General features: G+C 65.4%; 101 protein-coding genes. 33 read left to right on the forward strand and 68 right to left on the reverse strand.

What is annotated here, in order from left to right; genetic code table 11:
- Nucleotides 1-188, forward strand: a 188-nt coding sequence (locus tag AB4Y43_RS12080) for a hypothetical protein (protein WP_368727893.1), incomplete at its 5' end; no start/stop codon positions are given.
- Nucleotides 189-233: 45 nt separating this feature from the next.
- Here AB4Y43_RS12080 and AB4Y43_RS12085 read toward each other — a convergent pair.
- The gene (locus AB4Y43_RS12085; RefSeq protein ID WP_368727894.1) at nt 234-1,106 is read right to left on the reverse strand and encodes a DUF2092 domain-containing protein; all 873 of its coding nucleotides are present in this window, start codon (nt 1,104-1,106) and stop codon (nt 234-236) included.
- 224 nt (nt 1,107-1,330) lie between these two features.
- On the opposite strand from AB4Y43_RS12085, the gene AB4Y43_RS12090 reads away from it, so the two are divergent.
- The 3 genes from AB4Y43_RS12090 to AB4Y43_RS12100 are packed head-to-tail and all read left to right on the forward strand — an operon-like array spanning nt 1,331 to nt 4,836.
- A complete protein-coding gene (locus AB4Y43_RS12090; protein WP_368727895.1) occupies nt 1,331-2,770 on the forward strand; it encodes an MFS transporter in 1,440 nt (479 codons plus the stop codon).
- 24 nt (nt 2,771-2,794) lie between these two features.
- Nucleotides 2,795-3,991 (forward strand): CaiB/BaiF CoA transferase family protein, encoded by a 1,197-nt coding sequence (locus AB4Y43_RS12095; protein ID WP_368606775.1) that lies wholly within the window; start codon nt 2,795-2,797, stop codon nt 3,989-3,991.
- Nucleotides 3,992-3,993: 2 nt separating this feature from the next.
- Nucleotides 3,994-4,836, forward strand: coding sequence for a citryl-CoA lyase (locus AB4Y43_RS12100; protein ID WP_368727896.1), 843 nt, complete (start codon nt 3,994-3,996; stop codon nt 4,834-4,836).
- Nucleotides 4,837-4,910: 74 nt separating this feature from the next.
- Here the strand turns inward: AB4Y43_RS12100 and AB4Y43_RS12105 are convergent, their stop codons facing one another.
- From AB4Y43_RS12105 to AB4Y43_RS12200, 20 genes are all read right to left on the reverse strand, one after another.
- Nucleotides 4,911-5,681, reverse strand: a complete 771-nt coding sequence (locus AB4Y43_RS12105; protein WP_069265711.1) for an IclR family transcriptional regulator — start codon at nt 5,679-5,681, stop codon at nt 4,911-4,913.
- Nucleotides 5,682-5,797: 116 nt separating this feature from the next.
- Nucleotides 5,798-6,805, reverse strand: a complete 1,008-nt coding sequence (locus AB4Y43_RS12110; protein ID WP_176732901.1) for a substrate-binding domain-containing protein — start codon at nt 6,803-6,805, stop codon at nt 5,798-5,800.
- Between the two features lie 35 nt (nt 6,806-6,840).
- The gene (locus AB4Y43_RS12115) at nt 6,841-7,938 is read right to left on the reverse strand and encodes an ABC transporter ATP-binding protein (RefSeq protein WP_342945771.1); all 1,098 of its coding nucleotides are present in this window, start codon (nt 7,936-7,938) and stop codon (nt 6,841-6,843) included.
- A 9-nt stretch (nt 7,939-7,947) separates the two neighbouring features.
- Nucleotides 7,948-8,877: a carbohydrate ABC transporter permease gene (locus AB4Y43_RS12120; protein ID WP_069265708.1), complete on the reverse strand. Its 930-nt coding sequence runs from the start codon at nt 8,875-8,877 to the stop codon at nt 7,948-7,950.
- Nucleotides 8,874-9,818: a carbohydrate ABC transporter permease gene (locus tag AB4Y43_RS12125; protein WP_368727897.1), complete on the reverse strand. Its 945-nt coding sequence runs from the start codon at nt 9,816-9,818 to the stop codon at nt 8,874-8,876. The genes AB4Y43_RS12120 and AB4Y43_RS12125 overlap by 4 nt, the downstream gene beginning before the upstream one ends.
- An 8-nt stretch (nt 9,819-9,826) precedes the next feature.
- Complete coding sequence (locus tag AB4Y43_RS12130) at nt 9,827-11,065, reverse strand: ABC transporter substrate-binding protein (protein WP_342945773.1); 1,239 nt, start codon at nt 11,063-11,065, stop codon at nt 9,827-9,829.
- Nucleotides 11,066-11,310: 245 nt separating this feature from the next.
- Nucleotides 11,311-12,714: a GH1 family beta-glucosidase gene (locus AB4Y43_RS12135; RefSeq protein ID WP_368727898.1), complete on the reverse strand. Its 1,404-nt coding sequence runs from the start codon at nt 12,712-12,714 to the stop codon at nt 11,311-11,313.
- 202 nt (nt 12,715-12,916) lie between these two features.
- Nucleotides 12,917-14,593: a SulP family inorganic anion transporter gene (locus tag AB4Y43_RS12140; protein ID WP_368617597.1), complete on the reverse strand. Its 1,677-nt coding sequence runs from the start codon at nt 14,591-14,593 to the stop codon at nt 12,917-12,919.
- Between the two features lie 197 nt (nt 14,594-14,790).
- Nucleotides 14,791-16,515, reverse strand: coding sequence for a SpoVR family protein (locus AB4Y43_RS12145; protein ID WP_069265703.1), 1,725 nt, complete (start codon nt 16,513-16,515; stop codon nt 14,791-14,793).
- The gene (locus AB4Y43_RS12150; protein ID WP_069265702.1) at nt 16,512-17,780 is read right to left on the reverse strand and encodes a YeaH/YhbH family protein; all 1,269 of its coding nucleotides are present in this window, start codon (nt 17,778-17,780) and stop codon (nt 16,512-16,514) included. Before AB4Y43_RS12150 ends, AB4Y43_RS12145 begins: the two co-directional genes overlap by 4 nt.
- Before the next feature lie 175 nt (nt 17,781-17,955).
- Entirely contained in the window at nt 17,956-19,878 is a 1,923-nt protein-coding gene (locus AB4Y43_RS12155; protein ID WP_069265701.1) for a PrkA family serine protein kinase, read from the reverse strand.
- 777 nt (nt 19,879-20,655) lie between these two features.
- A complete protein-coding gene (locus tag AB4Y43_RS12160) occupies nt 20,656-21,417 on the reverse strand; it encodes a 2-keto-4-pentenoate hydratase (protein WP_069265700.1) in 762 nt (253 codons plus the stop codon).
- Nucleotides 21,418-21,795: 378 nt separating this feature from the next.
- Nucleotides 21,796-23,580: a methyl-accepting chemotaxis protein gene (locus tag AB4Y43_RS12165; protein WP_342945776.1), complete on the reverse strand. Its 1,785-nt coding sequence runs from the start codon at nt 23,578-23,580 to the stop codon at nt 21,796-21,798.
- A 202-nt stretch (nt 23,581-23,782) separates the two neighbouring features.
- Nucleotides 23,783-24,724 carry a ribokinase gene (rbsK, locus tag AB4Y43_RS12170; RefSeq protein WP_342945777.1) on the reverse strand — a complete coding sequence of 314 codons (942 nt, stop codon included), beginning with the start codon at nt 24,722-24,724 and terminating at the stop codon, nt 23,783-23,785.
- 44 nt (nt 24,725-24,768) lie between these two features.
- Nucleotides 24,769-25,806 (reverse strand): LacI family DNA-binding transcriptional regulator, encoded by a 1,038-nt coding sequence (locus tag AB4Y43_RS12175; RefSeq protein WP_069265698.1) that lies wholly within the window; start codon nt 25,804-25,806, stop codon nt 24,769-24,771.
- Nucleotides 25,807-25,945: 139 nt separating this feature from the next.
- Entirely contained in the window at nt 25,946-27,034 is a 1,089-nt protein-coding gene (locus AB4Y43_RS12180) for an ABC transporter permease (RefSeq protein ID WP_141710712.1), read from the reverse strand.
- Nucleotides 27,031-28,743, reverse strand: a complete 1,713-nt coding sequence (locus AB4Y43_RS12185) for a sugar ABC transporter ATP-binding protein (RefSeq protein ID WP_368727899.1) — start codon at nt 28,741-28,743, stop codon at nt 27,031-27,033. The genes AB4Y43_RS12180 and AB4Y43_RS12185 overlap by 4 nt, the downstream gene beginning before the upstream one ends.
- Nucleotides 28,744-29,009: 266 nt before the next feature.
- Nucleotides 29,010-29,972, reverse strand: a complete 963-nt coding sequence (locus AB4Y43_RS12190; protein ID WP_069265696.1) for a sugar ABC transporter substrate-binding protein — start codon at nt 29,970-29,972, stop codon at nt 29,010-29,012.
- Between the two features lie 166 nt (nt 29,973-30,138).
- The gene (corA, locus tag AB4Y43_RS12195; RefSeq protein ID WP_069265695.1) at nt 30,139-31,116 is read right to left on the reverse strand and encodes a magnesium/cobalt transporter CorA; all 978 of its coding nucleotides are present in this window, start codon (nt 31,114-31,116) and stop codon (nt 30,139-30,141) included.
- A gap of 192 nt (nt 31,117-31,308) precedes the next feature.
- A complete protein-coding gene (locus AB4Y43_RS12200) occupies nt 31,309-31,755 on the reverse strand; it encodes a hypothetical protein (protein WP_368617601.1) in 447 nt (148 codons plus the stop codon).
- A 141-nt stretch (nt 31,756-31,896) separates the two neighbouring features.
- Between AB4Y43_RS12200 and cydX the strand changes: the two genes are divergently transcribed.
- A complete protein-coding gene (gene cydX, locus AB4Y43_RS12205; protein WP_368727900.1) occupies nt 31,897-32,076 on the forward strand; it encodes a cytochrome bd-I oxidase subunit CydX in 180 nt (59 codons plus the stop codon).
- Complete coding sequence (locus AB4Y43_RS12210) at nt 32,073-32,666, forward strand: AAA family ATPase (RefSeq protein ID WP_368727901.1); 594 nt, start codon at nt 32,073-32,075, stop codon at nt 32,664-32,666. The genes cydX and AB4Y43_RS12210 overlap by 4 nt, the downstream gene beginning before the upstream one ends.
- Before the next feature lie 4 nt (nt 32,667-32,670).
- Here the strand turns inward: AB4Y43_RS12210 and AB4Y43_RS12215 are convergent, their stop codons facing one another.
- Both AB4Y43_RS12215 and AB4Y43_RS12220 read right to left on the reverse strand, forming a co-directional pair.
- Complete coding sequence (locus AB4Y43_RS12215) at nt 32,671-33,774, reverse strand: saccharopine dehydrogenase family protein (protein ID WP_069265691.1); 1,104 nt, start codon at nt 33,772-33,774, stop codon at nt 32,671-32,673.
- A 209-nt stretch (nt 33,775-33,983) separates the two neighbouring features.
- On the reverse strand, nt 33,984-34,448 hold the full coding sequence (locus AB4Y43_RS12220) for an Lrp/AsnC family transcriptional regulator (RefSeq protein ID WP_042265707.1): 465 nt from the start codon (nt 34,446-34,448) through the stop codon (nt 33,984-33,986).
- 225 nt (nt 34,449-34,673) lie between these two features.
- On the opposite strand from AB4Y43_RS12220, the gene AB4Y43_RS12225 reads away from it, so the two are divergent.
- A complete protein-coding gene (locus tag AB4Y43_RS12225) occupies nt 34,674-35,225 on the forward strand; it encodes a Spy/CpxP family protein refolding chaperone (protein ID WP_368617603.1) in 552 nt (183 codons plus the stop codon).
- Nucleotides 35,226-35,384: 159 nt separating this feature from the next.
- The gene (locus tag AB4Y43_RS12230) at nt 35,385-35,819 is read left to right on the forward strand and encodes a PGDYG domain-containing protein (protein ID WP_368605381.1); all 435 of its coding nucleotides are present in this window, start codon (nt 35,385-35,387) and stop codon (nt 35,817-35,819) included.
- 69 nt (nt 35,820-35,888) lie between these two features.
- Here the strand turns inward: AB4Y43_RS12230 and AB4Y43_RS12235 are convergent, their stop codons facing one another.
- The 8 genes from AB4Y43_RS12235 to AB4Y43_RS12270 all read right to left on the reverse strand — a co-directional run bounded on the left by AB4Y43_RS12235 (nt 35,889) and on the right by AB4Y43_RS12270 (nt 43,579).
- Nucleotides 35,889-36,254 carry a DUF3022 domain-containing protein gene (locus AB4Y43_RS12235; RefSeq protein ID WP_368617604.1) on the reverse strand — a complete coding sequence of 122 codons (366 nt, stop codon included), beginning with the start codon at nt 36,252-36,254 and terminating at the stop codon, nt 35,889-35,891.
- A gap of 33 nt (nt 36,255-36,287) precedes the next feature.
- Nucleotides 36,288-37,097, reverse strand: a complete 810-nt coding sequence (locus AB4Y43_RS12240) for a YhfC family intramembrane metalloprotease (RefSeq protein WP_368727902.1) — start codon at nt 37,095-37,097, stop codon at nt 36,288-36,290.
- A 114-nt stretch (nt 37,098-37,211) separates the two neighbouring features.
- Entirely contained in the window at nt 37,212-38,309 is a 1,098-nt protein-coding gene (locus tag AB4Y43_RS12245) for a LacI family DNA-binding transcriptional regulator (RefSeq protein ID WP_256094779.1), read from the reverse strand.
- On the reverse strand, nt 38,306-39,271 hold the full coding sequence (locus AB4Y43_RS12250; RefSeq protein WP_368727903.1) for a 2-hydroxyacid dehydrogenase: 966 nt from the start codon (nt 39,269-39,271) through the stop codon (nt 38,306-38,308). Before AB4Y43_RS12250 ends, AB4Y43_RS12245 begins: the two co-directional genes overlap by 4 nt.
- Before the next feature lie 21 nt (nt 39,272-39,292).
- Nucleotides 39,293-40,576 carry an MFS transporter gene (locus tag AB4Y43_RS12255; RefSeq protein WP_368727904.1) on the reverse strand — a complete coding sequence of 428 codons (1,284 nt, stop codon included), beginning with the start codon at nt 40,574-40,576 and terminating at the stop codon, nt 39,293-39,295.
- A 98-nt stretch (nt 40,577-40,674) separates the two neighbouring features.
- Nucleotides 40,675-41,643 (reverse strand): sugar kinase, encoded by a 969-nt coding sequence (locus AB4Y43_RS12260; protein ID WP_368727905.1) that lies wholly within the window; start codon nt 41,641-41,643, stop codon nt 40,675-40,677.
- A gap of 62 nt (nt 41,644-41,705) precedes the next feature.
- Nucleotides 41,706-42,503, reverse strand: coding sequence for a TIM barrel protein (locus AB4Y43_RS12265; RefSeq protein ID WP_368727906.1), 798 nt, complete (start codon nt 42,501-42,503; stop codon nt 41,706-41,708).
- Nucleotides 42,504-42,658: 155 nt separating this feature from the next.
- The gene (locus tag AB4Y43_RS12270; protein ID WP_069265683.1) at nt 42,659-43,579 is read right to left on the reverse strand and encodes a LysR family transcriptional regulator; all 921 of its coding nucleotides are present in this window, start codon (nt 43,577-43,579) and stop codon (nt 42,659-42,661) included.
- A 144-nt stretch (nt 43,580-43,723) separates the two neighbouring features.
- On the opposite strand from AB4Y43_RS12270, the gene AB4Y43_RS12275 reads away from it, so the two are divergent.
- The 6 genes from AB4Y43_RS12275 to AB4Y43_RS12300 all read left to right on the forward strand — a co-directional run bounded on the left by AB4Y43_RS12275 (nt 43,724) and on the right by AB4Y43_RS12300 (nt 50,183).
- Nucleotides 43,724-44,800 carry a YeiH family protein gene (locus AB4Y43_RS12275; RefSeq protein WP_069265682.1) on the forward strand — a complete coding sequence of 359 codons (1,077 nt, stop codon included), beginning with the start codon at nt 43,724-43,726 and terminating at the stop codon, nt 44,798-44,800.
- A gap of 246 nt (nt 44,801-45,046) precedes the next feature.
- A complete protein-coding gene (locus tag AB4Y43_RS12280; RefSeq protein WP_069265681.1) occupies nt 45,047-45,781 on the forward strand; it encodes a glutathione S-transferase in 735 nt (244 codons plus the stop codon).
- Nucleotides 45,782-45,939: 158 nt separating this feature from the next.
- Nucleotides 45,940-47,685, forward strand: a complete 1,746-nt coding sequence (locus tag AB4Y43_RS12285; protein WP_368683026.1) for a ClcB-like voltage-gated chloride channel protein — start codon at nt 45,940-45,942, stop codon at nt 47,683-47,685.
- Between the two features lie 151 nt (nt 47,686-47,836).
- Complete coding sequence (locus AB4Y43_RS12290; protein ID WP_368727907.1) at nt 47,837-49,186, forward strand: C45 family autoproteolytic acyltransferase/hydolase; 1,350 nt, start codon at nt 47,837-47,839, stop codon at nt 49,184-49,186.
- Between the two features lie 248 nt (nt 49,187-49,434).
- A complete protein-coding gene (locus AB4Y43_RS12295) occupies nt 49,435-49,707 on the forward strand; it encodes a hypothetical protein (protein WP_069265679.1) in 273 nt (90 codons plus the stop codon).
- A gap of 245 nt (nt 49,708-49,952) precedes the next feature.
- Nucleotides 49,953-50,183, forward strand: coding sequence for a DUF2795 domain-containing protein (locus AB4Y43_RS12300; RefSeq protein WP_069265678.1), 231 nt, complete (start codon nt 49,953-49,955; stop codon nt 50,181-50,183).
- Between the two features lie 34 nt (nt 50,184-50,217).
- Here AB4Y43_RS12300 and AB4Y43_RS12305 read toward each other — a convergent pair whose 3' ends face one another.
- On the reverse strand, nt 50,218-50,835 hold the full coding sequence (locus tag AB4Y43_RS12305) for a TetR/AcrR family transcriptional regulator (RefSeq protein ID WP_069265677.1): 618 nt from the start codon (nt 50,833-50,835) through the stop codon (nt 50,218-50,220).
- 253 nt (nt 50,836-51,088) lie between these two features.
- Here AB4Y43_RS12305 and AB4Y43_RS12310 point away from each other — a divergent pair, with 253 nt between their 5' ends.
- The 4 genes from AB4Y43_RS12310 to AB4Y43_RS12325 all read left to right on the forward strand — a co-directional run bounded on the left by AB4Y43_RS12310 (nt 51,089) and on the right by AB4Y43_RS12325 (nt 57,656).
- Nucleotides 51,089-52,225 (forward strand): efflux RND transporter periplasmic adaptor subunit, encoded by a 1,137-nt coding sequence (locus tag AB4Y43_RS12310; protein ID WP_368727908.1) that lies wholly within the window; start codon nt 51,089-51,091, stop codon nt 52,223-52,225.
- Nucleotides 52,222-55,377, forward strand: coding sequence for an efflux RND transporter permease subunit (locus AB4Y43_RS12315; RefSeq protein WP_368727909.1), 3,156 nt, complete (start codon nt 52,222-52,224; stop codon nt 55,375-55,377). The genes AB4Y43_RS12310 and AB4Y43_RS12315 overlap by 4 nt, the downstream gene beginning before the upstream one ends.
- Entirely contained in the window at nt 55,374-56,951 is a 1,578-nt protein-coding gene (locus AB4Y43_RS12320) for an efflux transporter outer membrane subunit (protein WP_368727910.1), read from the forward strand. Before AB4Y43_RS12315 ends, AB4Y43_RS12320 begins: the two co-directional genes overlap by 4 nt.
- Before the next feature lie 84 nt (nt 56,952-57,035).
- A complete protein-coding gene (locus AB4Y43_RS12325) occupies nt 57,036-57,656 on the forward strand; it encodes a 2-hydroxychromene-2-carboxylate isomerase (RefSeq protein WP_342945799.1) in 621 nt (206 codons plus the stop codon).
- Between the two features lie 392 nt (nt 57,657-58,048).
- Here AB4Y43_RS12325 and AB4Y43_RS12330 read toward each other — a convergent pair whose 3' ends face one another.
- Entirely contained in the window at nt 58,049-60,574 is a 2,526-nt protein-coding gene (locus AB4Y43_RS12330) for a penicillin-binding protein 1A (RefSeq protein ID WP_342945800.1), read from the reverse strand.
- 227 nt (nt 60,575-60,801) lie between these two features.
- A complete protein-coding gene (locus tag AB4Y43_RS12335; RefSeq protein ID WP_342945801.1) occupies nt 60,802-61,032 on the reverse strand; it encodes a hypothetical protein in 231 nt (76 codons plus the stop codon).
- 140 nt (nt 61,033-61,172) lie between these two features.
- Here AB4Y43_RS12335 and AB4Y43_RS12340 point away from each other — a divergent pair, with 140 nt between their 5' ends.
- The 4 genes from AB4Y43_RS12340 (at nt 61,173) to AB4Y43_RS12355 (ending at nt 65,802) form a co-directional block, all read left to right on the forward strand.
- The gene (locus tag AB4Y43_RS12340; protein WP_368683021.1) at nt 61,173-61,826 is read left to right on the forward strand and encodes a hypothetical protein; all 654 of its coding nucleotides are present in this window, start codon (nt 61,173-61,175) and stop codon (nt 61,824-61,826) included.
- Nucleotides 61,827-62,224: 398 nt separating this feature from the next.
- Nucleotides 62,225-62,905: a PspA/IM30 family protein gene (locus AB4Y43_RS12345; RefSeq protein ID WP_069265671.1), complete on the forward strand. Its 681-nt coding sequence runs from the start codon at nt 62,225-62,227 to the stop codon at nt 62,903-62,905.
- Nucleotides 62,906-63,031: 126 nt separating this feature from the next.
- On the forward strand, nt 63,032-64,198 hold the full coding sequence (locus AB4Y43_RS12350) for a tetratricopeptide repeat protein (RefSeq protein WP_342945803.1): 1,167 nt from the start codon (nt 63,032-63,034) through the stop codon (nt 64,196-64,198).
- 113 nt (nt 64,199-64,311) lie between these two features.
- Nucleotides 64,312-65,802: a flavin-containing monooxygenase gene (locus AB4Y43_RS12355; protein WP_368727911.1), complete on the forward strand. Its 1,491-nt coding sequence runs from the start codon at nt 64,312-64,314 to the stop codon at nt 65,800-65,802.
- On the opposite strand, the gene AB4Y43_RS12360 is transcribed toward AB4Y43_RS12355, so the two are convergent.
- Together AB4Y43_RS12360 and AB4Y43_RS12365 are read right to left on the reverse strand one after the other, a co-directional pair.
- A complete protein-coding gene (locus AB4Y43_RS12360; protein ID WP_368617620.1) occupies nt 65,799-66,569 on the reverse strand; it encodes a class I SAM-dependent methyltransferase in 771 nt (256 codons plus the stop codon). The two genes, AB4Y43_RS12355 and AB4Y43_RS12360, sit on opposite strands and share 4 nt — an antisense overlap.
- 18 nt (nt 66,570-66,587) lie before the next feature.
- Nucleotides 66,588-66,719: a hypothetical protein gene (locus tag AB4Y43_RS12365; RefSeq protein ID WP_256094777.1), complete on the reverse strand. Its 132-nt coding sequence runs from the start codon at nt 66,717-66,719 to the stop codon at nt 66,588-66,590.
- Between the two features lie 219 nt (nt 66,720-66,938).
- Here AB4Y43_RS12365 and AB4Y43_RS12370 point away from each other — a divergent pair, with 219 nt between their 5' ends.
- Complete coding sequence (locus tag AB4Y43_RS12370; RefSeq protein WP_069265667.1) at nt 66,939-68,357, forward strand: methyl-accepting chemotaxis protein; 1,419 nt, start codon at nt 66,939-66,941, stop codon at nt 68,355-68,357.
- Nucleotides 68,358-68,441: 84 nt separating this feature from the next.
- Here AB4Y43_RS12370 and AB4Y43_RS12375 read toward each other — a convergent pair whose 3' ends face one another.
- From AB4Y43_RS12375 to AB4Y43_RS12390, 4 genes are all read right to left on the reverse strand, one after another.
- On the reverse strand, nt 68,442-69,260 hold the full coding sequence (locus tag AB4Y43_RS12375; RefSeq protein WP_069265666.1) for an ABC transporter permease subunit: 819 nt from the start codon (nt 69,258-69,260) through the stop codon (nt 68,442-68,444).
- A complete protein-coding gene (locus AB4Y43_RS12380; RefSeq protein ID WP_342945805.1) occupies nt 69,257-70,192 on the reverse strand; it encodes an ABC transporter permease subunit in 936 nt (311 codons plus the stop codon). Before AB4Y43_RS12380 ends, AB4Y43_RS12375 begins: the two co-directional genes overlap by 4 nt.
- Nucleotides 70,189-71,352, reverse strand: a complete 1,164-nt coding sequence (locus tag AB4Y43_RS12385) for an ABC transporter ATP-binding protein (protein ID WP_368617770.1) — start codon at nt 71,350-71,352, stop codon at nt 70,189-70,191. Before AB4Y43_RS12385 ends, AB4Y43_RS12380 begins: the two co-directional genes overlap by 4 nt.
- A gap of 120 nt (nt 71,353-71,472) precedes the next feature.
- Nucleotides 71,473-72,573 (reverse strand): polyamine ABC transporter substrate-binding protein, encoded by a 1,101-nt coding sequence (locus tag AB4Y43_RS12390; protein WP_133186742.1) that lies wholly within the window; start codon nt 72,571-72,573, stop codon nt 71,473-71,475.
- 463 nt (nt 72,574-73,036) lie between these two features.
- Here AB4Y43_RS12390 and AB4Y43_RS12395 point away from each other — a divergent pair, with 463 nt between their 5' ends.
- Entirely contained in the window at nt 73,037-73,240 is a 204-nt protein-coding gene (locus AB4Y43_RS12395) for a DUF1289 domain-containing protein (RefSeq protein ID WP_069265662.1), read from the forward strand.
- A 60-nt stretch (nt 73,241-73,300) separates the two neighbouring features.
- Here AB4Y43_RS12395 and AB4Y43_RS12400 read toward each other — a convergent pair whose 3' ends face one another.
- The 5 genes from AB4Y43_RS12400 to AB4Y43_RS12420 form a co-directional block, all read right to left on the reverse strand.
- Nucleotides 73,301-73,900 carry an OmpW family protein gene (locus tag AB4Y43_RS12400; protein ID WP_069265661.1) on the reverse strand — a complete coding sequence of 200 codons (600 nt, stop codon included), beginning with the start codon at nt 73,898-73,900 and terminating at the stop codon, nt 73,301-73,303.
- Between the two features lie 126 nt (nt 73,901-74,026).
- The gene (locus AB4Y43_RS12405) at nt 74,027-75,217 is read right to left on the reverse strand and encodes an NAD(P)H-dependent flavin oxidoreductase (protein ID WP_368727912.1); all 1,191 of its coding nucleotides are present in this window, start codon (nt 75,215-75,217) and stop codon (nt 74,027-74,029) included.
- A 165-nt stretch (nt 75,218-75,382) separates the two neighbouring features.
- A complete protein-coding gene (locus AB4Y43_RS12410) occupies nt 75,383-76,816 on the reverse strand; it encodes an aldehyde dehydrogenase family protein (RefSeq protein ID WP_368727913.1) in 1,434 nt (477 codons plus the stop codon).
- Between the two features lie 241 nt (nt 76,817-77,057).
- A complete protein-coding gene (locus tag AB4Y43_RS12415; RefSeq protein WP_069265658.1) occupies nt 77,058-78,650 on the reverse strand; it encodes an ABC-F family ATPase in 1,593 nt (530 codons plus the stop codon).
- A gap of 198 nt (nt 78,651-78,848) precedes the next feature.
- Nucleotides 78,849-79,742, reverse strand: coding sequence for an NAD(P)-dependent oxidoreductase (locus AB4Y43_RS12420; RefSeq protein WP_368727914.1), 894 nt, complete (start codon nt 79,740-79,742; stop codon nt 78,849-78,851).
- A 189-nt stretch (nt 79,743-79,931) separates the two neighbouring features.
- On the opposite strand from AB4Y43_RS12420, the gene AB4Y43_RS12425 reads away from it, so the two are divergent.
- Nucleotides 79,932-80,141 carry a dodecin gene (locus AB4Y43_RS12425; RefSeq protein ID WP_069265657.1) on the forward strand — a complete coding sequence of 70 codons (210 nt, stop codon included), beginning with the start codon at nt 79,932-79,934 and terminating at the stop codon, nt 80,139-80,141.
- Nucleotides 80,142-80,293: 152 nt separating this feature from the next.
- On the opposite strand, the gene AB4Y43_RS12430 is transcribed toward AB4Y43_RS12425, so the two are convergent.
- From AB4Y43_RS12430 to AB4Y43_RS12445, 4 genes are all read right to left on the reverse strand, one after another.
- Complete coding sequence (locus AB4Y43_RS12430) at nt 80,294-81,379, reverse strand: BMP family ABC transporter substrate-binding protein (RefSeq protein WP_069265656.1); 1,086 nt, start codon at nt 81,377-81,379, stop codon at nt 80,294-80,296.
- A 91-nt stretch (nt 81,380-81,470) separates the two neighbouring features.
- Nucleotides 81,471-82,400 carry an ABC transporter permease gene (locus AB4Y43_RS12435; protein WP_368727915.1) on the reverse strand — a complete coding sequence of 310 codons (930 nt, stop codon included), beginning with the start codon at nt 82,398-82,400 and terminating at the stop codon, nt 81,471-81,473.
- A 39-nt stretch (nt 82,401-82,439) separates the two neighbouring features.
- A complete protein-coding gene (locus AB4Y43_RS12440) occupies nt 82,440-83,546 on the reverse strand; it encodes an ABC transporter permease (protein WP_342945812.1) in 1,107 nt (368 codons plus the stop codon).
- A 66-nt stretch (nt 83,547-83,612) separates the two neighbouring features.
- Nucleotides 83,613-85,241 (reverse strand): ABC transporter ATP-binding protein, encoded by a 1,629-nt coding sequence (locus AB4Y43_RS12445; protein ID WP_368727916.1) that lies wholly within the window; start codon nt 85,239-85,241, stop codon nt 83,613-83,615.
- Nucleotides 85,242-85,498: 257 nt separating this feature from the next.
- Here AB4Y43_RS12445 and AB4Y43_RS12450 point away from each other — a divergent pair, with 257 nt between their 5' ends.
- A complete protein-coding gene (locus AB4Y43_RS12450; protein WP_069265652.1) occupies nt 85,499-86,431 on the forward strand; it encodes a LysR substrate-binding domain-containing protein in 933 nt (310 codons plus the stop codon).
- 66 nt (nt 86,432-86,497) lie between these two features.
- Here the strand turns inward: AB4Y43_RS12450 and AB4Y43_RS12455 are convergent, their stop codons facing one another.
- Complete coding sequence (locus AB4Y43_RS12455; protein WP_368727917.1) at nt 86,498-87,847, reverse strand: 8-oxoguanine deaminase; 1,350 nt, start codon at nt 87,845-87,847, stop codon at nt 86,498-86,500.
- Between the two features lie 219 nt (nt 87,848-88,066).
- Nucleotides 88,067-88,264: a hypothetical protein gene (locus AB4Y43_RS12460; RefSeq protein WP_368605407.1), complete on the reverse strand. Its 198-nt coding sequence runs from the start codon at nt 88,262-88,264 to the stop codon at nt 88,067-88,069.
- A 230-nt stretch (nt 88,265-88,494) separates the two neighbouring features.
- On the opposite strand from AB4Y43_RS12460, the gene uraH reads away from it, so the two are divergent.
- Nucleotides 88,495-88,848: a hydroxyisourate hydrolase gene (gene uraH / locus AB4Y43_RS12465; RefSeq protein ID WP_368605408.1), complete on the forward strand. Its 354-nt coding sequence runs from the start codon at nt 88,495-88,497 to the stop codon at nt 88,846-88,848.
- A gap of 216 nt (nt 88,849-89,064) precedes the next feature.
- Nucleotides 89,065-90,258: a urate hydroxylase PuuD gene (locus AB4Y43_RS12470; protein ID WP_069265649.1), complete on the forward strand. Its 1,194-nt coding sequence runs from the start codon at nt 89,065-89,067 to the stop codon at nt 90,256-90,258.
- 363 nt (nt 90,259-90,621) lie between these two features.
- Here the strand turns inward: AB4Y43_RS12470 and AB4Y43_RS12475 are convergent, their stop codons facing one another.
- From AB4Y43_RS12475 to AB4Y43_RS12530, 12 genes are all read right to left on the reverse strand, one after another.
- Complete coding sequence (locus tag AB4Y43_RS12475) at nt 90,622-91,146, reverse strand: ureidoglycolate lyase (protein ID WP_069265648.1); 525 nt, start codon at nt 91,144-91,146, stop codon at nt 90,622-90,624.
- An 18-nt stretch (nt 91,147-91,164) separates the two neighbouring features.
- Nucleotides 91,165-92,175, reverse strand: coding sequence for an allantoicase (gene alc / locus AB4Y43_RS12480; protein ID WP_368727918.1), 1,011 nt, complete (start codon nt 92,173-92,175; stop codon nt 91,165-91,167).
- 82 nt (nt 92,176-92,257) lie between these two features.
- On the reverse strand, nt 92,258-92,779 hold the full coding sequence (gene uraD / locus AB4Y43_RS12485; RefSeq protein ID WP_342945816.1) for a 2-oxo-4-hydroxy-4-carboxy-5-ureidoimidazoline decarboxylase: 522 nt from the start codon (nt 92,777-92,779) through the stop codon (nt 92,258-92,260).
- Nucleotides 92,776-93,735 carry an allantoinase PuuE gene (gene puuE / locus AB4Y43_RS12490; RefSeq protein ID WP_368605411.1) on the reverse strand — a complete coding sequence of 320 codons (960 nt, stop codon included), beginning with the start codon at nt 93,733-93,735 and terminating at the stop codon, nt 92,776-92,778. Before puuE ends, uraD begins: the two co-directional genes overlap by 4 nt.
- Nucleotides 93,736-93,993: 258 nt before the next feature.
- Nucleotides 93,994-94,782 (reverse strand): aspartate/glutamate racemase family protein, encoded by a 789-nt coding sequence (locus AB4Y43_RS12495; RefSeq protein WP_069265743.1) that lies wholly within the window; start codon nt 94,780-94,782, stop codon nt 93,994-93,996.
- A gap of 37 nt (nt 94,783-94,819) precedes the next feature.
- Complete coding sequence (locus AB4Y43_RS12500; RefSeq protein ID WP_368727919.1) at nt 94,820-96,334, reverse strand: NCS1 family nucleobase:cation symporter-1; 1,515 nt, start codon at nt 96,332-96,334, stop codon at nt 94,820-94,822.
- 299 nt (nt 96,335-96,633) lie between these two features.
- Nucleotides 96,634-97,356, reverse strand: a complete 723-nt coding sequence (locus AB4Y43_RS12505) for a GntR family transcriptional regulator (RefSeq protein ID WP_368727920.1) — start codon at nt 97,354-97,356, stop codon at nt 96,634-96,636.
- Between the two features lie 310 nt (nt 97,357-97,666).
- Nucleotides 97,667-98,593, reverse strand: coding sequence for a muramoyltetrapeptide carboxypeptidase (gene ldcA, locus AB4Y43_RS12510; protein WP_368727921.1), 927 nt, complete (start codon nt 98,591-98,593; stop codon nt 97,667-97,669).
- A 25-nt stretch (nt 98,594-98,618) separates the two neighbouring features.
- Nucleotides 98,619-99,212, reverse strand: a complete 594-nt coding sequence (tadA, locus tag AB4Y43_RS12515) for a tRNA adenosine(34) deaminase TadA (protein WP_368727936.1) — start codon at nt 99,210-99,212, stop codon at nt 98,619-98,621.
- A gap of 98 nt (nt 99,213-99,310) precedes the next feature.
- Complete coding sequence (locus AB4Y43_RS12520; RefSeq protein ID WP_368727922.1) at nt 99,311-99,721, reverse strand: DnaJ family domain-containing protein; 411 nt, start codon at nt 99,719-99,721, stop codon at nt 99,311-99,313.
- 279 nt (nt 99,722-100,000) lie between these two features.
- The gene (locus AB4Y43_RS12525; RefSeq protein WP_368727923.1) at nt 100,001-101,197 is read right to left on the reverse strand and encodes an amino acid aminotransferase; all 1,197 of its coding nucleotides are present in this window, start codon (nt 101,195-101,197) and stop codon (nt 100,001-100,003) included.
- Between the two features lie 43 nt (nt 101,198-101,240).
- On the reverse strand, nt 101,241-102,635 hold the full coding sequence (locus AB4Y43_RS12530; RefSeq protein ID WP_368727924.1) for an amino acid permease: 1,395 nt from the start codon (nt 102,633-102,635) through the stop codon (nt 101,241-101,243).
- A 254-nt stretch (nt 102,636-102,889) separates the two neighbouring features.
- Between AB4Y43_RS12530 and AB4Y43_RS12535 the strand changes: the two genes are divergently transcribed.
- From AB4Y43_RS12535 to AB4Y43_RS12550, 4 genes are all read left to right on the forward strand, one after another.
- Complete coding sequence (locus AB4Y43_RS12535) at nt 102,890-103,363, forward strand: Lrp/AsnC family transcriptional regulator (protein ID WP_069265638.1); 474 nt, start codon at nt 102,890-102,892, stop codon at nt 103,361-103,363.
- A gap of 211 nt (nt 103,364-103,574) precedes the next feature.
- Entirely contained in the window at nt 103,575-104,315 is a 741-nt protein-coding gene (locus tag AB4Y43_RS12540) for an ATP-binding cassette domain-containing protein (RefSeq protein ID WP_368617630.1), read from the forward strand.
- Nucleotides 104,316-104,474: 159 nt separating this feature from the next.
- Complete coding sequence (locus tag AB4Y43_RS12545) at nt 104,475-105,470, forward strand: ABC transporter permease (protein ID WP_342945823.1); 996 nt, start codon at nt 104,475-104,477, stop codon at nt 105,468-105,470.
- A gap of 185 nt (nt 105,471-105,655) precedes the next feature.
- Nucleotides 105,656-106,648 (forward strand): sugar-binding protein, encoded by a 993-nt coding sequence (locus AB4Y43_RS12550; protein ID WP_165979471.1) that lies wholly within the window; start codon nt 105,656-105,658, stop codon nt 106,646-106,648.
- A gap of 81 nt (nt 106,649-106,729) precedes the next feature.
- Here AB4Y43_RS12550 and guaA read toward each other — a convergent pair whose 3' ends face one another.
- The 3 genes from guaA to guaB form a co-directional block, all read right to left on the reverse strand.
- Nucleotides 106,730-108,313, reverse strand: coding sequence for a glutamine-hydrolyzing GMP synthase (gene guaA / locus AB4Y43_RS12555; RefSeq protein ID WP_368727925.1), 1,584 nt, complete (start codon nt 108,311-108,313; stop codon nt 106,730-106,732).
- 179 nt (nt 108,314-108,492) lie between these two features.
- Entirely contained in the window at nt 108,493-109,215 is a 723-nt protein-coding gene (locus AB4Y43_RS12560) for a hypothetical protein (protein ID WP_342945824.1), read from the reverse strand.
- Between the two features lie 6 nt (nt 109,216-109,221).
- Complete coding sequence (gene guaB, locus AB4Y43_RS12565) at nt 109,222-110,682, reverse strand: IMP dehydrogenase (protein WP_069265633.1); 1,461 nt, start codon at nt 110,680-110,682, stop codon at nt 109,222-109,224.
- A gap of 270 nt (nt 110,683-110,952) precedes the next feature.
- Here guaB and AB4Y43_RS12570 point away from each other — a divergent pair, with 270 nt between their 5' ends.
- Nucleotides 110,953-112,005: a DMT family transporter gene (locus tag AB4Y43_RS12570; protein ID WP_368727926.1), complete on the forward strand. Its 1,053-nt coding sequence runs from the start codon at nt 110,953-110,955 to the stop codon at nt 112,003-112,005.
- A 97-nt stretch (nt 112,006-112,102) separates the two neighbouring features.
- On the opposite strand, the gene AB4Y43_RS12575 is transcribed toward AB4Y43_RS12570, so the two are convergent.
- Nucleotides 112,103-112,426, reverse strand: coding sequence for an RnfH family protein (locus AB4Y43_RS12575; RefSeq protein ID WP_368727937.1), 324 nt, complete (start codon nt 112,424-112,426; stop codon nt 112,103-112,105).
- A gap of 5 nt (nt 112,427-112,431) precedes the next feature.
- Complete coding sequence (locus tag AB4Y43_RS12580; protein WP_042265786.1) at nt 112,432-112,869, reverse strand: type II toxin-antitoxin system RatA family toxin; 438 nt, start codon at nt 112,867-112,869, stop codon at nt 112,432-112,434.
- Nucleotides 112,870-112,876 lie beyond the last annotated feature (7 nt).

Raw genomic sequence — 112,876 nt, forward strand, 5'->3', positions numbered from 1 at the left:
TGTCCAGCTCGCGCATCGTCATTGTTATCCGTTCTGTTGCCGCCATTAAAGCTCCCAAACACTGGATTCCCAGCGATCTGTTAGCTTACGATCGTCCAAAAAGCGGACATCTGAACTTGGCTAAAAGCGGACACTACAACTTAGCCCGTACACTATATAACTGCGATAATTTATCTTATGTTAAATAAGAAAAATCCACGGGCGGCGCCACCTGCCAAGCTTGCGCCGCTCTGTCATTGAGCTTCCTCGAACGAAGGCCGCACGGCAGCCGGCTCCAGTTCGATTCGCTTCGCACCGGGTTTCGCATGCAACGCGAATGTCGATGCGACGAACGACGGCGCCAGATTCCAGTGGTACGTCACTTCATGACGCGGCCTCGAAGGCTGGGTCGTGTCGGTCACGACCAGATGGCACGGCAGCGGTCGCCGTCCCTGCTCGATCCACATTTCCCAGTCGGCCCCACGCTGCTGAAACGCGTAATGCGTGCACCGGCGCGCATCGACCTTTTCGACGCTGAGCACCTGCGCCGCCGTGATCGCCGCGTTGTCGTCCTTGCCGTTGCCCCAATAGAAAAGCTCCGCGAGCGGCGCCTCGATACGCCAGGTGTTCGCGAGCTCACGTACGAGGCCATCGAGCGTCGGTGGCGCGTCATTGCGCGTGTAAAAGCCCTTCTTTTCATTGAAGGTCATGAATTCGCGTCCGTCATAGACCAGCCCGCGCAAGTTGCCGTTGCCCGTGATTTCGGCGCGCAGCCGGTCGGGCCGCTTGACCTCGAGCACCGTATGGCGCAGCAACGCGGCGTTCTGGCCGTTGTCGAGCACGACGTCGGTCGACGTGTCCGCGTTGACCTCGAACTTGCGCAACGTGCGCAGATAAGCGCCCATGGCATTGAGCGCGTCGAGCGCCTGCGCATCGACGGCTGCCTGCGGCGTGTTCGCGGCGGCGGTTCCCTCGCCGTTATCGAGATCGGTGAGCGGCGATGGAACATTCGATTGCGCCTGCGTGTAGCCCCCGCTCTCCGGATGCGCACAGCCGGAGAGCGCAATAGCGGCGCAGAGCGACAAGGCGAACTCGGCAGGAACCCCGGAAAAGACTTTCTTCTTCAAGACGTCTCCTGACTGAGCATCCGCATAAAACGACGGGCTTGGAGCACACGGCATGCCCAGTGGACCGCTGTGAGGCACACGTCGCCTCTCCCTGCATGCACGACTCAGTAAAAGCCCTGGTCGGTTGGCCCACCGCCTCGCAGTATCATCGACCCATATTTTTAGAACGACGTTCTGTCAAACAGAACTGACAGACACGCAAACGAAGCGTTCAGGAGATTCCGATGTCCAGCTTGCCAATCGGAGCGACACGCGCGTCGCTCCGGGACCATGCCGCCGCGCCCGTCAGTGCCGCCGAGATCAACGCGCGCATTGACCGCCTGCCGGCCACCCGCGCCATCTGGACGCTCGTGCTCCTGCTTTCGCTGGGCGGCTGGTTCGAGTTCTACGATCTGTTCTTCACGGCCTATGTCGGGCCGGGCCTCGTGAAAAGCGGTCTCTACTCGACCACCACGGCTTCGTTCTTCGGCTTCTCGGGTCTCGGCGCCTTCGTCGCGGCGTCGTTCGCGGGGCTCTTCATCGGCACGTTCTGCTTGACAGGTCTCGCCGACCGCTATGGCCGCCGCACGCTGTTCACCGCATCGTTGCTCTGGTATTCGGTGGCGACATGCATCATGGCGCTGCAGACGGGCGCGCCCGGCATCAACCTGTGGCGCCTCATCGCGGGCATTGGCGTGGGCGTCGAACTCGTCACCATCGACACCTACGTGAGCGAACTCGTGCCCAAGCACATGCGCGGCCGCGCGTTCGCGTTCGTGCATCTGGTGCAGTACACGGCAGTGCCGGCCGTTGCGTTGCTTGCGTGGTGGTTCGTGCCGCGCGCGCCGCTCGGCTTCGACGGCTGGCGCTGGGTCGTGATGTTCGGCGCGTTCGGCGCGCTCATCGCCTGGGCGATCCGCCGTCGCGTGCCCGAGAGCGCGCGCTGGCTCGCGCAGCGCGGCCGCACCGAGGAAGCTGCACGCATTCTCGCGAGGCTCGAAGCGAAGATCGAGGCGCAGCACGGTCGCTCGCTGCCTGCGCCTGTCGTGGAACCTGCCAGCGCGCAAACACTTGCCAAGGCGCGTTTCGCCGAGATCTGGCAGCCGCCTTACCGCCGCCGCACGATCACGCTGCTCGTCTTCAATCTGTTTCAGGCCATCGGCTTCTACGGCTTCGCCTCGTGGGTGCCGACGCTGCTCGTTTCCAAGGGCGTCACGGTCACGCACAGCCTGCTCTACTCGTTCGTGATCGCGGCGTCGAATCCGTTCGGGCCGCTGCTCGGCATGGCGATTGCCGACCGCATCGAGCGCAAGACGCTCGTCGTACTCTCCGCGCTCGCCATCGCCGTCTGCGGCACGCTGTTCGCCATGCAAACCTCGGCCGGCATGCTCATGTTCCTCGGTGTGCTCATTACGCTGGGCGGTACCCTCCTCTCGGTCGGCTACCACGCGTACCAGGTCGAGCTCTTCCCCACGCGCATGCGCGCCACCGCTGTTGGCTTTGTCTATTCGATGTCGCGTCTTTCCGCGATGTTCTCGGGCTTCATGATCGCGTTCGCGTTGCGCCACTTCGGGGTGCCAGGCGTTTTCGCGCTGATTACCGGCGCGATGATCGTGGTGATGGCGGCCATTGGCATCTTCGGGCCGCACACGAAGAATCGCGCGCTCGACGACATCTCCCACTAATTTTTCCAATACGAGGCGGTAACCATGCTCCCGTTAGCCGGCGTGCGCGTCCTGGATCTGTCGAATGTGCTCGCGGGTCCCTTCTGCGCCTATCAACTCGCGCTCTTCGGCGCCGAAGTCACCAAGGTCGAGCATCCTGAAGGCGGCGACCTGGCGCGCCGCCTCGGGGCCGACAAGGACGCCGCGGCGCGCAATATGGGCGCGTCGTTCGTGGCCGTGAATGCGGGCAAGCGCTCGATCACGCTGAACCTGAAAGACCCGCGCGGCAAGGCCATTTTGCTCGATCTGGTACGCCACGCCGACGTGCTCGTCGAAAACTTCCGGCCCGGCGTGATGGACCGCCTCGAACTCGGCTACGATCAGTTATCCAAAGTGAATCCGGCGCTGGTCTACTGTGCGATTTCCGGTTTCGGCGATGAAGGCGAGCTGTCGCGCCGCCCGGCCTACGACCAGATCATTCAGGGCATGTCCGGCGTGATGAGCGTGACGGGCGACGCGCACAGCGCGCCGCTGCGCGTAGGCTATCCCGTCTCCGATACCGTGGGCGGCCTCACCGCCGCATTCGGCATTTGCGCGGCGCTCGTCGACGCGCGAACGAGCGGCCGCGGGCGGCGCCTCGACGTTTCGATGCTCGAAGCCACGCTCGCGAGCATGGGCTGGGTCGTGTCGAACTACCTGAACGCCGGCGTCGAGCCCGCGCCGATGGGCAACGAGAATTTCACGGCCGCGCCGTCGGGCACCTTCCGCACGGGCGCGGGGCTGCTCAATATTGCGGCAAACGAAACGCGCCAGTTCGAAAGCCTGTGCGAGGTGATCGGCCGCCCGGACCTGCCGCGCGACGCGCGCTTCTCCGCGCGCCATTCGCGCAAGCAGCATCGCGAAGCGCTCAAGGCCGAGATCGAAACCGCGCTCGCCCCAGACAGCGCGGCCAACTGGGAAACGCGCCTGCTCGAGCGCGGCGTGCCCGTGGGCCGCGTGCTCTCGGTGCCCGAAATCCTCGCGCATCCGCATCTGGCCGAACGGCGCTTCATACGCGAGTTCGAACCGGCACAAGGCGAAGCCGCGCAACGCGTGACGCGCGCGGGCCTGCGGCTCGCCGATGCCGACGCCGCGCCCGCCACGCCCGCGCCGGTTCTTGGCGCCCACACGCGCGAAACGCTCGCACAACTCGGTTACGAAGCCGCCCAAATCGAAGCTCTCCACGATGACGGAGTGATCTGACCATGCCGACGACGAATACAGCCACGCCCGATCTCGCCGCCCTATGCGCCGACTACTGGAGCACCTCGATCATCGACATCCATCCGGGCTCCATCAAGGTGCGCGGCTATCCGATCCAGGAGCTGATCGGCAGCGTGAGTTTCCCGCAGATGATCTGGCTGATGCTGCGCGGCGAACTGCCCGGCGACGAAGAGGCCACGCTGCTCGAAGCGGCGCTCGTGGCCTCGGTCGATCACGGGCCACACGCTCCTTCGATCGCGATCTCGCGCATGGCCACGAGCTGCGGCTTGCCGATCAACGGCGCAATGGCCTCGGCGCTCAACGCACTCGACGACGTGCACGGCGGCGCCGGCCAGCAGGCGGTCGAACTCTATGCCGACATCGCCGCGCGCATCGTGGCAGGCGCCCCATTCGAAGCCGCGGTCGAAGCCGGCGTCGACGAGTTCATTGCCAGTCACGGCAAGTATCTCCCGGGCTTCGGCCATCGCTTCCATCCGGTCGATCCGCGCGCCGGACGGTTGCTCGCGCTCGTCGACGCACGTGTGGCGTCGGGCACCATCAAGGGCCGCTACGCCGCGATTGCACGCGGCATCGAAGCGTTGCTGAAAAAGCGCAAGGACCGCCCCGTGCCGATAAACATCGACGGCGTAACGGCCGTTATCTACGCCGAACTGGGCTTTGCGCCCGAACTGGCGCGCGGCGTGTTTTGCCTCTCTCGCGCGGTGGGCATCCTCGCGCATGCGTGGGAGCAGCGCGGGCGCGGCGAGCGTAACAAGGGGCCCATGCCGCGTCAGATTCCGTATGCCTATACTGGCGCGCCGGAGCGACATCTGGAGCAGTCCTGATCAACGCCCCGTGAAAACGACCGTGTGCAAACGGTGCTTTGCGCCTGCAATGTTTGCGCTAGCTGCGCGTGGCTTCAGGCGTCCTGACGTGCGTGCGCGGCGTGCGCACGTTGGGCGGCGCGCAGCGCGCGCGAGTCGCCGCCGAGCGCGTCGGTAGCGCGTATCGCGCACTCGAACAGCGCGTCGAGATGGCGCTCGACGAACGCCGCGTCGATACGCGAACTCGGCCCGGCGAGCGTGAGCACGCCACGCAAGGTGTCGTGAACGCCGAACACGGGCATGGACACGCCGGCGGTTTCGCGGTCGCGCTCACCGATCGAGATGCAGTAGAAGTCGTGGCGAATGGTCTCGAACGGCTCGCCCGGTTCGCCGCCGAATGCCAGCAGCGCGCGGCCGCCAGATCCGCTTTCGAGCGGCAGCACGTCGCCCTCTCGCACATGGTGACGCACCACATGATGCGAATCGACGCGATGCAGGCACACGCGCACCGCGTTGTCACGCACGTAGAACGAAACGCTCTCGCCGCTCGCCGCGGCCAGTTCACGCATGAGCGGCAGCAGAATGTCGCCCATGTTGAGACCGCGCTGATAGAGCGCGCCCAGCGCGAACGTGGCGGGGCCGAGCTGGTAGCGGCCGTCGTCGAGGCGCAGCAGCAGGCGATGCTGAATCAGCGCACCGGCCAGCCGCAGCAACGTGCTTTTATAGAGGCCCGTGCGCGCTGCGAGTTCGGCGAGCGTGAGCGCGCTGTCTCCGGGGCGAAACGCAAACAGGATGGCACACGCGCGGTCGATGACAGCGACGCCTTCTTCTTTCTTGACCGTACCAGCCGGGTCTTGCGCGGGCATGAATGGAAAACGTGGGGATTGGGAATGCGTCCGATTTTACGCGACTTGCCGTCTCCCGGGTGCGCCCCCCTCACCTTCGACTCCAGCGCTGCTGCTCGTTGCACGGGACGCGCGCGTTACTTCGCCCGCGCCACCGAATCGCGCAGCGTCACGCTTACGGGAAACGTGCGCTCGATCGGCCACTGCGTGCCGTAGCACTGGTTGATGAGCCAGCGCACCGCATTGCGCGTGAGCTCCGCTGTGGGAATGTGCACCGAGGTCAGCGCAGGCGCCATGTAGGCCGCCGAATAATCGTCGTCGTAGCCGATCACCGAAACGTCGTGGGGCACGCGCAACCCTGCCTGCTGCAGACGCGCGAGCGCACTCATGGCCATCGTGTCGTTCGCGCAGAAAAGCCCGGTGAAGCGATGTTTGCGTTCGAGCAGCGTCCCGGCCGCCACATAGCCGCCCTCGGGCGAGAAGTCCGAGACGATATGCGGCACGGTTCTGCGCTCGATGCCGTGACGCGCCAGCTCGGCGAAAAAACCATGCAGACGCGCCGCATTGTCCGAGGACGTTGACGGGCCGCCGATCACCGCAAGCTCGCGATGGCCGTGCTCGATGAGCGTGCGGGCTGCCATCTCGCCGCCGTGAAAGTGATCGGCGCAAAACGATGCTTCGGGTAACTGATCGAATGAGCGGTTCAGGAAGGCCATGCGCGGGTGCATGGCGTGCAGCATCTGCAGGTCGTCGTCGTACAGATCGTGGCTGATGACCACGACGCCGTCGCAATCGCGGCCGATGAGGAAGCGCACGGCCTCGATGGCCTGCTCGCGCGGCGAGGCTTCACCGCAACCGGTGGCCACCACCACATGACGCCGCACGGCGCGCAGCTGCGTGTCGGTTTCCTTCAGGATAGTGCCGTAGTACGAGCCGAAAAACGTCGGTACGAAGATACCGATGATGCCGAGCGACTTCGTGGCCATCGCCCGCCCGATGGACGAAGGCCGGAAATTGAGCTGTTCGATCGCAGCCTGCACGCGCGCGGCTGCTTCTGCCGACACCGGGCCGTTGCCCGATATCGCCCGCGAAGCTGTCGAAAGGCCCACGCCGGCCAACGCCGCCACGTCTTTCAGGGTCGCCACGTTCCTGGCCTCTCTGTCTTTATCGGTTGTGTGCATCAAATGCGTGCGCCGGTTTCTTCGTCGAATAGCGAAACATGCGCACCGTCGATGGAGAACGGCACCGCCGCCCCACTCGCCAGCGGCGTCTTGTCCTGATCGATCGACGCGATCTGCCCCCCCTGATGCTCGATCCACAGGACACGATGATTGCCCATGGGCTCCACGAGCGTCAAGTGGCCTTCCCACGACGCCTCGTGCGGGCGCACTGCACCGCCTGCACGCACGTCTTCCGGGCGCACGCCGAGCACGCAGGGGCGTGTCGGATCCGGCGTGCCCTTGAACGCGTAAGCCGACACATCCACGTCGAGGCCTGACCCGCGAAAGCGCAGCCGGCCTTCGTCGGCTTCGAGCCTGCCACGCAGCAGGTTCATCGGCGGCGCGCCGAGGAAGGTCGCGACGAACAGGTTCTCTGGGCGCGCGTAGACTTCGGCCGGTGTGCCGAACTGCTGGATCGCCCCGCCCTTCATCACCGCCATGCGCGTGGCGAGCGTCATCGCCTCGACCTGGTCGTGCGTCACGTAGATCATCGTCGCGCCGAGTTGCTGATGCAACTGCTTGAGTTCGCGGCGCAATTCGGTGCGCAGCTTGGCGTCGAGATTCGAGAGCGGCTCGTCGAACAGGAACACGTCCGCCTCGCGTACGAGTGCGCGCCCGATCGCCACACGCTGGCGCTGGCCACCCGAGAGCTGCGCGGGTTTGCGCGAAAGCAGTGGCCCGAGCTGCAGCATGTCGGCGGCGCGCTTCACGCGGCGGTCGATCTCCGCCTTCGGCGTGCCATTGATACGCAGTGCGAACGAGAGATTGCGCTCCACGTTCATGGTCGGATAGAGCGCGTACGACTGGAACACGAGCGCCACGCCCCGATCCTTCGGGTCGGCCCACGTCATGTCCTCGCCGCCGATCTCGATGCTGCCGTCGGTCACGTCGACGAGGCCCGCGATGCTGTGCAGCAAGGTGGATTTGCCACAGCCCGAAGGTCCGAGCAACACGACGAACTCGCCTGCGCGCACATCGAGATCGAGTTCGTCGATCACCGTGTTCGCGCCGAGGTCGATGCGCAGGTTGCGTACGGAAACGTTCGTGAGATTGCCCATGCCCTGCTCCTAGCCTTTCACCGCGCCCGAGGCGATGCCGCGCACGAACCAGCGCCCCGAAATGAAGTAGATCGCGAGCGGCACGGCCGACGTGAGGATCGTCGCGGCCATGTTGACGTTATAGATACGCTCGCCGGTCGTCGTGTTGATGATGTTGTTCAGTTGCACCGTCATCGGCAGGTTTCTCGTGCCCGCGAACACGAGGCCGAGAATGTAGTCGTTCCAGATGCCGGTGACCTGCATGATGATCGCCACGACAATGATCGGCACCGACATCGGCAGCATGAGCTGCATGAAGATGCGCCAGAACCCGCCGCCGTCGATGCGCGCGGCCTTGAACAGCTCCTGTGGCAACGACGCATAGTAGTTGCGGAACAGGAGCGTCATGACCGGCATGCCGAAGATCGTGTGTATCAGGACGATGCCCGGCAGCGAACTGAACAGATGCACGAAGGCCAGCACGCGCACGAGCGGGTACACCATCACCTGCACGGGAATGAACGCGCCCGCGAGCAGAATGCCGAACAGCACGCCCGCGCCGCGCGGCCGCCAGAACGACAGCGCGTAACCGTTCACGGCGCCCACGGCAATGGAGATGACCGTGCTCGGCACGACGATGCGCACCGAATTCCAGAAGCCCACGCGAATGCCGCTGCAGTCGAGCCCCGTGCACGCGGAGGACCACGCGTCGCGCCACGGCGCGAGCGTCCACTGCACCGGCAGTGCGAGCAGATGACCGAGGCGGATCTCGGTCATCGGCTTGACCGAAGTCACCAGCATCACATAGAGCGGCAGCAGGAAGAACAGCGCCGCCGTGAACAGAAACGCATAGACGCCGAGCCGCGCGGGCGTGAAGCGGCTGCGCGGCTTGCGCCGCTTTTGCGCCGCACGCGCGGAAGCGGGCGCGGGACGCAGCGAATCGGCCAAAGGCGTGCTCATGCCCGGTCTCCTCTGAGCGCCGCGCGGCTGCGCGCGTAGAAGAATGGCGCAAGAATCGCGAGGACCGTAGCGAGCAGCACGATCGACGCTGCCGAGGCGAGCCCGATGTTCGCGCGATTGAACAGGTAATCCATGATGAATTTCGCCGGCACCTCGCTCGCGGTGCCGGGGCCGCCCTGGGTCATCGCGACCACGGCGTCGTAAAGTTTCACGACCATCACGAAGAGCAGCACGAATGCCGTGGAAAGCGAGGTCTTGAGCATCGGCACGACGATGCTCGCGTACACGCGCCAGCGCGGAATGCCGTCGAGGCGCGCGGCCTTCCATATTTCGTCGTCGATGCCGCGCAGCCCCGCGAGCATCAGCGCCATCACGAGACCCGAGGCCTGCCACACGGTGGCGATCACGAGCGTGTAGATCGCGAAGCGCTGCGTGACGATCCAGTCGAAGCGCGCGTGCTCGAATCCCATGTGCCGCAGCACGGCCTGCACGCCGAGTTCGGGGTTGAGGATCCACTGCCAGACGAGGCCCGTTGCGACGAACGACATCGCATAGGGATAGAGAAACACCGTGCGCAGCGCGCCTTCCGCCACGACGCGCTGGTCGATGAAGATCGCGAGCAGTAGCCCGATCGCGAGGCACGCCGCGATGAAGCACAGGCCGTAGATCACGAGATTTTGCAGCGACAGGATCCAGCGGTCGTTCTGGAAGAGCCGCACGTACTGCGTCACGCCCGCGAAGGTATTGGTGGGCAGCGAGCGCGAGAGGCTGAGCGAGACGCGCGCCGTCCACAGCATGGTGCCGAGATACGCGAACAGGACCGTCGCCGCCATCGGCGCGAGCGCGATCCAGGCGGCGAGCGAGAGCCGCCGCCGCGCGGGGCGCGCGCTGCGCACTTGCCCCGCTTGGCGTTTGGCCGGGTGCAGCTTGGCGGCGTACATGGTTGCGCTCAGCTCTGGATTGCCGTGGCAAAGGCTTTCTGCGCGTCTTCGGCCGACTGGTTCTTGTTCCAGAAGTTCGTGATGACGTCCTGCAGCGCGCCCTGGACATCAGGCGGAATCAGCATTTCCGGATTCGGCAGTTGCCGCGACTTGTCCTTCATGATCGTCATGCCCTCCTTCGCGCAGATGTCGAAGCCCGAGGTGTCCACGTCGGGGCGAATCGGAATCGAGCCCTTCTTCTGGTTGAACGCGACCTGTGCCGCAGGCGAGGTCATCACCGTGGCGAGCAGTTGCTGCGCCTTGACCTGCTCGGGATTGTCGGTCTTCGGGAACACGAACACGTCGCCGGCGATCATGTACGGCGACTTCGGAAAACCGGGGAAGCATCCGAAGTCCTTGCCCGCCACCTGGTTCGCGGCAGAAAACTCGCCCTTGGCCCAGTCGCCCATGATCTGCATGCCCGCCTTGCCGGAAATCACGAGCGCCGTGGCGTCGTTCCAGTTGCGGCCAGGCGAGCCCGGATCCACGTAATTATGCAGCCGCTTGAAGGTCGTGAGCACGTTGCGGAACGCGGGCGAATTCACGGCGTTCGCGTCGCGGTCGCGGTACACCTTCATGTAGAGATCGCGGTCCATGTCGGCGAAGATGGCGTCGAAGGTGATCTTCTCCTGCCATGCCTGCCCACCCAGCGCGAGCGGAATCACCCCAGCCGACTTGAGCTTGTCGAGATCGGCGAAGAGTTCGTCGAAATTCTGCGGTTCGCCCTTGATCCCGGCCTTGGCGAACGCGGGCTTGGAATAGAAGAACCAGTCCTGCATGTGGATGTTCACGGGCGCGGCATAGTAGTGCCCTTTGACCTTGATCGCCGTGAGAATCGATTCAGGGAAGCTGGCACTCCAGTTCTCCTTCGTTGCGACCGCATCGACATTGTTCAGGAGTCCCTGGTCGATGAGATCGTGAAACTGCCTGGACGTATTGAACTGCGCAGCGGTGGGCGGATCGCCGCCCACGATGCGGTTGATTGCCGTTGCGCGCGCCTGGTCCCCGCCGGCGATCGCGTTGTCCACCCACTTTCCACCCGCCTGATCGTAGGCAAGCGCGAACTGCTTGATCGCGGCCGACTCGCCGCCCGACGTCCACCAGTGAATCACGTTGGCCTTCAGCGGCTCCGCGGCGTGGGCCGCGAGCGCGCCGGCCAGCGCGAGAGCGGCCACGATGCCGCGCAGAACGGGTGCGTTGTGCTTCATTGCGTCTCCTGTCGATCCGGAGCTGGCGCTTCAGCTGTCGCCTGGCGTCAGTGCTTTCGGCACCGGCGTCGGGCCCATGCAGGGCTCCGGTTGCTCCGGGTTGGTCTGCAAAAGCTTTTGGGTTGGAAATTTCGTCGGCCCACGGCGCGTCGTACGGCATGCCCGAGCGTCGCATGCCCTGCCGTGGTTGTCACGCTAGTTGTTGCCCTTGCTCGGTAACCCTGTCAAGCGCCCTTGATGTGCCATCAAGCGCCGTCGAGCGCGCGCCGCTGCGCGATGAAACGCGCAATGAGTTCCGCACTGCGCTTGGGCGTGCGAACCTGCGTGTCGTAATCGACATGCACGACACCGAAGCGCCGCTCATAGCCAAACGCCCATTCGAAGTTGTCGAGCAGCGACCAGACGAAATAGCCGCGCACGTCCACGCCCGCCTTGATCGCGGCGTCCACCGCGGCGAGATGGCGCTTGAGGAACGAGATGCGTTGCGTATCGTTGACCTCGCCTTCGCTCACGCGGTCGTCCGAAGCCATGCCGTTCTCGGTGATATAGATCGGCGGCAGGTTCTCGTAGGTGCGACCGAAACCGATCAGCAGGTCGCGCAGACCGTCGGGGTGAACCTCCCACCCCATCTGCGTGCGCTCGACGTCCTTCAGCGGCACTTCGACGAAGCCGTGCGCGCCGTCGCTCTTCACGTTGGTGCGGAAATAGTAGTTGATGCCGAGGAAATCGAGCGGCGCCGAGATCGTCTTCATGTCGCCTTCGAGCACGAGCGGCTCGGTGCCCGGCCACAGCTCGAAGAGTTCTTCGGGGTACGCGCCCTTGAGCAGCGGATCGAGAATCCACGCGTTGTGCTGCACTTCGAAGCGGCGTGCGGCGCGCACATCTTCCGGCGACGAGGAATCGGGCGTGCCGCGTCCCACGTTCGCCACGATGCCCTTGGTCGAGCCCGGATCGTTCGCGCGCAGCACGCCGGTAGCGAGGCCGTGGCCGAGCAGCAGATGATGCATCGCCTGGGTGGCATAGCGGCCGTTCGCGAGGCCCGGCGCGTGATGGCCGTTGCCGTAGCCGAGGTACGCCGAGCACCACGGCTCGTTGAGCGTCATCCATGCGTCGACGAGGCCGGACAGTTCGCGGCTCATGAGGTCGGCGTAGTCGGCGAAGCGGTATGCGGTGTCGCGATTGAGCCAGCCGCCGCGATCTTCCAGATGCTGCGGCAGGTCCCAGTGGTAGAGCGTGGCAAAGGTGCGCACGCCCTTCTTCCTCAGGCGCTCCAGCAAGCGCTTGTAGAAGGCGATGCCTTTGGCATTGGGCCGGCCCGCCTCGTCCATCACGCGCGGCCACGCGATCGAAAAGCGATAGGCCTCGAAGTTAAGGCTCTCGAGCAAATCGAGATCGGACTCCCAACGGTGATAGTGGTCGCAGGCCACGGCGCCCGTGTCGCCCGCGAGCACCTTGCCCGGCGTGGCGCTGAACGTGTCCCAGATCGAGGGGATGCGCCCGTCCTCGTGAATGGCGCCTTCGATCTGATACGAAGCCGTGGCCGCGCCCAGGAGGAAGTCGCTGCGCCACAGTGCAGAGCTGGCGGGCGGAGTGAAAGGATCGTCGGCAACTGCGGCGGCGGAATGCGGCAATGCGGTGTCCTGAGTCACGAAGCCTCCTGCGCGGAAGTCACCGGCGTTCTGGGTAGCCGGATCAGGTTGGAGTGGAAGCGCTTCCACAGCGCTTGAGGCGCACAATAGCAGCGGCGAATTCCGGCGGGCAATCGGGGTTTTTATGGACGTTATTATGTAGCTTCTTCACACGTTTTCCGCACTACACGCTCGTCTGGCTTGTAGCATGGCTACACGGGCGTCACGCATCCGAGCGCGACTCCAGTTCGGGACGCACCGCCGCGAGCGCTTCGTGCAGGGTCGGGAAGATGTTCGCACGGCCCACCACGGCCGTGATGCCATGCCGATCCATGTCCGAAAGCAGATAGCGGTTCACGCGCCCGAAAATCACCTTCACGCCGCGCTCCGCGAGTTCCGCGCAGAGGTCGATGACGGAGCGCCCCGCGGAATAGTCGAGATCGGTGATCGCCCCCGCGTCCACGACCACGCAGTGCACGGGCGACGGCGCGCGATCGATCAGCATGCGCAGTTCGTCGACGAACAAATGGTCGTTCGCATAGAACAGGTCCGCACCGAAGCGATAGACGATCAGCCCTGCCGCCGTGAGCTGGCCCGCTTGCGCGGGCTCGGGCAGCCAGTGCCCCTCGTCGTTCGGCACGAGCACCATGGTGTGCGGCCGGTAGCTATGGCGCACGTGGCGCAGTAACGACAGGCCGATCGCGATGAGGATACCGTTCTCCACGCCGATCACGACGACGGCGAGCGCCGTCGTCACCGCGAGCCGGAATTCGCCGGGACTTTCGCGGCGAATGTCGATCAGCTGGCGAATGTTCACGAGCCCCACGGCAATCGTGAAGACGATCGCGGCCAGCACGCAGTGCGGCAGATATTGCAGCAGGTGGCTGAAGAACAACAGCACCACGAGCACGACGCCCGCGAACACGAGCTGCGCGAACTGGCTGCGCGCGCCGGCCTGATCGGCCATGGCGGTCTGCGTGAGGCTGCCGTTCACGACGAACGCGCCGCTCATCGAAGCCGCCGCATTGGCCGCCGCGAGGCCGAGGAGATTGGTGTCTTCGTCGGTGCGCTCGCCGTAGCGCTCGGCAAACGCGCGGCTCGTGGCGGCGCTTTGCGCGACGATGATGACGAAGCACGACGCCGCCACCTGCAGCAGATCGATCATCTGGAACCAGCCCACCGCGGGAAAGCTCAGGCGCGGCAAGCCGCCCTGCACTGGCCCGATCACCGAAATGCCGTGGGCCGCGAAGTTCAGCATGGCGCTCGCGGCGATGCTGCCCGCCACGGCGACGAGCGGCACCGGCCAGCGCGGCCGGTACGTCTTGAAGACCAGAATCGCCGCCACGACCACCGCGGCGATGGCAAGCGTCTGCCAGTGAATCGTGCCCAGTTGCGTGACGATCTGCTTGATCTGCAGGACCGTGCGGCGTGAATTGACAGTAATGCCAAGCATGTCGCCGAGCATCGCCACGCCCACTTGCACGCCCACGCCCGTGAGAAAACCTGCGAGGACGGTGCGCGAGAGAAAGTCCGCGAGAAAGCCGAGCCGAAACAGGCGTGCGATCAACAACATCACGGCCGTGAGCAAGGCGGTCATGCCCGCGAGCGCGACATACTCAGCGCTCGAAGGCGCTGCCATGGTCGTGAGACGGCTCGCGAAAATGGTGGCCGTGGCGGAATCGGCGGCAACCACGAGATGGCGCGACGCGCCAAAGAGTGCAAACGCAACGAGCGGCAGAAAGCCTGTGTACAGACCGGTGACGGCAGGCATGCCCGCGATGCGCGCATAGCCAAGCAGTTGCGGCACGTTCATCGAGGCAAGCTGCACGCCGGCGAGCGCATCACGCAATGCAGACGCACGAGACAGCGGACGCACGCCGCGAAACAGTTCAAACGCCATTACGCCATCCTTTCGAAATCCGCCTCTTCGGGCGGTGTTTTTTTTAGCTGCGGGCTCACTGGCGCAGTATGTTAGCGCGCGGGCGCGTTCCAGTACGTGTTCGATTGCAACGTCGTTGCTCGCGCATCAATGAAAGAGGCCAGCCCGCAGGCTGGCCTCATGACTGATCCGCTCAACCGCGTCACGCAGCGCGATGGCTATACCCGAATCGGCGGCGGCATATAACGGCATTCGTAGCGTTTTCGTACCGTGCCGTTCTCATCCACGCTTTCGAGGAACACGTCGAACTGCCAGAGGCGCGCCATGTGGCGCAGCACTTCGTCGGTGTCACCCGATAGATGGCGATTGTCGCTCATGAAGTGACGCAGCGTGAGGCTACGATCGCCGCGCGTGTTCACCGACCACACCTGAATATTCGGTTCGCGGTGATGCATGTCGTACTGACGCGAGAGCGCCTGGCGCACGTACTGGTAGCCGCTTTCGTCGTGGATGGCCGAGACTTCGAGTGCATCGCGCATGTCGTCGTCGAGCACCGAGAAGAGCCGCATTTCGCGGATCAGATGCGGCGACAGGTATTGCGCCACGAAGCTCTCGTCCTTGAAGTTGCGCATGGCATAGTGCAGCGCCTTGAGCCACGGACTGCCGGCCAGCTCGGGGAACCACTTGCGGTCCTCCTCCGTGGGGTTCTCGCAGATGCGGCGAATGTCGCTCATCATCGAAAAGCCGAGCGCATACGGATTGATGCCGCTGTAATACGGCTTCGTCACCGGCGGCTGATAGATTACGTTGCTGTGCGAATGCAGGAACTCCATCATGAAGCCGTCTTCGAGCTTGCCCTGCGTATAGAGCGTGTTGAGCAGCGTGTAATGCCAGAATGTGGCCCAGCCTTCGTTCATGACCTGCGTTTGCCGCTGCGGATAGAAGTACTGCCCGATCTTGCGCACGATGCGTATGACTTCGCGCTCCCACGGCTCGAGCAGCGGCGAGTTCTTTTCGGCGAAATACAGCAGGTTTTCCTGCGGCTCCGGCGGAAAGCGCTCGTCGATCTCCTCGGCAACGGGCATTTGCTGCTTCGGCAGCGTGCGCCATAGTTCATTGACCTGGGACTGCAGATAAGCCTCGCGTTCCCGGCGCAATGCGGCCTCGCGCTCGAGCGACAGCTTTTGCGGACGTTTGTAGCGGTCTACGCCGTAATTCATGAGCGCGTGGCACGAGTCGAGCAACTCTTCCACGCGGTCGAGACCATAACGCTCCTCGCATTCGGCGATGTAATTCTTCGCATACACGAGGTAATCGATGATGGCGTGCGCGTCCGTCCAGAGACGGAACAGATAGTTGCCCTTGAAGAACGAGTTGTGCCCGTACGCGGCGTGCGCGATCACGAGCGCCTGCATCGTCATGGTGTTCTCTTCCATGAGATACGCGATGCAGGGGTTGGAGTTGATGACGATCTCGTAGGCGAGGCCCATCTGGCCGCGGCGATAGCTCTTTTCGGTGGAGAGAAAGTGCTTGCCGAATGACCAGTGGCGATAGTTCACCGGCATGCCAACGGACGCATAGGCGTCCATCATCTGCTCGGCGCTGATCAGTTCGAGCTGGATCGGATAAACATCCAGTTCGTATTGCTCTGCAACATGCGAGATATGAGTGTCGTACTCCTCGATGAGTTCGAAGGTCCAGTCGGAGGGGCACGGCAACGGCCGTTTGTCGGCTACGTTCATTTGCACTTCCCTTTGCTGGGCGAGCCCATGCTCCTTGTGGCGAGCAGCCCCGGCGGCATGTCCGGGCGCTTCGGCGTCTTCATGGTGGCCGGGCTTGCGCTCGTCACCGTGTTCGCCATGATGCCCTTTTTCGTGGCCGCTCGTCTTCCGGCGCTCCGGCTGGTAGCCGCGCGCCTCATTGTGCAGGTGGCGTGTCGTCATGAGTGCTCCACCTGCTTTTCGAAAAGCTCCCGGAACACCGGGTAGATGTCCGCCGCGGTGTCGACTTTCTTCATCGCCAGATGCGGTTCGGTGAGTGCGAGCTGCGCGTATTCGAGCCAGAGGTTCTGCTCCTCCGGCGTCACCTGAATATACGCAAAATAGCGCACCTGCGGCAGTATGTCATCCGCGAGAATCTTGCGGCATTTGGGCGAATCGTCAGTCCAATTGTCGCCGTCCGAAGCCTGTGCGCCGTAGATGTTCCAGTCGCTTGGCGAATAACGGTCCTCGATCACTTTTTTCATCAGCTCCAGTGCGCTCGACACGACCGTGCCGCCGCTTTCGGTGGAATGAAAGAAGGTGTCCTCGTCCACTTCTTCGGCACGCGTGTGGTGGCGAATGAAGACCACCTCGATCTTTTCGTAATTGCGCTTGAGGAACAGGTACAGGAGGATGAAGAAGCGCTTGGACAAGTCCTTGCGCTGCTCGTCCATCGAGCCCGACACGTCCATGAGGCAGAACATCACGGCCTGGCTCGACGGTTGCGGCTGCTTCACGCGATTCACGTAACGCAGATCGAACGGGTCGATGAACGGAATGCGCCAGATGCGCCCGCGCAGGTGATGAATCTGCTCTTCGAGCCGCGCGATTTCTTCACGCCGGTCGGCCGGGTCGGCCTTGAGCGCTTCGAGCTGCTCCTCGAGTTCGTGCAGTTCGTTGACGAGCGGCGCACCGAGCGCGATGCGACGGCCAAGCGCGCTGCGCAGCGATCTCACGACATCGATGTTGTTCGGCGTGCCTTCGGCAGCCCAGCCCGCGCGGATGCTCTTCCACGTTGGCACGGCCATGAGATGGGTTTTGACGAGGCGCGGCAGTTCGAGGTCGTCGAAGAAGTACTGCATGAATTCTTCGCGGGAGAGTTCGAACACGAAGTCGTCCTGACCTTCGCCCTCGTTGCTCGCCTGGCTGCCGCCACCGCCGCCGCCGCCCTGTGGACGCGGAATGCGGTCGCCGCGAATATAGTCCTCGTTGCCTGGGTGAACCATTTCGCGCTTGCCGCCGGGGCCGTGCCGGAACGACGGCTCTGCGATGTCCTTGCGCGGAATGGTGATGCTCTGGTTGCTCTGTATGTCCTTGATGCTGCGGTCACGCACCGCTTCCGAAACGGCGTGACGAATATAGTTCTTCACGCGGCGCAAAAAGCGCTCGCGGTTAGCAATGCTCTTGTTCTTTCCGGCTAGCCTGCGGTCGATGATTTGATGAAGCACATCCAGTCTCCCGCTCCAGTTGCGAATGGGCGAGGTGCGCAGTGTTCATTGCCGCGTCTGCCATCGTGCGTGCCGCGTTCACCCGCTCATGGCCACGCCGCCTGCGCCCCGCCGGGGGTCCTTTTGCGCCGCCGCAAAACTGCGGCAGCGCACTCGGACGGTAAAGCCTCTTCGTTCACGACGACTTGCGCACCCGCAGATACCAGTCGCAGAGCAACCGGACCTGCTTCGGCGTATAACCCTTCGCCACCATGCGGTTGACGAAGTCTTCGTGCTTGCGCTGCTCTTCCGCCGATCCTTTCGCATTGAACGAGATGACCGGCAAAAGTTCTTCCGTGTTCGAAAACATTTTCTTTTCGATCACCACGCGCAGCTTCTCGTAGCTGATCCAGGCCGGGTTCTTGCCGGCGTTGGCCGCACGCGCACGCAGCACGAAATTCACGATCTCGTTGCGGAAGTCCTTCGGGTTGCTGATGCCCGCGGGCTTCTCGATCTTCTCGAGCTCGGCATTCAATGCCGCGCGATCGAAGCTTTCGCCCGTGTCGTGATCGCGGAACTCCTGGTCCTGAATCCAGAAGTCGGCGTACGTGACATAGCGGTCGAAGATGTTCTGCCCGTATTCGGAATACGACTCGAGGTAGGCGGTCTGGATCTCCTTGCCGATGAACTCCGCGTAACGCGAGGCCAGCACGTCCTTCACGAACGACAGATACTTCTGCTCGGTTTCCGGCGGGAACTGCTCGCGCTCGATCTGCTGTTCGAGCACATACATGAGGTGCACCGGATTCGCGGCCACTTCAGTCGAGTCGAAGTTGAACACGCGCGAGAGGATCTTGAACGCGAAGCGCGTCGAAACCCCGTTCATCCCTTCGTCCACGCCCGCGAAGTCGCGGTACTCCTGGTACGACTTCGCTTTTGGATCGGTGTCCTTGAGGTTTTCGCCGTCGTACACCTGCATCTTCGAGAAGAGACTCGAGTTCTCCGGCTCCTGCAGGCGCGTGAGCACCGACATCTGCGCCATCATCTTCAGCGTGCCAGGCGCGCACACGGCCTCGGCCAGCGACGAATTGCGCAACAGCTTCTCGTAGATCTTCATCTCTTCCGAGTAGCGCAGGCAGTACGGCACCTTCACCACGAAGATACGATCGAGCAGTGCCTCGTTGTTGCGGTTGTTGCGGAACGCCTTCCACTCCGACTCGTTCGAGTGCGCGAGGATGATGCCGTTGAACGGAATCGCCCCGAATCCTTCGGTGCCCTTGAAGTTGCCTTCCTGGGTGGCCGTGAGCAGCGGGTGCAGCACCTTGATCGGCGCCTTGAACATTTCGACGAATTCGAGCAGGCCCTGATTCGCGAGACACAGGCCGCCCGAGTAGCTGTAGGCGTCGGCGTCGTCCTGGGCATATTGCTCGAGCTTGCGGATGTCCACCTTGCCGACGAGCGACGAGATGTCCTGATTGTTCTCGTCGCCAGGTTCGGTCTTCGCGATGCCGATCTGGCGCAGGATGGACGGGAAGCGGCGCACCACGCGGAACTTGCGGATGTCGCCGTTGTATTCGTGCAGGCGCTTCACGGCCCACGGGCTCAAGATGCTGCGCAGGTAACGGCGCGGTATGCCGTATTGCTCTTCGAGTATCGGGCCATCTTCGTCGTAGTCGAACAGCCCGAGCGGAGACTCGTTCACGGGCGAGCCCTTGATCGAGTAGAACGGCACGCGCTCCATGAGCTGCTTCAGCCGCTCGGCGATGGAGGACTTGCCGCCGCCCACCGGACCGAGCAGATAGAGAATCTGCTTCTTCTCTTCGAGTCCTTGCGCCGCATGGCGGAAGTACGCGACGACCTGCTCGATCACGTCTTCCATGCCATAGAACTCGCGGAATGCGGGATACACCTTGATGACCTTGTTCGCAAAGATGCGCGACAGACGCGGATCGTTGCGGGTGTCGATCTGTTCGGGTTCGCCGATTGCCGTCAGCATGCGTTCGCCAGCCGTGGCGTACGCATTGGGATCTTCCTTGCAGAGCGCGAGATACTCCTCGAGCGAGAACTCCTCCTCTCGCGTTTTTTCGAAGCGGGTCGCGAAGCTGCTATAGATATCCATGCTACCTCCTCGCCAAGATCTGCGACCGATGTCGTGCGCGGCGCGCTATTCGGAAACGACATCGCTCAAATTCATCCTAAACCCTTTTGAAATTTTTCGCACCGTTAAATCGCGCCTGATGTGCCCTCAAAAGCTAAGCATTATTGAGCGCTTGGAGGGCGCCAGACAACGACTTACAATGATCTTCCCTACTGGTGCAAATTTCAGACCGGGGTCACGCTCCTTCCCACATGCTGTGCCTGCGTGTTGGCTAATTCCATCGGGCGGGGCATTCGCAGCACGCCACTTTTTACCTGATGTTCGACCGGCTTTTCGCCTTGTCATCCGGCCTGTCCGGCACTCCGGCATACAGATCGCCTCTTCATCAAACGCACCAACGCAGCGCCGGTGCACACCCATTCGTTACGATTTGTTCGCGAGCCCGCAGAACGCGCGCGCATTGCGAACTGCCACGCAAATGTTGTGAGCACGCGTCAATGCGATTTTTTTCCCGTTTTACGCGTCGATTTCGCCGTCGTCGGTGACCTGCCGCGCATTCTTGCGCGGATGCCAATCGACGCTGACCGGCCCTGTCGGCAGTAGTGGTTTTCCCGCTCCAATCGGACGACGCGCGAACGCCACGCGATGAAGATGACGCGCGTGACAGGTTGCCAGGTTTACACCCATGGGACGCACAACGCGTACAAAAAAATAAAGCCGCCGCGCAATGCGCGCGGCGGCCGTTCGTGAGAGCAAATATGACAGGTGCGACGGTTACACGATGCGCCCCTGGGCGACCTAGACGAACTCGACTTCGACTTCCCCTAGCCCGTCGATGTGGCCGTGCAGGAGGCCCGGTGTATCGATGCGGTGCGCACCGACATAGGTGCCGGTCGTAATAGTCCATTCGGGCTCGATCGTGATGCCCATGGCGGCGCAATGATTGACGAACCAGACCAGCAGTTCGCGCGGATCGCCCGCGGGGTTGCCCGGCGCCTCCGGCACGAGCGAGGCGCCGTCGAACGTCAGTTCGAGCTCAGGCGCGACGAAATCGAGCACGCGGGCAAGCGCTGGGTACGGCAGCGCATGGCCGGTCACGAGTGCACCATTGTTCTGTGCATCGGCGAGCTGGGCGAGCGGCGCGACGTTGGGCCACTGCGCGAAACGGCTGTCGACGATCTCGATGGCCGGCACGATCTGGCCCACGCGCGCGAGCACCTCGTCGCGCGCATAGGCTTCGGCGCGAGGGACGATCGGTTCCGAAAAACGAAACGCGATTTCCAGTTCCACGAGCACGCGGAAAAAGTGGCGGCGCTCGAAGCGCGCCGGCGAGGCGTGCACGAGCGGCGCCGGGATCGGCGCGCCGGAGGCAGGGCCGCCGGGGGCGCGTGCGCCCACTTTCCAGCCGCCCGTGGTCGTCTCGAGCCCGGCGAGCACCGCCTGCTGGATCGCGTAGGCCGTGGCCGCGTCGGGCGGCACGCGCTCGGGTTCCAGCGTTTCGATCAGATGATGATGCCGGCGCGCATTCACGAGGCGTTGCGCGAGATCGTCATGCGTCATGTCGGGTTCCTTGTTTGTGCTGTCATGCGGCGCTGGCGCTCGATGCCGGCCAATCCGTCCTGCCTGGCGCGGTGCGCTCCCTTGCCCCTGCGGGGCGGGTCGTTCCTCCTGCGGTGCCACCCCGTTTGGGCCGCGCCCGGACATCGGCGCGGGCTGAACCGTCCAGCACGACGCCATGCCGCTCGCGGGCACCGCTGGGCGCCGCAGTGTAGCGCGCCGACCGGGCCGCGCAGATGACACGGCTGACAATGTACCGTAACGGCGCCCACATGGCGCACGGCGGGGCCGCACAACGGGGTCAAAGGCGTAAAAAAAGCCGCTGCGGCACAGCGGCTGGCTCTCGTGCGCGGACGGCCCGCGCGGCTTGGCGGATGAATGTCAGAAGGTTTCCCAGTCGCCGTTCGAACCGGCAGCCGACGCCACCGCGCTCATGGGCGCGCGGGGGGCTGCCACGGGCCGTGCGGCCGGCTGGGCGGCGGCAGCCGGAGTGCTGCGCGGCGCGCGCTTTGCGGCAGGCGCAGCTGCCCCGGCTCCCGATGCCTGGCGCGTGGCAGCAGCACGGGCGACGGAAGCCGTCCTGGCGGCTGCCGGCGCAGGCTTCACCTGCGCTGCGCCGAGCGCTGCGTCTTCCAGATTGAATACGGCGACGGCCTCGCGCAGGCGTCCCGCCTGGTCCTCAAGCGACTGCGCCGCGGCGGCGGCCTCCTCGACGAGTGCCGCGTTCTGCTGGGTCACCTCGTCCATCTGCGTGACCGCACGCGCGACCTGGTCGATGCCGCCCGACTGCTCCTGCGAAGCCGCCGCGATCTCGCCCATGATGTCGGTCACGCGCTGCACCGCGGCGATGATCTCGGTCATCGTGCGGCCCGCCTCGTCGACGAGCGCCGAGCCCGCCTGCACGCGCTCGACCGAGGTGTCGATGAGCCCCTTGATCTCCTTGGCCGCCGCCGACGAGCGTTGCGCGAGGCTGCGCACCTCGCCCGCCACCACGGCGAAGCCGCGCCCTTCCTCGCCCGCGCGTGCCGCTTCGACGGCCGCATTGAGCGCGAGGATGTTGGTCTGGAACGCGATGCCCTCGATGATCGTGATGATGTCGGCGATCTTCGCGGAGCTGTCGTTGATGTCGCCCATCGTGCCGACCACCTGATTGACGACCGAGCTGCCCTTGTTGGCGATTTCCGAGGCGTTGGCGGCGAGCGCGCTGGCCTGGCGGGCGTTGTCGGCGTTCTGCTTCACGGTGCCCGTGAGCTGTTCCATGCTCGACGCGGTCTGCTGGAGCGCCGATGCCTGCTCTTCGGTACGCGACGAGAGGTCGAGGTTGCCCGCGGCGATCTCACGCGTGGCCGTGGCGATCGATTCGGTGCCCGAGCGCACCGAACGCACCGTTTCGGTGAGGCTGCGCTGCATCTGCGCGACGCCGCCCAGCAGTTCGCCCATCTCGTCGTTGCGGCGCACGACCACGGGCCGGCGCAGATCGCCGGCGGCGATCGCATGGAAAGCGCCAAGCGCTTCGCCGAGCGGCTCCGCAATAGCGCGGCGCAGCGAGAAGAACGAATAGGCGGCGGCGCCGATACCTACGAGCAGCGCCGCGATGCACGCGACGCGCAGCTCCGAGAACGCGGCCTGGGCGTCGTCGAAGCCCTGCTGCGCTTGCGTCATCTGGAACTTGTCGAGCACGGCGTCGGCCTTCGAGAGCCCGTCGTAGGCCTCCTTGAGCGCCTTGGCGCCGGCCACCACCTTCGCCTGATCGCCCGACTGGACGGTCGTCATGAACTGGTCCGCGATCTGGTGCAGGGCCTCGCGCCGGGCTCCGACATCCTGAGCGAGGCGCGCTTCCTCGCCGGCGTGCGGCAAGGCCATGTACTTCTTCCAGAAGTCGTCCGACACGCCACGCAGCATGCGCGCCCGGTCGACCGTCGCCGCGGCGTCGGACGTACCCTGTTCGAAGGCGGCCCGGTCGAGCGCGAGACGCTCGCGTGCCGCATAGATTTCGGCCAGATTGACCGCGTGCGAACTGGGCATCTGGTCGGTGAAAGTCTCGCGATACGCGTCGTTCGAACGCGTGAGACCCAGCAGCCCGACCGCACTGATCGCGACGATCAACGTCGCCAGAAAGCCCATCGTGATGCCAATGCGCGCCTTGATACTGATGCCCTTGCCCATGACTCCCCCAACGCTTGTGATATGGTCGGGCCCAACGCCCGACATCGAGTGGTCGCTCTAACAGGCGTTTACGGCACAGGATTTCAAGGTCTTGAAATGTGTATATGGTATGAAGTATTGGCGAAATACAATCAGGCGCGGCGCGAATAGGCCGCGCCGTGGCCGGTCATGGCTTAGATGCCAGCGAGACGTGCTGATGCGCTCAGCCCGCGAGTTCGGCGAGCGTGGGAATAGAGGGTTGAGCGCCCGCGCGCGTGACTGAAACCGACGCCGCACGCAATGCGAAAGCAATGGCTTCGAGCGCGGGCGCCCCGGCAGCCAGGCGCGCGGCCAGACCGCCGATGAAGGTGTCGCCGGCCGCCGTCGTATCCACCGCATTGACGCGTGGCGCGGGCAGATGGACCGGCGCGGCGCCGTCGAGCAGCGCACATACGCCCTGCGCTCCGAGCGTCACCAGCACGTTGCGTGCGCCCGCCTCCCGCAGCGCCGACGCCGCCCGCGCCGCCTCTTCCGGCGTGCTCGCGGGCAAGCCGGTGAGCGCGGCCGCCTCCAGTTCGTTCGGTACGAGATAGTCGATGAGCGGGAGCCACTGCGCGGGCAGCGGCCCCGTGGCGGGTGCTGGATTGAGGATGGTGATCTTGCCCAGGCGCCGTGCAGCGGCGAGCGCGGCCGCCACAGCGTCGGTGGGCGTTTCGAGCTGGCAGACCACGACGCCGGCCCGCGCGAGCACGGCCTCATGGCGAGCGATCGTTTCGGGCGCGAGTTCGCCGTTGCTGCCGGCCACGATGACGATGGCATTCTGGCTCGCGTCGTCGACGATGATCAACGCCACGCCGGTCGGCGCGCCAGGCGACGTTTCGAGCGCGCCGCAGTCGATACCTTCTGCCATCAGCCCCGCGCGCAATACCTCGCCGTTGCTGTCGGCGCCGACCCGGCCGATCATCGCCACCTGGGCGCCCAGGCGCGCCGCGGCCACCGCCTGGTTGCCGCCCTTGCCGCCGGCCACCTGCGCAAAGGCATGGCCCGCGAGCGTCTCGCCGGGAGACGGCAAGCGCGGCGCGCGCGCGACGAGATCCATGTTCAGACTGCCGACCACGGCCACGCGAGCGCGTGCGTCGGTCGGCTTTGCTGCGTCAGTCGTCACGATGCCTCCTCGATGGCTTGCGCCTTCGCTACGGCCGCCCTGCCTCAGGCCGCGAGCGGCGCGTATTCCTCCGCACCGACCCAGGGCCCCGTCGATTCGCGAGCGAAGAGCGTAGGCGGCATCACGCGCCGGCGCGCCCTCGCGCCTTCCTCACGCGCGTTCGCGATGCGCTCGATCAGCGTGAGCGCCGCCATGTCGCCGAGCGCACGCGCGGGCTGGCCGACCGTCGAGAGCGCGGGCCAGGTGAAGTTGCCGAGCTCGATATCGTCGAAGCCGATGATCGAGCAGTCGCCCGGCACGCGCAAGCCGCGCTCGGCGGCCGCGCGCAAGGCGCCAATGCCCATCATGTCGTTGCCGGCGAAGATCGCAGTGGGCCGCACGCTGTCGAACAATTGCGCCGCCGCGCGGTAACCGCCCGCCCCGGAAAAGTCGCTTTCGACGATCGCGCCCGGCGCGATCTCCACGCCCCGCTCGGACATGGCGCGCAGGAAGCCGTGCATGCGCATCGCGCTCACCGCGGTCGTCACCGGCCCGGTGATGCAGCCGATGCGCGAGTGCCCGAACTCGAGCAGATGCCGCGTGGCGAGCCAGGCGCCGCGCTCGTGGTCGATCTGCACGAGATCGGCGTCGAGTCCCTCGATGTTGCGGTCGATGACGACGATCGGCTCGCGCGTATCGGCAAGCGTCGAGGCGAGCACGGCGTCGTCACCGGCCGAGGCGACGATGAGGCCGTCGATGCGCTTTTCCTGCAGCACGCGCAGGTAGCTGCGCTGCTTGGCCGGGTCGTCGTCGGAGTTGCAGAAGAACACGCAATAGCCCTTGCGCGCGCAGGCGTCCTCGACGCCGCGCGCAAGCTCCGCGAAATACGGGTTGGTGCCGTTCGGCACGAGCAGACCGACGGTCGCCGTGGCACGCGCCTTGAGCGAGCGCGCCACCGCCGACGGCACGTAGTTCAGGTCGCGGATCGCGCGCTCGACCTTGGCCCGCACGTCCGCCGACACCGGACGCGAATTGTTCACCACATGCGACACCGTCGTGAAAGATACCCCCGCCACGGCGGCCACATCCTTGATCGTCGCCATCTTTATGTTGCTCCTGCTTTTTTGCTGCCCTGTTGCTGCCGGCTCTCTGCGCGCCCGTTGTAGGTTTGGTCTGGCGTCGCTTTCCCGGTCATTTCCGTCGGCCCGCGCTGCATTGCGGACCGCGCCCTCGAAAAAATTGTTATGTCCTGCTGCCTCTGCGACTTCGCCTGCTGCGGTACGTGTCGAGCACGACCGCCACGACGATCACCGCGCCGGTGATGATCCGTTTGGTGGGCTCGTTCGCGCCGATCTGCGCGAGCCCCGCGGCCAGAACCGAGATGATCAGCACGCCGAAGAACGTGCTGATGACCGAGCCGCGCCCGCCCATCAGACTGGTGCCGCCGATCACCACGGCGGCGATCACCTGCAGCTCCAGCCCCGCGCCCGCGTTTGGATCGGCGGCTTCGAGGCGCGAAATCTGAAACAGCGCCGCTAGCCCGGAAAGCGCGCCCATCAGCGCGAACACGATCACCTTGTACGGCCGCGGATCGACGCCCGCCAGGCGCACCGCCTCTTCGTTGGTACCGATACCGATCAGATACCGTCCGAACACCGTGCGCGTCAGCGTGAGCTGCGCGATCACCATCACCGCCACCGCGATCAGGAACGCCGGCGAGATGCCGAATGCGATCGGGTTCGAGAGAAAGTCGAACGCGTCGCCGATATACGCCGTGCGCGAATTCGTCATCTGGTACGCAAGCCCGCGCGCCGCTTCGAGCACGCCGAGCGAAACGATGAACGACGGGATGCGCCAGCCCACCGTCACCGCGCCCGTGAGCGTGCCCGTGGCCGCCGCGGCGACGAGGCCGAGCAGCGCCGCCGGCAGCGCGCCCCAGCCCCACTTGAGCGACGCCACGCTCACCACCGAAGCGCCGAGCGCGAGCACCGAACCCACCGAAAGATCGATACCCGCGATGATCAGCACGAAGGTCATGCCCACTGCCATCACCACGAGATCGGGAATCTGGTTCGCGATCGTGCTGAACGTATCGTACGTGAGGAAGTGTGAACTCAGCAGCGAGAACAACACGATCATCGCGATCAGCGCGAGCGCGAGGCCCAGGTAGTTCGAAAAGCCGAAGCGCGTGCCCACGGGCTTGCCGCTCGCCTGCATCGCATGCGGCGCCGACACCGGCGCAGCGCCCGGCGCGATTTTGGTCGAACTGGTACGCCCACCGATTTCGTCGCCGTGCGGCGACGGTTGCCCGCGCAACGGGTCGTTCGTCATGAAGCGCTCCCTCGTGGGTCGTCGTTGCGTTCATGGGGCTTGCGCGTTTCCCTGTGTGGCGGCACGTCGCCCATCTCCGGCAGATCGCGCGCGTTCGCGACCAGCGCATCCTCGGCGCGCAGCCCCGCGAAGGCGGCGGCGAGCAGCTTGTCCTGGCTCCACTCGTCGCGACCGTAGATGGCCGTCATCTTCCCCGCCGACATCACGCCGATGCGGTCGCAGATCAGCATCAGCTCGCGCAGGTCGCTCGATACCACCACGAGCGCCCGGCCTTCACGTGCGAGCGCGCCCATCAGCGCGTAGATGTCGAACTTCGCCCCGACGTCGATGCCACGCGTAGGCTCGTCGAACAGCACGACGCGCATCGACTGCGTAATGTCGCGCGCGAGCCAGCGGCCGATCACCACCTTCTGCTGGTTGCCGCCCGACAGCTCGCCCACCGGCTGCGCGGGTCCGGACGCGCGGATTCGCAGCGCGTCGATCTGCGTGCGCGCCAGCGTGTTCTCGCGCGCCGCGTCCACCACGCCATAGCGCGAGACCGCGCCTACGTTGCCGAGCGTCACGTTCGCGGCGAGCGGCTGCGGCAACAGCAGCCCTTCGCCCTTGCGGTCCTCGGTGATGAGCGCGATGCCAAGCTTAACCGCATCGGCGGGCGAGGCAATCTGCACGGGTTCCGGCGCCGCGCCCGGCGTGGGCGCCAGCGCCACCGTGCCGCGCTCCATGCGGTCGGCGCCGTAGATGAGCCGCATCAGCTCCGTTCTGCCCGCGCCGATCAGCCCCGACACGCCGAAAATCTCGCCGGCGCGCACTTCGAACGACACGTCGCGCACAGCCTTCGCGCGCGTGAGCCCGTCCACCTTCAGGAGCGGCGCGCCGATGCGCCGCTGCCCCAGATCGATGCGCTCGCCAAGCTCGCGCCCCACCATCAGCGCGACGATGCGCTCGGGCGTGAGGTTGGCCATGGCGTCCACCCGCACGAGCTTGCCGTCGCGCAGCACCGCGACGCGCTGCGCGATGCGCTCGAGTTCTTCGAGCCGGTGCGAGATGTAGACGATCGCCACGCCGCGCGCCTTCAGCCGCGCGATCTGCTCGAACAGCAATTCGACCTCGCGAGCCGTGAGCATGGCCGTCGGCTCGTCGAGGATCAGCACGCGCATGTCGCCGCCATCGCCATGATCGGCCGCAGCGGCGCTGCCGACCAGGTTGCGCGCGATCTCCACGAGTTGCTGATGCCCGATTCCCAACTCCCCGACCGGCGTATCGGGGTCGATCGCCTCGAGTCCGACCTGCGCCATCGCGGCCCGCGCGTCGTCACGCAGCCGCCTGCGATCGATCCAGCCGAACCGCAGCGGCCCCGACTGCGGCAGGCGGTCCAGAAACAGGTTCTCCGCAACAGTGAGCGTGGGCAGCAGGTTCAACTCCTGCATGACCATGCGCACGCCGAGCGCCTCGGCTTCGCGGCGGCTCGCCGGGGCGTAGGGGTGGCCCATCAGCGTCATGCTGCCCGCACTCGACGCTGTGAGGCCGCTCACGATCTTCGAGAGCGTGCTCTTGCCCGCGCCGTTTTCCCCCGTAAGCGCAAGCACTTCGCCGGCGTGCAGCGCGAGGCTGACGTCGGCGAGCACCGGCTGCTCGTAGGTCTTCCCGACGCCCGTCACCGTAAGCACGGCGGGCGCAGGTGACGCTACGTCGGGGACATTTGCATCCATCACGATCCTGTAGTCGCGAGCCGCGCCGCCGGGTTCAACCGGTGAGTCGCGCCGCCCGGATACTGCGGGTCCGCACCGCCGCCGCACGCTCCGGTAGAGCATGCCTCGAACGGCGCGCTGGGCAGCGATACGCCGCCCAGCGGAAGACGGCCGCCCATGCGGTCATCCCGGTACAAATAACGGCTGCGCGGCGAGATTCTTGAGCGCTTATTGCGTTGCGCACGCAAATACCGCCGCGGCACGGCATGGCGCCTGCCCGCAGCGCTTTACTTCGTGACGAGCACCACGGGCGTTTCGACGATACCCGACAGCTCCGACTGCTTCTTGTGCTCCTTGAGCGCCTTCAGGGCCGTGTCGATGCCGAACACGGCCTGTTTCGCCGCGAACTGGTCGGCGGTGGCGAGCACGCGGCCGTCCTTGAGCATGGGCTTGATGGCGCCAATGTTGTCGTAGCCGACCACGTACACCTTGCCCTGCTTGCCCGCCGCGCGCACGGCCGACACGGCGCCGATCGCCATGTTGTCGTTGCCGCACAGGAGCGCCTTGATGTCGGGGTATTCATTGAGCATGGCGGAGGCGACGGCGTTGCCCTTGTCGATCTCCCATTCGCCGGACTGCGTCGAGACGATCTTCGCGCTCACGGCGTCCATCGCGTCCTTGAAGCCCGCCGTGCGCTGCTGCGCGTTGGTCGTGGTGGAGACGCCCTCGACGATGCCCACCTGGTCGCCCGACTTCAGGCGCTTGGCCAGGTAGTCGCCCACGAGGCGGGCGCCCTTGCGGTTGTCCGGGCCGACGAACGGCACGTTCAGGTCCTTGGACTTGAGCACGTCGGCGTCGAGCTTGTTGTCGATGTTCACGACGATGATGCCCGCGTCCACCGCCTTCTTCACGACGGGCACGAGCGCCTTGGAGTCGGCGGGCGCGAGCACGATGGCGTCGACCTTCGAGACGATCATCTGCTCGACGATCTGGATTTGGGCGGCCGTGTCGGTCTCGTTCTTGATGCCGTTGGTGATGAGATCGAACTGGTCGGCGTTGTGCTTCTGATAGTCCTTCGCGCCGGTCTCCATGGTGAGGAAGAACTCGTTGGCGAGCGACTTCATGACGAGCGCGACTTTCGGCTTGTGAGGCGCCTGTGCGCGGGCCGCGAGCGGCAAAGCGCCTGTTACGGCGGTCGTGGCGAGCGCGCTGGCGGCGAGAAGGATGCGGCGGCGAATGCGGGAGTTCATGTCTGGAAGTCTCCGGTTTGTCGGGCCCGGCTGGGCCCTGCTTTCTGGTTATGCGCAAACGTTTTCTGCCGGCCCATTCTCGGCGCAGGCGCTCAACGATGTCAACTTTGCTCTGTCACTGGCGTCGCTGCCGGCCATGCGGCGGCGCAACAACGCCCGCACCGCCTTAGAGCCAGTTAATACGACGAAACAGGAAAAACAGGAAGATATCGAGCACGAGCATGGCGGCGAGGCAGATCTGGTAGCCGAACCTGAAGTGCAGCTCGGGAATGTGCTCGAAGTTCATGCCGTAGATGCCCGCGATCATGGTCGGCACGGCGAAGAGCGCGGCGAAGGAACCGAGCCGCTTGGTCACTTCGTTCTCCGCGAGCGAGATCATGCCGAGGTTCACCTGGATCGCCGTGACGATCATTTCGCGGCGCGCGTCGATCATGTTGGACACGCGCACGAGGTGGTCGTACACATCGCGGTAGTACGCCTGCATGCCCACGCAGATCTGCGGAATGCGCCCGCCCACGAGCTTGCCGACGGCATCGACGAGCGGCGTGACGTGATGCGCGAGGATCACGAGACGACGCTTGAGCGAATAGAGATCCTCGATGATCGCGCGCGAGCCCGCGAGGTCGTGCTTGTCGAAGATGCGGTCCTCCAGCTCCTCGATCTCGCCGGAGAGCGTTTCGAGCACCGGCGCGTAGCGATCGACCACGCTGTCCATCAGCGCGTAGAGCACGAACCCGGAGCCTTCGCGCAGCAATTCGGGCTCGCGCTCGCAGCGCGCGCGAACATCGCTGAAACCCTGCTGCGCGCGGTGGCGCACCGAAAGCACGAAATTGGGGCCGGCGAAGACGTTCACCTGGCCTGTGATGACTTCGCCGTCGTCGTCGAGTTCGAGCGTGTGGAGCACGCAAAAAAGCGTGTCGCCATATTCCTCGATCTTCGGCCGCTGGTTGCCGTTCATCACGTCTTCGATGGCGAGCGCATGCAGGCCGAACTCCTCCTTCATCGCCGCCATTTCTCCGGCGTCCGGGTCCTTGAGCGCGACCCAGACGAAACACTCGGGCTTCGCCAGATAGTCGCTGATGGCTTCGACTGTGACATCGGCCAGTTTCTTGCCGCCTTGATACGCGACGCAATTGATTAGCATGTTCCTTTTCTTCCGCGCGGCGGGTCGCGCCCGCGCCGCTTCGAGTTGCACCGGTTGCCAAGTGTAAGGTGTTCCGTCGACCGACGGCGTCTGGACGGGGTGCCCGAGCGGCGCGCGTCCGGTTGACTGGGCCTGAGAGCACTGCCCGTGCCCGCCGTGCCCGCCGTGCAACGGCGGCGGCGAACCGGGAGGCTACTGCGCGACGCGGCGGATGCCGATGCGGTCATCCTTGTCGAAGGTGATGCTCGCGCGGTTGGTGTAGCGCGGATCCACAAGCAAGCGCAGCTCGATCACAGGATCGAACTGCGTCGTCACGGCGATGCGGCGCACGCCGGGCTTCAGGTAGAACGTGACGTGTTCGCCGTCCATGAGGTCGGTCACGCGTTCACCGTCGATGTAGACGGGCGCGTCGCGGAATTTGACGATGACGTTGCGGGTACGCTCGCGGCGCACGTCCACGGCCACGAGGCCCTCGCCCGGCTCGGTGTAGCCAGGCTTCAGGATGCGTTCGGCCGGCACGGGCTTGAACGGCATGGGCTGCGGCTGCTCCTCGGCACAGCCGCCGACTGCGAACGCGGCGACCACCGTGACGGCGGCGGCGAGACTCGCAATCGATCTGCGCGACGGCAAAGGCGGCATGGGCGCTTTCCCCTTTTCTGACGTCTGGCTCCCGGTTCGCGCCCATCATATCCGTACGGGCGCCAGACCGATCATCGTTGTTATATGCTTTGGGGACTGCGCGGCAGCGCTCGCAACCGGCATTGAGAGGAGGCAACGGCCATGTGGTACTTCTCGTGGATTCTCGGCATCGGCGTTGCGCTCGGCTTTGGCATCATCAACGTGATGTGGCTCGAGGCCAACGGCAAATTCCTGAACGGACACGGACCCGAGCAAAACGGCCTGGATAACGCCCCGTCGGCAAACGCCGGCACGCAACACGGCGAGGCACGCCGCCCGTGACAAGACTGGTGTTCTTCTGCGGCCACGCCGGCGCCGGCAAGACCTCGCTCGCCAAACGCCTGTTCGCCCCGCTCGCCCGCGAGACCGGCGAGCCGTTCTGCCTGCTCGACAAGGACACGCTCTACGGCAGCTATAGCGCAGCCGCGATGGGCGCGCTCACGCACGACCCAAACGATCGCGACAGCCCGCTTTTCCTGCAGCATTTTCGCGAACCCGAGTACCGCGGGCTCATCGACACCGCCCGCGAAAACCTCGAACTTGGCGTGAGCGCGCTCGTGGTCGGCCCGCTGTCGCGCGAAGTGCGCGAGCGCAAGCTGTTCGACCGCGCGTGGCTCGGTGTCGGTCAGGAGGTGGGACTCACCGTGGTGTGGGTGCATACGAGCGAGGAAACGGCGCACGCGCGCATCGCCGCGCGCGCCCATCCGATCGACGCCTACAAGCTCGCTCACTGGAACGAATACCGGCAGCGGCGCTTCATGCCGTCGGGCGCGCAGCTCGACGGCCTTCTGCTCTTCGACAACAGCGCGCCCGCCGCGGCCGACTACGACGCGCTGCTCGAGCGCATCGTGTCGGCAACGGCATCGACCTGAGACTTCAGGCCGCCACCTTCGCGCGGCTGTCGAGCGTCGCGCCTTCGTACACCTGACCGAAGCGGTTCGCGAGGAACTGCTGGAGCGACACCTGCTCCTGGCGCACGAACCCGGCTTGCGGCAGACGCTTTTCGCGGAACAGATCGAGCACCGCGCACATGGCGCCGGCGGTGGTGATCTGGATCGCGCTCATGGGCACGCCGCACACCGTCTTCGCGAAGATCTTGCGCGTGAACACTTCCTGCACGAGCTTGCCGTCGCGCATGCCGGTCACCGTCATGAAGATGAGCACGACGTCCTGCTCGGTTGCGGGCACCGAGCGGCGCAGGATGGACTTGAGCGTGTCGCGGTCGCTGGAAAGGCGCAGGTCTTCGAGCAGGAACTGCATGAGCGCGCGATGACCCGGATAACGCACCGACTTGTAGTCGAGCGATTCGACCTTGCCCGAAAGCGTTTCGCAGAGCGTACCCAGGCCGCCCGACGTATTGAAGGCCTCGTACTCGACGCCGTCGAGCGAGAAATGCTCGAGACCTTCGAGCGGCTGCACCCACTGCGTGCGGCTTTCGCGAATCGCTTCGCACGGCTGGCAATACTCGTTGATGAGACCGTCGACGCTCCATGTGAGGTTGTACTTGAGCGCGTTGGTGGGAAACTGCGGCAGCGCGCCTACGCGCATCTTGACGTCGCGGATCTCGGTGAAGCGGCTCGCGAGCGCATGCGCCGCTATGCCGATGAAGCCGGGCGCGAGACCACATTGCGGCATGAAGACATGATCGGCGTCGTCGGCCAGCGCGCGAATCGCGTGGGTCGCCCGCACGTCCTCGGTCAGGTCGAAGTAATGGACGCCTGCGCCCTTCGCCGCCGAGGCGACGTTCACGGCAAGGTAATACGGCAGCGCGTTGATCAGCACGTCATAACCTTCCAGCGCGCCGCGCAGCGCGGCGGCGTCGCCGGAATCGACACGCGCGGTGGGAATGCCCTGCGCCGCAAGCGGCTCGAGCGATTTCGCATCGCGGTCGAACGCCGCGACTTCGTAGTCGCCGCTCTCACGCAGCATGTGGGCAATGGTGTGGCCGATCAGGCCGGCGCCTGCAATTGCAACTTTCATGTGTCATCTCCTTTGGTTTTCTATGCTTGGGGATGGGCAGCGCCCGCTCAAACACAGTCTAGGGAGAGACAAATACGGTTCATAGACGCAAAACGATGCGTTTCGACCGCCATTTTCGTCATTCTGACGACCGTTCTCGTCGAAATGACGAAACCATTCATTTTCGATGACGAAGACCTCGCCGTTCGGGCCGCGGCTCAGCCCTCGATTCAGCCCGTCACCGAGCCGCGATCGACCTTGCGCGCAAGCACGATCGATGTGGTCGTGCGTTCCACGCCGGGTATGCCGCCAATCTGGTCGAGCAGATCGTTGAGGCGGTCGGGCGAATCGGCGCGCAGCCACGCCACGTAGTCGTACTCGCCGCTTACCGCGCACAGCAACTGCACTTCGGGCATTTTGCCGAGGCGCTTTTGCACATCGGGCCCATGGCGCGGCGCGATGATGAGTCCGACCCACGCCTGCAGGCTCGCGTCGAGCACATCCTGGCCGAGGCGCACGCCGTAGCCGGCGATCACCTGAGTGCGTTCGAGCCGCTCGATGCGCGCAAGCACCGTGGTGCGCGCGACGCCCAGGCGCCGTGCGAGATTCGCGACGCTTTCGCGCGCATTTTCCTGCAGCAGCGCGACGAGGCTGCGGTCGAGGTCGTCGAGTTGATCGAGGCGCGGAGGTCTCATCGGGCGGCGGTCTGTATGGGAAGTCTGAACGGCGTCATTATCGCGCGCGGGTGAGCACGCCGGCGGCGCTCGCGGCGCGCAAGTCATGCACGACGGGTATTTCCACGCGTTTCGTTTGTAAGCAAGTGTCGCAGCCGGGGCGTGGCGAAGCGAGAACGTGGTACTAATAACGCCTGCAGCCATTCTGGCCATGCTACCCGCTACGAAATGATTCAAGGAGTCACAATGAAGAAAGCTTTCGTCATCCTTGCCGTCTCGCTCTCGATGAGCGGCGCGTTCGCGCAAAGCGCTGCGCCGGCCGCTTCGGCAACCGCCGCGGCCGCGTCGAGCGCCGATGTGCGCGCCGCGCAGCATCAGCAGCGTGTCGAGGAGCGCATCACGTGGCTGCACACGCAGCTCAAGATCACGCCCGAGCAAGAACCGCAATGGAAGACGTTCGCCGACACCATGCGCAGCAACGGCGAGACCATGGCGAATCTCTTCAAGCAGCGCGCGGAAAGCGAAAGCTCGCGCAACGCGCTCGACGACATGAAGCAGTATGCGCAGATCGCCCAGGCGCACGCGGACGACATGCAGAAGCTCGTCTCGGCGTTCGAGCCGCTCTACACGAGCCTCTCGCCGGAACAGAAGAAGCTCGCCGATCAGTCCTTCCGCCACGGCAATGAGCACGGCCCGTCGGGCAAGCCGGGGCATCCGAAGCACAAGGGCAAGGCCAAGCCGTCGGCAGACGCCGCAGCGAGCGACACCGAAGCGGCCAGCACGCCGGCCGCGCAGTAAGAAGGAGTAAGGCGCACCCGCGAATCGGGCTGCGCGCCCATGCGTGCGCGACGGCCCGATCCAGGGTACCCTTGCGGACCGCGCGACGGCCGGGCGAAACTGCCCGGCCGTCGCTTCTTTGAAAGCCGCTTTTTGTGAAGCCCGTCCGCTGCTGCCGCCATGATTGAACTGACCCAACTCGACCTGCGTGTCGACCCCGCCGCACAGCGCGTCGTCAAGGACGAGACCGTGAGCGTCGAGTTCGCGGCCGTTGCCGGCGAGCTGATGAGCCTCGAAGGCCCGAACCGCTATGCGCCCGGCGACGCGATCATCACCGGTTCGACCGGCGATCGCTGGGTCGTCTCGCGCGACAGGTTCGATGCGAAGTACCTGCCGGCGAGCGACACCCTCGCGCACGGCGAGGCAGGCGCGTATCGCAACCACCAGGTCGTGGTGCTCGCAAGGCGCATGGACGAGCCGTTCACGCTCGTGCGTTCTGCCGGCGGCGACCGGCTTGGCGGCGTGGCCGGCGACTGGGTCATGCAATACGCACCCGGCGACTATGGCGTCGTGCAGGCCGCACGTTTCGCCAAGGTCTACAAGCTCGCCGACTGAATCTCAGCGCAACGCAAACTGGGCGCACTGCGCCCATCGCTTCAAGCCAATGCGCTTCGAGCAAGCGCTTTACGCAAATTCTTCGTCCAGCGCGATCGTCACCTCGCGCGGCACGTCTTCGCCCTTCGCGTGCTGTTCCTCGAGCGATTCGATCGTCGCCTCCACGTAGGCTCGCAACACCGCGAAGCTGCGCCCGCGCAGCCGCGGCGGCAATGCGCGATAGCGTGCGAGCGCGGCGGGTGCGATTGCCACCGTGAGCACCATGCGGCGCGCCTTCGAGCCGAAGCGCATCGCCACCCAGTGCACGACCAGTTGCGGCACGCCGTTTTCATTCGGCTCTTCGGCAAAGCGCGTCTGCTCGGGAAAGATGTCGGCGATCACGCGGGCGAGCTCGTCGAATTCGGGGCTCGCGCATTCAAACAGATAGGCTTCCATTGACGCCAGAAAAAAGAAGTAAGACGCGCGCACTTACGCCGCGCGTGCGACGCGCCGCTGCGGGCGGCACGTCCTGAAAAGCACGACGGCGACCACCACGGCCGCCACCACATACAAACCGTCCACGGCCACGAGCGGCACGAGACGCGCCTGATACATCGCGGCAGGCACGTCGATGAGCGCGTGCACGAGGATCGCGAGCGGCAAAATCCCCTTCCATCCCGCGCGCACACCGCGCCACATCAGCACCGACAAGGCAATCTGGAACACGAACGCGGCCGTGCGCTCGAGCGCAAAGACGCCCGCGAACAGCGGCGAAAGGCTAGCGAGAATCAGATGCACGCGCAAGACCGAGTCCATCGTGAGATTGGAGAGATGCTCGTCGAGATCGCCGCGATTCGCGAGCACCGCGAACACGATCCATTGCAACTGCACGAGCACGCCGACGAACCACGCCTCCGCACCCGCATGGCCGATGCCGTAGCCGAAGGCCGCGCTGTCTGCGGGCGCGTTGGACTTGCCTGCACCGCGGCGCGCGATGAGCCGCATGGCGATATAACGCCCGACCTCCTCGCACACGCCCGCCGCGAGTGCGCCGTACAGCACGAAGAAAACGGGGTTCGAAAGGACCTGCGCGACGGCGGCGTTGCCGTGCAGCATGTAGTCGTTGATGGCGCGCTCGATCACAGCCACGAACAACGCGAAGATGGCGACGCCCGTGACCGTATCGCGCCAGTCGAGCGCGAACGGCACACGCAGCCGGCGATACAGCGATACGGGCAAGGCGGCGACAAACAGCGTCGCGAGCGATAGGCAGACGAGCGTGATCGGAGCTACGGACATGGGCTTCCTTATGACGTTCGGCACGCACGCACGCGCGCCGCAGCCCGAATGATCGCAGATATCGGCGCTTGCGCGCAGCCCCGGCTGCGCGAGAGCCCCGCAATCGCGCCGTCCTCACCCCAGCGTCGAAGCCCTCACCACCAGTTCGCCCTCGAAGGCCGCCGCGCGTGCCTTGGGCGCCGCGCCCTCGATGCGCTCGTGCAGAAACTCCACCGCGCGATAGCCGATCTCGCGCGTCGGCTGGCGGATCGTCGTGATGCCGGCAAGCTCGGCCCACTCCGGATCGTCGATGGCGACGAGCGCCACGCGCTGCTGCCACTGCGCGCCGAGGGCCGCTTTCAGATGCAAGGCGAGGCGCAGCGCCACCGGCGCATTGGCCGCGAACAACGCGCAACGCGCACCGCGTGCCAGTGCCTGGGCCACGTGGGTGTCGAGCGCCGCGAGCGCGGTTTGCACGGCGGCTTCGTCGTGGAGATCGAGCACGTGCGTGAGGCCGCGGGCCGCGCCCTTCGTAGCCTGCATCGACTCGCGAAACGCCGCTTCGCGCTCGCGCCGCGAACTCACCTGTTCGAACGGCTGCACGACGAACACGATGTCGTCGTAGCCGCGCGCAAGCAGATGCTCCGCGCCGAGGCGCACGGCCGCCGCGTTGTCGAGGCCGACCATGTCCGCATCGAGGCCGTCGACGGTCCGGTCGATCAGCACGGCCGGAATGCCGCCGCTGCCCACGGGTTTCAACATCGATTCGCGCACGCCGAGTGCGTTGACGATCACGCCTTCCACGCGATACGTGGTGAGCAGCTGGAGATAGCGCCGCTCCATGTCGATCTCGTTCGCCGCGTGGCAGATGAGCGGCATGTAGCCGAGCGCGTGACACGCCTCTTCCACGCCCTGCAGAATCTCCACCGAATAGGGATTGGCGAGATCGGCGATCAGCAGGCCGAGCAGACGGTTGCGGCCGCGCTTGAGCCCGCGCGCCATCTGGTTGGGACGATAGTCGAGCCGCTCGATCGCCGCCTCGATGCGCGCGCGCAGGTCGGGCGAAAGCACACCCAGCTCGCCGTTCAGATAGCGCGAGATGCTGGTCTTGCCGGTGCCGGCTTCGCGCGCCACGTCGCTGATGGTCGCGCGGCGCGGCGCCGTGGCCGCGGCGCCCTTTTCCGCCGTATCGACGTCACGCTCGCGATCCGCGCCGCCCGCAGCCATGCTCATCGCGCGAGCACCTCGCGGTTGACGACGTTCACATCGAGCGTGCCAGCGAGCGCCGCGACGAGGTTCTCCGCTGCGCAGCGCGCCATCGCGTGACGCGTCTCGTGCGTGGCCGAGCCGATGTGCGGCAGCGCCACCACGTTCGGCATGCGCAGCAGCGGCGACGCGGGATCGATCGGCTCGCGCTCGAACACATCGAGGCCCGCGCCGTGGATCGTGCGAGCTTCGAGCGCCGCGATCAGCGCTTTTTCGTCGACGGTCGCGCCGCGCGAAGCGTTGATGAGAATCGCGCTCTTCTTCATCTTCTTCAACTGTTCCGCGCCGATCAGATGGCGCGTGGCGTCGGTGAGCGGCACCTGGAGGCACACGAAGTCCGAGCTTGCGAGCAGTTCGTCGAGTTCGACACGGCGCGCGCCGTAGTTGCGCTCGGCCGCTTCGTTCGGGCTGCGGTTCGTGTAGAGCACCTTCATGTTGAAGCCGAGCGCCGCGCGCCGCGCAACGGCGCCGCCGATGCGCCCGAGCCCCACGATGCCGAGCGTTTTGCCCTGCACGTCCACGCCGAATTGCGCCGGGCCGATGCTGCCCTTCCACTGGCCCGCCTTGACCCAGTCGGCCAGTTCGACCACGCGGCGAGCGCTCGCGAGGATCAACGAGAAGACGGTGTCGGCCGTCGATTCGGTCAGCACCTCGGGCGTGTGGGCGAGCACGATGCCGCGCTTGGTGAGATCGGGCACGTCGAACTGGTCGTAGCCCACGGAGATCGTCGAGAGCGCCTTCACGCGCGAACCGTCCAGCATCGCCGGTGCGATCTTCACGCTCGCGCCGATCGCGCCGTCGGCGTCTTTTAGCGCGGCGGCGAGTGCGCCGGGCTGGTCGGCATCGACGTCGATCAGTTCGGCATGCTCGCGCAGATAGTCGGCGACATCGGCGGGCAAGGCTTTGTAGACAACGATTTTCGGCTTCATAAGTGCGCTAGAAAAGAGAGGTTATTTTCCGTGAGCCGGCGATGCATAACCACGGACGGCGGCGCGCTGCGGCCTGACGGCGAGCGTCAGGCCCACCGAAACGAGCAGCGCCGCGCTCATGAACGCATAGGATGCCGCAGGCGAGCCCGTCGCGCCATTCAGATACCCGACCACATAGGAGCCGACGAACGAGCCGAGTGCGCCCATGCTGTTGATGAGCGCCATCGCACCGCCGGCCACGTTCTTCGGCAGCAGCTCCGGCACGATCGCGAAGAACGGGCCATACGGCGCGTACATCGCCGCGCCCGCCACCACGAGCAGCGCGTACGAGATCCAGAAGTGCGTCGAGCCGAGTGCGTAGGAGAGCGCGAAGGCGAGCGCGCCGACCAGCAGGAACGGCCACACGAAGGCGCGGCGATTGTCGAGCTTGTCCGACGCCCACGAGGCGGCCAGCATCGCAATGGTCGCCGCGAGATACGGCACGGCGGAGAGCCAGCCCGTTTCGACCATGCCGAGCGCCGAGCCGTTCTTCACGATCGAGGGCAGCCACAGCACGAAACCGTACACGCCGATGCTCCAGCAGAAGTACTGCGCCGAGAGCAGCATCACGGCAGGCGTGCGGAACGCCTCGGCATAGTTGCGCACCGGCTTGATGGCGGCCTGCTCGGCGCGCATCGCGGCGTCGAGTGCGCGCTTTTCATCGTCGGAGAGCCAGTTGACTTGTGCGGGCTTGTCGCGCACGAGCAACCACCAGCACACGGCCCACAGCACAGCCGGCACGCCTTCGGCGATGAACATGTGACGCCAGCCGAAGGCATGCACGAGATAGCCCGATACGACCGACATCCACAGCACCGTGACCGGATTGCCGAGGATCAGGAACGTGTTGGCGCGCGAGCGCTCCTTCTTCGTGAACCAGTTGCTGATGAAGATGAGCATGGCGGGCATCACGGCCGCCTCGACCACGCCGAGCACGAAACGGATCGCCATGAGCGACGGAATGTTCGTGACGACGCCCGTGAGCGCGGCGCAGCCGCCCCACAGCACGAGGCTCACGAACACGAGCGTGCGCACGCTGCGGCGCTCCGCATACACGGCGCCCGGCAGCTGGAAGAAGAAGTAGCCGAGGAAGAACAGCGCGCCGATCAGCGACGAGAGCCCCGGGCTGATGCCGAGATCGCGATTGATGCCGGCCGCCGAGGCGAAGCCGTAGTTGGCGCGGTCGAGATAGGCGAGGCTGTACGTGATGAACACGATCGGCATGATTGCCCACCAGCGGCGCGGTGCGAGCGAGGTTGAGGTCATCGGTGTCTCCAGTTGAATGGGGCTCGGTACCTGACAGTGCCGCCCTCTGGTCTCATGTTGTCTGGCGCGCCGCACTTTGCGTTGCGCCGCCTGTTCCGCTATGCGGCTGCCTGCGTTTGCGCGGCTTCGAGCGCATCGAGCTGCGCGCGCGTCGGCAAGCCTTCCGAGTCGCCGATCACCTGAACGGCCAGCGCGCCGATGCGGTTGCCGCGAGCCACGGCCGCGGCAAGCGACCGGCCCTCGAGCAGCGCGCTCACCACGCCCACGGCAAAGCCGTCGCCGGCGCCCACGGTATCGACCACGCGCTCCACGCGCTGCGCCGCGACGCGGCCCTGCTCGCCTTCGGCCGTGGCGTAGTACGCGCCCTCTGCGCCGAGCTTTACGATCACGCCGCGTGCGCCGCGCGCAAGATAGAACTGCGCGATGGCTTCCGGGTCGTCCGAACCCGTCAGCACAAGGCCTTCACCGACGCCGGGCAGTACCCAGTCGGCGAAGCTCGCGAGTTCGTTGAGCGTGCCAACCATTTCGGCTTGCGAGCCCCACAGCGTCGGGCGCAGATTCGGGTCGAACGAGATCGTGCGCCCCGCGGCGCGCATCTCGTGTGCAAGCTTGAACGCCAGTTCGCGTGAAGAGGAAGAGATGGCGGGCGCCACGCCGCTCAGGTGCAGATGGCGCGCGCCGAGCACATAGTCGGCCTGATAGTCGCGAGCCGAGAGCTTGCTCGCCGCCGAGCCGCGACGGAAATACTCGACAGCGGGATCGCTGCCGTCGTCGTTCTTCGACTTGAGCTGGAAGCCGGTCGGAAAGCGTGTGTCGGTGCTCACGCAACGCGCGTCGATGCCTTCGTGCGCGAGCACGTCGCGCACGAACTCGCCGAACGAATCGGCGCCCACGCGGCTCATCCAGCCCACCTTGAAACCGAGGCGCGCGAGGCCGGTCGCGACATTGAGCTCCGCACCCGCCGCGCGCTTCGTGAAATGCGCGACCTGGGCGAGCGGACCCGGCTCCGTGGCGACGAACATCGCCATCGCTTCGCCGTAGGTGATGACATCGAGTGCTTCGGTCATGAGATGCGTTCCTGATGAATCGTATGGAGTCTGGTGCGCGGTTTCGAGGCTTCGCGCGGCGCTCAAGCGGCCGCGAGCCATTCGACGTAATGCGCGGCGTCTGCGTGTACGCGCGCCGGATCGAACGGAAACTCGATGCCGCGCGGCACGTGTGTCGGCAGCAGCGCGAGTGCGGCGCGGCACAGCGCGTCGTCGTCGCCCGGCGCGGCAGCGAAGCGGCGCGCGCCCTCACCCACCACGGCCTTGCAATGGATGTATTCGACGTGCGGCGCGAGCGCGGCGGCGGCGAGCAGAGGCGGCTCGCCCGGCCATTGCCAGTTGCCGATGTCGAACGTCATCCCGATCACACCCGGCGCGCCGCCCTCGCGCAGCGCGTTGAAGAGGCCGATGAACTGGTCGAGCTTGCCGCCCTGCTCGAGCTGACCGTTCTCGACGACGACACGCGGGCCGTTGCGCGCGTCAACGGTGTCGCCCGTGCGTGCGCCCAGTGCTTCGAGCAGGCTCGCGAGGCGCGCCGCGCTGGCATCGCCTGAGAAACCGCCCAGTTGCAGCTTCACGAAACGCGCACCGAGCGCCCGTCCCGCGGCGACCGCGGCGCCAAGCGCCGCCTCGTCGAGCGCGCCATTCTCGCCATAGAGCGCGTCCGGTGTGGACCAGACGCGCCACAACCCTTCGTCCGCAAGCGCCTTTCCGAGCGCGCGCAGCGCTTCGGGCTGCGCGTCGGCATCGTGCATCAACTCGCGCCGCACCTCGAACGCGTGCGCACCCGCGCGCCGCGCGAGCCGGCTCCACGCCGCGTGTCCGTCACGCCAGATTGCCTGCGCCCCGAAGGCGCTCGCCACGATTGCTACTTCCGCCATTGCCGTCATCCCGTTGCCTGCCGTCGCGCACTTCGTTTTTTGGAACCGGTTCCAAATCCAGGCCAAAAAAAAGCGCCTGCGCGCCGGTTAATTAGAGCGGATAGTGCGCGTTAGCCGCTTGGGCCGCCATTCTGGATTGCCCTGGGTCTGGTGGATCAGGCGCCAGGAACATCGGCGAGACACAGTTCCAGGAAGCGCTGCGCAACGCGCGAAGCCGCGCCCGCGTGCGGCACCAGGATGGAAAAGCGCCGCGCAAGCGGCTCGGGCCCAAGGCGGATCTGCCGCAAGGCGCCGTTCTCGTGACGCATCGACATGGCCGATACGAAGCCGATGCCCATACCTGCTCGCACTGCCTCCTTCACGCCCTCCACGCCCGCGATCTCCAGCGCAACGCGCATGGGCACGCCAGCGCGAGCGAACGCCCGCTCGACCACCTGGCGCACGCCCGAGCCATCCTCGCGCAGGACCAGCGGCCACTGCGCGAGCGCTCCCACCGTAATGGCCGGCATCGCGGCGGCCGTCTCCCCCTGCGCGTCGAGCTGCGACGCCAGTGCGTGAGAGCGCGGCACGATCGCGACGATTTCGTCCTCGTGCCAGGCATGCACGGCGGTATCCGGCGGCAGTTGCTCGCCCACCGGGCCCTCGATCAGCGCGATATCGACCGCGCCGAGCATGCCCACGACGTCCGTCGAATTTCCGCTCGACGTCTCGAGCTTGACCTGCGGATAGCGGCCGTGGAACTGCGCCACCAGATACGGCAGCCGGTAGCTCGCGGGCGTGGTGGTCGCGCCGATGCGCAGCGTGCCGCGCTCGAGGCCGCGCAACGCGTCGCGGTAGGTGAGCGCGTCGCGCCAGGTGTCGCGCAGGCGCGCTGCGTAGCCCGCGAGCTGTTCGCCCGTGGGCGTGAGGCGCACCCCCCGGCCGTCGCGCTGATACAGCGGCTCACCGATCTCCTCCTGCAGCAGCCGCAACTGGCCCGAAACGGCCGGCTGCGACAAATGCAGTGCCAGTGCAGCTCGACTGATGTTGAGATGCTCGGCGACAGCAGCGAAAGTTATCAGTTGTTCCGGGGTCATCGAGGGAAACCATCGTGTTGTCCTATATATTACGTCACAAATCACGATTTTTCATATCGATATACCTAAATTAGGATTAGGCCATTCGATAGCGACCTGTTCGCTACCCCATTTTCCGCCGCATCGCCCGGTAGAGAGGCCGTCATGTCCACACCCAGTCTTGCGCACGCATCATCGCCGTCCACCCGCGGGCAGCTCAACGGCGTCCTGTTCGTCGCGCTGTTCGCGGCCGCCGTCACCAGTGTCGCGTCGCTGCCCGCGATCGCCGGGCTCGGCATGAGCCCGCTGATCGTCGGCATCGTCGCGGGCGCGATTTACGGCAATGCGCTTCGCGACGGCATGCCCGAAAGCTGGGCCGCCGGCGTGAACTTCTCCGCGCGCAAGCTGCTGCGCATCGCCGTGGCGTTCTTCGGACTGCGCGTGAGCCTGCAGGAAATCGCCCAGGTCGGCGTGCCGGGGCTCGTCGAGTCGGTCGTGATCGTCGTGAGCACACTCGTGATCGGCACCTGGGTCGGCATGAAACTGCTCAAGCTCGACCGCGACACCGCCATTCTCACGGCAGCCGGCAGCGCGATCTGCGGCGCAGCGGCCGTGCTCGCATTCGAATCCACATTGCAATCGAAGCCGCACAAGAGCGCCATGGCTGTCGGCAGCGTCGTGCTGTTCGGCACGCTTTCGATGTTCCTCTACCCGGTGCTGTTCCACGCGGGCTGGCTGCATCTCGACACGCTCGGCGCCGGGCTCTTCTTCGGCGGCACGATTCACGAGGTCGCGCAGGTGGTGGGCGCCGCGAGCAACGTGAGCCCGGAGGCCACGCACATCGCCACCATCGTCAAGATGACGCGCGTGATGCTGCTCGTGCCTGTGCTGCTCGTGCTCGGCGTGTGGCTCAATCGCTCGGCGCGCAGCAAGGCAACGGCCGACGGCCACGCCAGCCAAGGCGGCGCGCGCAAGCTCGCGGTGCCCTGGTTCGCGCTCGGTTTCCTCGCGCTCGTGATCGTCAATTCGCTCCACGTGCTGCCCGAGACGGCCACCCACGCGGTCAACACGCTCGACACCTTCGCGCTGACCATGGCGATGACGGCCCTCGGCATCGAGACGCGCGTCTCGCAGATTCGCCAGGCCGGCCCGCGGGCGCTGACCGCCGGTTTCATCATCTACCTCTGGCTGGTCGGCGGCGGTCTCGCGATCACCTGGGGCGTGCAGCGCCTGTTCGGATGACCCGGCGCCCGAGGGCCGCGCGCCCCGACCCGATCCCTTGTGCGCCGGCGCTCCCGGCCACCGGCCCCGCCTGCGGCGGGGCTGTTTGCGTTTCTGCGCGCGGCCCCCTTACGCCATCTCGCGTGCGCACGCCACACGCGAACCAGGCGCGAGCGTTGCGAGCGATACTGTGCGTTGCTGCCCGTTGCGTGGGCAGCGGCCGCGCGGGCCGTGGCGAGCACGGCCATGAACGCAAGGGGACGACCGATGGCATACGAACTCTATTACTGGGACGGTCTGCAGGGCCGGGGCGAATTCGTGCGGCTCGCGCTGGAAGAGGCGCAGGCGCCCTACGTGGACGTGGCGCGCGGCGAGAAGAAGGACGGCCTCGGCATCGGCGCGATGATGGGCGAACTGGAGAGCGACGAACCGTATCCGCCCTACGCCCCGCCCTTCCTCAAGGACGGCGACCTGATCGTGCCGCAAACCGCCAATATCCTTTTCTATCTCGGCCCGAAGCTCAAGCTCGCGCCGCGCGACGAGAGCTTGCGCATCGTCGCGAACGGCCTGCAACTGACGATCGCGGACCTCGTGACCGAAGCGCACGACACCCATCATCCGATCGCGAGCGGGCTCTACTACGAGGACCAGAAGGACGCAGCGAAGGCGCGCTCGGCGGATTTCATCGCGCATCGCATTCCGAAATTCATGAGCTATTTCGAGCGCGTGCTCGCGCAGAATCCGGAAGGCCCGCGCCACATGGTGGGCAACGCGCTCAGCTATGTCGATCTGTCGATGTTTCAGATCGTCGAGGGCCTGCGCTACGCCTTTCCAAAAGCGACGAAGCATTTCGCGGATCACTATCCGCATGTCGTCGCGCTGCGCGACGCCGTGGCCAAGCGCCCGAATATCGCCGCCTATCTCGACTCGGAGCGGCGGCTGCCGTTCAACGAAACGGGCATCTTCCGGCACTACCCCGAACTCGACCGGGCCGTGCGCTGAATGCGCGCGGGCCGAGGAAGGCGTCCGCCACCGCCTGGTTTCGTGCACGCGGCGCGCAATTGCCGTGCAGTTGCTGCATTGACCCGTTATGCTTCCCGCCGCACGTCGCGCCCTGCGCACGCGCGGCTTTCTTTCACCCGTAACCTGACCCGCCCGCCGTGCTGTCATTCCTGCTGAAACTGCGCACCCGCGCCCGCGATCTCTTTCGCTTGTCCGACGCCCATACGATGCTGATCTGGTCGGTCATCGTCGGCGTGGCGGGCGCGTTTGCGACCGTGATCTTTCGCGAGGGCATCGCGTATGTGCAGATGCTCTTCGCGGGCAGCGAAGGCAGCCTCGTCGAGATGGCGCGTCACCTGCCGTGGCACCGGCGCATCTGGATGCCGGCGGCAGGCGGCTTCATCGCGGGATGCCTGCTGCTGCTCGCGCGGCGCAAGGCGCCCGGCAGCAGCGGCAAGGCGATGCACGCCGACTACATCGAGGCGGTGGCGATCGGCGACGGCGTCATGCCCGTGGGCACGAGCATCTGGCGCAGCCTCTCGTCGCTCTTCACGATCGCGAGCGGCGGCTCGATCGGCCGTGAAGGCCCGATGGTGCAGCTCGCCGCCCTCGCCGCTTCGCTGATCGGCCGCTGGGTCCACTTCGATCCGTCGCGGCTGCGCCTGCTCGTCGCGTGCGGCGCGGCGGCCGGTATCACCTCGGCGTACAACGCGCCCATCGCCGGCGCCTTCTTCGTGACCGAAATCGTGCTCGGCTCCATTGTCATGGAAAGCTTCGGGCCGATCGTCGTTTCCTCCGTGGTCGCCAACATCACGATGCGCGAGTTCGCGGGCTACAAGCCGCCGTACGAGATGCCCGTGTTCCCGCCGGTGACGGGCGTCGAGGTGCTGCTCTTCGTGGCGCTCGGCCTCCTTTGCGGCGCGCTCGCCCCGCAGTTCCTCATGATGATGGCCACCGCGAAAAAGGGCTTTGGGCGCATCAACGCGCCGCTGCCCGTGCGGCTCGCGCTCGGCGGTCTGGTGGTCGGCATTCTTTCGGTTTGGACGCCCGAGGTGTGGGGCAACGGCTATAGCGTCGTGAACTCCATCCTCCATTCGCCGTGGACCTGGACGGCGCTCGCCACGGTGCTCGTTTTCAAGCTCATCGCGACGGCCGCGACGGTCGGCTCGGGCGCCGTGGGCGGTGTGTTCACGCCGACGCTCTTCATGGGCGCCGTGCTCGGCTGCCTGTTCGGCCAGGGCATGCACACGCTCTGGCCCGACGGCACCTCGGCGTCGTACGCCTACGCGATGGTGGGCATGGGCGCGTTCCTCGCGGGCGCGACCCAGGCGCCGCTCATGGCGATTCTGATGATCTTCGAGATGACGCTGAGCTACCAGGTGGTGCTGCCGCTGATGCTCTCGTGCGTCGTTGCGTATTTCGTCGCGCGCGCGATCGGCAAGGCGTCGATGTACGAAATCACGCTGCATCGCAACCGCGAGGAAGCCGAACGCATGCGCCTGCGCATGACGCAGATGCGCGAGCTGGTGCGCCCCGCGCAGACTGTCGTGCTGGAGAGCGCCACGGTGCAGGAGATGACGCGCGTGTTCCTCGAATATCCGGTCAAGTACCTCTACGTGACCGACGAGACGGGGCGCTTTCTCGGCGCGGTTGCGCTCGCCGACATCACCTCGGACCTGCTGCAAAAGCGCGATACCGCGCACAAGCACGCCCGCGACTACCTGAAGCCGACGTTCGACGTGCTCACGCCCGACATGCCGCTCGCCGTCGGCCTGCAGCACTTCATGTCGTTTCAGGGCGAACGCCTGCCCGTGGTCGAAAGCACGCGCGAGCCGACGCTCGCGGGCGTGGTGTACAAGACGTCGCTGCTCGATGCCTATCAGCGCATGAACGCGGAGCGGTAGGCTTCGCCCGCGCGCGAGGCGCGTGGCAAAGCGCAGCGGATTTTCTAGAATCTAGAGGGAAAACGCGCTTCGCGGCCCGCGCTGTGCGTGCGCGCACCGTCGTGCGCACAGGGGGCCAGCGAGAATCGACGCGGGGATGACCGGAGCGAAGATGAGCGAACCCTCACTCGAAGCCGTACGCCGCGACCACGCGGGCTGGATATTCGTGCACTTGCAGGGCGAGCCTTACGACCGCGGCGAGCAGCACGGCAAATTGCTCGCCACCGAAATCCGCAATGCGATTCGCACCGCGCGCTACCTCGCGAAGTGGGACACGGGCGAAGACTTCGACACCTTCGTCGACGCCGCGATCATGCAGTTCGCGCCGCGCCTCGACACCGAATTCGCCGACGAGATCCAGGGCATCGCCGACGGCGCCGGTCTCAAGTTCGCCGAAGTGCTCGCCTGGAACGGCTACATGGACCTGCTGCAGAGCTGGTGGCCGGTTCATGTTGCGACACAGCAAGCGCAGCCCGCGGTGCGCCCCTGGCGCGGGCGGCGCGGCCACCATTGCAGCGCCTTCATCGCGACGGGCAGCGCGACGCGCGACGGCCGCATCGTCATGGCGCACAACTCGTGGGACCGCTACGCGGCCGGCGATGCCTTCAATATCGTGTTCGACATCGTGCCCGACTCGGGGCACCGTATCCTCATGCAGGGCCTGCCCGGCTGCATCTCGAGTCTCACCGACTTCTGGATCAACGGCGCGGGCCTGATGGTGACGGAGACGACCATCTCGAACTTCGTCGGCTACCGCGCGAACGGCGCGCCTGAGTTCTATCGCTCGCGACGGGCGACGCAGTATGCGTCGAGCATTGCGCAATGGTGCGAGATGTTCGCGCAGGCGAACAACGCGGGCTATGTGAACAGCTGGCTGCTCGGCGACACCAAAACGGGCGAGATCGCGCGCTACGAACTGGGCCTGCAGCACGCGGGCTTCGAGAGCACGAAAGACGGCTTCTACAGCGGCTTCAACGCGGCCACGGACCTCAAGATCCGCAACCAGGAGTGCACCGGCGAAGCCGACGACTACACCGACGTGCGCCGCAACGGCGCGCGCCGCCTGCGCTTCATGCAACTCGCGCAGGAGCACCGCGGCGCGATCGACGCCGAACTCGCCAAGGCGATGATCGCGGACCACCACGACGTCTACCTCGAGCGTAGCGACAACCCGTGCTCGCGCACGATCTGCGGCCATCTCGAACTCGACGACGCGCGCTTCGGCGGCGCCGACCACGGGCCGTTCAACCCGTGGGGCGCGAACGACGGCAAGGTAGTCGACAGCGAAATGGCGCGCGATCTGTCGTTCTGGGCGCGCTGGGGCCATCCCTGCGGCCGCCCGTTCGACGCCCAGGCGTTCATGCAGCGCCACCCGCAATGGAACTGGCTCAACGGCTATATGCGCGACCGCCCGTCGTGGCCCTGGACGCGCTTCGAGGCGCTGCGCAGGCCCTCGCCTTAGTCCCGCGTAGCGGCAGTGCCGGCAAAAAAGCACGCGCGTTCGAGACGTGTCGGGTCATTTCCTGCCATCATGGTATTTCCGTATGCGCGTCGCGCACATGAGCCGTCCAGGCGGCTCGTTGCGCCTTCGCGTAGCGGCGCGCCTGGCCGCCCCGGCTGGCGCGGCTGCCTGCGCCGCCAACCCACGCTGGCGGATGCGGTACGGCGCTTGCTGCGACCTGTGGGCCGCATGAGAAAGGAGGTCGAGCGATGAAAACCTCGACACTGATGACCACCGTGCTGTTGTCGGCGTCCTGCTTCGCCGCTCCGGTACGTACCGCGCAGGACTCACCGGTCACCCCGACCAGCGCGCACATCCCGCTCGCAAGTGGACAGTCCCACGCCTACGACGCCCCCGTCGCGCCCCCTGCCCCCAACGTGCCCGCGACCGCAAACGGTCCGCAACACTGGGAGTACCTCACGCTGCCCAGGTCGCATCGGCTGGACAAGACGCTCAGCCCGGACCTGCACGAGCAGACCTGAGCCTGACCGGTACCCCCGTTTGCGAACAAGCGGCAAACCAAAGTGGCGCATGAGCGGCAAATGAGCGGCGCGTGCGCACGCCGCGAGGGCGTGCGAGTCGGATTGTGTATGCTTGAGGCGCGGCGCTAGCGCTGCGCGCCGCAAAGCAGACCGGGCGCGAACAAAATCTGAAAAACAAACCGCACAACAAACGAGACGACGACGCGGACCGCCAACGCCGGCCGCCCGCGCAAAGGACGCCACGCATGTCAGCCTCTCGCATTCCCGACGAACCCATCGATCTGCAATTCGCCGACGTGCTGCGCGAAGTGCGCTGGCCCGCCAACAAGGACGAACTCGTGGACGCCGCGCGCGAAGCCGGCGCGAGCAACGAGGTGCTCGGCATCCTCGACGGCATGCCCGAGCAGGATTATCAGGACGTCGCGTCCGTTACGCGGCTGATCGGCAGCAACTACGGCCCTGGCCTCGGCTCCTGACGCGCGCGCGTCGTGGGCTGCGTGCACGCCGGGCTCACGCGTCGCGGCCGAACACCACGCGCGCGAGGAAAGTCCCCAGCACGGCTTCGACGACTGGCGGCGTGACATGCTGCGGATCGGCCGTGGCGAGAAACTGCACCCCGTCGCACAGCCCCATCAGCCCGAGCGCGAGCAATTGGGGATCGAGCGGCACCGGCATGCCCGCACGCGCCGCAAACTCCTCGATGTACACGGCAAGACTCTCGCGCTTTTCCTTCATGAAGGCGTTGTAGCGCGTGCGAAAGCGCGCGTCGCGCGCAGCCAGCAGCCTGGCTTCCACCCACAGCAGGAAGACCTTGTTGTCCTGCGGCATGCGGCTGTAGTAGGCGAGCACGCGCGCCTCCATCTGCTCGCGCGAGACCTCGGTCTCGAAGATGGCGCGCAGGTCGGTCTGCATCGCTTCATGATCGCGCCGCAGCAATTCCACGAGCAGGTCCGACTTGCCCGAAAAGTTCGAGTAGAACGCGCCGCGCGTGTACCCCGCCGCGTGCGCGATGTCCTCGACGCTCGCGCCCACGAACCCTTTTTTCATGAACACGGCCTGCGCGGCGTCGAGCAGGCGCTCGCGCGTCTGGTCGCGGCTTTGTTCGCGGGTGAGTCGAATGCGCTTCATGGCGTGGGGCGTCGCTATGTATCACGGATGGACGCGAGTCTAGCACTGAAACATTCCTCGGATTCAGTTTCGCACTCAGATACAAGGTTGTATTAGAATCCGGCTCATCATCCCAAGTCCGGGTCGGTGCGCGAGCCGCGCCGCGCCCGCGACTCAACGGCGGCGCAACCGGTCCGGCGGCATTGCGGTCTGCGTGCGCACCCAGCCTATCGAGGTCCAGGTGAATCGTCGCGGTCGTGGCGCATCGAGCAGAATGCGCAGTGGTACCGGTAAGTTCAGTGCACCGTGGCGGCATGCCGCGAATGTGTTTCTCGTGCTCGGTGTGGCCGCGCTGGCTGCCTGCGGCAAGGAAAAGGAAGCCCCGCCGCAGCCGCGCCCGGTCGTCTCGATGACCGTGCACCCCGACGGCGGCGGCGTGAGCCCCGTCTATCCAGGCGATATCGAGGCGCGCAACGCCACGCCGCTTTCGTTTCGCGTGAACGGCAAGATCATCGAGCGCAGCGTGCGCCTGGGCGACAGCGTCAAGCCCGGCCAGACCCTCGCGCGGCTCGATCCTGCAGACTTCGAAAAGAACGCGGCCAGCGCGCAGGCCCAGTTCGACGCCGCGCAGCATCGCCTCGTCTTCGCGAAGCAGCAGCTCGATCGCGATACCGCCCAGTCGGCGGCCAATCTCATCGCCCGCGCGCAGCTCGAACAGACGCAGGATGCCTACGCCTCGGCCGCGGCCCAGCGCGATCAGGCGCAGCAGCAGCTCGCGCTGGCAAAGAACCAGTTGCGCTACACACAGATCGTAGCGGACCACGCGGGCGTCATCACCGCCGAAAACGCCGACACCGGCCAGAACGTGCAGGCCGGCCAGGCCGTCTACCAGCTCGCATGGAGCGGCGACGTCGACGTGGTATGCGACCTGCCAGAGCGCGCCGTGGCCGCGCTGCACACCGGCGACACCGCGCAGGTCACGCTCGGCGCCCTGCCCGGTCGCCACTACATGGCGCGCCTGCGCGAACTCGCCGCCGCGGCGGACCCGCAAAGCCGCACGTGGCGCGCGAGGCTCACGCTAGAACGTCCCGATGCCGACGTGCGTCTCGGCATGACCGCCAACGTGGCGTTCGCGGCACCGAGCGAGGCCAACGCGCCGGCCGCGTTTACCGTGCCGGCCACCGCGCTCTTCCACGACGGCGCAGCGCCCGCCATCTGGGTCGTCCACGCGCCCGACAACGTGCTGCAATTGCGGCGCGTGAACATCGCGCGCTACGACGCGCGCACGATCACCGTGGCGGGCGGATTGCAGGACGGCGAACGCATCGTGCTGCAAGGCGTCCATACCGTCCACGCGGGCGAGCAGGTACGGCCGGTGGCGCCGCTGCATCCCGAGGACCTCGCGTCATGAGCCAGACGACGGACTCGGGCCCCGGCGCCGATCACGAAGAGGGCCGCTTCAACCTGTCGGCGTGGGCGCTGCGGCATCGGGCACTCGTCACCTTTCTCGTTGCGCTCGCAACGATCTTTGGCGCGCTCGCCTATACGCGTCTTGCGCAATCGGAAGACCCGCCCTTCACGTTCCGCGTGATGGTCATCCAGACCTTCTGGCCCGGCGCGAGCGCGCGCCAGGTCGAGGATCAGGTGACGACCCGCATCGGCCGCAAGCTGCAGGAAACGCCGTATATCGACTTTCTGCGCAGCTATTCGCGGCCCGGCGAATCGCTCGTGTTCTTCACGATGAAGGACTCCGCGCCCGTGAGCGAAGTGCGTGAGACCTGGTACCAGGTGCGCAAGAAGGTCGGCGACATCGCGTACACGCTGCCCCAGGGCGTGCAAGGGCCGTTCTTCAACGACGAGTTCGGCGACGTCTACACCAACATCTACGCACTGGAGGGCGACGGCTTTTCGCCCGCGCAACTGCACGACTACGCGGACAAGCTGCGCGAGCAGCTGCTGCGCGTGCCCGACGTCGGCAAGGTCGATTATTTCGGCGATCCGCAGCAGCGCATCTACATCGAAATTCCGAACACGCAGCTCACACGCCTCGGCATTTCGCCCACGCAACTCGGCCAGGTGATCGGCGCGCAGAACAGCGTCTCCGCCGCAGGTACGCTCACGACCGCCGACGACCGCGTGTTCGTGCGCCCGAGCGGCCAGTACGAGGACCTCGAGGCGCTCGCCGATACACTGATCCGCGTGAACGACCGCACGTTTCGCCTCGGCGACATCGCGACGATCCGGCGCGGCTACGACGAGCCGCTCGCCACGCAGATGCGCTTCCAGAACCAGGCCGTGCTCGGTATCGGCCTCACGATGCAGCCGGGCGGCGACGTGATCCGTCTCGGCAAGGCGCTCGATGCGCGCGTCGAGCAGTTGCGCGCGCAACTTCCCGCGGGCCTGAGGCTCGTGGAGGTGTCGAGCATGCCCGATGCGGTCTCGCGCTCGGTGGACGACTTCGTCGAAGCCGTGGCCGAGGCCGTGGGCATCGTGCTGCTCGTGAGCCTCGTTTCGCTGGGCGTGCGCACGGGCATGGTGGTGGTCATCACCATTCCGATCGTGCTCGCCGTCACCTCGCTCGCGATGTACCTCTTCGGCATCGGTCTGCACAAGGTGTCGCTCGGCACCCTCGTGCTCGCGCTCGGCCTGCTCGTGGACGACGCCATCATTTCCGTCGAGATGATGGCGGTGAAGCTCGCACAGGGCTGGAACCGCACGCGCGCCGCTGCATTCGCCTACACCAGCACCGCGTTCCCGATGCTGACCGGCACGCTCGTCACCGTTTCGGGCTTCCTGCCCATCGTGCTCGCGAGGTCGAGCACCGGCGAGTACACGCGCTCGATCTTCCAGGTCTCCGCCATCGCGCTGATCGCCTCGTGGTTCGCGGCCGTCGTGTTGATTCCGCTGCTGGGCTACCGGCTGTTGCCGGAGCGCAAGCCCGATCCGGATGCGGCGCACGCCGCCCATGGCGACGATCACGAGCACGAGATCTACGACACGCGTTTCTATCGGCGGCTGCGTGGCTGGATCGGCTGGTGCATCGAGCGCCATGCCATCGTGCTCGTGCTGACCATCGCGCTGTTCGTGGCCGCGCTCGCGTGCTTCAAGCTCGTGCCGCAGCAATTCTTCCCGAGTTCCGACCGGCCCGAGTTGCTCGTGGACGTGCGCCTGCCCGAAAGCGCCTCGATCGATGCGACGCTGCGCCAGACGAAGCGCCTCGAAGCGGCGATCAAGGGCCGCCCCGAGATCGACCATTTCATCGATTTCGTCGGCACCGGCGCGCCGCGTTTCTATCTGCCTCTCGATCAGCAGTTGCAGCAGCCCAATTTTGCGCAGTTCGTGATCACGACGAAGTCGGTCGAAGATCGCGAAAAGCTCGCCAGCTGGCTCGAACCGATGCTGCGCGACAAGTTCCCCGCCATCCGCACGCGCCTCTCGCGGCTCGAGAACGGGCCGCCGGTCGGCTACCCCGTGCAGTTCCGCGTGAGCGGCGACGACATTCCGACCGTGCGCGACATCGCGAACAAGGTGGCGGCGACGATGCGCGCCGATTCGCGCACCGACAACGTCAGTTTCGACTGGGACGAACCGGCGGGACGCTCGCTGCACTTCCAGATCGACCAGCAAAAGGCGCGCGCGCTCAATGTCTCGTCGCAGGACATCGCCAACTTCCTGCAGATGACGTATTCGGGCTATACCGTCACGCAGTTTCGCGAGCGCGACAAGCTCATCAGCGTCGATCTGCGCTCGCCCGCTGCCGAGCGCGTCGATCCGGCCCGCCTGCTCACGCTCGCCATGCCTACGCCCAACGGCCCGGTGCCGCTCGGAGCGCTCGGGCATCTCGCCAACGATCTAGAGTACGGCGTGATCTGGTCGCGCGACCGGCAGCCGACGATCACCGTGCAGTCCGACGTGCGAGCGGGCGCACAGGGCATCGACGTCACGCATGCGCTCGACGGCAAACTGGAGTCGATCAAGCGCGCGCTGCCGCCCGGCTACCACATCGAGGTGGGCGGCTCCGTCGAGGAAAGCGCGAAGGGCCAGGCATCCATCTTCGCGCAGTTGCCGGTGCTCGCCATTGCCGTGCTCACGCTGCTCATGATCCAGCTGCAAAGCCTCACGCGCGTGCTGATGGTCGTGCTGACCGCGCCGCTCGGCCTGATCGGCGTGGTGATCGCCCTGCTCCTGTTCGGGCAGCCGTTCGGCTTCGTGGCCATGCTGGGCGTGATCGCCATGTTCGGGATCATCATGCGCAACTCGGTGATCCTCGTGGACCAGATCGAAACGGACATCCGCGCCGGGCACAAGCGCTTCGACGCCGTGGTGGGCGCCACGGTGCGCCGCTTCCGGCCCATCATGCTGACCGCCGCGGCCGCCGTGCTCGCGCTCATCCCGCTCTTGCGTTCGAACTTCTTCGGGCCGATGGCGACGGCGCTAATGGGCGGCATCACGATTGCGACCGTGCTCACGCTGTTTTTCCTGCCCGCGGCTTACGCGGCCGCGTTCCGCGTGCGCAGCAGCGAGACTGACGAGACCGGCAAGACGCCGGAACAGGCATCATGAAGACGGATTCTTCGACATTGGCGTCGGGCCCGCGTGCAACGGCGCGTTCGCCCGCAACACGTTTTCCGCACGCGCCCGGCTTGCTCGCCGCATGCGCCGCGCTCGCGCTGGCCGGCTGCGCGATGGGACCGACCGGTGAGCCGCCCGCCATGCCGCAGCCCGAGCACTACGGTGTGCAGGCGCAACCGGCACAGACGGTCGCCGCCCAGGGCGTCGCGCAGCAGTTCGTGACGGGCGCGGAACCGGTGCCGCAATGGTGGACGCTCTACGGCTGCGACGCGCTCGATGCGCTCGTGAACGAGGGCCTCGCCAACAGCCCGAACCTCGCCGCCGCCGACCACAACCTGCAAGCGGCGCGCGAGCAGTTGCGCGGCCAGATCGGCAGCTCGCTGCTGCCGACCGTCGACGCCATCGGCATCGCGCAACGCCAGCAGCAACCCGCGATCCCACAGTTCGGCATCGACCGGCTGCAATACGCGATTTTTGCGGGCTTGATCGACGTTCGCTACACCTTCGACGTGTTCGGCGCGACCCGCCTGAACAACGCGGCGCTCGCCTCGCGCGTGAACGTGCAGGCGTTCCAGTTCGAGGCCGCGCAGCGCGCGCTCGCGGCGAACATCGTGGCAAGTGCGCTCGGCGCGGCAACGCTGCATGCGCAGATCGACACGACCGAACAGCTGATCGCGCTCGCCAATGCGCAGGCCGACGACGTGCAAAAGCGCTACGCGCTCGGCTCGGCCTCGCGCACCGATCTGCTCAGCGCGCAGCAGAGCGCGGCGTCGCTCGCGGCGAGCCTGCCGGGGCTGCGTCAGCAATGGGTCGCACAGCGCCATGCGCTCGCCGTGCTGATCGGCCGCACACCCGACCAGGCGCCGCCCGACCTCGATCTCGCCAGCCTGACCTTGCCCGCGCAGGTACCGGTAGTCATCCCTTCAGAACTCCTGAGAACCCGACCCGACATCGAAGCCGCCGAAGCCACGCTCAAGGCGGCCGCGGCGGGCGTCGGCGCCGCCACCGCGCAAATGTACCCGAGCATCACGCTTTCGGCGGCGCTCGGCCAGGGCGGCTTCAGCTGGCCGGTGGTGACTTCCGGCGCGGGCGCGCTGTGGGCGATCGGCGCTTCGCTTTCGCAGCCGATTTTCCACGGCGGCGCACTCGTTGCGCAGCGGCGTGCGGCGTTGCAGTCCTATGAGGCAGCCAACGACACCTATAAGCAAACGGTGCTCACGGCGTTCCAGGATGTCGCCGATCGTCTCGCCGCGCTCGATCACGACGCCCAGGCGCTCGACGCAGCCAGTACCTCGGCACGCACGGCCCAGGGCGTCTACGAGGACACCCACGCGCGCTACAGGTTGGGCGCGGTGCCGTGGTACGCGGTGCGCCAAAGCGAGCAGCAATGGCGTAACGCGCGGCTCGACGAAATCCGCTACCGCGGCACCCGGCTTGCCGATACGGCCGCCCTCTTCCAGGCGATGGGCAATCCGCCGGTCAACCCGGCGACGCTCGGCGGCGGGCGCGGGACGGACACGGCCGCTGCCGCATCGGACGCTGGAGCCGCCGCACAAGGCAAGTAACACTCGCGATTGTCCGGGCGTCTCGGCGTACCATGATCGCAAGCGCCGCGCACCTCGGTGCAACCGCTTCATGGAGACGACAGCATGTCCCGTCCATCGCTCGACTTCTGGTTCGACCTCGCCAGCAACTACAGCTATCTCAGCGTAATGCGCATCGCCGCGCTCGCCGAACGAAATGGCGTGGATGTTTACTGGCGGCCCTTCCTCCTCGGCCCCATTCTCGACGCACTCGGCTGGGAAGGTCCGCCCTTCGTCGTGCAGAAGGAAAAAGGCGCCTATGTGTGGCAGGACATGCGCCGGCAGTGCCGCAAATACGCACTGCCGTGGCAACAACCCATCGAGTTTCCCCGCCGCACCGTGCTCGCGACGCGCATCGCCGTGCTCGCCGCCGACGAGCCGTGGCTGCCCGACTGGTGCCGCGCCGTCATGACGCGCAACTATGGCGACGACCGCGAAGTCGATTCGCCCGAAGCCGTCGCACAGATGCTCACCGCTCTGGGATTGCCGGCACAACGGCTCATCGAGGAAGCCGGCAGCGAGGCGAACCGGCTGCGCCTGCGCGAGCGCACCCAGGCGGCTCGCGATCTCGGCATCTTCGGCGCACCGACGTTTTTCGTCGGCGAAGAGATGTTCTGGGGTAACGACCGGCTGCAAGACGCCATCGAAGCGGCGCTCGGCGCGCCGCAGAACCGGGACACTGCGTAGTCCTGTTCTTTGCGCATCACTACCGTGGAGCTGTTCGTATTCCTGCCTGTTCACGCCGTCACGTATTCGCGCGGTTCGCACAGCCAAACCTTCGGACCGCGTTCTGACGATGTGTTTTGAGGCGCGATGCCTCATACGGCCTGCCTGTGAACAAAGCCTTTGGCGTCAGCCAGTTAGCTTCGATATCCCAGGGTTATGAACAGGGGCTTCAACAAAAACTGTGGAAAAGTCGGCACGAGAGTTACCCACAGATTTCGTTGACAGCCCTGTGGAAAAGCCCTGGAAAGCTCGACCAACTCCTTGGCCCACAAGGAAATTCCGCTCACCAAACAAAACACGGCGCGCCGTTGCCGACGCGCCGTGTTTATCCGGCAGAACTCATCAAATCAGCATCAAGGCTTGTTCGATTCGAACAGATCCATGATCTGCTTCTTCTCCGTCGTCGTCACGTTCGGCGTCATGCCGGCCGGCCCCATGCTGCCGGTCGCGCCGCTCGCGTCGCTCGCCGCACCGGCCGGGTTCGCCGAGTCCAGACCGATGCTCGCCACGAAGCCGTTACCCGGCGTCATGTCCGAGAAGAACAGTTCGTCGTTGATCGTCGTGAGGCCCTCGGGCATCGCCGGTTCTTCCTGCGGCACGCCGCGCAGCGCACGCTGCATGTACTCCACCCAGATCGGCAACGCGAGCTGCGCGCCGAATTCGCGGCTGCCGAGACTCTTCGGCTGGTCATAGCCCATCCACGCCACGGCGACCAGTGTGCGCTGATAACCCGCGAACCAGCCGTCCTTGGCGTCGTTGGTCGTACCGGTCTTGCCCTGCAGGTCGTTGCGATGGAGCACGTTGGTGCCGGCGCCCGTACCCGCCGTCGCCACCGAGTGCAGCAGGCTGTTCATCACGAATGCGTTGCGCGGCGAAAGCGTTTGCGGCGCATTCTGGCCCGCCACCAACGGCTGCGCGCGCAGGATCGGCTGGCCGCGCGCGTCGTCCACTTCGGCGATCAGATACGGGTTGATGCGATAGCCGCCGTTCGCGAACACGCTATACGCGCCCGCCGACTGCAGCGGCGTGACGAGGCCCGCGCCGAGCGCCATCGGCAGGTACGGCGGGGTCTTGTCCGCGTCGAAGCCGAAGCGCTGCGTCACGTAGTCCTGCGCGTACTTCGTGCCGATGTACGAGAGGATGCGGATCGACACGAGGTTCTTCGACTTCTGCAGCGCGAGGCGCATCGACATCGGCCCTTCGGGCTGGTCGTCGTCCTTCGGCTCCCACGCGTCGCCGCCCGGCGTGCTGGGGGGGAAGTACAGCGGCGCGTCGTTGATGATCGTCGCCGGCCCAAGGCCCTTTTCGAGCGAAGCCGAGTAGATGAACGGCTTGAAGCTCGAGCCCGGCTGACGCCACGCCTGCGTGATGTGATTGAACTTGTTCTTGTTGAAGTCGAAGCCGCCGATCAGCGCGCGGATCGCGCCGTCCTGCGGCGTGAGCGAGACGAGCGCGCCTTCGACCTGCGGCAGCTGCGTGATCTGCCAGTTGCCCTTCGCGTCCTCCATCAGGCGCACGATCGAGCCCGGGCGAATGCGCAGCGCCTGCGAGGCGCGCGGCGAGAGCGCGGCCGCGACGAAGCGCAGGCCCTCGCCCGTCACCGTCACCGAGGTGCCGTCGAGCTGTTGCGCCGTCACCGACTTCGGGCCCGCGTCGGTCACGACTGCCGAAACGAGGTCGCCGTTGTCCGGGTGATCGGTGAGCGCGTCTTCGATGGCCTGCTCGCGGTCGTCGCCGTCCGCGGGCAACTGCACGAAGCCCTCCGGTCCGCGATAGCCGTGGCGGCGCTCGTAGTCCATCACGCCCTTGCGCACAGCCGCGTACGCGGCATCCTGGTCGGCCGAATCGATCGTCGTCGTCACCGTGAGGCCGCGCGTGTACGTCTCGTCCTTGTACTGCGCGTACATCATCTGGCGCACCATTTCGGCGACGTATTCGGCGTGCACGTTGTACTCGGTGCCGGCCGTCTTCGTCTGCAGCGGCTCCTTGATCGCTTCGTCGTACTGCGCCTGCGTGATGTAGCCGAGGTCGAGCATGCGCTTGAGGATGTACTCCTGGCGAATCTTCGCGCGGTGCGGATTGACGATCGGGTTATACGCCGAAGGCGCCTTCGGCAGGCCCGCGAGCATCGCCGCCTGGGCCACCGTGATGTCCTTCAGGTCCTTGCCGAAGTACACGCGCGCCGCCGCCGAAAAACCGTAGGCGCGCTGACCCAGATAAATCTGGTTCATGTACAACTCGAGAATCTGGTCCTTCGTGAGCGCGCGCTCGATCTTGTAGGCGAGCAGCATCTCGTAGACCTTACGCGTGTAGGTCTTCTCGCTCGACAGGAAGAAGTTGCGCGCGACCTGCATCGTGATCGTGCTCGCGCCCTGCGAGGCGCCGCCGTGCATCAGGTCGGCCACGCCCGCGCGCAGGATGCCGACGAAGTCCACGCCGCCGTGCTCGTAGAACCGGTAGTCCTCGATGGCGAGCACGGCCTTCTTCTGAATATCAGGAATATCCTGAAAACGCACGAGCTGACGTCGCTCTTCGCCGAACTCGCCGATCAGCACGTGATCGGCGGTATAGATGCGCAGCGGCACCTTGGGCTGATAGTTGGTGAGCGCATCGAGCGACGGCAGTTGCGGCTCCATCACGACGAGCGCGTAGCCCACGAGCAGCGCACCGACCACGCAGAGCGTGCCGATCAGGCCGACGAACCAGAGCGCGAGCGTGGTGCCGATGGAGCGCCGCTTCGGGCTCCCGTCGCGCGGCCCGTTGCCGCCGGACCCGCCGCCCGATTCAGGCCGGCGAGGCGGCTGGCGCCCGTTGTTGAAGGAGGGTTCCCGATCTTCGTTCGGGTACTGCGGTGAAGGCGGTCGTTTGATGATAGGCATGACTGGAATGATGGGCGCGTCTCGCGCGCGCCGGCTGCGCGCAACTCGCGCGCATGGATCTCGACCACGGCGTCATGGCGCCAATGCGGCATACGACGTCGCCGGCTCAATCCCGGCGACGCGGCGCGACCGGCAACGCCCCCGTCCGGCCGCGCGGCGCGCACTATGGCACGCCACATGCGAATACCGCCCGTTCGGGCGCCATTCGCGAAATGTAACAGCGCATTCTAAAGAAATCGCGCACGCCGGGTCGCGCTTTTTTTGTAAGAGTTTCTTGGGAAACACTTCCTGCCCGATTTCTGGCCGTCCAGGCGATCGCTTGCGTCGATCATGGTTTTATGCGCGAAAAGTTTCGTAACCGCCCTCGTGTAGCGCGATAAATTAGGCATCGACTGGTTGTTGACGGCAGATTTTTGCAGGCAGGGTTGTTCCTGGTCGCGCACCTTCTCATTGCGCATCGGCGCACTCGTCTTATCATGAAAGATCTGCTACACGCCCCTGTTCGCGCCCAGGCAAGCACCCATCCATTCTTACAAAAAGCTGTTGCGCAGGCAGGCAAACCGACGTCATACGAAGCCGACCCAACGGCCCGTCGATCATGAACAAGCCCAGCGAACGCATCGTCGTCTTCGTTACGCCCGCGCAAAAGCGCGCGATCTCCGCCACCGCCGACGAGCTCGGCATCAGCCTCAGCGAACTCATGCGCCGCGCCGTGATCGCGTTCAGCGCGACGAGCGATCAGGTGAAGGCCGCGAGCATCGTCGACCGGCTGAACGCGCCGCGTCAGCCCGACGCGCTCGCGCAGGTGCTGCAAAAGGCAGCGAGACCGCTGCGTGTGGGTCGAGCCGGCGCGATCCGGCCAGCAGTGGGCGCGGCGGCGGCCATCGGCGCGAGCGACGCGAACGCGGACGCGCAAAAGGCTGGCGAAGCGGCCGCGGCCCTTCACGACGACGACGCCCACGAGACAACGCTTCAAGCGTCAAACATACCCCTGCCCGCCGCGCACACCGACGAGGCGGACGTGAGCCATGCCGCGCGCGAAATCGCCCAGGCTGTCGCCCGGCTGAGCGCCGAAGCGGCCGCTGCAGCGCAAAGCGCCGCGCTCGATACGGCCGCCGCACAATCGCTGGACGTCGAACCGCTGCAGCCGCTGAGCTCGGCGCCCTTCGCCCGCTCCCGGCGCGACGCGAGCGATCCACGCGACGAAGCCCGCAGCGACGACGCCGCGCCCGAAGGCGGCAAATACGCCTGACACGCGCAGCATCCACGCCGCCATACACACGAGTCACAATCGGCTTAACGCCCGCTTACATACGCGCCGCGAGCGCTGGGCAGGCCCGATTCCTTTAAGTCCCTTTTAAGACGGGCCGTGGTGTAATATCCGCGATCGATGGCGGCGCCCGGCCTGCAGCGGTGCTTCACGCCGCGCAGCCAGGCCCCGTCCTGATGAACATACGCGTGCAAGAAAACAGCTTCACGCTATTGCAATTGCCGCACTCGCCCCGATTTTCGCCGTGCATGCGCGCCAGGCGCAAAGCGGCGTAAGCTGGCAGATGGATCAGCCCTCTGCCGGCCGGCTGGCGCGTGAGGCCAAACCGCGAACACGCACCTCGGCCCACCACGGCCGATCTCATTTCACTGGAGGAATTCATGTCGCTTTTCGACTCCATCTCCCGCACCGTCAAGGGCCTGCTCAACGACGCCGCAGACTCGGTGCAGGATCCGTCGCGCGACGCGCGCCAGATCGTGCGTGAGCTCGACGACAGCATCGGCCGCGCGGAGAACTCGCTCGTCGAGATCCAGGCGCAGGTCGCGACGCAGCAAAGCAAGCGCGACGTGGCCGCCGACAAGGCGAAGAAGTACGAAGACGGCGCGAAGCGCGCGCTGCAATCGGGCGACGAAGCGCTCGCACGCGAAGCGCTCGGCGCGCAGCAAACCGCGGAAGCCGAACGCGACGCGCTCGCGGGCGAACTCGCGAAGCTCGAACCGTCGGTCGATCAACTGAAGCAGCAGATCGACGACATGCGCCAGCGCCGCAACGACCTGAACGCGCGCTCGAACATCCTGCAGGCGAAGCAGCAGATCGCCCAGGCGAAGGATGTCGCGGCTACGGCGCTGGGCGGCATCGGCGGCAAGAATCTCGACGGCGATTTCCAGAAGCTGGAAGAAAAGGTCGCGCTCTCGAACGCGCGCTCGGACGCCCGCCTGAATTCGTCCGACCAGTCGAGCGGCAAGGCGCTCGACGACAAGCTCGCGGCGCTCAACAAGGGTCCGTCGGTAGACGAGCGCCTCGAGGCGCTCAAGAAGCAGATGAACACGCCGGCACAGTAAGCGCCTGCGTGCTGGATACGGCGCGGCACGATCCGTGCGGCCGATGGCAATCGGCAGGCGCGCGAGAGCGCCGCATCCCCGTATCGAATGCCATGGAGACGGGCGTCAATCCGCCCGGCCTGCAACATGAAAAAGTTTCTTGCCGCTGCCAGTATCGCCGTCGCGTCGCTCGCCTTTACGGGCGGCGTTGCGTTCGCCTTGCCGAGCGTGCAGCAGATTGAATCCGCGATGTCGCAGGGTGACTGGCAGCGCGCCGATTCCGGCCTGACCGAAGTCCTGCAGGCGCATCCGGACAACGCTCGCGCGCACTACCTCTACGCCCAGGTCCTCGACCGCGAAGGTCGTTACAGCGACGCGCTCACCCAGGTCGAGCAGGCGAAGTCGCTCGATCCGCAAATCCGCTTCACCCAGCCGCAACGTTTCGCGCAGGTCGAAGCGAAGATTCGTTCCGACGCTTCACGCGCCGGCAGTGTCAACACGAACAGCACGGGCAACCCGTTCACGCAGCAGCAGTTGGCCGCGCCCGCGCCACAGAAGCGAGGTCCTGGTATGGGCATGTGGATTGGTATCGCCATCTTGCTGGTCGGCATTGTGCTCGTGCTGCGCTGGACGCTGCGTCGCGCGAAGTCCACCGAAGACGCGAAGGCCGGCGACGACCGCCGCGACCAGCTCAAGCGCGCCACCGAGTTGCTCAACGGCGTGCGCTCGCTCAAGCTCGACGTGAAGCTCTCGACCGCGCCCGGTCACGAAGCGCTCGAAAAGGAAGTCGAAGGACTCGAAGCGCAGTTGCGCAGCCTCGTCGAAACGCTTTCGAACAGCGCGAATCCGCGACCGCCGTATGAGATCGAGGATCTCGAACGCCAGTTCGCGAGCCTCAAGGCGCGCGCCGAGGGCCGCGCCGATCCGAATGCGCAGCCTGCCGCGCCCGACTACGGCAGCAACTCCCCCTACGCGCGCGAAGCCGACGCCGCCTTCGGACGTCAGCCGCAGTATCCGCCTGCGCCGCCGCAGCAACCGCCGCAGGTCATCGTGCAGCAAGGCGGCGGTGGCATGGGCGGCATGGGTGGCCTGCTCACGGGCGTGCTGCTCGGCGAAGCCCTGAATCATGGCCGTGACCGCGTGATCGAGCGCGATGTGTATGTCGACGACGAGGGCCGCAGGGTTCAGCGCGACGGCAACAACGGCGGCGGCCTCGACTTCGGCCAGGGCTCGAACGACTGGGACGACGGCTCGGGCGGCGGCGGTGTCGATATGGGCAGCAACGACAGCTCGGACGACTGGAACAACTCCTGAACGCCTGAGGCTTGCCCAGCGCACGCCGCTAAAGCAACGACGGGCTCCTTCATGGAGCCCGTTTTGCATCGGCGCAAAATACGCAGCACACACACATAACGGCGGACGCAAACATGGCCAATCAAGCGCTCGGCAACGGGGGCGCGCTGCGCATCGCCATCATCAGCAGCGGTTTTTCCGGCATCGGCATGGCGATCCGGCTGCGTCGCATGGGGGTGGATTCGTTCACGATCTATGAGGCCGCCGAAGGCCTCGGCGGCACCTGGCGCGACAACGCCTATCCGGGGGCCGCTTGCGATATTCCTTCGCACCTCTACTCATTTTCGTTCGAGCTGAATCCGGCGTGGACGCGCACCTTCGCGCCGCAGCATGAAATTCTCGACTACCTACGCCATTGCGCGCACAAGTACGATGTCGAGCGCTTCATCGAATACCGTTCGCGCGTGCGCGCGGCGCGCTTCCTGGAGGCGCACGGCGTCTGGCAGGTGGAGATCGAACGCGACGGCGCGAGCACGACGATCGAAGCCGATATGGTGATCGCCGCGAACGGTCCGCTCTCGCGCCCGGCGCTGCCGCATATCGCGGGCATCGAGCGCTTCGAAGGCACGCTCTTCCACTCGGCGCGCTGGGACCACGACTACGCGCTCGAAGGCAAGCGCATCGCCGTGATCGGCACCGGTGCGAGCGCGATCCAGTTCGTGCCGCATATCCAGCCGCGCGCGGCTCAGCTCACGGTGTTTCAGCGCACGCCGCCGTGGATCATGCCGCGGCGCGACCGCGCCATCAGCGAACGCTGGCGCTGGATTTATCGGCACATGCCGTTCGCGCAACGTGTGGCGCGCGCAAAGATTTACTGCCAGCACGAATCGCGCGCGCTCGGCTTCGCGGTCGAGCCGCGCCTGCTCAAGACGCCGACGAAGTTCGCGCTGAGCTACCTCGCGCACAAAGTGAAAAATCCCGAGCTGCGCGCGCGCCTCACGCCCGACTATCGGCTGGGCTGCAAGCGCGTGCTGCTGTCGAGCGACTACTACGCTGTCCTCGCGCAGCCCAACGTCGAGCTGGTGACCGACGCGATCCGCGAGGTCGTCGCCGATGGCATCGTCACCGCCGACGGTACGCATCGGCCCTACGACGCGATCGTGTGCGGCACGGGCTTCCAGGTCAACGATGTGGACGCGCCCTTCCAGGTGACGGGCGTGGGTGGCCAGGACCTCGGCGAGACGTGGCGGCGCGACGGCCCCGAGGCCTACCTCGGCGCGAGCGTCGCGGGCTTCCCGAATCTCTTTTTCGTGATCGGGCCGAACACGGCGCTCGGGCACAACTCGATGATCTACATGATCGAGTCGCATATCGCCTATATCGCGGCCTGCATCCGCGCGCTGCAGCGCTCGGGCGCCCGCACGATGGCGGTTCGCGCCGAGGCGCAGCAAAACTGGAACGCGCGCGTGCAGGCGCGCTTCGCGCGCACCGTGTGGCAGTCGGGCTGCCGCAGCTACTACCTCACGCAGGCGGGCAAGAACACCGCGCTGTGGCCTGGCTTCACGTTCATGTTCCGCCGCAAAACGCGCCGCGTGCGCACCGCCGACTACGCGTTCGAGCGCTAGATGCGCTGCGGCTGCCCCGCGTACACGCGCGTCTCGTAGGCGAAATTGACGGTGCCGTCCTTTTGCGTGGCCTCGAACAGCTCGCGCAGCGCCGCGAGCATCGGCTCGTGGCGTTCGTCGCCCGCGCGCGGCGCGTATGACGACGACATCAGCCGTCCGCGCAGGCCATCGAAGTCGAGCAGTTGCGCGTTCGGGAACACGGTCTGATGCTCGAAGCCATCGCCGAACCAGTGGGCCATCGCGGCCGAGTCCGGATAGGTCTCGGCCACGCGCGCGTAGTCGGGGCAAAAACGCTGCAGGAGCGCCTCGTAGCCTGCCAAAAACGCCGAGCCCTCGAGCAGGCGGCTGTTCCAGAACAGCACGATCTTGCCGCGCGGCTTGAGGATGCGCGCGAATTCGCGCTGCGTGTCGGTCTTGTGGAACCAGTGAAACGCCTGTGCGGCGCTCACGAGATCCACGCTCGCGTCTTCGAGCGTCGTCGCCTCCGCCGTGCCCGCCACGCTGCGATAGCCTTGATAGCCGCCTAGCAGTTCGTCCGCCGCGGCGCGCATGGCCGCGTTCGGCTCGACTGCCGTGACAGGATGACCCGCGTCGAGAAAGAGCTTCGTGGAGAGGCCCGTACCCGCGCCGATGTCGGCCACGGGCGCGCCCGGCGCGATGCCGCACTCCACATGCACGAAAGTCGCCACTTCGCGCGGATAGGTCGGCCGGAATTTTACGTAATCTGCGACCCGGTCGGTGAAACGCCGGGTGGAATCGTCGATCATCGTCTGCCCTTTTGTCGTTCAACCGCCGCCGCCGAGGAGCTTCACCAGCTCCCAGAGGAAGCGCAACACCATCACGATCAGCTCCCAGAGCTGGATCAGCTGCTGCCAGAGCGCGAGCGGCGCGCTCCCGCCGAAAATCGCTTCTATCATCTTGCTCCCGTCGCGACGCCCCTTTGCCCCTCTTTTCCGGCTTTCGGAGCGCCCGAGTTCCCGATCATAGCGCCAGGCGCCACCCCTTCGCTCAAGTCGCCGTATTACGCGCCGTAAACCAGTTCAGAAAGCCCGGCGATCGAACCTGCCGACGACCGGGCCCGCAGCTTTGGGCAGTTGTCCGCAGCTTTCATGGCGCACCGGGAAAGGAGACACCCGATGGCACGTTTGCGTTTGTTGGGCCTGCGCGGTCGCCGCGCGGGGAAATCCGCCGGCGTCGTCGGCGACATTGCCGCACATGCCGGCAGGCTCGGTATCGAGATCTGCGACGTGGCGGGCCATGTCGACGAAGTCGCCGCGCGCGTGCAGCGTCAGACCGACGTCTGCCACGCCCTGCGCGAGTCGGCGGCCCACACCCTCGCCGGCAACCATCAGATCGCCACGGCGGCCCGCGCCATGCGCGAGCTGAGCACCGGCACCGCCGCCACCGTGCAGCAGTCGCAGCAGACCATCGAGGAGTCGCTTGCCGACATTCACGGTCTCGTGGAGAGCGTCACCGTCATCGAGACGCAGATCCGGGCGCTCAAAAGCGCGCTCGCGCATGTCTCGAAGGTCTCCGAGGAAATCTCCCTGATCGCGCGGCAAACCCAGCTTCTCGCGCTCAACGCGGCCATCGAAGCGGCGCGCGCGGGCGAGTCCGGCAAGAGCTTCGCCGTGGTCGCGGCCGAGGTGAAAAACCTCTCCGCCAAGACGGCGCAGGCCACCGGCCAGATCGAGCAGACGCTCGGACAACTCACGCAGCAGACCGAGCAACTCATCGCCGAGGGCACCGCCAACACCGAACGCGCGCATCGCGTGCGCGAGGGCACGCACACGATCGGCGAGGCCGTGCACAGCACCGGCCAGGCGATCATGCAACTCGACGAGCACGCCGGCCAGATCGCCCAGCTTACGGGCGAGATCGAAACGAAATGCGACGGGCTCGAAAGCCAGGTGGGCGAAATGGTCGCGGGCGTCGAAGATTCGGGGCGCAACTTCGTGCAGGCGAAGGATCAGCTCGGCAAGCTGCTCGAGGTCTCGGAAACGCTCATCGAGCTGTCCGCCGCAACCGGCGTGGAAACCGACGACACCCGCTTCATCGAGACAGTGCAGCGCGCCGCCGCCCAGGTGAGCAAGCTGTTCGAAGGCGCCCTCGCGCGCGGCGAGATCGGCGAAGCGGATCTGTTCGACAGCGTCTACGCGCCGGTGCCGAACACGAACCCGCAGCAGCATATGACACGCTTTACGGCCTTCACGGACCGCGTGCTGCCCCCGGTCCTCGAACCGCTGCTCACGTTCGACGAACGCGTCGCCTTCTGTGTCGCGATCGATCCGCGCGGCTACATACCGACCCACAATCGCAAGTTCTCGCATCCGCAGGGCGCCGACCCGGTGTGGAACGCCGCGAACTGCCGGAATCATCGAATCTTCAATGACCGCGCGGGCCGCGCGGCCGGCTCGCATACCAAGCCCTTCCTGCTGCAAACCTATCGTCGCGACATGGGCGGCGGCACGTTCGTGATGATGAAGGACGCCTCCGCGCCGATCTTCGTGAACGGGCGGCACTGGGGCGGGTTTCGTATGGGATATCGGCTGTAAGGACTGCGCCGAATAAAGCAAACGGCGCGCGGACATGACTGCCCGCGCGCCGTCTATTGCAGGCGCTTCGAAGCGCGGCGGCGCTCAGACCGCCATCGCCATCCGCTTGCGCTCCGCGCGCTGCATGAAGTAGTTGCCGGCAATCACGCCCACCGTCACGACCGCGATGAAGAGCGTCGCGAGCGCGTTCATCTCCGGGTTCAGGCCAAGGCGTACGCGCGAGAACACCACGAGCGGCAAGGTGGTCGAGCCCGGGCCCGAGAGGAACGCCGAGAGCACCAGATCGTCGATCGACAGCGTGAACGACAGCAGCCAGCCTGCCGCAAGCGCCTGCGAGATGAGCGGCAGCGTGATCTGGAAGAACACCTTGAACGGCGTAGCGCCGAGGTCAAGTGCAGCCTCTTCGAGCGAGGGGTTCAACTCGCGCACGCGCGACTGCACGATGATGGCGACGTACGAAATGCACAGCATGACGTGGCCGATCCAGATCGTGAACACACCGCGCCCCGCGGGCCAGCCGATCAGCTTGCCCATTTCCACGAACAGCAGCAGCAGCGAAATGCCCTGGATCACTTCGGGAATCACGAGCGGCGCGTTGATCATGCCCGAGAAGAGCGTGAAGCCGCGAAAGCGCCCCATGCGCGCGAGCACGAAGCCCGCCCACGTGCCGATGAACACCGAGGCGAACGCTGTCATCAGCGCAATGCGCAGCGAGAGCCACGCGGCGGTGATCAACTCGTCGTCGGTGATGAGCGCCTGATACCAGCGCGTGGAAAAGCGCGTCCACACCGTCACGAGTTGCGACTCGTTGAACGAGTAGACGACGAGGCTCAGGATCGGAATGTAGAGGAACGCGAAGCCGAGGCCGAGCGCGATGAACTGCAGAACGCGATTCGGTTTCATTTGCCGCGGCCCTCCAGTTCCTTCGCCTGATAGTGCTGGAACAGCGCCATCGGCACGAGCAGCAGGAGCACCATCGCGCAGGTCACCGCGGAGGCCATCGGCCAGTCGGCATTGTCGAAGAACTCGTTCCACATGACGCGGCCGATCATCAGCGTGTTCGCGCCGCCGAGCAGCTCAGGAATCACGTACTCGCCCACCGCCGGAATGAACACGAGCAGGCAGCCGGCGATGATGCCGTTCTTCGAGAGCGGCAGCGTGATCTCCACGAACGCGCGCCACGGCTTCGCGCCGAGGTCGTAGGCGGCTTCGAGCAGCGTGAGGTCCATCTTCACGAGGTGCGCATAGAGCGGCATCACGAGAAACGGCAGATACGAATACACCATGCCGATGTAGACGGCCGTGTTCGTGTGATACAGCTCGATGGGCGAATGGATGATGCCGATCGACATCAGGAAATTGTTCAGCAGTCCGTTGTTCTTCAGGATGCCGATCCATGCGTACACGCGGATCAGGAACGACGTCCAGAACGGCAGCATCACGGCCATCATGAGGATGTTGCGCGAGGCCGGATTCGAGCGCGCAATGTAATACGCCATCGGATAACCGATGATGAGGCATAGCAGCGTCGAAATCGCGGCCACCACGACCGAATTCACGTAGGTCGCGAAGTACAGGCTGTCCTGGAACAGGAACGCGTAGTGCGAAAGGTCGAGCGAGATATGCCAGATGCCATCCGCGAACGACGTCAGCTCCGTGTACGGCGGAATGCCGAGTTGCTGGTCGGCGAAGCTGATCTTCACCACCAGGATGAACGGCACGAGGAAGAACAGCAGCAGCCAGATGAACGGGCCCGCCACGACGGCCGTACGCCCGGTCAGGTTGAAGCGTTTCGCCGGCCAGTTCAGGATGCTGCGCAAAGTCGTCGCGCTCATGACGTCAGCACCACACCGGCCGAAGCGCTCCAGCGCACGTAGACTTCGTCTTCCCAGGTGGGCGAATCGATCTCGGAGAGCGCGAGGCTCGACATGTTCGCGATCACCGTTTTGCCCGAGTCGAGCTTGACGTGATAGAGCGAGTAGCCGCCCATGTAGGCGATGTTCTTCACTACGCCCTTGCCCCAGTTGAACACGCCCTCGGGCGGCTTGCGCGTGAGCGAGATACGCTCCGGGCGCACCGAGATCGTCACAGGCATGCCGAGCGGCCCGGTGATGCCGTGGTTCACGTAGAGGCGCACCGGCAGCTCGGGGCACTCGACGAATACATGGTCGGGCTCGTCCTCGACCACGTTGCCATCGAAAAGATTGGTCGAGCCGATGAACTCCGCCGAGAAGCGGCTGTTCGGGAATTCGTAGACCTGGTTGGGCGTGCCGAGCTGGACGATCTCGCCTTCGCTCATCACCGCGAGGCGCCCCGCCATCGTCATCGCTTCTTCCTGGTCGTGCGTGACCATGATGCAGGTGACGCCGACCTTGTCCAGAATGTTGACGAGTTCGATTTGCGTGCGCTGGCGAATCTGCTTGTCGAGCGCCGACATCGGCTCGTCGAGCAGGAGCAGCTTGGGGCGCTTCACGAGCGAACGCGCGAGCGCCACGCGCTGCTGCTGGCCGCCCGAGAGCTGATGCGGCTTGCGCCTGGCAAAGCGCGTCATCTGCACGAGTTCGAGCGCGTTGGCCACCCGGTCCTTGAGCTCGCCCTTCTTCACGCCTTCCTGGCGCAGCCCGAAGCCCACGTTCGACTCCACCGTCATGTGCGGAAAGAGCGCGTACGACTGGAACATCATGTTGACCGGACGGCGGTACGGCGGCATCGACGCGAGATCCTCGCCGTCGATCATGATCTTGCCCGAGGTCACGGTCTCGAGACCCGCGAGCATGCGCAGCAAGGTGGACTTGCCGCAGCCCGAGCTGCCGAGCAGCGCGAACAGCTCGCCCTTCTTCACCGACAGATTGACGCCCTTCACGGCGGTCGTCTCGCCGAACTTCTTGACGACATCGACGATCTGCACGAAGTTGTCCGCGGCGGAATCTGCCGCGGTGAAGCCCGAAGGCAGCGAGCCGGCGGATGCCGGCGCGCTCGACTGGTCACTCATGATTCTCTCTGCCCTGCCTGTTTCTGCGTGAATGCTGGACGGGGTTGACGAACAAAGCCCCCGGCATCGTGCCGAGGGCTCGGGGTAAAACGGGATCGAATTTCAACCGCGGCTGCGAGCGCGTCAGCGGCCCGACTTGAACTCGGTCCACAGACGCGTTTGCAGGCGCTGGATCTCAGGCGGCAGCGGCTTGAGCAGGAACAGCGTCTTCAGGACTTCGGGCGGTGGGTACACGGCCGGGTCGTTGGCAATGTCCTTGTCCACGTACTTGCGTGCTTCCGCGTTCGCGCTCGGGTAGTAGACCGCATTCGTGATCGCTGCGTGGACCTGCGGCGTCTCGATGTAGTTGATCCACTCGTGCGCGGCTTCCTTGTGCTGAGCATCCTTCGGGATGGTCATCACGTCAAACCAGATCGGCGCGCCGCCCTTCGGGATGTAGTACTCGATCTTGTAGGGCTTCTTCGCGTCGATGGCGCGGTGCTTGGCAATCACGACGTCGCCCGACCAGCCGTACGCGAAGCAGATGTCGCCGCCCACGAGGTCGTTGATATAGCCCGACGAGTTGAACTGCGTGATGTACGGACGGATCTTTTTCATCATCGCGAGCGCGGCGCGATAATCGTCCGGGTTCGTCGAGAGCGGGTCCTTGCCGATGTAGTGCAGCGCGGCCGCGAACATCTGGTCCGGCGCGTCGAGCACGGACACGCCGCAGGCCTTCAGCTTCGAGATGTTCTCGGGCTTGAAGAGGATGTCCCAGTTGTCGAGCGGTACATTCTTGCCGAGGATCTGCTGCGCCTTCGTGACGTTATAGGCGAGACCCGTCGTGCCGTACGCCCAGGGCACCGCATACTTGTTGCCCGGATCCGCGCCGGCGACGAGCGCCATCAGCTGCGGATCGAGGTACTTGAGGTTGGGGATCTTCGACTTGTCGAGCGGCGCGAAAATGCCGGCGGCGATCTGCTTGCCTGCGTAATTGCTGGTCGGCACGACGATGTCATAGCCCGAGTTGCCAGCGAGCAGCTTGGCCTGGAGCGTGTCATCGCTGTCGTAGTTGTCGTACTTGACCTGAACGCCAGTCTGCTTGGTGAAGTTCGGAATCGTGTCCTTGGCGATGTAATCGGACCAGTTGTACACGTTCAGCTGCGTGTCCTTCGCCACCGACGTCATCCACGGCGCCGCGCACAGTGCGAGCGCGGCCAGTTGCGCCACAACCCCTTTCTTCATCCCGTTCTCCGATCCTGACCGGCTCCGGCCGGCCGCCTGCCTCGCTTCGTGCCGTGCTCCGTTTCACCTGTGCACGGCTCCCCTGACTTTCCCAGAACCTACCATCAAACCCGCCCGGCAAGAAATAAAACGCGGGCGTGTCGCACAAACGGAACATGAGCCCTGGAAGGCCGGCAAGCCGTGCGCGGACGGTAAATCGCGCGCAATTTTAGCCGTTTCACGGGCCGTGTCCACAAAAAACCGCTTCGGTGGCGCATGCGCGCGACGCCCGGCTGCCAGCGGGACGCGGCGGCGCCCTTCACCTTGCTATCGCCTTGCAGCGGCCTGGCCGATTCATCACGCATCCATCGCCGCCGCTCGCCTGGAGGTGCGGGCGGCCGTCCCGCGCCGTATCGGTTAACATAGCGGCGTTCCGTACCGAAGCCGGCGCGCGCGATGCCCGGCCACGCCCCAAGGTTCTTCAATGGCATCCAATCTCCACGACCTCCCCGACAGCCCGTGCATCGGCGTATGCTCGACCCTCTTCGACGACGTCTGCAAAGGTTGCGGGCGCACCGCCGTGGAAGTTTCCAACTGGGTATTTCTGAGCGACGAGGAAAAGCGCGCCGTGTGGGAGCGCATCGAGCGCGACGGCACCGCCATGCGCTTCCAGAAAGACCGCGCCTGAACGCGGATAAAAAAACGCCGGGCAAGCCGGCGTTCGAAAAAGCGGTGATGAGGCGACCGATCAGAACTTCATGCCGACGCCCAGACCCACCACGAGCGGATCGATATGCAGCGTGCCGAGAGAGGTGCCGCCCAGCGACGCGTCGGTGTGCATCCAGATCTTCTTGATATCCGCGTTCACGAAGATGCGCTTCGTCACCTGGAAGTCGATACCGAACTGCAGCGCCGGGCCCCAGCTGTGGTTGTCGATCGAAACCGATTGGCCGCCTGCGTGCAGACCGTTGTTGTAGAACAGCGTGTAGTTGATACCCGCGCCCACGTACGGCCGCACCCTGCCCGCGTTGTTGAAGTGATACTGCAGGAGCAGCGTTGGCGGCAGCACGCCCACGCCGCCGAGTGCACCGATATTCGACGTCACCTGGTTGCGCGACGTGCCGAGAATCAGCTCGACGCCGATGTTGTTGGTCGCCATGTAGGTGAAGTCGACCTCGGGCACGATGGCGTTGTTCACGTCCGCGCCAAGCGCGCCGAGCGTACCGCTGCCGCGCGCGTCCGGCGCGATTTCGATCGCGCGCAGGCGCACCAGCCAGTCGCCTGCGTAGATGCCCGAGTCGGGCGAACCGGCCGCGCTGGCCGGCACTGCCAGAAAGACCGCGCCCATGGTGAGCGCGGCAGTTGCTGCTGCCTTTCTAATTGCTTTATACATCGTTGATCCCCGTGTCTGTAGGTCTAGCCTTGAAGGCCCACAAATTGTCAGAGACGGGGTCTGGCGCCGTTTTGATACGTGTCAAGCCAGTGCGAAGGCTGCGCGCCGTGCGACCGCAGGTCGCGCAGCGCCGGTCAGCAGCAACTCCAACAGGTCGCGGACGCTGCGGATCGCATTGCCGAACGGCAACGCTTCACGCCCGCGGAAGAACAAGCCGTTCGCGACGTCGCCACGCAACGCCGCGGCAAGGCGCGTGTCGATGCAGAAGTGGCCGAACTTCTCGATGCCGTCGCGCAGCCCGCAGGCCGAAAGACATTCGAGACCGGTTGGGCAAGCAAGCTTGAGCGAGCCGATCTTGGCGCGAATGCGCGACTCGTTGCGCAAGTAACGTTCGAGCCACGGCGTTTTCACCGCGCGCGCGGGCAGGCCCGTCACACTCACGAACTCGACGATGTCTTCAGGCTTCGCTTCGGCGAGCACGCGCTTGAAGTCGGGGTGCGCGTCGCCCTCCTCGGTCACGGCGAACGGCGTGCCGACCTGCACGCCGTTCGCGCCCGCCTCGAGCCATTTGCGCACGGCCTCGTGGCTGTTGACGCCGCCCGCCACGACGAGCGGCACGTCACGCCGCGAAATGCCGAGCGTGGCATAGACGCCTTCGAGTTCCTCGAATATCTTCGTGAAGGCGAAGCGCTCGTTGCCCATGTCGGCGATGTCGGTCACGCCGAGGTGGCCGCCCGCGTAGGCCGGATGCTCGATCACGATGGCGTCGGGCAGGCGACCCTTCTTCATCCACTTCTTGAGCACGAGCGCGACGCCGCGTGCGTCCGACAGGATCGGCACAAGCGCGATATCCACGCCCGCCGTGAGGTCGGGCAGATCCAGCGGCAGGCCCGCGCCCATGACGATGGCGTCGGCGCCGTGCTCGCACGCGGCGCGCACGTAGTCGGCATGGGCGTTCACCGCCTTCATGACGTTCACGGCGATCATGCCGTTGCCGCCCGCAAGCTTGCGTGCCGCCGCGATTTCGCGGACGAGCGCGACGAGGTTCGCGCGTGCGAGCGTTTCGTGCCGCGGGTCCGCGCGGCACATGTCCATGAGGTCGCTGTGATGATGGCGCAGGTCGATGCTCGCAATCGTGCCGAGCGCGCCTTCACGCGCCACACTGCCGGCCAGCCGGTGTGCCGAAATGCCGACACCCATGCCGCCCTGCACGATGGGCAGGAGTTGACGACCGCGAATCTGGAGGGGAGCGAAGGAGTGGCCAGGAAACATGTTGTGCTCTGTCGATGACAAAGCGCTTATGGTCGCGCGTACCCCACATATGACATTGACGTACATCAAACAAAAACGCGGACTTCAGCAAAGAAGTCCGCGTTCATGACTTGCATCAACACGTCGTATTAAAAGATTTGCGATAGCGCGCGACGAGATGCCTCATCAGCCCTTCGGCACCTTGAACTGCATCGACTTGTATTCGAGGTATTCCTCGAGGCCATACGCGCCGTTTTCGCGGCCGTGTCCCGACTGTTTGAAGCCGCCGAAGGGTGCGGCCATGTTCCAGGCGCCGCCGTTGATGTCGATCTGGCCCGTACGGATACGGCGTGCCACGCGCATCGCGCGCTCGTCGCTGCCGGCCCAGACCGCGCCGCCGAGGCCATAGAGCGAGTCGTTGGCGATCGCGACGGCGTCGTCTTCGTCCTTCGCCGTGAGAATCGTCAGCACCGGGCCGAAGATCTCTTCCTGCGCGATGGCCGCATCGCGCGGCACGCGGCCGAACACGGTCGGTTTCACGAAGAAGCCCTGCGTCACGCCTTCCGGCATGCCGGGGCCGCCCGTCACGAGTTCGGCGCCGTCGGCCATGCCGCGCTCGATGTAGTGCAGCACGCGTTCCTGCTGCACTTTCGAGGCGAGCGGGCCGAGCTTCGCTTTGTCGTCGCGCGGGTCGCCCACCTTGAACGCCTCGGCGGCCTGCTTCGCGAGGTCTCGCGCTTCTTCGTAGCGCGACTCCGGCACGATCATGCGCGTGTGGGCCGAACAGGTCTGCCCCGAGTTGAGGAAGCACGCGCCCACCGTGCCTTTCACGGCAGCCGCGAAGTCGGCGTCATCGAGCACGACGGAGGCCGATTTTCCGCCCAGCTCCAGCGCGACGCGCTTGACCGTGGCCGACGCGACTTCCGACACACGTTTGCCCGCACGCGTCGAACCGGTGAACGACACCATGTCGACGTCCGGATGGCGCGCGAGCAGCTCGCCCACCACGGGACCGTAGCCCGTCACGAGATTGAACACACCCGCGGGCAGGCCGGCGTCGTGGATGGCCTCGGCGAGCACGAATGCGTTCAGCGGCGCGATCTCGGAGGGCTTGAGCACGACGGTGCAGCCGGCGGCGAGCGCGGCGGCGACCTTGAGCGTGATCTGGTTGAGCGGATAGTTCCACGGCGTGATAGCCGCGACGACGCCCACCGGTTCGCGCACGACGAGCGAGTTGCCCACGCGCTCCTCGTACTGGAACTCGCTTGCGAGCTGCGCGTAAGCGCCCCAGTTGTGGACCGGGCCGCCCACCTGAATGGCGCGCGCGAGCTTGAGCGGCATGCCGACTTCGCCTGCGATCAGCTGCGCGAGTTCGTCGGTGCGGGCCTTGAGATTGTCGGCAATTTTTTGCAGATACGCCCCGCGCTCGGCGGCGGGCGTCGCGGCCCAACCGTCGAAGGCGGCGCGCGCGGCGGCGACGGCCGCTTCGGCATCGGCTTCGGCGCCCTCGGGGATGCGGCCCATCACCGCCTCGGTGCCCGAATCGATCACGTCGATCGTGCCCTTGCCGTGCGGGGCGACCCATTGGCCGTTGATGTAGAACTGCGCGTAGTCGTTCATCTACTTGTCTCCTGTCTGTCGATGGCGGCTTGCGCTTTAGCGCTTACTGCCATCCCATGCAAAGCTCTGTGTTCGTTCGCGATTTCATCGCGGCGCTCGCCGCGGCGACAGTGCATTCTAGCGTGGTTGACGCATACGTAAAGCGGGCGCGCCGTAGGCTAAGGCACGCAGGCCAAAAACAAAACGGGCGACGCTCACGCGCCGCCCGTTTTCATTTCACGCCTCGATCAGCGATCGAAATTCATTGCAGCCCCTGGCTCACCAGGAAGTCTTCGTAGTTGCCGCTGTAGTCCTTGACCGTGCCATCGGTTTTCACCTCGATGATGCGGTTGGCCAGGCCGTTCACGAACTCGCGGTCGTGCGACACGAAAATAAGCGTGCCTTCGAACTTTTCGAGCGCGATCTGCAACGACTCGATCGATTCCATGTCCATGTGGTTGGTCGGCTCGTCCATGAGCAGCACGTTGTGGCGGCCGAGCATCAGCTTGCCCCAGATCATGCGGCCCTTCTCGCCACCCGACAGCACCTTCACCGACTTCCTGATGTCGTCCGCATTGAAGAGCAGACGGCCCAGCGTGCCGCGCACCGACTGCTCGTCGTCGCCTTCCTGGCGGTACTGGTCGATCCAGTCCATCAGCGTCACGTCGGCCGGAAACTCTTCATACGTGTCCTGCGGCATGTAGCCGACGTTCGCGTTCTCCGCCCACTTTACCGAGCCGTTGTCGACGGCCAGATTGCCGAGCAGCGAACGCAGCAGCGTGGTCTTGCCCGCGCCGTTCTCGCCGATGATCGCGATGCGCTCGCCCGGCTGCACGCTGATGCTGAGCTTGTTGAAGATGCGGCGCTCGTACGTCTTCGTGATCTCTTCCGCGACCACGACGATGTTGTGCAGTTTCTTCTCGAATTCGAAGCGGATGAACGGGTTCTGGCGCGACGAGGGCTTGAAGTCCTCGATCTTGATCTTGTCGATCATCTTCAGGCGGCTGGTGGCCTGGCGTGCCTTCGACTTGTTCGCCGAGAAGCGGCGCACGAAGTCCTGCAGGTCGGCCACGCGCTCCTTCGCCTTCTGGTTCGCGGCCTGCTGACGCTCGCGCGCCTGCGTCGACGCCAGCATATAGTCGTCGTAATTGCCCGGCCAGACCTTCAGCGTGCCGTAGTCCATGTCCGCCATGTGCGTGCAGACCTGGTTCAGGAAGTGTCGATCGTGGGAGATGATGATCATGGTCGAGTTGTACTCGTTCAGAACATCTTCCAGCCAGCGGATCGAATTGATGTCGAGGTTGTTGGTCGGTTCGTCGAGCAGCAGCACGTCCGGCTTCGAGAACAGCGCCTGCGCGAGCAGCACGCGCAGCTTCCAGCCCGGCGCCACGCCGCTCATCGGGCCGTTGTGGAATTCCGTGCCGATGCCGATGCCGAGCAGCAGTTCGCCCGCGCGCGCTTCGGCAGTGTAGCCGTCGTACTCGGCGAACTTCGCTTCGAGTTCGGCGGCATGCATGTAGTCGTCGTCGGTGGCTTCGGGGTTCGCGTAGATCGCGTCGCGCTCGCTCATCGCGGCCCACATTTCGGTGTGGCCCATCATGACGACGTCGAGCACGCGCACGTCTTCGTACGCGAACTGGTCCTGACGCAGCTTGCCCAGACGCACGTTCGGCTCGAGGATGACGTTGCCCGAACTCTGCTCGAGATCCCCACCGAGGATCTTCATGAACGTGGATTTGCCGCAACCGTTCGCGCCGATCAGGCCATAGCGGTTGCCTTCGCCGAATTTGACCGAGATGTTCTCGAACAAGGGCTTCGGCCCGAATTGCATGGTGATGTTGGCGGTAGAGAGCACAGCGCGTCCCGGAAAGTAGATCGACGAAAAACCTGTAATTTTAGCAGGTTATGCCACTTCGCGCGCGAGTTCCAGCCGCGCGGACAGCCTTGCTCCGCGCAGCATGACACGGCAGGAAGTGAACAATGTGAAGGCCGCCATGCACGCCGGTTACAACGGGGCCGCATCGCTCGCGAGGCCTGCGGGTGCCTGATCAGGTCACGCTTCGCCGCTGCGCGGTGTCTGCAGCACGTCGATGAAGCCCGAAAAATCGGCCTGCTCGAGGCCCATGGCTGCCGCGAGACGCAGCAATTGCTGGACCGTGCCCGAGACGGGCATAGGCGTGCCGGTCTGAGCGGCCGCGGCGGCGATCGTGTCCACGTCTTTCTGGAACGTTTTGAGCGCGCCGATGGATTCGAACCCGTCTTGCGTCATACGCGGCACGAACGTGCGCAGCAACGTCGAATCGGCCCAGCCGCCCGCGAGCGCCTCGGGCAGCTTCGCCGCCTCGATGCCGCTGCGCCGCGCGAGGCTCACCGCTTCGGCAATTGCGGCGACCGTAGCCGTGACGATGGCCTGGTTGCACAGCTTGGTGGTCTGACCCGCGCCCACGCCACCCATATGGGTCACGCGCGCCGCGTAGGCGCCAAGGATCGGCGTAACGGCTTCGACGTCGGCCGCTGCGCCGCCCGCCATGATCGCCAGCGTGCCGTTTTGCGCGCCCGCCACGCCGCCCGACACCGGTGCGTCGATCCAACCCACGCCGAAAGCCGCCGCGCGCTCCGCGAGCCTGCGCGTCGCGTCGGGAGGAATGCTCGAATGATCGACGATGCGACGCACGCGCACGCCGGGCATACCGGCCAAAAGCCCGTGTTCGCCGAACACCACCTGCTCGACCGCCGCTGCGTCGGCGACGCACAGCAACACCACGTCAGCCTCGCGCGCGAGCTCGCCAGGCGTCGCGGCCACCTGCGCGCCGTCGGCGATCAGCGCCTGCGCCTTCGCCGGCGAGCGGTTCCACACGCGCACTGCATGCCCGGCGCGCAGCAAGTGACGGATCATCGGCGCGCCCATCAGCCCCGGTCCGCAAAAACCCAACACCTGCCCGTCCATTTTCTCCGTCTCCTGTCGATCGCCGTTGCGCATTCACGCCTGCAAAACGGGCACGTCGAATGCTCGTTTTCGCGCGTGGCGTCATGATAACTGGCGCCGGGCTTCTCTCATCTTTGCCCTTGCGCCCCGGTCCGTTACCTATACTCGATTGACGCGCCGACGCCGCGCGACCCACGAGGAGACTCTGCCATGAACGACCACGTCTACAAGCAGATCGAACTTACCGGCTCGTCGAAGGTGTCCAGCGACGACGCCATTCGTTGCGCCATCGCGCGGGCATCGAAGACGCTGCGCTACCTGCACTGGTTCGAGGTCGTGGAAACGCGCGGCCTGATCGAAAACGATCAGGTCTCGCACTGGCAGGTCACGATCAAGGTCGGCATACGCATCGACGACTGACGCGGCGCTGCGTTGCGCTGCTGGAACGTCAAACGGCTGCGCGCGCCTCTCAGCGCTACGCGCAGCCGCTTCGCGTACGCACGTCGAAATCGTCCGAGGAATGCAACTCGCACCCGCGCCGTGCAGGACGGGCGAGCGCGCCCGGCATATGCCTATTTCGGCAGCGAGCCGTCCACGCCTTCGACGTACCAGTTCAGGCGTTGCAGTTCCGGGTCGGTCAGCGTCTTGCCGGCCGGAACCTTGACTGCGCCCGTCTGATCCTTGATCGGACCCGTGAAGACGTCCCACTTGCCGCTCGCGATCTGTTCGCGCTTCGCGGCGACCGCCTTTTGCGCGTCTGCCGGGAGCTCGGACGTGTTGACGTCGCCGAGATCGACGGCCTTTTGCGGAATGCCCCACCACACGGGGTCGTTCTTCCACTTGCCATCGAGCACCTGCTGGATCGCCGCGACGTAGTACACGCCCCAGTTCGCCTCGACCGAGCCCAGGTGCGCGTGCGGGCCGAACTTCTTCATGTTTGAATCCCAGCCGAACGCGTGGACCTTCTTCTCTTCGGCGGTGGCGAGCGTCGCGCTCGAATCGGTGTTTTGCAGCAGCACGTCGGCGCCCTGGCCGATCAACGTTTCGGCGGCCTGCTTCTCCTTGCCCGGATCGAACCAGCTGTTGATCCAGATGACCTTGGTATGCACCTTCGGATTCACCGAGCGCGCGCCGAGCGTGTACGCGTTGATGTTGCGCACGACTTCGGGAATCGGCACCGAGGCGACGAAACCGAGCGTGTTGGTCTTCGTCGCGTAACCCGCGGCGACGCCCGCGAGATACGCGCCCTGATACATGCGCACGTCATAGGTGCCGAAGTTCGGCGCCTTCTTGTAGCCCGTCGCGTGCAGGAACACGGTGTCCGGGAAATCCTTCGCCACCTTGAGCTGGAAGTCCTGGTAACCGAAGCTCGTGCCGAAGATGATCTTGTTGCCCTTGTTCGCGAGATCGCGGAACACGCGCTCCGAGTCCGCCGACTCCGGCACGTTTTCCACGCGCGTGATCTTGATCTTGTTGCCGAACTTCTGCTCGGCGACCTTCGAGCCCTGATCGTGCGCGAAGGTCCAGCCGGCATCGCCCGGATTGCCGAGATAGACGAACGCGACGCCCGGCGCGTCGGCGGCGTGGGCCACGGGCGCGAGGGCCGCCGTGCCGCACGTGGCGGCGACGGCGAAAGCGGTCAGGATGGTTTTTTTCATCGTGGATCTCCTGTCGTGAATGGGGAACTGCGAGCGTTCAAGGCGTTTTGGTTAGTATTCCCGATAGATTGCCCGTCTTAAGCAACCGCACCTATGCGGCCCCAAAGAACGACTTGCCGAGCGAAGCCGGCGCGTTCAGGCGGATCGTGTTCGGGTTGCGCGAAATGAGCACGAGCACGACGATCGTCGCGACGTACGGCAGCATGGCGAGGAACTGCGTGGGCACCGGCACGCCCACGGCCTGCGCATAGAACTGCGCGCCCGTGACCGCGCCGAAGAGCAGCGCGCCGATCAGGAGGCGGCCCGGGCGCCACGTCGCGAACACGACGAGCGCGAGCGCGATCCAGCCGCGTCCTGCGGTGATCTGCTCCTGCCACAGATGCAGTTGCACCACGGAGTAGTAGCTGCCCGCGAGGCCCGCCATCGCGCCGCCGAAGGCGGTCGCGCCATAGCGCACGCCGATCACGGGAAAGCCCACCGAATGCGCGACCTGCGGCGACTCCCCGACCGAGCGCAGCACGAGCCCGGCGCGCGTGCGATAGAGGAACCACCCGACTACGGCGAACATGATGAACGCGAGGTAGTCGACAGGCGTGAGGCTGAAGAACGCCTGTCCGACCACGGGCAGTTGCGAGAGCCCCGGAATCGGCCAGGCCGCGATGGTCGCCGAGGTCGCGGCCGAGGTGTACGGCTTGCCGACATACGCCGAGAGCCCGACGCCGAAGATCGTGAGCGAGAGGCCCGTGGCGACCTGGTTGGCGAGCATGGTGAGCACGAGAAAGCCGAACAGCAACGACATCGCAATGCCGGCGGCCATACCCGCAACGAGGCCGAGCCATGGGCTGCCGGTAATGGTCGCGACCGCGTAGCCTGTGACGGCGCCCATCAGCATCATGCCTTCCACGCCGAGGTTGAGCACGCCCGACTTCTCGGTGACGAGTTCGCCCACGCCCGCGAACATGAGCGGGATGGCGGCGGTGACGGCGCTCGAGGCGAGCGAGCTGGCTTGCTGGATATCCATGTCGTGTGGCCCGTTTGATTGTTCTCTGGCTTGCGCTGGTCAGTTCGCAACCGCGACCGGATGACGGCGGCGCACGCGATAGTTCACGAAGAGGTCCGCGCCGAGCAGGCAGAACAGCAGCAGCCCCTGGAACACGCCGGACAGCGCCTGCGGCAATTGCAGCGATGTCTGCACGGCTTCGCCGCCCAGGTAGAGCAGCGCCATCAAGAGGCTCGCGAGCACGATGCCGACCGGATGCAGACGCCCCACGAACACGACGATGATCGCCGTGAAGCCGTAGCCCGGCGACCAGGTCGCCTGCAGCTGACCGATGGGACCGGCAATCTCGCCCATGCCCGCGAGGCCGGCGAGGCCGCCGGAAAGCAGCAGCGAGGTCCAGATCGTCTTCTTCTCGGAGAAGCCCGCATAGCGCGCGGCGAGCGGCGCGAGGCCGCCCACGCTCATGCGATAGCCCGCAAAGCTGCGGCGCATGAAGAGCCACACGAGCGGAATGGCCGCGAGCGTCAGGAAGATCGATGCGTTCAGGCGCGTGCCGCGCAGCCAGTGGATGCGCCAGTCGCCGCCGAAGGTCGGATAGAGCGCGTCGCCGCTAAACATTTCGGAGAGCGGAAAGTTCATGCCCTGCGGGTCGCGCCACGGACCGCTCACGAGCCAGATCAGTAGCTGCGTGGCGACGTAGGTGAGCATCAGGCTCGTGAGGATCTCGTTGGTGTTGAAGCGGCTCTTGAGCCACGCGGGAATTGCCGCCCACGCCATGCCGCCCAGCACGCCCGCGAACATCATCAGGAACAGGATCCACCAGCCCGTCGATTGGTCGAAATAGATCGCCACGCCGCTCGCCGCGATGCCGCCCAGCACCATCTGCCCTTCCGCGCCGATGTTCCACACGTTGGCGCGATACCCCGCCGCGAGACCGAGCGCGATCAGGCATAGCGGCGAGGCCTTGAGCAGGAGCTCGGACCAGCCGTTGATGCTCGACAGCGGTTCGATGAAGAACGCGTGCATCGCCTGCAAGGGATCGCGGCCCACGAGGCCGAAGATCAGGAAGCCGATGGCGAGCGTGAGCAGCGCCGCGATGAGCGGCACGGCGATGCGCACCGTGCGCGACGGCGTCGTGCGGGCTTCGAGTCGGTACGGGAAGATCATGGTCGTGAAGTCGGTGGTCGGTCTCGGGTGGTCGATGTGCTTTAGCGCGTTGTTATGTGTCGCCGATCATGCGTTCGCCACGGTCTGCGCGGGCGGCTCGCCGTCGGGCCTGCCGCCGCCGTCTCCGCGATCCGCACGCTCGCCGAAGAGCCCCGCCATCCAGCGGCCGATTTCCTCGGCGTTCGTCTCGCCGGTCAAACGCGCGGGCGAAAGGCGTCCGCCCGCGAGCACGGCAATGCGGTCGCAGATGTCGAAAAGCTCTTCCAGTTCTTCCGAGATCACGAGTATCGCCACACCGCGCGCCGAAAGATCGAGCAACTGCTGGCGAATGAATGCGGCCGCGCCGACGTCCACGCCCCAGGTGGGCTGCGCGACCACGAGCACCTTCGGCGCCTGGAGAATCTCGCGCCCCACGATGTACTTCTGCAAGTTGCCGCCCGAGAGGCTTTGCGCGAGCGCATCCGGGCCGCCGCAGCGCACATCGAACGCGCCGATGCAGCGCTCGGCGAACGCGCGCATCGCGCCCGTCCTGAGCCAACCCGAGCGCACCATGCCTTCGCGGTGTGCCGTGAGCAAGGCGTTTTCGGCAAGCGACATGGCCGGGACCGCGCCGCGCCCAAGGCGTTCCTCCGGCACGAAAGCGAAGCCGAGCTTTCGGCGCGCCCCAGCCGAAAGGCGTCCCGCGGCCTTGCCGCAAATCCTGACGGCGTCGGCGCTCACACCGTGGCGGGCCGCTTGCGCCTCGCCCGAGAGCGCGGCGAGCAGTTCCGCCTGGCCGTTGCCCGAGACGCCGGCGATACCGAGTATCTCGCCCGCATGCACGCCGAACGAAACGTCGTTGAGCGAGGTGCCGAACGGATCGTCGCTCGGCATCGACAGATGCCGTGCTTCGAGCAGCACGTCGCCGGGCGCGTGTGCGCGCCGCGTGTAGTCGGGCAGTTCGCGCCCGACCATCAGCCGCGCGAGCGACGCATGCGTTTCTTCGCGCGGAATGACGCGGCCCGTGACCTTGCCGCCGCGCAGCACGGTGGCCGTGTCGCAAAGCTCCTGGATTTCGTCGAGCTTGTGGCTGATATAGAGAATGCTGCAGCCTTCGGAAGCGAGACGCCGCAGCGTGCCGAACAGCTTGCGCACCGCTTGCGGCGTGAGCACCGAAGTCGGTTCGTCCATGATCAACAGACGCGGATTCTGCAGCAGGCAGCGCACGATCTCCACGCGCTGACGCTCGCCCACCGTGAGGCTATGCACGTGGCGCTGCGGATCGACATCGAGGCCGTATTGCGCCGACACCTCGCGAATGCGTTTGCCGAGCGTTTTCAGGTCGAACGGTTCGTCGAGCGAGAGCGCGATGTTCTCGCCGACGGTAAGCGTTTCGAACAACGAAAAATGCTGGAACACCATGCCGATGCCAAGTTTGCGCGCCCCAGCCGGACTCGCGATTTCGACGGCCTGGCCTTCCCAGCGGATCTCGCCCGCGTCGGGCCGCACCGCGCCGTAGACGATCTTCATGAGCGTGCTCTTGCCCGCGCCGTTCTCGCCGAGCAAGGCGTGGATTTCGCCCGGCGCGACCGAGAGCGTGACATCGTCGTTCGCGCGCACCGCCGGGTACTGCTTCGTGATGCCGGCAAGCGCGAGGCGCGGCACATCGCTGCCGTGTTGCCCAAGCGTTGCCTGACGAGAAGAAGAATCACCCATGGAGGTTCCGCCGTTGTACGTAATTGCTGTTCGTTAACCCGATTGACGCTGGCCGCCGTGCGGGGGTGACGATACCTGTTAGCCCTGCGAAGGTCGAGCCGTCAAAATTCGCTGTTGCCTCGCTGCATGAGGCTGGCCGGCATAACCCCGGCGCGAGCCTCGGGGTAAGCCTCGCTTGACGCCACTTTTTGTCCATATTAAAAACGATATACCCCCAAGCCTCATCGATCAGCCAGAACATATAATTCGGAGAATTCATGAGTCAGCAACGCGAGGCGATCGACACGTACCTCTTGCGCGTCTTGCACACGCTTCTGATGGAGCGCAGCGTGACACGCGCAGCCGTCAAGCTCAATCAGTCCCAGCCCGCAATCAGCGCGGCGCTTCGGCGCCTGCGCGACATCACCGGCGACCCGCTGCTCGTGCGCGGCAAGTCCGGCATGGTGCCGACCGAGTACGGCCTGCGCCTGCTCGAGCCCGTGCAGAACGCACTGCGCGAGATCGAGCGCATCCGCTTCCAGCAGCACAATTTCGATCCGGCCACCTCTATCCGTTGCTATCGGATTGGCTGTCCTGACTATTTGAACGTCCTGTTCGTGCCGACCGTGGTCGAGCGCTTCCGTCTGGCCGCGCCCAACGCCACGCTCGAGTTTCACTCGCTCGGGCCTGCGTTCGACTACGAGCTCGCGCTCGAGGAAGGCAAGCTCGATATCGTCATCGGCAACTGGCCCGAGCCGCCCGAACAACTGCACCTGTCGAACCTGTTCGTCGACCAGATCGTCTGCCTGATGAGCAACTCGCACCCGTTCGCCAAGCGCGGCGGGCTCACGCTCGACCAGTATCTGAACGCGCCGCATCTCGCGCCCACGCCCTACTCCGTGGGCCAGCGCGGCGCCATCGACGTGCACCTCGCGCGCGAGCGCCTCAAGCGCCACGTGGTCGTCACGCTGCCGTACTTCAATCTCGCGCCCTACGTGCTCGTGAAGTCGGACCTGGTCTTCACGACCACGCGCCTGTTCGCCGACCACTATGCGCGCTTCCTGCCGCTCACGGTCGTACCCGCGCCGCTCGACTTCCCGCCGATGCAGTACTACCAGTTGTGGCACGAACGCTGTCATTACTCGGACGAAGTACGCTGGTTACGCAGCCTCATCGCCGAAGCGACGAAGACGCTGATCGACAAGCCTTGAGCAGCACGGCCGCACGATGCTGCGGCCGCCTGACCTTTCAGTACGTCCATGCGTGGCGCGCTTGCCTCAGCGCGCCATCTGCACGAGTTGCGCCGCGAGCCGGTTATGCCGCTCGATGACCGGCCCAAGCTCCACCGTCTGCAACACGCCGTCCTTCACGACCACGCGCCCGCCGATCACGCTCAGCGCGACCTGCGAGGGTGCGCAGAAGACGAGCGCAGCAACAGGATCGTGCAGCGCACCCGCGAAAAGCGGCTGGCGCAGGTCGAACGCCACGAAGTCCGCCGCCATGCCGGGTGCAAGCGCGCCGATGTCGTCGCGGCCCAGCACCTGCGCGCCGCCCAGCGTCGCGATTTCGAGCGCTTCGCGCGCGGTCATGGCATCCGGCCCGAAGCCCACGCGCGCGAGCAGCATGGCCTGCCGCGCCTCGGCCACCATCTGCGCGCCGTCGTTCGACGCCGAACCATCCACGCCGAGCCCGACCGGTACGCCGGCGAGCCGCATCTTCTTCACGGGAGCGATGCCGGAGGCGAGCCGCATGTTCGAGCACGGGCAATGCGCGACGCCGGTGCCGGTCCGGCCGAACAAACCGATGCCATGATCGTCGAGCTGTACGCAGTGCGCATGCCAGACGTCGCGGCCCACCCAGCCCAGGTCCTCCGCATATTCGGCGGGCGTCATACCGAACTTTTCGCGGCTGTAAGCAATGTCGTTGGCGTTCTCGGCGAGATGCGTGTGCATCGACACGCCGTAGTGCCGTGCGAGCACCGCCGATTCGCGCATCAGGTCGCGGCTCACCGAAAACGGCGAGCACGGCGCCACGACGACGCGCAGCATCGCGTACCGGCCCTCGTCGTGATACGTCTCGATGAGGCGCTGCGTGTCGGCGAGAATCGCGTCCTCGCGCTCGACCACGGAATCGGGCGGCAAGCCTCCGTACTTCTGGCCGACGCTCATGCTGCCGCGACTTGCATGAAAGCGCATGCCGATGCGCTGCGCCGCGCGGATGCTGTCGTCGAGGCTGCTGCCGTTCGGATAGATGTACAGATGATCGCTGGACGTCGTGCAGCCCGAGAGCAGCAGCTCCGCCATCGCGGTGAGCGTGGAGACCTCGATCATCTCGGGCGTGAGGTTCGCCCATACCTTGTAGAGGCTGGTGAGCCAGCCGAACAGTTCGGCGTCCTGCGCGGCGGGCACGGCGCGCGTGAGGCTCTGGTACATGTGGTGGTGTGTGTTGACGAGCCCCGGCGCCACGAGGTGGCCGCTGGCGTCGATCACCTCGTCGGCCGTGGCGGGCAGGTCGGCCGTCGGGCCGACCGCGACGATGCGGTTGCCTTCGACGTAGAGCCCGCCGCCGCGAATCTCGCGACGCGCGCCGTCCATCGTCACCAGCATGTCGGCGTTTTTCACCAGCAATGTCTTGCCGGGCTTTTGCGGGTCTTGCGGTTTTGCCGCTGTGCGAGAGTGGGTTCCATCGTCCTTGTTCGCTCCGTTGTCGTGCCGCCACGAGCCCTGGCTTTTCGTTCGGACTCGCGCACGGCACGTGAACCAGACGCCCTCGCCTCACCCGCCGACCTCGCCGGTCGCCCAGGCGCCCGGTGCCGACGCGTCCCGACGAGGACGCCGCTGGCCCGGTTACCCGGCGTCCACCGCCGTCTTCGGGACGCGCAGCACGCGCTGCGCATGGCCTATACGATCCGCAACCAAAATAGTCGTGGCAATTCGCGCCGCTGCGATACCCAAATTTACGCCACGCATATAAAGGTCGATTTTTGGCGTCGCTACGATGCTAACAAGGGACGCGCGAATCCGGGGCGCAATGAGCGACAGCATCCAGGCAGTCCCAGGGCTCACCCTCATGCGTGTCGCTTTATCTTTCCTATCGCGCGCGCGCGCCGGGTGCGATCGTTCTTAAAATGCGTTCACGGCGCTCGCTTCGATCCGCCGACGGGTATGTAGCCACTGATGTGGAGCCTCGATCCGCCGCAATGCATCATGCATGGGATCGAGAGCTGCCGCTGAAACCTCGCAATCGCACCAGGCACTCACAAGGAAAACTGCGAATGGGCAAGCTGACTACCCACGTGCTCGACACCGCGAACGGCCGTCCCGGCGCGGGCATCAAGGTCGAGCTCTTTGCGCTCTCGGGCGACGCGCGCCGCGCGCTCAAGACCGTGACCACCAATGACGACGGCCGCTGCGACGCGCCGCTGCTCGAGGGCGTTGCGCTCACCAAAGGCGAATACGAACTCGTGTTCCACGCCGGCGACTATTTCGCCGCTCTCGGCACGAAAGTGCCCGAGCCGCGCTTCGTCGACCGCGTGGTGCTGCGCTTCGGCATCGCCGACGCGGGCTCGCACTACCACGTGCCGCTACTCGTTTCGCCGTGGTCGTACAGCACCTATCGGGGCAGCTGAGCATCAATTGGGCGGCCACCGCAACACGAACTCGTAGGGCATTCCGGGCGATCTTCCAGCCCGACTCATCAAGCCCGAGGACATACAAAAAACAATGGCAGCGCGGCAGCGCGCATGGGTCACTCTGCGGCCCCAACGCTACGCGGCGCGCTCATACCCCGCAGTTAGCACGTGCGTTCAGACGCGCGCGCAATGCATCAGGACTGGAGACGTTTCATGGAAGGCTTTATTACCGATTGGCTGAACCTCGCACTGCGCTGGTTCCACGTCATCGCGGCGATCGCCTGGATTGGCGAGTCGTTCTATTTCGTCGCGCTCGACAACAGCCTCAAACCGCCCACGGACCCGAACCAGCGTCGTCGCGGCGTGTTCGGCGAGCTGTGGCACGTGCACGGCGGCGGCTTCTACAACATGCAGAAGTACACCGTGGCGCCGCCCGAAATGCCCGATGACCTTCACTGGTCGAAGTGGCCGTCGTACACCACGTGGCTCTCGGGCGCGTCGCTCTTCACGGTGCTGTATCTCATGGCGCCGAACACGTATCTGATCGACAAGAACGTGCTCGACATGGGTCCTGTCGTCGCGATCTTCTCCGCGCTCGGCTTCCTCGCCGCCGGCTGGATCGTCTATGACTCGCTGTGCCGCGTGCTTGGCACAAAGGACAAGCTGCTGGGCGTATGCGTAGGCCTCTATGTCGTGATCGCCGCCTACCTCGCCTGCCACATCTTCTCGGGCCGTGCCGCGTACCTCATCATGGGCGCGATGCTAGCGACGATCATGTCGGCCAACGTGTTCTTCGTCATCATTCCGGGCCAGCGCAAGATGGTTGCCGCGATGCTCAAGGGCGAAGTGCCGAACCCGATCTACGGCAAGCGCGGCAAGCAGCGCTCGGTGCACAACACGTATTTCACGCTGCCCGTGGTGTTCGCGATGCTGTCGAACCACTACGCCATGACCTACGCCCACGCCTATAACTGGGCCGTGCTCGTGGTGATCATGCTGGCCGGCGCACTGATTCGCCAGTTCTTCGTGATGCGTCACCGTGGCCAGCAGCTCTGGTATCTGCCGATCGGCGGCGTGGCCCTGATGTTCGTCGCGCTGGTGTGGACGCTGCCGCGCCCGGTCGTGCCTCAGGCCGAAGCCGCGAACGCACCGTCGCTGAAGGTTTCCGACATTCAGCCTATCCTGCAGCAACGTTGTGCGGCCTGTCACTCGGCGCACCCGACGTTGATGGGCGCAGCGCCGGCCGGCGTGATGCTCGATACGCCCGACGAGATTTCGCAGAACGCGCAGCGGCTCTATCAGCAGGCCGTGACGCTCAAGGCGATGCCGCTTGGCAACGTCACTCACATGACCGACGACGAGCGGCAGAAGATCGCCACCTGGTTCCAGGGCGGTGCGAAGCAATGATGTAGTTGGCAGCGCGAGTGGTTTGCCTCGCGCTACGTGAGATGTGACTGGAAGGACCCGAGGCGCGACGCGCTTCGGGTCCTTTTGCCTTTGGTACGGTCGTTGCTGAGGGGGTTGCGCGTTGGGCTGCGAACCATTCGGGCTGGCGACGGCAGGCGCATCACGCAGTCGGGCGCCGCTGAGCAAACAGAGCGCGTATGCCAACGACCCTCGCCACCTGATCCAATCGACGTATTGAAGCGTCGCACACAGCCATGCATGACTCGCCACGTTTCACCGCGCCTTCATCCGCAAAACGCAAAAAAGCCACGTCTCGGACGTGGCTTTCTCCTGCTGATACGGACTGCCTGGTAATTCCGCGAATTAGCGCATCGCCGCCTTCATCGCTTCTTCCGTCAACCAGAACGACTCAGGCAGATCCTGCTCGTTGAGATTGAGCCCGTCTCCACCGCGGTCGACGACGATGAAATCGCTCACCTCGCCCAACGCAATCAGCGGGTGATGCCAAACGCCCTTCGCATAATTCACGCCCTGCCAGCCGCGCGAAACGAACGCGCGAACCCGGGTGACATCCAGATCGCCCGCCGGTGCGACCACCACGAGATACGGCTTGTCGTTGAGCGGCACGAATGCCTGACTGCCCAGCGGATGCCGTTCGAGCATCTTCACTTCGAACGGCAGCTCGCGCGGCTGCCCGCGAAAGAGATTCACGAGCGTGCGGCCGCCCTCGTCAGTCACATCCACTTTCGCGAGATCGTGAAAGCGGATGGTCGTCCCTAGATTGATCGGAATCTGCTTCGCACCCGCGAGTTCGATCACGTCGCCGAAGGGCGCGAACGCCTCGGGCGTGAGCGGCTCGATAGTCAGCGTCGTCCTTGTTTCACTCATGATGGCCCCATCAGCGTATCAGGCGAGCGTGCCCCAGAGGCGTACACGCGACACGCCGCCGTCCGGGATGATGTTGAAGCGCACGTGCGTAACCGGACCGAGCGCCGCCAGTTCGCTTTCGTAGTAGTGCTGCTTGTCCATCTGCAGCTTCTGCTCGCCGAGCAGCACCGGCCAGAACATGGCCTGGGTCACGAGCGAGCTGTCCGTGCCGCCCACCACGCGCGCGGCCTGGAACGAGCAGCCATCGGGATAGTTGCCCTTGAAGTGCGCCGTATCGACTTCGATCTTCCTGATGATGCCCGGCTGTGCGAGCGCAATGATCGCCCAGTCGTTGCCCGGCTCCCGGCGGCGGCGCGTTTCCCAGCCGTCGCCCATGTTCACGCCGCGGCCCGGCATGAGCAGCGTGGAGGCCATGCCAAAGTGCTGGTTGTTCGCGCTAACGAGGTACGCACCGTTTTCCATCGCGGCCAGGTCGAACAGTTCGGTACGGCTCGCGCCCGCCCAGTCCACCTGCGGCTGGCCGTACACGCGCAGACGCGCGATGCCGCCATCGGGATAGATATTCACGCGCAGGTGCGTGTACGGCTTGTCGCTCGACACTTCCACGTAATGGTGGCTATTGCCGTTCAACGAGGTCGAAGGAACGATCTCCGTCCATTGTGTCGTGGCCGTGGGTGCGCCATCGGCCACGTACGCGCCCTCCACCGATGCCGCCGGCGGGTAGTTACCCGTGAAGTGGCTCGTGTCGATATCGAGGCCCTTGATGACGCCGGGGCGTGCGAGCTTCACGATGCACCAGTCATAGCCGGTCGTGCGCTTGCGGCGCGTTTCCCAGCCGTCCATCCACTTGCCGTGTTCGTCGTACTTGCCCGGAATAAAGACGGCCGGCTCCGGATTGAGCATGCGATCCTTCGGCGCGAAGAAGTCGTCGCTCGCCTCGAGCGTCTGCGCGCCCAGGCGCGGGTCCGCGAGATTCACGAAGCGGCGCGTGAAATCGGGGGCGTTGGGGTCGAGAGTCGGGAGTGCCATCGTTGTCTTCCTTCGTGTCTTTTCTGTAGATCAAAACGGCGCTGCACCCCTTCCGCGAGAAGCCGGGGGGCGCGTCGCCACGTTACGCGTCGATCAGTTCGTCCAGCCTGAAGCGCGCAATGCGGTAAATCTGGTCGAGGCTCGCGCGCATTTCATCGGCGCGGCTGTTGTTCACGCGCGCCTCGAAGTTCGCGATGATGCCGTGGCGGTCATAGCCGCGCACCGCAAGGATGAATGGGAATCCGAACTTCTCGCGATACGCGCCGTTGAGCGCCAGCAGCTTGTCGAACTCTTCCTGCGTGCACTGGTTCAGACCCGCGCCGCTTTGCTCGCGCGTGGATTCGGCGGTCAGCTCGCCACGCACGGCGGCCTTGCCCGCAAGTTCCGGGTGGGCGTTGATGAGCGCGAGCTGCTGCGTCTCGCCGGAGGTTTCCACGGCCTGCGACATGGCGCGATGCAGCGCGTCGATGCTCGCAAACGGGCGTTGCTGCGCGGCCGCAGCGGCGACCCAGGGCGAGTGCTCGAAGATGCCCGAAAGTGCCGCCACGAAGGCGTCGACCGAGGCTTGATTCAGCTGTTCGAGGGTGTAGTGCATTGCCTTCATGCGGCGGCCCCGCGGTGGTCGTTCTGCTGCGGTTGATAGGGATGATGCTCGCGCCAGTGGCGCGCGATGTCCACGCGGCGCGTGACCCACACGCGCTCGTGTTTCTCGATGTGATCGAGAAAGCGCTGCAGCGCGCGAAAACGCCCGGGGCGCCCGAGCAGCCGGCAGTGCATGCCGATCGAGAGCATCTTCGGCGCTTCGTCGCCTTCTTCGTAGAGCACGTCGAATGCGTCGCGCAAATAGGTGAAGAAGTGGTCCGCCGTGTTGAAGCCCTGGGGCGACGCGAAGCGCATGTCGTTGGTATCGAGCGTGTAAGGCACGATCAGTTGCGGCACCGACGTGCCGCCCGTGACCTCCACGTCCATCCAGAACGGCAGGTCGTCGCCGTAGTAATCGGAGTCGTAGAGGAAGCCGCCATACTCGGCCACGAGGCGATGCGTGTTCGGGCTGTCGCGTCCCGTGTACCAGCCGAGCGGGCGCACGCCCGTCACGCGCTCGATCGCTTCCATGCCGAGCTTCATATGCTCGGCTTCCTTGGCGGGCGAGACGTCCTGGTAGTGAATCCAGCGATACCCATGGCACGCGATCTCGTGGCCCAACTCGACGAACGCACGCGCGACTTCGGGATGACGCTCGATCGCCATGCCCACACCGAACACGGTGAGCGGCAGGCCGCGCTTTTCGAATTCGCGCAGGATGCGCCACACGCCCGCGCGCGAGCCATATTCGTAGATCGACTCCATGCTCATATGGCGCGCGGGATAGGCCGCGGCGCCCACGATTTCGGAGAGGAACTGCTCGGAGCCGGGGTCGCCGTGCAGCACGCAGTTTTCGCCGCCCTCTTCGTAGTTGAGCACGAACTGCACCGCGACGCGCGCCTGGCCGGGCCAGTTGGCCTGCACCGGATACCGGCCATAACCGATCAGATCGCGGGGATATTGGGGATCGAGTGGCATGCTGGTCGAATCAATCGAATAGAGAGAATGAAACGCAATATCCGCACAACGGCGAGGCACCGCGAAACGGCCGCTGGCGCTGCATTGCAGGGCCTCGCGGACGGTCCGCGCAACCTGCTCACAGGACCGGACCAGTGTAGCGAAATCACCTGTACGCGCCCATACGCACGCTCAGATAGTACGGGTCAAGCGAGGTGTATGTGGCCGCCCGATACGACGTGATCCGGGTTGCCACCTCCGCTTGCGCGCGCTGCGCGTTTACCCGTAACGCAGCGGCCGCACGGGCGGCGGCGTTTCCGTGGCCGGGGCGGGGTTGGCCGGGCTGAAACGCGCGAAGTCGCCGTCGTAGCGCTTGGCGAGCGGGCGCGCGAAGTCGCCGCGCTTGGCGGTCGTGAGGCGCAGTGCGACGAGCGCCTCGACCCACTTCACGGCGGCCGTCACGCCGTCGACCACCGGCACGCCGAGCGCGTCTTCCACCTGCGCGCACAGGCTCGTCATGCCCGCGCAACCGAGCACGATCGCGTCCGCACCGTCTTCTTCGAGCGCACGGCGGCACTCGTCGACGATCGCGCGGCGCGCGGCCGACCCCGGTTCATCGAGTTCGAGCACAGCCACGTCGATCGCGCGCACGTTGCGGCAAAAACGCGTCATTCCGTAACGCTCGGCGAGATGCCAGGCCATGGCGCGCGTGCGTGAGAGCGTCGTCACGACCGAGAAGCCCGGCGCGAGCACGCTCGCCGCATGCATCGCGGCTTCCGCGATGCCCACGACAGGCCCGCGCGCCAACTCGCGCGCCGCGTACAAGCCCGGGTCGCCAAAGCACGCGATCACGTAGCCGTCGAAGCCTTCGCGCTCGCCCGCCTCCACTTCGGCAAGCAGGCCAGGGGTGGCGAGCGCCTCGTCGTAATAGCCTTCGATCGACGGCGGGCCCATCGTCGGGCTCACCGCCACCACCTCCGTGCCCGGTGCGATCACGGCGCGCGCGCACTGCTCCATCGCGGCGGTCATACGCTGCGTAGTGTTCGGATTGATCAGTTTGATGCGCATTTCGATTCCTTCGTCGATGCCTGGTTTTACGCGCAGCTCATGCGTTCGCGCGAGCACGTTCGCCCATCGTGAGCGCACGGTAGAACAACGCGCCGAGTGCGGCACCGATGAACCACGAGAAGTTCGCCGCGCCGCCGAGCGAAGGCACCATCACGCAGAGAATCGCGATCACGGCGGCGGGCAGCAAGGCCGACACCGCGCGCCAGTTCACGCCGTTGCGATACCAGTACGCCCCGTTCGGCGACACCGTGTAGAGATCATCCACGGCAAGACGACCGCGCTTCACGAGATAAAAGTCGACGATGAGGACACCATACAAAGGCCCGATAAAGGCGCCGAGTATGTCGAGCGTGTAGTGAATCACGGCCGGGTTGTTGAAGAGATTCCACGGCGTGATGAAGATCGAGGCCACGGCGGCGAGCATGCCACCCGCACGCCAGCTGATGAGCCGCGGCGCGACGTTGGAAAAATCGAACGCGGGCGAAACGAAGTTCGCGACGATGTTGATGCCGATAGTCGCGATCGTGAACGTGAGCGCGCCGAGAATCACCGCGGTGGGATGATCGATGCGGCCGACCGTTTCGACGGGATCGGTAATCAGTTCTCCGAACACAGGCAGCGTTGCCGACGTCGTGATGACCGTGACGAGAGAGAAGGCGAGGAAGTTGACCGGCAGCCCCCAGAAGTTGCCCTTATGCACGCTCTTGAGCGACTTGCCGTAGCGCGAGAAGTCGCCGAAATTGAGCATCGGCCCCGAGAAATACGACACCACGAGCGAGATCGCCGTGATCATCACGGGAATCACTTCGGTACCGTGATACTTCACGCCGCCGAGATTCAAACCGATGTTGTGCCAACCCGCGCGATACACCATGTAGCCCGCGAGCGCGAACATCACGACATAAACAGCCGGCCCCGCGAAGTCGATGAACTTCTTGATGGTCTCCATGCCGTTCCAGAACACGAGGGCCTGCAGCACCCAGAGCGTCATGAAACCGGCCCAGCCGACCGCGGAAAGCCCGAGCAAGCCGTGCTTGTGCACGTCGGCATAAGGCATGAGTTGCGGAACGAACTTGAGCACGACGATCACGAGCGCGCTCGAAGCGAGATAGGTCTGGATGCCGTACCACGCCACGGCGATGAGGCCGCGAATCACGGCGGGAACGTTGGCGCCGAGTACGCCGAAGGTGCCGCGACACGCCACCGGATACGGCACGCCGTGACGCTGGCTCGGCCGCGCGATCAGATTGCAGAGCACATTGACGATGGAGATGCCGACGATCAGCGCGACGAGCACTTGCCAGCTCGTGAGGCCGAGCGCGAAGAGGCTCCCCGCGAACACATAGCCGCCGACGCTATGCACGTCGGACATCCAGAACGCGAAGATGTTGTACGCGCCCCAGGTCTGCTCCTTGAGGGGAGCCAGGTCGTGGTTGTAGAGCCGCTCGCTGTAGCCGGCCGGCAAGCGCAGATTGTCTGCGGACTCGCTGCTTTCGCCAGATTCGAAGTTGGGCACTGCCGGACTGCCAGGTGACGCGCTGAACTGAGCCATGATCCGCTCCTTGGATGGATATGCCGACGGAAAAAAGACGCCTGAACGCCTCGAAACGCGTGCGCACCGCCGCTGGACGCGGCCGCCGCGATATCCCCGAATGGTCTGGCCTTCGCGGGCACTGCGCCGGTCGCCGCCTAATGGCGCCCTGTAACGCTGTGCCTGTTCTTGCCGTACGCATGCATTGCATGCGCCCCACTCCATCCTTTTCAGCCGCGGCAGCCACCTGTCGAAGCGGGCTGTCGCGCTTTACTGCAATCCTTTACTGCAATCCGTTTCAGTGCCGCTTTGCATGCGTATCAGCGTGCAAGCGTGGTCGCCTCGCGCGCACTGAACACTTCCTGCAAGTCGACCGAGGCGCCTCCCGGCCGGTCGAGCATCCTGAGCTCGACACCCTGTAAATGGCGGACCATGAGTTCGACGGCCGCTTTCTCGTTTCCGGCCTCGAGCGCCGCGAGAATCGCCTCGTGATCGTCGAACGAACACGGACTGCGTCCCGGCGATTCGTAGAGCGCCGAAATCAGCGTGGAGCGCGCCACGAGCCCGTTAAGACAGTCGCACAGCACCGTATTGCCGGTGAGCGTGGCCAGCGACGTATGGAACTCGCCCGAAAGCCGGATCCACGTCGGGAAGTCGCGCCCTTCGAAGGCCTTGCGCTCGCGCCGGATCGTCTCGCCGATGGTCTTCAACCGGCGGTTGCCGTGCTGCGCGCTGCAAATGCGCCCCACTACTGCCAGTTCGATGATCCGTCGCATCTCGAACACCTCGTGCACTTCCTGGAGCGACGGGCTTGCGACGAACGCGCCACGATTGGGCTCCAGATCCACGAGGTGGTCCTTCGCGAGCAGCGCGAGCGCCTGGCGGATCGGGCCGCGCTTCACGCCGAATACTTCGCACAACTGTGCTTCGGTCAACTTCGCGCCGGGCGGCAGCCGGTGCTCGAGAATCGCTGCGCGGATTCGCGCGGCGATCGCCTCGGGCTTCATGCCGGTTGCTTCGGCGTCGATATCGGTCTTTCGCATGGCTCGTGTCTCTATGCTGGGTATCCTAGGTTGGACATAAATATTGTCAACAATTATGTTGGCGAACCTGGGGAAGATCCCCACGTGCGCGCCGACTGCCACGTGCCTCGTATCGGTGAAAGGCGCTCCACTTCGGGGAATTCAGCACCTGCATGGTGATTTGCTGCCCCAATCCGGGCGAATTTTTTGTCAACAATTTAGAGAAGAAGCGTTGGCGTGAACATTGTCAGATGCCGCCTTTGACTGGCCGTTAGTTGCATAAGGCTCCCTGAAAAAAAGCGCCCGAAAGCGCTTCCATGTCGGTGCGAAATCAACTCAGGTGCGGATACCCGCTCACGGTCAGTTCGAAACCGTGCGCGGTGGTGGTCAACTGCGCAGGTGCGCCCATCGGCAACGTGACCATATCCGGAATATGGCCGAACGGCAGGCCCGTGACCACCGGAATGCCAACCACGGCACGCACCTGCTCAACCATTTCGCGCAGATCGTAGCCATTGTCGTAATCGAACTGCTTGTGGCCCGTGAAGTCGCCCAGCACCAGGGCTTGCTGGCGAGCAAGGATGCCTGTCAGATGCAACTGATAAATCATGCGCTCGATGCGGAACGGCTGCTCGTTCACGTCTTCGACGAACAGGATGCCGCCCTCGACCGGCGGCAGATAAGGCGTGCCGATCAACGAAGTCAGCACGGCCAGATTGCCGCCCCAGAGCGTGCCCGAAACACTCGTCGACTGGGCCTGCGGCGCGTTCACCTTGAGCGTGTAGTTCGGTTTCGAGAGCGCGCCCCAGAAGTGATGCATCGTGAAGCTGCTGAGACTCTCGGCGCCGAAGTCGCTGCAGAGCATCGGCCCGCCGAACGTCGTGAGCCCGGCGCGCGCGAGCAGCGCGAGCTGGATGGCGGTGAAATCGCTATGCCCCACGAACGCGATGGGCTGATCCGTCAAACGCCGCTGCAGCCCGTCGTAATCGAGACCGTGCAGGATGCGCACCGCGCCATAGCCGCCACGTACGGCGAGTACGATGTCCGGCAGGTCGCGCGATGGGTCGGCGAGGCGATTCAGTTCGGCCGCGCGCTGGCCATCCGTGCCGGCAAAACGCTGATAGCGCCGCTCGGTCGCCTGCACGCCGTCGACGTGATGGCCCTGCGCCCGCAACCGGACAAGCGCTCGGTGCACCGCTTCCGCATCATGCGGATAACCGGACGGAGCCACCAGCTCGATGGTGCGATGAATGGTCATGTCGAATTCGCTTCAACCGTGAGATTCAACCCGCGGGTCCGTCCGGACCGGCTACGCCAGTCCCTCCCTGCGCCTGCTCAGCCTGTTCCCGAGCCTTGCGGCGCGCTTCCCGGCTCGCGCGGCGCCGATCGGCGAAGAACGCGCGCAGCGCCTCGCCGCACTCGTCCGCCAGCACGCCTGCGGACACGCTCGTGTGATGATTGAGCTGCTCGTTGGCGAAGGCGTCGACCACGCTGCCGCACGCGCCGGTTTTCGGATCATGTGCGCCGAACACCACACGTGCGATGCGCGCGTGCATGATCGCGCCGGCACACATCAGGCACGGTTCAAGGGTCACATAGAGTTCGCAGCCCGGCAAGCGGTAGTTACCCAGCGCGTGCGCGCCCGCGCGCAAGGCCGCCATTTCGGCGTGCGCGGAGGGATCGTGCGCGCCGATCGGGTGGTTGAAGCCCGAGGCGATCACTTCGTCGCCACGCACGAGCACCGCGCCCACGGGCACTTCGCCGGCGGCGCGCGCCTCTTCGGCGGCGGCCTGTGCGAGGCGCATGAAATGCCGGTCGCGCTCGGAGACGGGATTGCGCTGGACGTCGGATTGAGGCGCGGGTGTGGACGCCGTCACGAGCGGATCGGCGGGAACCGATCCAGCGGGCGAAGTGACCACCGGGTGCGCCTCTTCGCGTTCGCCGCCGGGGGCGTCTGGCTGGACGGGACTGCCCGTCACGCCGCCCCCGCCGGGAGCCCCGGGAGGCCGGGCTCGCCCGCTGCGCGTTCGGACAAACGCTCCGCGATGCGGCGGCGATATTCGTGCGGCACGACCATCGGTCCGCCGCGCAACGATTCGAGCGCCATGTCGAGCGCCAGCATGCGCGCGCGCAAACGACACTGCACGGCCTTGTCGCCCACCGTGGCGAGCTCGTCCTCGAGGTCGCGCAAGGCCCGCAGCTGTTCGACTGCGGGCGGCACGAAGCCCGCGTTCTTCAGGATGCGGTGGGCTATGCGCACTTCTTCGGGCACGAGCGGGTCGTCGTCGAGCGTCTGCGGCGCACCGGCGCCGGGCAGGTCGTCGAAGTCACCGCGCGCGGCCGCGGCGGCAATCCGTTGTTCGACGAGGGCATCAAGCAATTTCATCAGCAATCCACTACGTTGCGGCTCACGCATTCTATCAGGGTGAGACCTGGAAGACCGTGCGCGGCCGGCATGTGTGCCATCTACCCCCTGCAGCTTGACAGACCGACGGTTTGATGCGAATGAAAAGACGCGGGCGACGCAATCTGGAATCGCCTGATGGCAGCCGGCTGAGGCAGCCGTTCCAAGGGCTGGATGCAAAAACGCCGCTGGAGCGTCCGGCACATACCGGCACGCCAGCGGCGCAAGGAAGATATCGGGGCATTCGGCCCCGCCCTTCCCTTAGTCCTTCATCACCTTGCCGACCGCGTCGACCACCACGCTCACGTTCTTCTCGTTCAGGCCTGCCACGCACATACGGCCCGAGCGCAGGATGTACACGGCGAATTCTTCTTTCAGGCGCTCGACCTGCTTCTCGCTCAAGCCCGTGTACGTGAACATGCCGCGCTGCTTCACGTAGCGAGCGAGCGCCGCTTCGCTCGCATGCGAGCGCAGGCCGTCGTGGATCGCCACGCGCATGCGCGCAATGCGCTCGCACATCGCCGCCAGCTCCTGCTCCCACGACGCCTTCAGCTCCGGCGTGCCCAGCACGCGCGTGACGATCTTCGCGCCGTGCGTCGGCGGATTGCTGTAGTTCGCGCGCACCGAGCCCGTGAGCTGGCCGAGCACGCGGTCGGCGGCCGCCGCGTCTTCGCAGATCACGTGCAGCCCTCCGCAACGCTCGCCGTAAAGCGAGAAGTTCTTCGAGAACGAATTCGCCACGAGCGCCGGCACACCGCGGCGCGCAAGCTCGCGCACGGCGAACGCGTCGTCCTCGAGGCCCGCGCCGAAGCCCTGATACGCCATATCGACGAACGGCAGCAGGTCGCGCTTATGCAGCACGTCGATCACTTGCTCCCATTGCGCGCGATCCAGGTCGACGCCCGTCGGGTTATGGCAGCACGCGTGCAGCAGCACGACGCTCTTCGCCGGCAGCGCGTCGATGGCCGAGAGCATCGCCTCGAACTTCAGGCCGCCCGTCACCTCGTCGTAGTACGGGTACGTGTTCACCGTGAAGCCCGCGCGCTCGAAGATGAAACGGTGGTTCTCCCACGTCGGATCGCTCACCCACACCTGGCTGGTCGCAAAATAGCGCTTGATGAAATCGGCGCCCACCTTGAGCGCTCCCGAGCCGCCCAGCGTCTGCACGGTCGCGATGCGGCCGGCCGCGCGCGACGGGCAGTCGGCGCCGAACACCAGTGCCTGCACAGCGTCGCGATACTGCGCGAAACCGGCCATCGGCAGATACGGCTTCGGACCCGGCTCCTCGAGAATCGCCGCCTCGGCCGCGTGAACGGCCTTCATGACGGGCAGACGGCCTTCGTCATCGAAGTAGATGCCAATACTCAGATTGACCTTGTTCTGACGCGGGTCCTTCTGGAAATTCTCGTTGAGCGAGAGGATCGGGTCGCCGGGATAGGCATCGATGTGTTCGAACATGCTGTTTAACTCTCTGGACGAAATTCGGGACGAATATCAGCGCTTACGGAGCCGGCACGCCGCGTTGCAGCGCCGGCACTGACTTGCGGCACCACAGGCGGTAGGCGAGCCCAAGCACGCCCAGCCAGACCGGAATCAGGTACACGGAAATGCGCAGATCCGGGATCAGATACATTACAACGAGAATGCCGCCGAGGAACGCGAGACACACGTAATTCGTCAGCGGATAACCGAGGCTGCGAAACGTGGTCGTCTGACCGGTACGCGCCTTCTGGCGGCGGAACTTCAGGTGAATCAGGCTGATCATCGCCCAGTTGATGATGAGCGCGGACACGACGAGCCCCATCAGCAGTTCGAACGCCTTGCCCGGCATGAAGTAGTTGATGATCACGCAGGCGGCCGTGACGAACGCCGACACGCCGAGCGCCGCCAGCGGAATGCCGCGCCGGCTCACCTTGAGCAGCGCCTTCGGCGCATTGCCTTGCTGCGCGAGACCGTAGAGCATGCGGCTGTTGCAGTACACGCCGCTGTTGTAGACCGAGAGCGCCGCCGTCAGCACGACGAGGTTCAGCACGTTGGCCACGAGGTCGCTGTTCATCGCGTGGAAGATCAGCACGAAGGGGCTGCCGCCGGCCACGACCTTTTGCCAGGGGTAGAGCGAGAGCAGCACGCCGAGCGCGCCGATGTAGAAAATCAGGATGCGGTAGATCACCTGATTCGTCGCGCGCGGAATGCTGTGCGAGGGATCATCGGCCTCTGCCGCGGTGATGCCGACCAGCTCCAGCCCGCCGAACGAGAACATCACGACCGCCATGGCCATGACGAGACCCGAGACGCCATGCGGGAAGAAACCGCCGTTGCGCCAGAGGTTCGACACGCTCGCCTCGGGACCCGCCGAGCCAGAGAACAGCAGCCAGCCGCCGAAGGCGATCATGCCGACGATCGCGAGCACCTTGACGATGGCGAACCAGAACTCGAGTTCGCCGTACGACTTCACGCTCGTGAGGTTGATGCCGTTGATCACGACGAAGAACACCAGCGCCGAGACCCACGTGGGCAGCGTCGGCCACCAGTAATGCATGTAGATGCCGACCGCCGAAAGCTCGGCCATGCTCACGAGAATGTAGAGCACCCAGTAGTTCCAGCCGGAGAGAAAGCCCGCGAACGGGCCGAAATACTTGTCTGCGAAATAGCTGAACGAACCGGCGACGGGCTCGTCCACGACCATCTCGCCCAGTTGCCGCATGATGAAGAACGCAATGATGCCGGCGACGCCGTAGCCGAGCAGCACCGAGGGGCCGGCGGTCTGAATCGTCTGCGCAATGCCGAGGAACAGGCCCGTGCCGATCGCCCCGCCCAGCGCAATGAGCTGAATGTGGCGATTCTTGAGGCCGCGTTTTAGCTGGCCGCGATTTTCACGCGTGTCGTTTGAAACCATGTCTCGTCCTGTCTCCGACTTATGTGCGCAGGGCCAAAGCATCCGGGTAGGACGCCGGCTCCGCTCCACGAAATAAAATTGCGCACACAACCTTCTGCATCGGCGCGCTGCCGGGCTTGGTGGTATTGGCCGCCAGCCCGATCGGGTGCGCCCAGTGTATAGTTGAAGCGGAAAAATATGATTTCATCTCGTACGCAGGCAAACCCTGATTGATACAATTCCCTCTCGCCTCAAACCCATCTCACGCAAGATAAATGCAAAATCTCGCGCTCGATACGATCGACATGCGGCTTCTCGCCGCACTGCAGGAGCGCGGACGCGCTTCGAACCTCGAACTCGCGGCCGCGATCAAGCTCTCGCCCGCGCAGACACTCAGGCGTCACCGGCGGCTCGAGGAGCTCGGCGTGATCCGGCGCTACGAGACGCGCCTCGACGCGCAGGCGCTCGGCTTCGGCGTGGTCGCCTTCATTCAGGTAACGATGGAGCGCGGGCACATGCGCGAGCTCGTCAAGTTCAAGGAACTCGTCGCGACGTTGCCGCAGGTGCAGGAGTGCTACTCCGTGACTGGCGATATCGACTACGTTCTGAAGGTGGTGGCGCGCGATCTCAAGGCGCTTTCCGAGTTCCTGCTCGATACGCTGATGCGCGCGCCCGGCGTGAACAGCGTGCAGTCGATCGTCTGCCTCGATGAACTCAAGGGGACGAGCGCGATGCCGCTGGAAGCCTGAGACAAGCGCGCGCCAGGTCCGTCTGGCGGGGGTTTTCGGCGAAAACGCAATTTTATCTCATCAGCGGCCTGCTCGCGGCGTCGCAAGACCGGCTGATGAAATAGTCTTGCTAAAAGCCCCATCGTGCTCTAAAAAACATGCTAGTTAGCCTGTCTCCTGGCCACCCTGGACACGGCAACGGGCGGCTTCACAAGCGCGAGCACGACAGTCCATGAGTCTTCTTGAACTCAGAGGCGTTTCCAGGCACTTCGGCGCCATCCAGGCGCTGACCGACGTGACGTTGAGCCTGGAACCCGGCCAGGTGGTCGGACTCATGGGCGACAACGGGGCCGGAAAATCGACGCTGGTGAAGGTCATCGCCGGCAACTTCCCGCCCTCTCACGGCGAAGTCCTCATCGACGGCAAGCCCGTTCATTTCAGCCGCCCAGTGGATGCCCGCGCCAAGGGCATCGAGGTCGTGTATCAGGACCTCGCGCTCTGCGACAACCTCACCGCGGCGGCCAACGTCTTTCTCGGGCGCGAGCCGCGCATCGGCATATGGCCCTTTCGCGTACTCGATCACGCGGCCATGTACCGGCGCGCTGCCGAACTGTTCAAGGAACTGAAGTCCGAAACGCGCCCGCGCGATCTCGTCCGGCAGATGTCGGGCGGCCAGCGCCAGGCCGTGGCGATTGCGCGCACGCGACTGTCCGAAGCGCGGCTCGTGCTCATGGACGAACCCACCGCCGCGATCAGCGTGCGCCAGGTCGCGCAGGTGCTCGACCTCATCAAACGCCTGTCCGAACACGGCATTGCCGTCATTCTCATCAGTCACCGCATGCCTGACGTTTTCGAAGTCGCCCACCGCGTGGTCGTCATGCGGCGCGGGCGCAAGGTTGCGGACAAGCAGACCGAAGCCTCTTCGCCCGAGGAAGTCACTGGCCTGATCACCGGAGCCATCGCCGCCGCCTGAAGCGGCCCGCGCGCGATTGTGTTGCATGGGGCCGCACTAAGCGCTGAAGCGCTAAGTGCGCGCCGACCGCTTTGCATGGGGCCGCACTAAGCGCTGAAGCGCTAAGTGCGGCCGACAGGAGACCCGGAATTGAACGATGCGCCGCAAAGGCCGAATCCGATGCCGACACTGCTTGACGATCCCCAATCCGCGAAGACCCACACCCGCTGGAGCGGACTGCTCGCGAGCCAGGTGTTCTGGGTGGTGCTCGCGACGCTCGCAGCCTGCCTCCTGCTCTCGTTCGTCACCTCGACGTTCGCCACGCAGCAGAACCTCTTCAACGTCACGCGCAACTTCGCCTTTGTCGCCATCGTCGCGCTGGGGATGATGGCCATCATCATTACAGGCGGGATCGACATTTCGGTCGGCTCGACGATCGGCCTGAGCGGCATCGTGCTTTCCGTCACGATGAACGCGGGCTACCCGATCTGGGCCGGCATCGGCCTCGGCCTGCTCACCGCGGGAGTGGTCGGCCTCGTGAACGGCCTGCTCATCGCCTATCTCAACATGCAGCCGTTCGTCGTGACGCTCGGCATGCTGAGCGTGGGCCGCAGCCTCGCGCTCGTGATCTCCGGAAGCCGGACTATCTTCGAATTCGGACCCGACGGGCACAAGTTACTCCTGCTCGGCGGCGGCAAAACGCTCGGCGTGGCCAATCCCGTGTGGTTTCTGATCGTCCTCGGCCTGCTGTTCTGGTTCGCCTTCGCCTTCACGCGCTGGGGCCGCTATGTCTTCGCGGTCGGCGGCAACCGTCATGCGGCCAATCTCACAGGCGTGCCGGTACGGCGCGTCATCTGCTCGGTCTATGTGCTGGGCGGCCTGATGGCAGGCGTCGCGGCCATTCTCGAAGTGGGCTGGCTCGGCGCGGTGACCACCGGCCTCGGCACCGGCGACGAGCTACGCGTGATCGCCGCGACGGTGATCGGCGGCACCAATCTCGCGGGCGGCGTGGGCAGCGCGTTCGGCACGATCGTCGGCGCCGCGCTCATCGAAGTGATCCGCAACAGCCTGATCCTGCTCGGCGTCGATTCGTTCTGGCAAGGCACGGTCGTAGGCGGCTTCATCATCATCGCCGTGCTGTTCAACCGGCTGGGCGGCGAGCGGCAAAACGACTGAACGGAATTCAGGGAGGCGCGGCCGGACTGCACGCGGAACCGCCGGCCGTCAGCCATCACAAGAAGCGCAACTCGTTGCGCGCGGTTCCGCAGAAAGCCCAAGGCACGGGCGCGGGCTTTCCTTCCGATGACGAAAACTGTACGAGACACGCGCGCCGTACAACCGGCGCCGAACAGGAGGAAACCATGAAGAAAGCGTGGAAGTATCTCGCTGCGATCGGAGGGCTCGCGATGCTGGCCTCTTCCGCCTACGCAGCCGACAAGACCCTCGCGCTGGTCGTGAAGGGCCTCGACAATCCGTACTTCGACCTCATGCACCAGGGCTGCGACCGGGCCAACAAGGAGCTCAGCAAACAGGGCTACAACTGCTACTACACCGGCCCCGCGACAGCGGCGGATGAAAGCGCCGAAGTGCAGATCGTCGACGACCTGCTGACCAAGGGCGTCGCGGCGATTGCCATTTCGCCGTCGAACGCGCCGGCCATTGCCGAGGTGATCCGCCGCCGCAACGCGAAGATCCCGATCATCACCGCGGACGCCGATCTGCTGCCGAAGGACCAGTCGTTGCGCAAGGCGTATGTGGGCACCGACAACTACGAGCTGGGCGTGAAGCTCGGCGAGCAGTTGAAGACGCTGATGCCCAAGGGCGGCAACATCTGCCTCGTGATGGGCAACCCCGCGGCCGAGAACATCAACCAGCGCGCCCAGGGCACACGCGACGTGCTCTCGGGCAAGAAAGGCATCAAGAAGCTGGCGGGCGAAAACAACTGGCACGAGATCAGCGCCTGCCCGCTCTACGTGAACGACGATGCCGCGAAAGCGAATCAGATGATGCAGGACACGCTCACCGCGAACGCCAGCACGCTCCAGGCGTTCGTGTTCGAGGGCGGCTGGCCGCTCTTCGCACCCGAGGCGTATTCGCAGGTCGTCGCGCCGATCATGGACAAGATCAACAGCGGCCAGTTCGTGATCGTTTCAGCCGATACGCTCGGGCCGGAGCTGCAGGCCCTCAAGGACCACAAGGTCAATGCGCTGGTCGGGCAGCGGCCTGAGGAAATGGGCTATCAGGCGGCGATGGTGATGCGCGACCTCGCCGAAGGAAAGACGGTGAAGCCGATCGTTCACACGGGTCTCGACGTTTGCACCTGGAAGAACGCGGATACGTGCCTGAAGCATTGAGCGCCGGAAGCAAAAAACCCGCGCCGGCACAACGTGCCGAACGCGGGTTCTTTGCTTCGCCTGCAGGCTAGCGGGAGAACGTCACTCCCACTCGATCGTCGCGGGCGGCTTGCCCGAGATGTCGTACACCACACGGTTGATGCCGCGCACTTCATTGATGATGCGGTTCGACACGTGGCCCAGCAACTCGTGCGGCAGGTGCGCCCAGTGCGCCGACATGAAGTCGAGCGTCTGCACCGCGCGCAGCGCAACGACATACTCGTACGTGCGGCCATCGCCCATCACGCCCACGCTCTTCACCGGCAGAAACACGGCGAACGCCTGGCTCGTGAGCTCGTACCACGACTTGCCGGTTTCCCTGTCGATCGTGTTACGCAGCGTCTCGATGAAGATCGCATCCGCGCGGCGCAGCAGATCCGCAAAATCGCGCTTCACTTCGCCGAGAATACGCACGCCGAGGCCAGGGCCCGGGAACGGATGGCGATAGACCATTTCGTGCGGCAGGCCGAGCTTCACACCCAGTTCGCGCACTTCGTCCTTGAAGAGTTCACGCAGCGGTTCGAGCAGCTTGAGGTTGAGCGTTTCCGGCAGGCCGCCCACGTTGTGGTGGCTCTTGATCGTGTGCGCGGCCTTCTTGCCCTTGCCGGCCGACTCGATGACGTCCGGATAGATCGTGCCTTGCGCGAGCCATTTGGCGTCGGTGAGCTTGCCAGCTTCCGTCTGGAACACTTCGACGAACTCCGCGCCGATGATCTTGCGCTTCGCTTCCGGATCGGTCACGCCGGCGAGCTTCGACATGAACGCTTCGCTCGCGTCGACATGGATCACCTTCACGCCGAGGTTGTCGGCGAACATCGACATCACCTGCTCGGCTTCGTTCAGACGCAGCAGGCCGTGATCGACGAACACGCAGGTCAGCTGGTCGCCAATCGCACGATGCAGCAGCGCCGCCGCGACCGACGAATCCACGCCGCCCGAGAGGCCGAGAATCACGTGCTCGTTGCCCACCTGCCTGCGGATCGTCTCGACGGCTTCGTCGATGTAGTGGCCCATCTCCCAGTCGGCCTTCGCGCCGCAGATGCCGAGCACGAAGCGCTCGAGCATCGCGCGGCCCTGCACCGTGTGCGTGACTTCCGGGTGCCATTGCAGGCCGTAGAAGTGGCGCGCTTCATCGGCCATGGCCGCGATCGGGCACGATTCCGTCGACGCCATCAGCTGAAAGCCTGCCGGCATTTCCGTGACCTTGTCGCCGTGGCTCATCCACACCTTGAGCATGCCGTGGCCTTCGCTCGTGCGGAAGTCTTCGATGCCCTCGAGGAAGCTCGTGTGGTTGCGCGCGCGCACTTCGGCGTAGCCGAATTCGCGCAGGTGGCCGCCGTCGACCTTGCCACCGAGCTGTTCGGCCATTGTCTGCATGCCGTAGCAAATGCCGAGAACCGGCACGCCCAGTTCGAACACAGCTTGCGGCGCGCGCGGCGTGTCGGTGTCGGTGACCGAGTTCGGGCCGCCGGAGAGGATGATGCCCTTTGGCGCGAATTCGCGGACGAATGCGTCATCCACATCGTACGGATGGATTTCCGAATAAACGTGGGCTTCGCGCACGCGGCGCGCGATGAGCTGGGTGACTTGCGAGCCGAAGTCGAGGATCAGGATTTTGTCGTGCATGGCTGCGGACGAGACCTAAAAAAGAACGGATACGGAAAGCCGCGCGACACTTCAAATGCGCGCAGCGTGAATTCATCAGGACCCAAGCGCCGCGCTACGGCGGCACCGGGTGGCGCAAGTTCGGGTGTGCTTCGGGCGCACTGCGTCTGCTGTTTGGGAGGCCGGGTTTGCGCGCGGCCTCAGCCACGCAGCGGCGGCCTCGGTGCGTCGGCCGCCTCGTCGCGAGCCGCCTGGCGAGCCTCTCGAGCTTGCGCGGGACTGGCGGGCGGCGGCGTAACCGGCGATGGACGGGGCGCAACCGGCGGAACGGCCGCGGGCGTCACGGTCGGGACTTCCACAACGGGTTCGACCGGCGCTGCCGGCCGTTTTGCCCCTTTTGCACCGCCCCACGCCATCGTTCGCATAAAGCCCGGCTTCGCGTACGACACCGGCTCTTCGCGCCGTTCGGGCTGGGCCTTCTCCACCTTGCGCTGCTGCGCGGAACTGCCGCTCGCCTGCCCCTTCTGGCGCTTGCGCACCGCGCCCGCGAGCCGGACGCCGCCGAGGCCGAGGACGATCAGCCACACCCCAACCGCACCAGCCGCCAACTGGCCAAAACCCGTGAGCCGCGGCGCACGCAGTCCGATTAGCCAGACCAGCATCAGCACGCCGGCAATCCAGTTGACGTGCCCCACGGTGCGGCCCACGGGCAGTGTCATCTCCCCGTGGAAGGCCGCGCGCAGCGCGAGCCACGCGAAACCCAGCAGCACCACGCCAAACGCCTGCCCAACGAGCGCCGGCTGCGTTTGCACCAGTTGCAACGCGTCGTAGACGAGAGTCCAGGGCGTGAGAACGAACAGCACGCCGAACCCCAGCAACGTCAACGCATCGACAATCAGTAGCACGCGCAGCAGCGGCTTCATCGGGGTTCAGTCCACGTGATAGTTGGGCGCTTCCTTCGTGATCTGCACGTCGTGCACGTGCGACTCGTGCAGGCCGGCGCCGGTAATCTGCACGAACTCCGCCTTCGCGTGCAGGTCTTCGATCGTACGGCAGCCGCAGTAGCCCATCGAGGCGCGCACGCCGCCGATCAGCTGGAACAGGATGGCGTTGATGGGACCTTTGTAGGCGACACGGCCTTCGATGCCTTCCGGCACGAGCTTGTCGATGTTCGCCGAGTTGTCCTGGAAGTAGCGGTCCGCGGCGCCGTCCTTCATCGCGCCGACCGAGCCCATGCCGCGATACGACTTGTACTGGCGGCCCTGGTACAGGAACACGTCGCCCGGCGACTCTTCGGTGCCCGCGAACATGCTGCCCATCATCACGGCGTTCGCGCCGGCGGCCAGCGCCTTCGAAACGTCGCCCGAATAGCGCACGCCGCCGTCGGCGATGCACGGCACGCCCGTGCCCTTGAGTGCTTCCGAGACATTGGAGATCGCGCTGATCTGCGGCACGCCCACGCCGGCCACGATACGCGTCGTGCAGATGGAGCCCGGGCCGATGCCGACCTTCACGCCGTCCGCGCCGTACTCGACGAGCGCGCGCGCCGCGTCGGCCGTCGCGATGTTGCCGCCGATCACTTCGACGTGCGGGAAGTTCTTCTTGACCCAGCGAACGCGCTCGAGCACGCCCTTGCTGTGACCATGCGCCGTATCCACGACGATCACGTCCACGCCGGCTTGCACCAGCAACTCGACACGCTCTTCGTTGTCCGGACCGACGCCGACTGCCGCGCCCGCGCGCAGCTTGCCGTGCTCGTCCTTACAGGCGGCCGGGTGCTCGGTCTGCTTGGTGATGTCCTTGACGGTCATGAGACCGCGCAGCTCGAATGCGTCGTTGATGACCAGCACGCGCTCGAGGCGGTGGCTGTGCATGAGCGCCTTGGCTTCGACGAGCGGCGTGCCTTCCTTGACGGTGACGAGGCGCTCGCGCGGCGTCATGATCGAGCGCACCGGCTCATCCAGGCGCGTTTCGAAACGCAGGTCGCGGTTCGTGACGATGCCGACGAGTTGCGCGCCTTCCACGACCGGGAAGCCCGAAATGCCATGCTGCTGCGAGAGCGCGATGACGTCGGCGACCTTCATTTGCGGCGGAACCGTTATCGGATCGCGCACGACGCCCGACTCGAAGCGCTTCACCTTCGCGACCTCGCGCGCCTGCTCGGCCGGCGTGAGGTTCTTGTGAACGATGCCGACACCCCCCTGCTGCGCCATGGCGATTGCCAGACGGCCCTCCGTGACGGTATCCATAGCGGCCGACACGAGCGGAATGTTCAGGGAGATATTGCGGGTCAGCCGGGTCTTCAGGCTGGTGTCGCGCGGGAGAACGTCGGAAAAGGCGGGGACGAGGAGCACGTCATCGAACGTGAGTGCTTTCTGGATCAGACGCATGGCAAATCCTATAGGCGCAAAAGCAGATTATACGCGATAGCGCCCTGGAAATCATCAGCGCTAACAGTAGCTTAGCGCCGTTTTCGGGATTATTTCCATGCTCCGGCCCTGCCGGTGCGAGCCGTGCGGGCATGGCCCGCCTCCGACCCGAATATCGGGCGCACGCTGCAGGATTGAACAAGACGGGTGCGCGCACCTCCAGTTATGCTTCGGGCCGTTCTGTCAAAACGGCCTGCCTTGGGCCACCCGAAGTATCCGGAGGCAATACAAATGCAGCGTGGTGTGTTGTACGGCGTGCTCGCCGGCGCATTATGGGGAACGGTATTCGTCGTGCCCCGGCAACTGGCGGAGTTCTCGCCACTGCTCCTGAGCGCGGGCCGCTATGCGATGTATGGGCTCGTTTCGCTCGCTGCGCTTTTGCCCATGCTGCGCCGTGTCTGGCCGCGCATCACGCGCGCCGATCTCGTCGCGCTCGTGAAACTCGCGCTGGTGGGCAACGTGCTTTATTACCTCTTTCTCGCGAGTGCCATCCATCTGGTGGGCATCGCGCCGGCCTCGCTGATCGTCGGCGTGCTGCCCGTCACGGTCACGCTGCTCGGCCGCCGTGACCATGGCGCCGTGCCGCTTTCGCGTCTGGTCTGGCCGCTTGCGATGATCGCGGCCGGCATCGTCTGCATCAACGTGGACGTGTTCAGCGCAGCCGGCGACGTGGGCGGCGCGAGTATCCTCACGCGCATCGCAGGCATTGGCTGCGCAGTCGGCTCGCTCGTGTGCTGGACCTGGTTCGCGGTCGAGAACGCGCGTTATCTGCGGCGCAATGCGCACTTCAGCGGCAACGAATGGTCGGTGCTCTGGGGCGTGGTCACGGGCGCGCTCGGCGGCCTGCTCTGGCTCGGCATTCTCGTCGTGCCGTCGCACTGGGTGCAGGAAACCGTGGCCGCCGGCCGCTGGACCACGTTCTGGCAGCTGAATCTGGTGCTCGCGATCGGCGCCTCGTGGCTCGGCAACGGACTCTGGAACGCCGCCGCCAAGCGCTTGCCGCTAACGCTCTCGGGTCAGATGATCGTGTTCGAGACGCTGTTCGCCCTGCTCTATGGCTTTATTTACGATCACCGGCTGCCGCGCGGGCTGGAAATCGCGGCGATCATGCTGCTCGTGGCGGGCGTAAGCTGGTCGGTGCGCCAGCATTCGGGCGGTCCGGAAGACACCGCGCACGGCGACGGCATCGTGCCGAACGGCGATCTGCCGGGCATCGACAACGAAAGCCGCCTTGCGCAACCCAACGTCGACGCGAAGCAAAACGGCCGCACGACCATCGCCTGAGCGCGCCGGGCCGCAAAATGCCGAATGGGCGAGACAGCGCAAGCTGTCCCGCCCATTACGTTTGTGCGTCAAATCCGTGGCAACCCGGCTCGAACCTCTAGCGCGAGTCCTTGGGCAGCCACTTGCGCCCTTCGATCGAGCCTTCCTTGCGGGTCTTGTCGACGCGGCGCTGGCGCGCCATCTTGGGGTCGACGATCAGCGGCCGATAGATCTCCACGCGGTCGTGGTCGGCGAGCACGGTGTCGAGCGGCTTGAGCTTGCCGTACACGCCCACCTTGAGCTTCGCCAGATCGATCTCGGGATGGCGCGCGAGAATGCCGCTTGCTTCGACGGCCTGCTGGACGGTCGCGCCCGTCGGCAACTCGATGCGGATGAGCGTCTGCGCATCCGGCAGCGCGTAGCAGACGTCGATGGAAAGAATCGCGCTCATGGCTTGCCGTAGCGCTGGTCGGCGCGCTTCACGAAGGAGTCGACGAAGGTGTTCGCGATGTGATGGAACACTGGCCCGATGAGCTTCTCGAGAATGATGTTTGAAAACTCGTAATGCAGCGCAAACTCGATCTTGCAGGCGTCGGCGCGCAGCGGCGTGAAACGCCAGTAGCCCGTGAACTTGCGGAACGGGCCATCGGCGAACTCCATGTCGATACGCTCGGGCCGCTTTTGCGAGTTGCGCGTGGCGAAGTGTTGCTTGATGCCCTTGAAGTTGATGTCGATCTTCGCCTCCATGCCGCTCTCGTCCTGACGGCGAATCTCGACGCCGCCGCACCACGGCAGGAAGTTGGGGTAGTCGGCGACGTCGGTGACGAGGTCGAACATTTGTTCCGCCGAATGGCGAATCAACACGGTTTTCTGGACATCCGCCATAAATTGC

Source organism: Paraburkholderia sp. BR10872, from assembly GCF_040965835.1.
GTDB classification, from domain to species: Bacteria; Pseudomonadota; Gammaproteobacteria; order Burkholderiales; family Burkholderiaceae; genus Paraburkholderia; species Paraburkholderia nodosa_A.

What these genes read in the sequence shown, in the direction of transcription:
- AB4Y43_RS12090 (WP_368727895.1), top strand. Translation starts at nt 1,331, where the DNA reads ATGTCCAGCTTGCCAATCGGAGCGACACGCGCGTCGCTCCGGGACCAT.
- AB4Y43_RS12095 (WP_368606775.1), top strand. Translation starts at nt 2,795, where the DNA reads ATGCTCCCGTTAGCCGGCGTGCGCGTCCTGGATCTGTCGAATGTGCTC.
- AB4Y43_RS12100 (WP_368727896.1), top strand. Translation starts at nt 3,994, where the DNA reads ATGCCGACGACGAATACAGCCACGCCCGATCTCGCCGCCCTATGCGCC.
- AB4Y43_RS12105 (WP_069265711.1), bottom strand. Translation starts at nt 5,681, where the DNA reads ATGCCCGCGCAAGACCCGGCTGGTACGGTCAAGAAAGAAGAAGGCGTC.
- AB4Y43_RS12115 (WP_342945771.1), bottom strand. Translation starts at nt 7,938, where the DNA reads ATGGGCAATCTCACGAACGTTTCCGTACGCAACCTGCGCATCGACCTC.
- AB4Y43_RS12120 (WP_069265708.1), bottom strand. Translation starts at nt 8,877, where the DNA reads ATGAGCACGCCTTTGGCCGATTCGCTGCGTCCCGCGCCCGCTTCCGCG.
- AB4Y43_RS12125 (WP_368727897.1), bottom strand. Translation starts at nt 9,818, where the DNA reads ATGTACGCCGCCAAGCTGCACCCGGCCAAACGCCAAGCGGGGCAAGTG.
- AB4Y43_RS12130 (WP_342945773.1), bottom strand. Translation starts at nt 11,065, where the DNA reads ATGAAGCACAACGCACCCGTTCTGCGCGGCATCGTGGCCGCTCTCGCG.
- AB4Y43_RS12140 (WP_368617597.1), bottom strand. Translation starts at nt 14,593, where the DNA reads ATGGCGTTTGAACTGTTTCGCGGCGTGCGTCCGCTGTCTCGTGCGTCT.
- AB4Y43_RS12145 (WP_069265703.1), bottom strand. Translation starts at nt 16,515, where the DNA reads ATGACGACACGCCACCTGCACAATGAGGCGCGCGGCTACCAGCCGGAG.
- AB4Y43_RS12155 (WP_069265701.1), bottom strand. Translation starts at nt 19,878, where the DNA reads ATGGATATCTATAGCAGCTTCGCGACCCGCTTCGAAAAAACGCGAGAG.
- AB4Y43_RS12160 (WP_069265700.1), bottom strand. Translation starts at nt 21,417, where the DNA reads ATGACGCATGACGATCTCGCGCAACGCCTCGTGAATGCGCGCCGGCAT.
- AB4Y43_RS12165 (WP_342945776.1), bottom strand. Translation starts at nt 23,580, where the DNA reads ATGGGCAAGGGCATCAGTATCAAGGCGCGCATTGGCATCACGATGGGC.
- AB4Y43_RS12175 (WP_069265698.1), bottom strand. Translation starts at nt 25,806, where the DNA reads ATGGCGACGATCAAGGATGTGGCCGCCGTGGCGGGGGTATCTTTCACG.
- AB4Y43_RS12180 (WP_141710712.1), bottom strand. Translation starts at nt 27,034, where the DNA reads ATGACGAACGACCCGTTGCGCGGGCAACCGTCGCCGCACGGCGACGAA.
- AB4Y43_RS12185 (WP_368727899.1), bottom strand. Translation starts at nt 28,743, where the DNA reads ATGGATGCAAATGTCCCCGACGTAGCGTCACCTGCGCCCGCCGTGCTT.
- AB4Y43_RS12190 (WP_069265696.1), bottom strand. Translation starts at nt 29,972, where the DNA reads ATGAACTCCCGCATTCGCCGCCGCATCCTTCTCGCCGCCAGCGCGCTC.
- corA (WP_069265695.1), bottom strand. Translation starts at nt 31,116, where the DNA reads ATGCTAATCAATTGCGTCGCGTATCAAGGCGGCAAGAAACTGGCCGAT.
- AB4Y43_RS12200 (WP_368617601.1), bottom strand. Translation starts at nt 31,755, where the DNA reads ATGCCGCCTTTGCCGTCGCGCAGATCGATTGCGAGTCTCGCCGCCGCC.
- cydX (WP_368727900.1), top strand. Translation starts at nt 31,897, where the DNA reads ATGTGGTACTTCTCGTGGATTCTCGGCATCGGCGTTGCGCTCGGCTTT.
- AB4Y43_RS12215 (WP_069265691.1), bottom strand. Translation starts at nt 33,774, where the DNA reads ATGAAAGTTGCAATTGCAGGCGCCGGCCTGATCGGCCACACCATTGCC.
- AB4Y43_RS12220 (WP_042265707.1), bottom strand. Translation starts at nt 34,448, where the DNA reads ATGAGACCTCCGCGCCTCGATCAACTCGACGACCTCGACCGCAGCCTC.
- AB4Y43_RS12225 (WP_368617603.1), top strand. Translation starts at nt 34,674, where the DNA reads ATGAAGAAAGCTTTCGTCATCCTTGCCGTCTCGCTCTCGATGAGCGGC.
- AB4Y43_RS12230 (WP_368605381.1), top strand. Translation starts at nt 35,385, where the DNA reads ATGATTGAACTGACCCAACTCGACCTGCGTGTCGACCCCGCCGCACAG.
- AB4Y43_RS12235 (WP_368617604.1), bottom strand. Translation starts at nt 36,254, where the DNA reads ATGGAAGCCTATCTGTTTGAATGCGCGAGCCCCGAATTCGACGAGCTC.
- AB4Y43_RS12240 (WP_368727902.1), bottom strand. Translation starts at nt 37,097, where the DNA reads ATGTCCGTAGCTCCGATCACGCTCGTCTGCCTATCGCTCGCGACGCTG.
- AB4Y43_RS12245 (WP_256094779.1), bottom strand. Translation starts at nt 38,309, where the DNA reads ATGAGCATGGCTGCGGGCGGCGCGGATCGCGAGCGTGACGTCGATACG.
- AB4Y43_RS12250 (WP_368727903.1), bottom strand. Translation starts at nt 39,271, where the DNA reads ATGAAGCCGAAAATCGTTGTCTACAAAGCCTTGCCCGCCGATGTCGCC.
- AB4Y43_RS12255 (WP_368727904.1), bottom strand. Translation starts at nt 40,576, where the DNA reads ATGACCTCAACCTCGCTCGCACCGCGCCGCTGGTGGGCAATCATGCCG.
- AB4Y43_RS12260 (WP_368727905.1), bottom strand. Translation starts at nt 41,643, where the DNA reads ATGACCGAAGCACTCGATGTCATCACCTACGGCGAAGCGATGGCGATG.
- AB4Y43_RS12265 (WP_368727906.1), bottom strand. Translation starts at nt 42,503, where the DNA reads ATGGCGGAAGTAGCAATCGTGGCGAGCGCCTTCGGGGCGCAGGCAATC.
- AB4Y43_RS12270 (WP_069265683.1), bottom strand. Translation starts at nt 43,579, where the DNA reads ATGACCCCGGAACAACTGATAACTTTCGCTGCTGTCGCCGAGCATCTC.
- AB4Y43_RS12275 (WP_069265682.1), top strand. Translation starts at nt 43,724, where the DNA reads ATGTCCACACCCAGTCTTGCGCACGCATCATCGCCGTCCACCCGCGGG.
- AB4Y43_RS12280 (WP_069265681.1), top strand. Translation starts at nt 45,047, where the DNA reads ATGGCATACGAACTCTATTACTGGGACGGTCTGCAGGGCCGGGGCGAA.
- AB4Y43_RS12290 (WP_368727907.1), top strand. Translation starts at nt 47,837, where the DNA reads ATGAGCGAACCCTCACTCGAAGCCGTACGCCGCGACCACGCGGGCTGG.
- AB4Y43_RS12295 (WP_069265679.1), top strand. Translation starts at nt 49,435, where the DNA reads ATGAAAACCTCGACACTGATGACCACCGTGCTGTTGTCGGCGTCCTGC.
- AB4Y43_RS12300 (WP_069265678.1), top strand. Translation starts at nt 49,953, where the DNA reads ATGTCAGCCTCTCGCATTCCCGACGAACCCATCGATCTGCAATTCGCC.
- AB4Y43_RS12305 (WP_069265677.1), bottom strand. Translation starts at nt 50,835, where the DNA reads ATGAAGCGCATTCGACTCACCCGCGAACAAAGCCGCGACCAGACGCGC.
- AB4Y43_RS12310 (WP_368727908.1), top strand. Translation starts at nt 51,089, where the DNA reads ATGCGCAGTGGTACCGGTAAGTTCAGTGCACCGTGGCGGCATGCCGCG.
- AB4Y43_RS12315 (WP_368727909.1), top strand. Translation starts at nt 52,222, where the DNA reads ATGAGCCAGACGACGGACTCGGGCCCCGGCGCCGATCACGAAGAGGGC.
- AB4Y43_RS12320 (WP_368727910.1), top strand. Translation starts at nt 55,374, where the DNA reads ATGAAGACGGATTCTTCGACATTGGCGTCGGGCCCGCGTGCAACGGCG.
- AB4Y43_RS12325 (WP_342945799.1), top strand. Translation starts at nt 57,036, where the DNA reads ATGTCCCGTCCATCGCTCGACTTCTGGTTCGACCTCGCCAGCAACTAC.
- AB4Y43_RS12330 (WP_342945800.1), bottom strand. Translation starts at nt 60,574, where the DNA reads ATGCCTATCATCAAACGACCGCCTTCACCGCAGTACCCGAACGAAGAT.
- AB4Y43_RS12335 (WP_342945801.1), bottom strand. Translation starts at nt 61,032, where the DNA reads ATGCGCAATGAGAAGGTGCGCGACCAGGAACAACCCTGCCTGCAAAAA.
- AB4Y43_RS12340 (WP_368683021.1), top strand. Translation starts at nt 61,173, where the DNA reads ATGAACAAGCCCAGCGAACGCATCGTCGTCTTCGTTACGCCCGCGCAA.
- AB4Y43_RS12345 (WP_069265671.1), top strand. Translation starts at nt 62,225, where the DNA reads ATGTCGCTTTTCGACTCCATCTCCCGCACCGTCAAGGGCCTGCTCAAC.
- AB4Y43_RS12350 (WP_342945803.1), top strand. Translation starts at nt 63,032, where the DNA reads ATGAAAAAGTTTCTTGCCGCTGCCAGTATCGCCGTCGCGTCGCTCGCC.
- AB4Y43_RS12355 (WP_368727911.1), top strand. Translation starts at nt 64,312, where the DNA reads ATGGCCAATCAAGCGCTCGGCAACGGGGGCGCGCTGCGCATCGCCATC.
- AB4Y43_RS12360 (WP_368617620.1), bottom strand. Translation starts at nt 66,569, where the DNA reads ATGATCGACGATTCCACCCGGCGTTTCACCGACCGGGTCGCAGATTAC.
- AB4Y43_RS12365 (WP_256094777.1), bottom strand. Translation starts at nt 66,719, where the DNA reads ATGATAGAAGCGATTTTCGGCGGGAGCGCGCCGCTCGCGCTCTGGCAG.
- AB4Y43_RS12370 (WP_069265667.1), top strand. Translation starts at nt 66,939, where the DNA reads ATGGCACGTTTGCGTTTGTTGGGCCTGCGCGGTCGCCGCGCGGGGAAA.
- AB4Y43_RS12375 (WP_069265666.1), bottom strand. Translation starts at nt 69,260, where the DNA reads ATGAAACCGAATCGCGTTCTGCAGTTCATCGCGCTCGGCCTCGGCTTC.
- AB4Y43_RS12380 (WP_342945805.1), bottom strand. Translation starts at nt 70,192, where the DNA reads ATGAGCGCGACGACTTTGCGCAGCATCCTGAACTGGCCGGCGAAACGC.
- AB4Y43_RS12390 (WP_133186742.1), bottom strand. Translation starts at nt 72,573, where the DNA reads ATGAAGAAAGGGGTTGTGGCGCAACTGGCCGCGCTCGCACTGTGCGCG.
- AB4Y43_RS12395 (WP_069265662.1), top strand. Translation starts at nt 73,037, where the DNA reads ATGGCATCCAATCTCCACGACCTCCCCGACAGCCCGTGCATCGGCGTA.
- AB4Y43_RS12400 (WP_069265661.1), bottom strand. Translation starts at nt 73,900, where the DNA reads ATGGGCGCGGTCTTTCTGGCAGTGCCGGCCAGCGCGGCCGGTTCGCCC.
- AB4Y43_RS12405 (WP_368727912.1), bottom strand. Translation starts at nt 75,217, where the DNA reads ATGTTTCCTGGCCACTCCTTCGCTCCCCTCCAGATTCGCGGTCGTCAA.
- AB4Y43_RS12410 (WP_368727913.1), bottom strand. Translation starts at nt 76,816, where the DNA reads ATGAACGACTACGCGCAGTTCTACATCAACGGCCAATGGGTCGCCCCG.
- AB4Y43_RS12420 (WP_368727914.1), bottom strand. Translation starts at nt 79,742, where the DNA reads ATGGACGGGCAGGTGTTGGGTTTTTGCGGACCGGGGCTGATGGGCGCG.
- AB4Y43_RS12425 (WP_069265657.1), top strand. Translation starts at nt 79,932, where the DNA reads ATGAACGACCACGTCTACAAGCAGATCGAACTTACCGGCTCGTCGAAG.
- AB4Y43_RS12430 (WP_069265656.1), bottom strand. Translation starts at nt 81,379, where the DNA reads ATGAAAAAAACCATCCTGACCGCTTTCGCCGTCGCCGCCACGTGCGGC.
- AB4Y43_RS12435 (WP_368727915.1), bottom strand. Translation starts at nt 82,400, where the DNA reads ATGGATATCCAGCAAGCCAGCTCGCTCGCCTCGAGCGCCGTCACCGCC.
- AB4Y43_RS12440 (WP_342945812.1), bottom strand. Translation starts at nt 83,546, where the DNA reads ATGATCTTCCCGTACCGACTCGAAGCCCGCACGACGCCGTCGCGCACG.
- AB4Y43_RS12445 (WP_368727916.1), bottom strand. Translation starts at nt 85,241, where the DNA reads ATGGGTGATTCTTCTTCTCGTCAGGCAACGCTTGGGCAACACGGCAGC.
- AB4Y43_RS12450 (WP_069265652.1), top strand. Translation starts at nt 85,499, where the DNA reads ATGAGTCAGCAACGCGAGGCGATCGACACGTACCTCTTGCGCGTCTTG.
- AB4Y43_RS12460 (WP_368605407.1), bottom strand. Translation starts at nt 88,264, where the DNA reads ATGCTGTCGCTCATTGCGCCCCGGATTCGCGCGTCCCTTGTTAGCATC.
- uraH (WP_368605408.1), top strand. Translation starts at nt 88,495, where the DNA reads ATGGGCAAGCTGACTACCCACGTGCTCGACACCGCGAACGGCCGTCCC.
- AB4Y43_RS12470 (WP_069265649.1), top strand. Translation starts at nt 89,065, where the DNA reads ATGGAAGGCTTTATTACCGATTGGCTGAACCTCGCACTGCGCTGGTTC.
- AB4Y43_RS12475 (WP_069265648.1), bottom strand. Translation starts at nt 91,146, where the DNA reads ATGAGTGAAACAAGGACGACGCTGACTATCGAGCCGCTCACGCCCGAG.
- alc (WP_368727918.1), bottom strand. Translation starts at nt 92,175, where the DNA reads ATGGCACTCCCGACTCTCGACCCCAACGCCCCCGATTTCACGCGCCGC.
- uraD (WP_342945816.1), bottom strand. Translation starts at nt 92,779, where the DNA reads ATGAAGGCAATGCACTACACCCTCGAACAGCTGAATCAAGCCTCGGTC.
- puuE (WP_368605411.1), bottom strand. Translation starts at nt 93,735, where the DNA reads ATGCCACTCGATCCCCAATATCCCCGCGATCTGATCGGTTATGGCCGG.
- AB4Y43_RS12495 (WP_069265743.1), bottom strand. Translation starts at nt 94,782, where the DNA reads ATGCGCATCAAACTGATCAATCCGAACACTACGCAGCGTATGACCGCC.
- AB4Y43_RS12500 (WP_368727919.1), bottom strand. Translation starts at nt 96,334, where the DNA reads ATGGCTCAGTTCAGCGCGTCACCTGGCAGTCCGGCAGTGCCCAACTTC.
- AB4Y43_RS12505 (WP_368727920.1), bottom strand. Translation starts at nt 97,356, where the DNA reads ATGCGAAAGACCGATATCGACGCCGAAGCAACCGGCATGAAGCCCGAG.
- ldcA (WP_368727921.1), bottom strand. Translation starts at nt 98,593, where the DNA reads ATGACCATTCATCGCACCATCGAGCTGGTGGCTCCGTCCGGTTATCCG.
- AB4Y43_RS12520 (WP_368727922.1), bottom strand. Translation starts at nt 99,721, where the DNA reads ATGAAATTGCTTGATGCCCTCGTCGAACAACGGATTGCCGCCGCGGCC.
- AB4Y43_RS12525 (WP_368727923.1), bottom strand. Translation starts at nt 101,197, where the DNA reads ATGTTCGAACACATCGATGCCTATCCCGGCGACCCGATCCTCTCGCTC.
- AB4Y43_RS12530 (WP_368727924.1), bottom strand. Translation starts at nt 102,635, where the DNA reads ATGGTTTCAAACGACACGCGTGAAAATCGCGGCCAGCTAAAACGCGGC.
- AB4Y43_RS12535 (WP_069265638.1), top strand. Translation starts at nt 102,890, where the DNA reads ATGCAAAATCTCGCGCTCGATACGATCGACATGCGGCTTCTCGCCGCA.
- AB4Y43_RS12540 (WP_368617630.1), top strand. Translation starts at nt 103,575, where the DNA reads ATGAGTCTTCTTGAACTCAGAGGCGTTTCCAGGCACTTCGGCGCCATC.
- AB4Y43_RS12545 (WP_342945823.1), top strand. Translation starts at nt 104,475, where the DNA reads ATGCCGACACTGCTTGACGATCCCCAATCCGCGAAGACCCACACCCGC.
- AB4Y43_RS12550 (WP_165979471.1), top strand. Translation starts at nt 105,656, where the DNA reads ATGAAGAAAGCGTGGAAGTATCTCGCTGCGATCGGAGGGCTCGCGATG.
- guaA (WP_368727925.1), bottom strand. Translation starts at nt 108,313, where the DNA reads ATGCACGACAAAATCCTGATCCTCGACTTCGGCTCGCAAGTCACCCAG.
- AB4Y43_RS12560 (WP_342945824.1), bottom strand. Translation starts at nt 109,215, where the DNA reads ATGAAGCCGCTGCTGCGCGTGCTACTGATTGTCGATGCGTTGACGTTG.
- guaB (WP_069265633.1), bottom strand. Translation starts at nt 110,682, where the DNA reads ATGCGTCTGATCCAGAAAGCACTCACGTTCGATGACGTGCTCCTCGTC.
- AB4Y43_RS12570 (WP_368727926.1), top strand. Translation starts at nt 110,953, where the DNA reads ATGCAGCGTGGTGTGTTGTACGGCGTGCTCGCCGGCGCATTATGGGGA.
- AB4Y43_RS12580 (WP_042265786.1), bottom strand. Translation starts at nt 112,869, where the DNA reads ATGGCGGATGTCCAGAAAACCGTGTTGATTCGCCATTCGGCGGAACAA.